The sequence below is a fragment of the Chitinophaga eiseniae genome, assembly GCF_012641265.1.
In the GTDB taxonomy this organism is placed as follows: domain Bacteria; phylum Bacteroidota; class Bacteroidia; order Chitinophagales; family Chitinophagaceae; genus Chitinophaga; species Chitinophaga eiseniae_A.
The window spans coordinates 346,030-461,372 of the sequence record NZ_JABAHZ010000002.1; the positions used below are offsets into that span (position 1 = coordinate 346,030).

The following is a 115,343-nucleotide window of genomic DNA, read 5'->3' on the forward strand; positions in this document are numbered from 1 at the left end:
CATTTAAGCCCAGGGCTTGCTGGATATCCGGTATACGGGAAGCCCAGCTGGAAAAACATAAACCAGTAAGGAAAAATAAAGCGCTGACCGCAATACGCGTTGCTCTCTTATTCATCGCCACCATCGATAGATCCTGTAACATCTTTGTTAAGATAAAAAATTTAAATAATCAGATCACCTGGATTCCCAGGTTGATATACGGCTTTAATGAAGGCAGGTCGGGATTATCGGTAATAATGGTATCCAAACCTGTAATATCACATACTTTAAAAGGCTCCGCCGTACCCATTTTATCGCTGGTGGCCAGTGCAATGGCCTTGTTGGCCGATTCCACCATCACGCTTTTAACATCTGCCTCCCCCAGATCAAGGCCGGTTACGCCGGCAACAGGATGGAGACTGCAAATACCCAGGAAGCAAATGTCGGCCCGCAATTTCTCGAGCATACGGATGGTATCCATCCCACCGGAGGTCTGCGAGTTTTTGCCAATTAATCCGCCCGTAAAGATCAGTTCAATACCAGGATGGTCCATCAACTGTGATACAATCGGAACACTGTTGGTAATGACCGTCAGGTGCAGGTTTGCGGGGATTAACTTGGCCAGCATTAAAGTGGAAGTGCCTCCGTCGAGCATAATGGTTTGTCCATTACGCAGAAATGACAAGGCTTTGGTGGCAATATGTTTTTTATCCTCTTCATGGTATTGTATACGCTCCTTAAACGAATAAGGGTTGGGAGAATGGGGAATAGCCCCTCCCCGTACTTTAATCAGTTGCCCGTTTTGAGCAAGAGATTCGAGGTCTCTCCTTACCGTATCTTCCGATACCTGTAAATCGCTGCTGAGTTCTGCCTGCAGTACTTTATGATCTGTTTGCAGTTTCTTCAGGATATATTCCAGCCTTTCCTCTTTTAACATATTTGCCGTTTTGTGCAAAATTATGAAAGATTATGCAATAATTTGCAACATATGGCATAACTTTGCAAAAAATAGCAAATCATGGCAAGAATAGCAATCGACATGGACAATGTAATGGCGGACCTGCAACAACATGTATTAGCGGTGTACGCAAAGGAATACGGGGAAGTGATAGATCCCGCGCGTTTGGATAATGTACCGGAAGGCAGTGTGTTTCCGGAAGGAATAATGGTAAAAATGTTGAATACACCCGGCTTTTTCAGGGGCATTCCGGTGATGAAAGGCAGCCAGGAAGTGGTTAAAGCCCTGGCAGCGCAACATGAAGTATTTATTGTTTCTGCAGCGATGGAATTCCCTTTTTCACTGGCGGAGAAACTAGCCTGGCTGAATGAGCACTTCCCGTTCATCCACTGGCGGAATGTTGTGTTCTGTGGATCAAAAACTATTGTGGAAGCGGACTACATGATAGATGACCATGATAAAAACCTGCGTTCATTTAAGGGCACTCCCCTATTATTTAGTGCTCCGCATAACTTACCATTGACTGACTACAAACGTTTAAACAACTGGGAGGAAGTAGCAACATTTTTTAAATTAAGTGAGGTAGCAGCCTAACAGTTGGCCAGTGCAGGTTAGCTATTAAAGAAAAACCCCGATTTACTATCAACGAATATCATTATAGTGATCGGTGTATTTCTTTAATCTTTTTGTTTACGCAGTGTGGTCATTTCCTTTTTGACCTGTAATAACTCATCTTTTATGGTGGCATAGCTTTTCAGTAACTGGGTGTGCTCTTCAAGCAATTTGTAATACTTCTCCCTCATCAGCATCATTTCTTCACTGTCAGTAACCCTTGACTCCTGTACCGTACCCGGGTTCAGGAAGCCCTCTACGGTCATGTCCAATCCTTTGGCTACACGCTCCAGCTCATCGGGCGAGAAGCTTTCCTTTTCGAAGAGATTGTACATGGTACGACGGCTCATATCCAGGCGGCCAGCCAGTTTGCTCTTATTCAGGCCTTTTTCGGCGATAATCTGCTGTAGACGGTCGCCATGGTGGATATTTTTGCCCTGGCTAAGTTGCATAGCACCATTCCACCGCATAAACTCATCGGGGGTAATATCTATTAATGTGCAGAAACGCTCCATGGTAGCACGTTTCATATCATTTTTGCGTAAATGATAATGGGCTATCTGGTTGGTAAAACCGGCCATGGCAGCAAAGTCTACGATCTTTATCTTCTTTTGCTTCAGTATCTGCTTCAAGCGGTGTCCCATGTGTATCAGGCTCGACTGCATCCTTTATGTTTTAAATTATGATGCTACAGACAGGATGGGCCCTGTTGTATTATCGTATAATTTAACAATTAATATTTCATTTTGTAAATAAATATATCAATTTAACAAAAAAATATACGCCTGTCAGCCGCATTAATCAACCATAACAATTATATAACGGCAACGTATATACGTAATAAAGCACCAATAAACATTTATCAATATGACAACATAAAAATCGTAGTGATAATCACAATAAAATGACTGACAATTATTGTGTAAACGATACACATCAACCAACCTTTACAAATAGCCCAAAACCCTTTACAGCACTGCATTACATGGGGTATTATTTTTTTTAAAGAAAGTAATGTTTTATCATTATAAATTGCACGATTATGAATACATTTGTTTACACATAAAATGTTGTTTTATATGCTTAAAATAATCGTCAATCTTTTTTGTTAACCATAACCAATAATTAGAAAATAATACCCATTATGAGCAAAGAATCACTGAATGTTCTGCTTGACATTCACACAAAACTCTCCGGACTACCGGTAGCCTTTAGAGAAAGAGTGTGTGAAGAATGCAATTGGAGTACACCTACTTTTTATCGTAAAATGCGCGGTAAAGACAAACCAAATCCTAACGAGAAAGGCAAGATTATTCCTGCACTTAGCAACGCTGAAAAGCAAAAAATCATTGAAGTAATGGACGAGGTGTACGCATTGGGACAAGAGTACTTCGAAAAGTACCAGCGATCTTCTAAGTAATATGAGGTAGTATTTCATTCGCTGTCTGTAGAAACTTACTCCTAAATGACATCCTCATATAATAAAGCCTTGTACCCCTTCCTGGGATTACAAGGCTTTATTATTTATTTATCTTTATTAACTAAGTTTTTCTTTTTAAAACTAAATTATTAGTTTTAAAAAGAAAAAAGATGTTTATGTATACCATTTTAACCCGCGGCATAGTGCTGCTACAGCTGCTATGCTGCTTACAAACGGCAATGGGTCAGCAACCTATTGACCGTAATCAACTAATGGAATACCTGCAGCACCAGGAATACGATCAGGCCATTGGCTACCTGCAACCAAGGGTACAGGAAAACAATATTTCGCAATTATCGCTACTCGCCTATACTTACTATCTCTCTGGGAAAACAAAAGATGCCGGCGCCGCCTATGACAAAGTATTACAGCTGGATAGCAACAACCTCCCCGCACATCAGTACCTGGCCAGTATTGCGATGCAAATGGAAACCCCCCTGGCGGCCATCACACATTACCGGTACATTGCCAGGATGCAACCCAATAACGCTGTTGCCTGTAAACAACTTAGTTTTGCGTGCTACGCCATCCAGCAATTCGATACAGCCTTTGTATGGCTCCAAAAGGCTTATCACCTCAATCCCGCCGATCCCAAAGTGGCAGCCCGCCTGGCAGAAGAGTGGCTGGGAAAGGAAAATTACCAGCAGGCCGATAGTATCACCTGCGCCTTCATGGCCTCCGACTCCCTGCAACCACCAGTGATAATGACCGCCATCCGGGCCGCCTGGTTTCTGAAGGATTATACCCGCTGTACTACACTGGGCACGCAATTAATGAACATGAAAATTGTTTCCCCTAATACCTTCAGCATAGTAGCCGCCGCCTGGTATACCCTTAAAAAATACCAGGAGTGCATCGGCATACATGAATATATGACCGCCAACAGGGGCCAGTCGGAAAACATCATGTATTATGCAGCCCTCTCCTATACTGCGCTGAAAAATTATACTTCCAGCAATGAGTTGCTGCAAACCTGTATTGACCTCGCCACTTCCAAAAGCCTGGATGGCTATTTCAGCAGTAAATCTGTGAATTATGAAGGGCTGCAACAATATAAAACAGCCATTGCCCAACTGGATACAGCCTATTATCTTTCCCGTAAACCGCTGCGCCAGTATAGCATTGGCCGTATTTACGACCTGCACCTCCACAATAAACCACTGGCTACGAAATACTATAAACGCTACCTGCAGCTAAGCACGCCGGATAATCCTGCAGCGCCAGAGATTTACAAATACCTGAAGTCTTACGTTGAAAAATAATCCGCTTTTAACATGTTTTTTTAGATTATTTCTATTAAACCACCTGGTTTTTCTTAAATTTAAAGCCCGTTAGGAAAATGCTTGTACTTAACCAATAAACAAATACGGTGCTATGTCGTACCCATACCAGATTAAGAGTATCGAAGATTATCAACAGGCTTATCAACAAAGTGTCATTGACCCCGAAGGCTTTTGGGCCAATGTAGCAGACCATTTTTACTGGCGTCGCAAGTGGGATAAGGTATTGGACTGGAATTTTAAAGACCCGGATATCAAATGGTTTACCGGCGCTAAACTGAATATTACGGAAAACTGCCTGGATCGTCACCTGGGCACATTGGGCAACACTCCAGCCATTATCTGGGAGCCCAACGATCCGGAAGAACACCATCGCATTATCACTTACCGCGACTTATACAATAAAGTTTGCCAGTTTGCCAATGTGTTAAAGAACAATGGGGTTAAGAAAGGCGATCGCGTATGTATTTACATGGGAATGATTCCTGAACTGGCTATTGCCATACTGGCCTGCGCCCGCATCGGTGCTGTACACTCTGTAGTATTCGGAGGATTCAGTGCTCAGTCGATCGCCGACAGGATCCAGGATGCCCAGTGCAGCCTCGTTATCACCTGTGATGGCGCTTATCGCGGCGCTAAAGACATTCCGCTGAAATCGGTAATGGACGACGCCCTGATGGCCTGCCCATCTGTAAAGAAAGTAATTGTTTGTACCCGTACCCGCACCCCGGTTAGTATGCTGAAAGGCAGAGACGTATGGTGGGAAGACGAAATCAAGCAGGTAGAAACCATGGGAAATCCCCCCTGCCCGGCAGAAGAAATGGATGCAGAAGACCTGCTGTTCATTCTCTATACTTCCGGTTCCACCGGCAAGCCGAAAGGCGTGGTACATACCTGTGCCGGCTATATGGTATATGCCAACTATACTTTTGTAAATACCTTCCAGTATCAACCTGGAGAAGTATACTTCTGTACCGCAGATATCGGCTGGATCACCGGCCACAGCTACATTGCCTATGGCCCGCTTAGCGCTGGTGCTACCACCCTTATGTTTGAAGGGGTACCTACTTATCCCGATGCAGGGAGACTGTGGGAAATTGTAGACAAATTCCGCGTAAACATCTTATATACCGCTCCTACAGCTATACGCAGCCTGATGAGCTACGGCCTTGGTCCTGTTAATCATAAAGACCTCAGCTCCCTCCGTAAACTGGGCAGCGTAGGCGAACCTATTAATGAAGAGGCCTGGCATTGGTTTAAAGATAACATTGGTAAAGGTAAATGCCCAATTGTAGATACCTGGTGGCAAACTGAAACCGGTGGTATCATGATTACCCCGATAGCCGGCATTACGAAAGAAAAACCAGGCTATGCCACCCTGCCTCTTCCCGGCGTACAGCCTGTGCTGGTAGACGAAAACGGTAAGGAACTCAAAGGAAATGGTGTAAGCGGCAATCTCTGCATCAAGTTCCCATGGCCTGGTATGCTCCGCAGCACATACGGCGATCATGAACGTTTCCGTAAAACTTATTTCTCTACCTACGAAAACATGTACTTCACAGGCGATGGCTGCCTGAGAGATGAAGACGGGTACTATAAGATTACCGGCCGTGTAGATGATGTTCTCAACGTAAGCGGTCACCGTATTGGCACTGCAGAAGTAGAGAATGCCATCAACATGCACGCCGGCGTGGTGGAAAGCGCTGTAGTGGGCTATCCTCACGATATTAAGGGGCAGGGCATTTATGCTTATGTGATCATGGAGCGCTTAACGCATGATGCGGAACTCACTAAAAAAGACATCGCACAAACCGTTAGCCGTATTATTGGCCCTATCGCCAAGCCGGATAAAATACAGATCGTAGGCGGTTTACCCAAAACGCGTTCCGGTAAAATCATGCGCCGTATCCTGCGCAAGATAGCCGAAAACGACCTGGACAACCTGGGCGATACCTCTACTCTGCTGGATCCGGCTGTAGTTGATGAAATCAAAAAAGGCAGACTCTAAGCCGTTTTAATATTTTCAGAGAAGGGATGCAGAAATGATTTTCTGCATCCCTTTGTTATAAGATAGACCCATGAAACGTTTTCTCAAAAAGGCCGGCTGGACACTGCTTTGCCTGTTTATACTCCTCAATATCATCGGTGCCTTCCACGCCTGGAAGTTTACCCATTTCTACGACGATGGCGGCAAAAAAAATAAGCTACCGGAGCAGATGAGCACCGGGGAAAAGCTGGGGGTCATCCTGTTTGGCGTCCGGATCTCCAAATCTGCCACCACTCAATATCCTGCTGCTCCTTATAACACCGTGCACCTTCATACCGCCAACGGGTTATCCCTGGAAGGTTGGTGGATACCCACCAAAAATCCTGTAGGCACTGTTATCCTGTTTCATGGCTATAATGGCAATAAAGGCTCCCTGTTGCCCGAAGCCGATCGCTTCAGGTCACTCGGCTACAATACCTTTCTGCTCGATTTCCGTGGACATGGTAACAGCGAGGGCCTTACCTGCAGCGTAGGATTTAAAGAAGCAGAAGATGTAAAGCTGGCGTGGGATTATGTAAAGCAAAAAACAACCCAACCAGTTGTACTCTGGGGAGTGAGCATGGGCGCAGCCGCCATTCTGAAAGCCGTTCCTGAATATGGGCTTACCCCGCAAAAGCTCATCATCCAATGCCCTTTTTCCACGCTGACAGACGCCGTAAAAAGTCGCATGAGAGCTGTGCACCTGCCGGCATTTCCCTTTTCACAAATCCTTACCTTCTGGGGCGGAATAGAGCAGGGATTCTGGGGACCTGGATTTAAGCCGGAAAGCTACGCCCGCCAGATACATATGCCCGTATTATATTTCTACGGTCAAAAAGACATCCGGGTAATGTCCCATGAAACTAACGAGGTATTTTCTCACCTCGGCACCACCCAAAAGAAATTGTATATATTCCCTAATGCAGGTCACCAGTCGTTTTGCGGGAAAGACAATGATGCCTGGATGAGAGAGGTAACCGCCTTTTTACAATAAAAAAGCGTGCACCATACGAGTGGTGCACGCTCTTCACAGGATCCTACCCGCCATTTTATATTGGAATCATGACACGGTAAAACCGTGTCACTAGATGCAATCCTTTATAAGCAATGATTACAAATTTACATTAGCTGGCTGCCACCAGGAGGCACCTAATGGGTAAACAGCAAAAATCTTACCTACGTATTACCACAGGCGTACCTACTTTTAGCACATCATACAATTCGTTGACATCGGCGTTTTTCATGCTGATACAACCGAGGGTCCAGTTGATCCTGCTATCTACATAACTATCCCTGATACCGGAAGCATATTCCACACCATGAATACCAATTGCCCCACCAATTGCGGCATTGGCAGATACCAGCCCATCCGATTGCCGCTGATGGAATTTAGCCCAGGAACTCTCATTGGGATAATCCAGCAACATAAAACGGCTCCAGCTTTTATCTACTCTTTTTGTTAAAATATGAAAGGTACCTTCAGGCGTTCTGCGATCGCCTTCAGTTTGTTTATCCGTTTGGTCACGGTTACCAAATACTACTTTGTAGATCTTTCTCAACGTAACATCTTCATAAACATACAAGCGGTAGTCGCTCTTATCTATCAGCAGGAAAACTTTATCCGGATCGACGTTGGCAGCATTTAACCTTACATTATATAAATCTGGTTCGTTGATAAATCCACTTAATGGCAACAGCAACAGGATAACCGTTAGCCAGTAATGACAACACTTCTTCATAGGAGTAATAAATATGCAGATAACGTAACGGAATAAAGATTTATTGTCTTGCTACATCCATATAAAACTAAAGGCACAAAGCGTTATGCCTTGTGCCTTTAGTTTTATATGGATGATAAGCGGATACTATTAGTAGCCGAAAATCTCTTCCAGGGAGAGTTTCTTCACTGCTCCATATTTCTTCAGCTCTTCGCCCACTTTCTTCTCAGAAGCAACGATGCAATAAGTATATGGTTTATGAGCGAGATATTCATCATGGAATTTCTTCACTTCATCGAAGTTCATTTTATCGATAGACTCATACACCTGTTTACGGATATCTGTGTTCAGTCCCAGCTTTTGTGCTGCCAGGTAGCTGAAAATAATACCGTCGTTGGTGATACGTTCTGTTTCGATATCCTGTTTCATGCTTTCCTTAGCTGTTTCCAGCAGTTTATCGGAACGTGGAATATCATTCAGCAATTCGTTCATGCCGGTGATCGCATCATTCATTTTGTCGGCCTGGCTACCTACGTAAGCGATGGCAGAATAGCGTTCACTCTTCTTATCCGGCGATGCCAGGAATGCATAAGTAGAGTAAGCCAATGCTTTAGACTCACGGATAGTTTGGAATACTACGGAACCCATTCCACCGCCAAAGTAGCTGTTAAACAGCGTTACGATACCGGTTTTAGCAGGATCATACACGTCGGCATTTCTCAGCCAGTTTACTTCCGTTTGTACCATATCGTAATCAGCAAAAAGTACCTGGTTTTGAGCCTGGTTGTCTTTTACAAACTTAACGGCTGCAGGTGCTGCTTTAAAGCTGGCAGCCAGTGTATGCAATTTTTTCACATCGGCAGCAGCTGTTTCCAGTGGCTGAGGTCCCCAATAAATGATGGTATGTTTATAGGCTGGCAGCTCGTGCAAGATATCGGTCAGCTCTGTAGCGGTGACCGCATCCAGTTCTGCCTGGCTCAACTGGTTATTGAACGGATTTTTAGCACCATACATGGCATAGTTTATCACTCCTTTCATGATGGCGCCTTTATTCAGTTTACTATCTGCGCGGGCTTTCTGTAAACGGCCTTTCAGCGCAGCCAAAGCAGCTTCGTCTGGCTTACAGTTAGCAATCACGTGTTCAAATAAAGCAACGGCTTTATCGAAGTTGTCCTGCAAACCAGAGATAGAAATAGTGGTATTGTCTGTAGAGGCTGATATGCTAAAGTTACAGGCGATATTGTAAAACTCTTTGCTGATCTGCTCGGAGGTATACTTATCGGTACGCAGGAATTGCAGGTATTGTGCTGCCAGGGGAAGCTTTTTATTATTCCAGCTACCCATATCGAAACGATAATACAGGTGGAACAGACCGTTGTCTTTGTTCTGTACATACATCATATCGGTATTACCAACAGTAGTTTTCTGGATGTCTTTTTCATAATCCAGCCACTGTGGCTTTACAGGGGTGGCAGGCATAGTGGCCACCTGTTTCAGGAATGCAGATTGTGCTTCTCTGTTTACTTCTACCGGCGTAATAGCAGGCTTCTCTACTTTCTCGATGCTTTTATCTTCACCTTTGCGTTTGTAGATGATCACATAATTATCGTTGAGGTATTTATTCGCATAGTCAACGATTTGTTTTTTTGTAACAGTGCCCATATCATCTACATAGGCTACATCATGTGCCCAATCCTGCGCCCGGCTCTTAATGAAAGCATCCATCAGGGAGGTAGCGCGGTTATTGTTGTTTTCCAGTCCCTGGAGCTCGCTCAACTTGGCGTTGTTAACGATGGCTTTTACCAGCGTTTCATCGAAATCTCCTTTTTTCAGGATTTCCAGCTGACTCAGTAACAGCGCTTTTACATCTTCCAGGGTTTGGCCTTGTTTAGCTTTACCACTGAGAGAGAAGATGGAGTAGTCTTTCAGGCTCATCACACCTGCGCTGGCGTTCAACACTTTCTGTTGTTTGTTGATATTCAGGTCGAGCAGGCCTGCTTTTCCATTCTGGAGAATAGAACCCATTACGCCCAGTACCAGGTTGGATTTAGTATCGAGTGCGCCGGGCATTCTGAAGGCGATATCAACGCTTTCAGCATCGGGGCCTAATACTTCTTTTACAACAGGCGATTTGATAGGTGCTTCCGGCGCAGGCTTGTATTCCTTTACCGGCTTAGCTTTCATATAAGCGAATTTCTGATCAATTAATTTAACCACGTAATCCGGGTCAAAGTCACCCGCCATTACTACGGCCATATTGTTAGGTACATAATACTCATTATAGAACTGGCGAATCGCCTTCAGGTTTGGATTCTTGAGGTGTTCAACGGTACCAATGGTAGACTGCTGACCGTAGTTGTGCGTTGGAAACAAGGCAGCAAGCATAGTTTCATATACTTTGCGGCCATCGTTATCCAGTCCACGGTTCTTTTCTTCGTACACGGCTTCCAGCTCTGTATGGAACAGGCGGAAAACGGGATCGCGGAAGCGCTCTGCCTGAACAGTCAGGTACTTATCGATGGCGTTGGAGGGAATGTCTTCTTCATAAATGGTTTCTTCCACCCAGGTGTGGGCATTGGTGCCCTGGGCTCCCATACCGGTCATCATTTTATCGTATTCGTTGGCAATCGCATACTTGGCGGCGACACCGGATACGCTGTCGATTTCATGATAAACTGCTTTACGCGCAGCGGGATCCACCGTTTTGTTGTACTTATCGTACAAATCGGAGATTTTGTCAATCAGCGGTTTTTCTTTTGCCCAATCGAGGGAACCGTACTGCTGGGTACCTTTAAATAACAGGTGTTCCAGGTAGTGGGCCAGTCCTGTATGATCTTTCGGATCATTATCGCTACCCGCGCGGGTTCCGATCAGGGTCTGGATTCTGGGGTCTTTTTTATTGACACTCAGGATAACGGTCAATCCGTTTTTCAACGTGTAAAAACGGGCCTTCATCGGGTCATTGGAGATGTACTTGTAGGTGTATCCACCAGCAGTAGCCTCTTTCCATTGATATTTTTCCTGGGCTCCTGCGGTTTGTAAAGTGCAGGCAAACAGGAATAGTGATACGACTCTTTTAAGACTCATACAGTAGTTGGTTTTTTGAAATTTGTCTGTCAAATATACCGGAAGTGAAAAATAAATAAATATAAAAATGGGGAGAATTGTATGAGCGGTAGATAAAACGAGGGGGCAACCGATTGTTTAATCGGTCATTATCTTAACAAGTGGACGATTTTAGGGGTAATTTCAGGGAATGTTGTTGTTATACTGGGAATATTTTCCTTTTGCGAGGGCCTGGCGAAACAACAGGGAGTCATATGCTTTGGGAGCATGATCAGGCTTTTTAGCACGGTTCCTGATCCGGGGAGGATTTACGGGCAGCGTAACCAGGCTGGCAGCATGGGCAATATAACTTACAGGTCTGGTGGGAACCCCTGTGGTTACATATATCTCTGGCGAAGGCGCCACCTTATTTTCATTATTTTTCTCAAGTCTTACACCCAAAAGGCGCTTCTCACAGGAATGAATCCATGCAATGCAGGCAATACATGTCATCAGTGCAACAAAAGAACGCATAAATACAATTTAGGACTGGCTAAAATAGAGCTTAGAAACCGTTCAACCGGATACCGATTGAGAACGGATATTGTTGTAACCCATAATCATGCAACGGCGTGAGGGCAAAATTTGCATACAACTTCACAGGACCATACCCCAGCTCACTGGTTAAACCGAAACGCCATTTGTTGAGATTAAAGTCATCAGTTTTTCTCACTTTACCTCTTTCCTGGCTGATTTGTTTTGTCCGGGATTTGAGCAGATAACCACCAGAGACACCAAAACTCGCCTGGAACGCGCGGCTCGGGCGGGCGGGGTTAGAATTAAAATTAAGCATTACCGGTACGGATATATATTCGGCGAATAGCTTGTTTTTTGAAAATTCTACGGTATCCCGGATTATTTGTGTAGGATAGCCTGGCAGGTATGTAATGCTGCGGGCAAACCTATAGTTATTCATTTCTAATCCTAAAGCGTATAACAAGTTTAGTTTGTGTTTTGTTATATTAAGTCGCTGTTCAAACAACCAGATATTAAAATTGATCGATTTTCCGGTGATAAGTTTAAATTCAGATGGTGTTAAAGGTTCACTGGCTTCCCGGGGGGCAAAGGTGGCCAATCCGGCAGCAGAATAGTCGTACGACCGCTGGGCGGCGGCGTTCATGGCTACTGCGCCATTATAATAATTGCTGTTATTGGGATAATAATTGATAAAACTGGCGCCTGTATAGTCGCTACGATCGATGTAGTTATTGAACCCCAGGTCAAATACAAACCATTTTGTTTGCAGGTTTTTCTTCAGCTTATGCCGGGCGTAGGCCGTATCGTTATAAAATTTATAACTGGTACGTCCCTTATCATTCTTCCCTTTTATGATGATGAGTCCTTTTATCTGTATGGTATCCGGAGTAGCCGGAGTGTTTTTTGTATCTGCCTTTTGCGCATGAGCCCATTCGCCACATAATACCAGTAACAAAATGAGTAAAATTTTATGCTTCATATGCTATGACCATGATTTATTGTTTGTTCCGTTTACGGGAGAAAAACTTTGCTACGTTGGTTACTTTGTCGAGTAATTTACTATCGCTACCGCTTACTGACATAATCAGCTCACCCTGAATTGGCGGTGGTGTTTCGGCGGGCGTTATCTTATTAGTACCGGCGCTATTCGGAATTTTAGTGTTGGCAGCCAGCATGGGTTCGCTACTTACTTCTGGATGAATGGCCGTTGAAATAGGTGTATTATCTGTTTGCTGCCTATGTTGCGCCACTACATCTTCCACTGAATTACGCTGTGGAGGCAGTTGTGACATAACTGGCGCATCTGTTTTGGGAGCTGCAGCGATGGTCTGCTCCTGTGTTGCCGTTACACCGGCTGTTGTTGTTTTTCTTTCCCGGATAGCCGATTTTTTATGATTGGTGGCCAGCAGCGGCGAAGCTGCCGGGGTCGGAGATGCAGGAATAGCTACAGATGGTGTTGCTACGGGAGCTTCAGCGATTGGTATGGCCTTTGGAGCCGGGATAACGGGCTTGGGAGCTGTTACCGTTCCTTTATCTGCCAAGGCAGGCGCGCCGGTAGGGTGATTACCTGCTGGCAACAGCCAGATAAGCAGGCCGGCTACCACCGCAGCAGCGGCGGCTACCCATCCCAGGCGGCGGTAAATGGGCGCTGTTTTGCGCTCACTGCTCCGGTACAGGGAAGCTTTATCTGTAAATACCAGGCTGGTATCGGGTGTTAATTTAGTGGCCTGTAATAACGTCAGCTCTTTTTGGGCGGCGGGATGTTGTTCCAGGTATTCTTGTAGTGCTTTCTCTTCTGCAACTGTCAATTCTCCGTCGATGTAGCCCAGCATGAGTTCTTCCATGTCTGGCAATCCCGGAACTCCGGTTCTGTATAAAGCAGCTTTATTACCAAAGGAGATCGTTTCATCCGGAACCAACCGCGTGCCTTCCAGCAATTCCAGCTCCTGCCGGAATTGAGGGTGCTCCTGGAGAAAAAGTTCCAGGGCTGCCTGTTCTGCCTCATTCAACTCACCATCTATGTAGCTGAGCAGAAACGACTCGTAGTTTGATATGTTAATCTCGATTGACAAGATTTTTATTTATTATCAATGTTTTATAAAATATAATTATTTATATTACGTTTTCCATCTTTACCAGGTAATTTTTAAGGTGAATCCTGGCTCTATGCAGGTACACTTTTACCTGGGACGGGTTTAATCCCATCATTTCTCCAATTTCGTCGTAAGAGTATCCTTCATAATCCTTCAGCATTACGAGGGAGCGCTGCACTTCACTCAATTTAGACAAAGCTTTTTCGATCACTTCCTTGGCATTGTGCACTTTATGATCCGAAATTTTCTCTTCGTCCTTGAATTGTTCTACCAGTGTAACCCGCTTAACCTTACGTACATGGTCGATCATATTGTGGTAGCCCACTGTAAACAGGTATGACTTTGCCTTTTCAAAAGGCACATCCTGACAGTGTTTCCACAATATTTCGAATGAATTCTGTACTACGTCCCTGGCGTCTTCCGCGTTTTCCAGATTTTTAACGATAAAGCGGAACAGGTTGTCCGAATACAGATCCACGCATTTATTGTACTCCTTTTCGGTCATTCCGGTGGTGCGGGATTTTAGTGCTAAGATCCGACAAATACTTTAATACCCATCATTGACAAATCCATCGTAGTTACCCACACCAGCTCTAAAGTCCGAAAATTCAATCCTCCACAGTTGTAGTAACGTCATTTAAACTAATAATCAACCCTTTATCCAGTATGCTCTTTTAGCATTTCATTTCAAGAGGTCGTTATCAGTTTTTCATTTCATGGCATTTATAATCATGATAGTACTATGACGCAGTGCAACGGTTAAATGTTACACCTGGGTCAAACTTTTTGGTTATCCACCCGTTACTCATTTGCGCGAGCAATTATCGTAATACATTTATTGCCAGATTCAATCTAAATATTGGAATTTATGAACGAGCAGTTTATCACCCGTTTACGGGAAGAACTCGGCGATATCAACAAGGCCGGCCTGTATAAGAGAGAACGTATTATTACATCAGAGCAGGGAGCTGAAATACAGGTGGGAGGTAAAACGGTGCTAAATTTCTGTGCCAACAACTACCTGGGCCTGTCTTCTCACCCGGCGGTTGTGAAGGCAGCCAAGGAAGCAATTGATACCCATGGCTATGGGATGAGTAGTGTACGCTTCATTTGCGGCACACAGGATATTCACCGGGAGCTGGAAGAAAAGATTTCTAAATTCCTGGGTACGGAAGATACTATCTTATATGTAGCTGCTTTCGATGCCAATGGAGGCGTATTTGAACCCCTGTTTAACGAACAGGATGCCATTATATCTGATGCTTTGAACCATGCTTCCATTATCGATGGCGTGCGCCTGTGTAAAGCACAGCGTTTCCGTTACGAGCACAACAATATGGCTGACCTGGAAGCAAAACTCCAGGAAGCAAAAGATTGCCGTAGCCGTATCATCGTAACTGACGGGTCTTTCAGTATGGATGGTACTATTGCCCAGCTGGATAAGATCTGTGAGCTGGCCGATAAATATGATGCCATTGTCATGTCCGATGAAAGCCATTCCTCTGGCTTCCTGGGCAAAACGGGCCGTGGTACCCATGAATACAGAGGCGTAATGGGCCGTGTAGACATCATTACGGGTACTTTGGGCAAGGCCCTCGGTGGAGCTTCCGGCGGATTTACCAGCGGTCGTAAAGAGGTGGTAGACATCCTGCGTCAGCGCAGCCGTCCTTATCTCTTTTCCAATTCCGTAGCCCCCAGTATAGTAGGCGCCTCCATCGCCGTGCTGGATATGCTGAGCGAAACTACCACCCTGCGTGATAAACTGGAATATAACACCAAATACTTCCGTACTAAAATGACGGAAGCTGGTTTTGATATTAAACCCGGAGATCACCCGATTGTTCCGGTTATGCTGTACGATGCCGTATTAAGCGCCCAGTTTGCCGACAAACTGCTACAGGAAGGTATTTATGTTATCGGCTTCTTCTTCCCGGTAGTTCCGAAAGGTCAGGCACGCATCCGTGTACAGCTGAGCGCTGGTCATGAACAGGAACACCTCGACAGGGCCATTGCCGCCTTTACCAAAGTGGGTAGGGAACTGGGAGTTATTAAATAAGCGAAAAGCATAAAGCAAAAAGCTATTGAGGCGAAGGATCTCTGCGGATATTAAAGTCGCGCGGGCCATTCGCCTCAATAGCTTTTTGCTTTATGCTTTTTGCTACTTTTGCAGCTCATAATTCAATCATTTATGCTGATGAAACGGTTTGGCTGGATGTTATTAGCGATAGGTTTGTCGCTTGCGGCCTGCGCACCCAATAACGTAAAAGAAGAAAAAGGCTGGGAAAAATACTTCGCCCAATACAAGGTAGAAGGCACTTTCATGTTATTTAGCAATAGCCAGGGCACATTCCAGGTATACAATCTCGAAAGAGCCCAGAAACGCTTTCAGCCAGCTGCATCCTTCGATATATTCACTGCTCTTATAGGGGTGCATACCGGTGCTATCAAGGATACCAACATGGTGATCCAGGACCTGAGCATGGTACAGGCTTTTAAACAGTCGAACGTCCCTTATTTCCAGGAAGTAGCCCGCCGTATTGGTCAGCCTACCCTGAAAATGTGGCTGGATTCCATTAAATATGGCAACATGAAAATCAGCCGGGTAGATACCTTCTGGCTGGACAATTCCCTGCTGGTTTCTCCGGATGAAGAGTTGGGTTTTGCCAAAAAACTGTATTTCGACCAGCTGCCGTTCGCCAAAACCACTATGAAAACTGTCCGGGATGTGATGCTCATGGAAAAAACGCCGAAATATGAACTGTCCTATAAAACCGGATGGGACAACGCCGATGTAAAAAAGCTGGGCTGGGTAGTAGGCTGGATAGAAGAAAACAGGCACCCCTCCTTCTTTATACTGAATATAGAAACAGAAGACCCTAAAGTGGATATCCCTGCCGTACGCATGGCTATCCTGAAAGATATCCTGACAGATGCCGGATATTTTAAAGGAGAAATGTAATTTTCTGTACTACAGTGGTTTGCAGGCAACAAGACCTGCAAACCACCACCAGGTTCCCCGCTCCCACACTGCCGATCGTTAAAAAAACGATAAAACCCCACCCCTACGGCTTGCAATACGTGACAAAAAAATTATTTTTGATACCTTACCAGGTTTACTACCGGTAACGGATATCTTAAAATCGAATATGTTACGATTTCAACATAGTGAGTATTTATGGGCTTTAGTGCTGCTGCTGGTACTGCAGGTGGCCTTTTTGGGTGTATCCTGGTGGAAACGCCGTTCTATACGCCGTATTGGCGACCAGGCATTGGTAGAAAAGCTTTTTACCGGCTATTCCCGTAAGCTCTTTGTAGTAAAGTTCCTGCTTATTTTCCTGGCCTTCTTCTTTGGGGTTGTTGGTCTCGCCAACCTGCAAAAAGGCAGCCGTATGGAAAAGATCACCCGCAAGGGCGTAGATGTGATGATAGCCCTGGACGTGAGTAAAAGTATGCTGGCTACAGATGTGCAACCCGACCGCCTGACCCGTGCCCGTCAGCTCGTTAGTAAGTTAATGGACAAACTGGATAATGACCGGATTGGGTTGGTGGTATTTGCCGGCAACGCCTATCTCCAGATGCCGCTGACCGTAGATTATTCCGCTGCGAAAATGTATCTCAGTACTGTATCTCCCGACATGATCCCCTCACAGGGAACTGCTATCGGGCAGGCTATACAGGTAGCAGATGATGCCTTCAATAAAAAGGAACGCAAACATAAAGCCCTCATTATCATATCAGATGGGGAAGATCATGACGAAACCGCCATCCAACATACCAAAGCTGCCTTCGAAAACGGGGCAGTTACCAACACCATTGGCATTGGCTCTCCGTCCGGATCCACGCTGCCCGACCCGGAAACCGGCGGTTATAAAAAAGACAGGGAAGGCAAAACCGTTATTTCCAAACTAAATGAAGCGGAACTCAAATCTATTGCCGCTGCTGGTAAAGGCATCTATCAACACCTGGATAATAATACGGATGATGTAGTAGCCACGCTGGTGAGCAAAATAGACAGCATGGAGCAGAAAGAGTTTGGAGAAAATGTTTTCACCGACTACAATAGCTATTTTCAATATTTCCTGGGCGTATGCCTGGCATTGCTGCTGATAGAATTTTTTATTCCTGAAGTACGGCGCAAACGCACTACAGATAACGCCTCAGCGGCTTAATTACAATAATGGCTCATGAAAATTACTTTTTTAAAATATTGTTTTATTACCACGGTAGCCCTGCTTTCCGGCGTTAGCCTGTTTGCACAAAACGGCGCCAATAAATACATCCGTAAGGGAAATGAACTGTATCAGAAACAACAGTTCCCCGATGCCGAAGCAGCCTATAAAAAAGCTGTAGAACAAAATGCACAATCACCTATAGGCAGCTATAACCTGGGTAATTCATTGTACCAGCAAAAACGTTACGATGATGCCCGCACCCAATACGCCAACAGCCTGAAACTGGGTAATAAGCAAGGCCTTAAATCCGATGCCGATTACAACATCGGTAACACCTACATGGAAGGGAAAAAATGGGAGGAAAGTATTAAATCCTACAAACAAGCGCTGAAACTCAATCCTTCCGATGAAGATGCCCGTTATAACCTGGCATATGCCCAGGCTATGCTGAAAAAACAACAGCAAGGCGGCGGCAACGACAAAAACAAGGATAAAAACAAAGACAAGAATAAGGATAAAAATAAGGATCAGAACAAGAACGATAAGAACAAAGACCAGGACAAAAAGGATCAAAACAAAGACCAGCAGGATAAGGACAAAAACAAAGACCAGAATAAAGATCAGAACAAAGACCAGCAGAACAAAGACAAAGAAGACCAGGAACAGCAGAAACCACAGCCACAGCCCAGCAAAATGAGCAAACAGGAAGCGGAACGCTTATTACAGGCATTGTCGCAGGAAGAAAAGAAATTGCAGGATAAAGCCAAGAAAGTAAAAGGACAACCGACGCAGGCAGAAAAAGACTGGTAATCGGTGGTAGTCTTTCAACGATATTAACCTCCCGGAGTATTTCTTTGGGAGGTTTTATTTTTTACAAAAGGGCCGGCAATAAAAAACCGGAATAAGATTATTCCGGCCGTTTTACCTAAACCTACAACTGTTACCCGTTGGTAACAATTCTCTTTGGGCGGTTTAAAGCAACAGCGCCTCCTTTTACAGAAGCGCTGATAGCTCATTCATCCGGGAAATAGTTTGCCTGCTATAGGTCACTCTTTACATTACCGTATATAGGCCGATTTTATTGATGCTTCATTATTTGATCCGTTCAACCATTGTATTGATTCTTCTACCCAAATTGATTCATCGGTTCACAAACTATTCCCGTCCTTAAACACACACATTATTTTGCTATCACCTGTAAAGGTGTTCCGTCTTTTATTTCATCGCTTCCATTTTGTACCAGCTGATCATCATCCGATAAATCGCCAAATACTTCTATCTTCCCGTTCGATTCGTTACCGCATTTCACCGGTGTCCATACCGCCTTATTCATCACCGATTTGATCACAAATACTTTTTCTGAATTACTTACCACGGCAGACTTAGGCACCACATAGACGTCTTTTTTGCCGGGCAACGGCATTTGAACTTCTGCATACATACCTGGTAATAACCTGGCGTTTTTGTTAGCCACATCCATCTCCAGGGTTTCAGAGCGCAGCTTCACATCCAGGCTACCGGCTACACGGCTCACTTTTGCGGAGAAAGTATCACCCGGCAGGGATTTTACGGTAAAGCGAACATCTTCTGCCTGATGTGCTTCCTCCGTATACACCTCTGGAACGGCAATGGATAAACGCAGTTTTTGTTGTTCTTCTATGCGAAACAGCGGTTTGTCGGATCCTTTGCCGGCGGGGCCTACATAAGTTCCCGGGTGTACATTACGCTGACTGATAACACCGCTGAAAGGCGCCCGGATAACCAGGTAGCCCAGCATTTGCTGCACTTCGTGATAAGAGGAACGGGCAGACAACAGCTCGGCGCTGTCGGCACTCATTTTTTCAAAAGCCATATCCAGGTCATTGGGAGAAATAGTTCCCGGCACTTTGCTTGTTTTCAGCAAACGCTCGTAGGTGGCCCTGCTGGCACGAAACATGGCTTCTTTAGTATGAAGGCGGGATTGCGCTTCCAGTAGCTGTGTATTCATTTCCGGCGCATCGAGGGTAGCCAGTACCTGTCCTGCTGTTACCTGGCTTCCCAGGTCTACATTCACATTCTTCACATAGCTGTTCACTTTGGCATACAGGTCGGCAAACTGGAAGGGCTTTATTTCACCCGGCAGCCGGAGTGAAGCGTCCAGCTGGCTTTTCTGCAGATGAATCACCTTTACCTGTACACTGTGACTCTCAGTGCCCGACTCATCTTCTGCATGGGAGCTGTGGCAGGAAGCGAAAAATAATCCAAGAGGCAGCAATGCAGCAGCCGTCATCACAGTATACGACAGGCTGTATTTATTTATGTTCATGATATTGATATGTCGTTTAGTCATTATAGTTATACTCATTAAACGCGCGGAGCGCCTGGCACATAATACTCGCTGTTTTCATCTTCCGGATCCAGTGACACTGATTTTACACTGGTTTTCTGTTGCACCCAGGAGAAGATCAGTGGCAGAATAAACAGGGAAGCCATGGTACTGGCAATCAAACCGCCGATAACCGCGCGTCCCAGCGGAGCAGTCTGATCGCCGGCCTCACCCAGCCCGGAGGCCATTGGAATCATACCGGCTACCATCGCAATACTGGTCATCAGGATAGGACGCAAACGGATAGACGTTCCTTCCAGTGCTGACCTGCGGGCATCATGGTTCTCCAGTCGTAATTTTTCGGCATTGGTAATCAACAGGATTGCATTGGCTACCGATACGCCCACCGACATGATAATACCCATATACGATTGCAGGTTCAATGTGGATCCCGTGATCAGCAACATAATTAAAGATCCCGCCAGTACCGCAGGGATGGTAGACACTACTACCAGCGCTACTTTAAACGACTGGAAATTGGCTGCCAGGAGTAACAGGATTACCACAATGGCTACCAGCAAACCGGATTGCAGGCTGTCCAGTGTATCATTCAACAGGTTCATTAACCCGCGTTTCTCCACTGAAATACCACGGGGAGGCTCACCGGCTCTCTTTATTGCTGCTGCTACGGCTTCAGATGCCCTGCCCAAATCTCTCTTATGAATATTAGCGCCAATAGATACAATCCTTACCGGGCCAATACGATCATACTCTCCCACCACCGTATCGGGTGTTAAAGTGGCCACATCTCCCAGGGAAGGACGGGTTTTATCTTTGCTGACAGGAATGGCTGCCATATCACTGATGGAAGTCATTTCATTTTCGGGTACCGATATCTGCACAAAATACGAAGTGGCATTGCGTTCATCCAACCAGTTATTTTTTTCTGTAAAGCGGCTGGAAGAAGTAGAGGCCGTTAATGACTTAGCAATATCTGTAATGCTTACCCCCAGCTGACCTGCCCGCTCGCGATCAATGTTGATACGGATAGCAGGATAATTCATGGGCTGGTTAATCTGTACATCCCGCAGGTAAGGAATCTTCTTCATCTCTTCCATTACTCTTTCCGCGTAGGGTACACTTTCTTTCAGATTTTTGCCCATTATCGCAATTTCAATAGGAGTAGACGCTCCCTGGCTCATCACTTTATCCGTGAGATCTATCGGCTCAAAGCTCATTTTCACTTCCGGCATTTGTTCGTGGATACGCTTACGCAGCTTTTCCTTGAACTCGTCCATATTCACCTTGTAGTCTTCCTTCAGATTTACCTGCAGTACGGCTTCGTTAGGAGTAGCCATAAACAGGTAGATGGGATTGGTGGAATAAGACGATGGATGGGTACCGATGAAGGAGGAGGTGATATCGATATTTTTTTCGCCCACCAACTCCTTCAGGATATCCGTTGATTTAATCACCATGGTTTCCGTCCGTTCCAGCCGGGTACCAGTTGGCTGCCGGAGGCGCAACTGGAATTGCCCGTTATTTAGTTTAGGTAATATATCACGGCCTATAACGCTTATACATAGCACTACAATGGCGATAACGCCGATAAAATAAGCACCTATCACCAGTTTGCGTCTTTTCAATAGTGTTTCCAGCCAGCCTATGAAACGCAGCTTAAACCGGTCGAAGCCTGAAATGGTTTGCTGGTGCTGTTTTTCATCGGCAATCTCTGTTTCAATATAGCCTGCCGTTTTATGCGGATCATCGCTGTGCACATGTGGCCGGGCGTGATGCTGGAATTTTTCTGCCTTCAGCATCCAGTTGGCCAGAATGGGTACCAATGTTTGCGATAGCAGGTAGGAAGCGATCATAGAAAAACCGATGGCCAGCGACAACGGCATGAACATCGACCTGGGTACGCCCGCCATTGTAAAGGACGGCGCAAATACTGCCAGGATGCAAAACAGGATCAGCAGCTTGGGAAAAGCTATTTCCTGGCACGCATGCCATACCGCCTGGGCTTTCGTTTTGCCCATTTCCAGGTGCTGGTGAATATTTTCAATGGTTACTGTTGACTCATCTACCAGGATACCAATCGCCAGCGCCAATCCGCTCAACGTCATGATGTTGATGGTTTGTCCGGCCAGTTTTAGGAACATCACCCCAACGATGATGGAAACCGGGATGGTAATGATAACGATATAAGCGCTGCGGCGGTCACCTAAAAACAGGAGCACCATCAAAGCCGTCAATACCGCCCCAATAACTCCTTCACTGATCAGGCTTTTTACTGCATTGATCACATACACGCTCTGGTCAAATACGAAAGATACTTTCACGTCTTCCGGCAGTAGTTTCTGGATATTGGGCAATGCCGCTTTCAGGTTGTTTACCACCGTCCAGGTAGAGGCATCTGCGGTTTTAATAACGGGGAGATAAACAGAGCGTTTTCCGTTGATTACGGCATAGCTGGTGGTTACGTCTGCCGCATCTTCGACTTTCGCCACATCTCTTACAAACACGGTAGGTCCATCTCCCATGACCAGCGGAATATTTTCAAATTCCTTTACGGTACGGATAACGGTATTAGTGGGTGTGAGGTAGGTAATATCGCCGATACGTACGTTACCTGCGGGAGATATCTGGTTATTGTCTTTGATGGCAGCTACTACCTGGTCGGCCGTAAGATGGTGACTACGCATCTGCTCCGGGTCCACATGAATCACAATGGTACGGGAGTTCCCTCCAAACGGCGCCGGGGAGGTAAGTCCCGCGATACGGCTGAAAGACGGTCGTACCACGGTCATCGCCAGGTCCTGCAGTTCGTTGTTGGAGCGCTTGGGACTACTGAGTGCCAGCTGCCCGATGGGTAAAGTAGAAGCGTCAAAGCGGATAATGAAAGGCGGTTGTGTACCGGCTGGCATCGCGGAAAATGCACGATTGGCCATGGCGGTCACTTCCGCCGCTGCCTGCGCCATATTAGTCCCTTCGTAAAAAGAAATCTTAATCATGGTGAGGCCCTGTATGTTCTTGGCCTCAATATCTTTTACTCCTGTTACGTACAGGAACAGGTTCTGGTAGTTGGTAGCAATAAACCCTTCCATTTGTTGCGGCGACATGCCTCCGTAAGGTTGTGATACGTAAATGGCCGGCAGGTTAAGGTCGGGGAAAATATCTATCTTAATATCCCGCGTAGCTTTAATACCAAAAAACAATAATCCCATCACGACTACGATGACGGCTATTGGCTTTTGTAATGCGGTTTTAATCAGGTTCATAAATACTTGTTCAAAAAATGATGATTGGCTGTTTAACGCACACTTTCACACCTACTCAAAGCTGGTTCAGAAACAACTGCAAATCCCCTACGGTAGCAGATTTATACAGGATGGCCTGCCATACGCCATTGTAGGCAATATCGCGGTCTGTTTCTGCGCGATTAATATTATAAAGCGCCTGGGCCAGGTCTGCGATATTGGATAACCCGTTTTCATACAGCGTACTTTTCTGTAAGAAGGCGTCACTGGCAGCTTTCAGGCCAATGGGTGCTTCCCGGTATTTTTTCACCGCATTTTCTATCTGCTGTTCCGACAATTGTAGCTGGTGTTGCAGGCGATTATATGTTTGGTTGTATTCGTTCTTAAGTCCTTCCGTAGTGTAATGCTGACGGGCTACCTGGGCATGGGTACGCCACAAGTCGGTCACTGTCCAGGAAAGATTCAGCCCAACCAGATAGTTGGCTACCTGTGGTTTTACGCCTGACCAGTACCCCTGGCTGAAATGCGACGGGTTAGCAACACCGTAGTCGTAGTCGAAGCCAGATCCACGGGTTTGCATAACGCCCATAAATGACAGGCGGGGCATGGCATTTTTGCTGAGCAGCTGTTGACTGGCTTCGCTCAATGATATCCTGGAGCCAAATAAACGGAGCAGGGGTTGTGCTTTTAGCGACACAGCATCTTGTGCTGATACGGTTTCCAGCAGCTGATTAGGTATTTTGGTCACGAAAGTGGTATCCAGTGTAAAATCCTGGTCGGGTACATCCATCATTTCCGCGAGCTTATTGCGTTGCGCATTTTCATAGTTCACGGCATCTATGAGCGTTAGCTGTGCTTTGGATACTTCTGCATTGGCAATAGAGCTGTCTACCCCTGCGGTAAGGCCATTTAAAGCCCTTGAAACGATGAGATGCCGGAGATCTTCCGCCCGTTTAAGGTTAGATTCCATAGACCCTCTGAGCCGCTGTGCTGCCAGCAGGTTGAGATAGGCGCCGGCAATGCGTACCTGTTGTTCAAATTTTTCCTGTTCCAGGTCTGCCTGGTTGGTGTTCAGTTGTTCTTTGGCGGCCAAAACTTTGGCATGTTGGCGGCCAAATGTGATCACATCCCAGCTGATGTTGGCCAGGTATAGTCCGCCGAAGGCGGCATTCCAGTTTTGCGATGGCATGGCCGGCCCGGAAGCGCCGGTAGTCCAGCCTTTATATCCCCAGGTGGGGCCATTTTCTCCATTTACGGTACCGTAACTATTCTGGGCGGCAAGATTCAGGTCAGGTAAATATTCCCTTTTAACTGCGCTGATATTTTCTGTAGCTGCTTTAGCATAGTTTTCTTTAGCCTTAATGGACTGATAATTTTTCAGGCCTGTTTGTAATGCTTCCTGCAGGGTTAGCGGGCGGGTTTGACCCATCACAGCCGCTGCACTGCAACCTGCCGACAATGCCAGCAGGAAAAGCGGTTTCCAGATGTTCATATATTAATCTATAGCGTCTAAAAATTGCCGTTGATAAGGGTTGGCAAATAAGTACGCAAATATACCCCGGGGTAAAAGGAGGGTGTTAGGACTATTTATCCATTGACTTGGACTATTTGAACATCATGTCCCGGAAATCCTGTGGAGAGATACCTGTATTATTTTTAAAAAAACGGCTAAAGTAAGCAGGGTCTTCAAATCCAAGCTCATAGCAGATCTCCTTGACACTTTTATGACTAAAGGCCAGGTTGCGTTTGGATTCGAGTACAATACGATCGTGGAGTAGTTCAGTAACAGTACGACCAGCCGTTTCTTTGGTGATTTCATTTAATCTTTTAGGCGTGAGCGCAAAAGCATTGGCATAAAAAGCCACCTGGTGTTCTGTTCTGTAATGTTGTTCGAGCAAGCGGCGTAATTGCACTACCCGGGCATCGTGGGTGAAAGGCATCATCGTTTCTGCCGCATTGCGTTTCTTTTCCCGCTCAATAAGTAACAAGAAAGCGTTGAGGTAATGTTTTACAACCCCCTGGCTGCAATGAGGCGCCGTGGTTTTTTCCTGTGCCATGAGGGAGATCAGGCCATGCAGCGAGGTGGAGGTATGATCGCTGATGGTGATGGGAGCATATCCATGCCAGTTGTCGAATAAGTTGGTAAAGTCGTAGAGGGTTTCCTTATCATGCTTATTGGTAAAATAAAATTGTTCGGTGAAGTACAGGAAATGGCCTTCCCGCTCGCAATCCAGCTGATGTACCTGCCCTGGACGAAGCAGAAAAATCATATTATCTTCCACTTCATACCAAACAAAATCCACCATATGTCTGCCTTTGCCCCTGATGATCCAGATAATCTGGAAATGATCATGGCGATGGGGCTGGTCTGTGAGCTCATTGCGGAAGGTACCCAATGGCGCTACATTGAACTGCCCTTTGAAAGGTAGTTGCTGATAAGGAATATCTATGCTTTTATTCACTAACATATAGAGGTCCGAAATTACGCCTTTATCGCCTATTTCCGGTTCCCTGCTTCCGCCGTTCGTGGAATTTAATGTAGCTTTAAGCCGTAGCGGAAATTGCCGGCTTCGGAGCGCCACTTTTAGCAAATTTTTACCCTACATGTTACTAACTTTGCTCTGCAGGAAAACAAAAATGTATGCAACTTTATTGCAACTCTTTAACAGAATACAAGCGACTGGCCACACTGGAAGTAAAGGTGGGAGATCTGATCATCGGTAACTTTAACCCGGTGCGCATTCAAACAATGACCACCACCGATACCATGGATACTGCGGCCACTGTAGCCCAAACCATCCGCTGTATTGAAGCAGGTGCCGAGCTGGTAAGAATTACCGCCCCCAGTAAGAAAGAGGCAGATAACTTATTGGTTATCAAGAATGAACTTCGCAAACAAGGATATACTACTCCCCTGGTAGCCGATATTCACTTTACCCCCAATGCTGCGGAAATTGCCGCCCGCATTGTGGAAAAAGTGCGTGTAAACCCCGGGAATTATGTAGATAAAAAGAAATTTGAACAGATTGATTATACCGACAGTGAATACCAGGAAGAGATAGACCGTATCCGGGAGCGCTTTTCCCCGCTGGTAAAGATCTGTAAAGAATACGGCACCGCTATGCGGATAGGCACCAACCATGGTTCCCTGAGCGACCGTATCATGAGCCGCTATGGCGATACCCCCATGGGTATGGTGGAAAGCGCCATGGAATTCTTGCGCATCGCAGAAGATCTGCACTATCGCAATATAGTGCTGAGCATGAAGGCCAGCAATCCGCAGGTAATGGTACAGGCTTACCGCTTGCTGGTACAAACCATGCAACAGGAGCTGGGACACTGCTACCCGCTGCACCTGGGCGTTACAGAAGCCGGTGATGGTGAAGATGGCCGCATTAAATCGGCTATCGGCATCGGTACGCTGCTTGAGGATGGCGTAGGCGATACCATTCGTGTATCTCTCACAGAAGATCCTGAATTTGAACTCCCTGTATGTAAGGATATCGTGAAACGTTATACCAACCGCCAGGACACTATTGCGCTACAACCAGTTACGCAGGTGCCCTACTCCCCGTTTGAATACCAACGCCGGGAAAGCCTGGCCGTAGAAAATACCGGCGACAAACAAGTCCCGGTGGTAGTAGCTGATTACAGCCAGCAGGGTGCTCTTGAGCCAGAACACTTACAAGCTATCGGCTATGTATACGATGCCCCCAGCGATAAATGGAACATCGGAGATGCAGCAGCAGATTACCTCTATACCGGCAAACAGGTTCCTGGTTTCGGCTTACCCGGCACCCTCCGCGTGGTGGTAGATGCAGACCACTGGCAGCATACAGCTTCTTCCACTGAGATAGTACCTTACTTTACCGCCGAACAATATGTACAAGCCCTGGCCAGTGGTAAAACCGCGCCAGTGAACTTTGTACAGTATAACTGTAACAACAGTAACGCTACCCAGGAGGAATTACTCCGCCAGTTGCAGCAACCTGCCATTGCCGCCAATGCTATACTGGTAGCCACTGCCACCGGCAGCAATGCGATGGCAGCCATCAGGCGTTTATTTATTTCCCTGCTGACAGATAATATCAAAGTGCCGGTGATTATACAGAGTATCAGTCAACAGCCTACGGCCGATGAACACCTGATCCACCATGCTACCGAAGCGGGCGCCCTCTTGCTGGATGGCTTCGGCGATGGCATATGGCTGACCAACCAGGCGCCTGTTACTGGCGAAACTGCCTCGCTCAATAACATTGCCTTTGGTATTTTACAGGCTACCCGCACCCGTATTTCCAAAACAGAATATATTTCCTGCCCATCCTGCGGCCGTACCCTGTTTGATTTACAGGAAACCACTGCCAGGATACGGGCGGTAACCCATCATCTGAAAGGCGTTAAAATAGCCATCATGGGCTGTATCGTGAATGGACCCGGTGAAATGGCTGATGCCGATTTCGGATACGTAGGCAGCGGTGTAGGAAAAATTACCCTGTACAAAGGGAAAGAAATTGTGAAAAGAGGCCTTAACAGCGACGTAGCGGTGAATGAACTCATTGACCTGATCCGCGAAAACGGTATGTGGGTAGATAAGAATTAATTATTAAATATTGCTTAAAAATAAAGCCTGGCGGATACAGCAATGGAGAAAAAAGCTTAAATTTTCATAAAACATATTTGATCATGAAAAAGCTCCTCACCGGATTACTGGCCATGTTTATGGGTTTCACCGTAATGGCACAGGCACCTGCAACTGCAGCAAAAAAAGAAGTAAAGGCAACTAAGGCTAAAACTGAAAAAGTAGAGAAGAAAGCTGAAAAAGTAGAGAAAAAGGCTGCCGCTGCTCCTGCTGCTGCTGCCGCTACCCCGGCTCCTGCTGGTCCTACCAAAAAAGATGGTACGCTTGATAAGCGCTTTAAAGCCAACAAAACTGCTGCTGCTCCTGCAGGTCCAACTAAAAAAGACGGTACTCCTGACATGCGTTACAAATCAAATAACAAAAACGCAGGTAAGAAAAAAGCATAACCTGGTCGTCTGACTAACGCTAAATAATTAATTTCCAGAGCCCCGTACAGCCATTGCTGTACGGGGTTTTCTTTTAAAAATATTTTTACTTACTTTTATCGCTTCACGTTTTTGTTATCAGGTGTCCATAACTAAATGTTATCAGTAATAGTTATTAGTTATTTGACATCGCTTTGGGGGACGGCTACCTTTGTGGCATCATTCCACCAACCTGTAATTTCAAATGGAAGCCAGAAAAGTTCAACGTTATAAGCGGGTCTTATCCGGAGCCCTGATATGCCTGCTTATTTTAGCATTATTGGTAGGTATAGAAACCTATTTGTTATCTGTTCGCCCACCTATCCATTCCGGCCCGGCGGCCGTCGCAGCCGAGCCCGCGGCAAAGCCCTGGCAACCGCCAGCCGCCACCACCCTGCCCAACGGAGAAGCCGGCATCACCGTGCTTTACGGGCAGGCATTGATTCGCGAAACAGCCACCTTCTTCGGGCCTAACGGGAGCATACGCCCGCTCACCAATGGTATGAATTGTCAGAACTGCCACCTGCAGGCCGGCACCAAACCTTTTGGTAATAACTACAGTACCACCGCCCGCTCCTACCCTAAATTCAGGGCAAGATCCAACAGTGTGGAAACACTGAACAAGCGCATCAGCGACTGCTTTGAACGCAGCCTGAATGGGACTGCACCAGACAGCAATTCGCGGGAAATGGGCGCCATCAGGGCCTATATCGAATGGCTGGGTAGCGGTGTAACTACTGATGAAAAGCCTACTGGTAGCGGCATTCCCAAACTGGCGTTGCTATCGCGCGCAGCCAGCCCGGAAAAAGGCGCTAAAGTATATACACAACAATGCAAAACCTGCCACGGCGACCAGGGAGAAGGCGTAAAGAATCCTGACAGTGTCACCTACGTCTACCCACCGCTATGGGGCTCCAGCAGTTACAACGATGGCGCCGGCCTATACCGCCTGAGCACCTTTGCGGGTTATGTAAAATATAATATGCCTTTTGGCGTAGATTACACCAGCACCAGGCTGACCGATGAAGATGCCTGGGATGTAGCCGCTTTTATTAACTCACAGCCAAGGCCGCATAAAGATCAGTCGGCCGACTGGAAGGACATAAAACAAAAACCTGTTGATTTTCCATTTGGTCCGTATGCAGACGAATACTCTGAAACACAGCATAAATACGGACCTTATATTTCCATGCAACATTAATCGTAAACATTAAACACCTTATGAAGAAGTTAGTTTTTCTCCTTTGTCTTTTTAGCCTGTTGGGCACCCAATACGCCATGAGCCAGCGCAAATCGAAGTACAAAGCTGTTTATCAACTCAACAGTGACGATGATAAAGTAATTCGCAATACATTGCGTAACATAAAAAATGCACTGGAAGATCCACGGCTGCAAAATAAAGTAACTATTGAACTGGTTGCCCATGGCGGTGGCATTACTGCCTATAAAAAGGATAAGCCTTATGAATCGCTGCTGCAAGACCTGCTGAATAAAGGCGTTATCCTGGTAGAGTGCGAAAACACGATGCGGGAAAGGAATATCACCAAAGACGAGCTTTTTCCTTTCATTCAATATACACCCAGCGGTAATGGCGAATTGATTATCAAACAGTCTGAAGGCTGGCATTACGTACACCCATAAACGAAAACACATGAAGTACTTTGTAACATGGCTGATAGTAATGGTATTATTGGCCGGGGGATTATATGCCCAGGACCATCGGTTTGATCCACCCTGGAATACGCCACCAGCCGCAGGTGTATCGTTTACCGTACCAGGCATCGACAATGCACCGGATCTGTATGGCGATATCATCGATCCTCAGCTGGTGATTTTCTTTGCCGGTAACCAGTTTATGGTGATAGACTCGCTTATTCATGATTTCAAACAGGTATATCCTCAATACCAACGGGTATTTGCGGAAACGTTGCCCCCAGGCATACTGGCACAGCAAATCCTTACCGGCTCCCTGGTTATGGGTAATCTTCGTATAGCCATACAGCCAGATATTTATACAGCCGGCAAAAGCCGCATTGATCAGCTTAAGGATAGCTTTTCCGTGGTAAGAAATTATGCCGACAATACGCTGGCTATTATGGTACAAAAGGGTAATCCGAAAAAGATTAGCGGGTTGAAAGACCTGGGCCGCAAAGATGTAAGGGTAGCCATGCCTAACCCTGCCTGGGAAGGCATTGGCAAACGTATAGAAGAAGCCTATGTAAAGGCCGGCGGCCCCTCCCTGAAGGAAGCCGTGATGAAAGATAAAACCGCCAACGGCAGTACTTACCTGACCAAAATTCATCACCGGGAAACCCCGCTGCGCATCCTGTATAAACAGGCAGATGCAGGCCCGGTATGGTTTACCGAAGCGTGGTACCAGCAAATGATCGGGCACCCCATCAACCTGGTAAAGATCCCCGAAAAAGAGAATATCAGGGCCACTTATTGGGCGGGTATCCTTAAATCAGCACCCCATCCGCAGGCCGCAAAGGACTTTATGGATTTCCTGATGGGGCCAAGGGGGCAACAGATTTATAAACACTTTGGCTTTGCCCCGCCTGAGTTGTAAGGTTATTTTGTATTTTTATTGCATGTTCGATTTCAGACTCAGGGTATTTCATACCGTCGCCAAACGCCTAAGCTTTACCAAAGCTGCAGAGGAGTTATATATTTCCCAACCTGCTGTTACCAAGCATATTCACGAGCTGGAGCAACAACTGGGGATGGCTCTCTTTGAAAGGATAGGCAACAAAATTAAATTAACCCGTGCAGGTATGCTGGTTATGCATCACGCAGAAATCATTTTTACCGACTACCGGAACCTGGAATACGACGTCAATCAATTAAAACATATGCAGGGTGGTTTGCTGCCCATAGGGGCCAGCACCACCATTGCCCAATACCTCATACCACCGCTGCTGGCCAAGTTCAATCAACGTTACCCGGATGTAAAAACATCATTGACCAACGGTAATACGGAACAGATTGAGCAGGCGCTGTTTGAAAAAACAATACAGCTGGGTATTATAGAAGGTAGTTCCAAAAATCCATTATTGAAATATGTAGAGTTTGCGAAAGATGAAATTGTGCTGGTAGGGAATGTAAAACACCGTTATGGCAATGGCGAACCCCTTACCGCCGCCGACCTGAAAACCATTCCCCTGCTGATGCGGGAACATGGCTCCGGTACGCTGGAGGTAATTACCGAAGAGCTGAAGCGGCTAAAGTTAAAGATCACCGACCTGAACGTAGCCATGTATATGGGTAGTACGGAAAGTATCAAATCATACCTTCACCATTCGCCCTGTGCCGCCTTTATTTCCCTGCAGGCGGTACAGCGTGAACTGGAGCTGGGAGAGTTTACCATTTTGCCGGTAAAAAACTTTAAGCTGGTGAGAAAGCTCCATTTCACTTATCTACAGGGCTTGCAGGATAAGCTTTGCCAGCTTTTTATCCGATTTACGCGGCAAAACATGACGGAATAACGGAGATACCCCTACGTTATTTATTAAGCAGGTGCCAGTGCAACATTTCCCCCGAAGTCATAGTTTCTTTCATTCCCAGGTGTTGTAATATTTTCCTGGAAGATGTATTTGTAATATCGCATTCTGCTATCAGTTTCCTGACGTGGGGTTGCTGGAAAGCCCATGCTACCAGCGCGGTAGCGGCTTCCTTCATATAACCTTGTCCCCGGTGAGAGGGCAACAGGGCGTATCCTATTTCCACGACCCCATTTTTATCGGGCCGACCTTTGAATCCAATATCTCCCAACACTGTTTTACCGGCTTTGGATACAATAATCCAGAGCATCCAGGGATATGAGGCCGGGTCGTGTTGCAGCAGCTCAATAAAGTGCGGTAATTGCTCCCTCAGATCTTGTTGTGGCCATTCGTCCGGAATGTGTGCCTGTATTACTTCTCCGGCATCCGGATGCCGGAGATAAATCTGCGTCAGCAAGGGCAAACGGCAGGGATATATTAATAAGCGTGCAGTATCAAGGGGTAACATAATTCTTATTTAATCATTCCTATAGCTTCGCTAATGGTTTCCTGGTTTCACTACTGAAGTATCCAATGTTTCTCCTGGTTTGAGTGCATGAATGACCAGGCGTTCCACGTCTTCTGTCAATGCTTTCAATTTTTCCGGTGTTCCGGTTAAGGTGGACATGGTACCATAGTGACAGGGAATCACATGTTTTACTTTCAACAACCGGATAGCAAAAGCCGCTTCCAGCGGCCCCATGGTATACCTGTCGCCTATTGGTAAAATAGCAATATCCGGTTCATATATCTCTCCTAATAATTCCATATCGGCAAACACCGAGGTATCGCCGGAATAATACACAGAAATATCGTCACTCATCCAGATAATAAATCCGTTGGTAGTATGTGGATAGCCGATCTTTCCATCCGGCAGATGCACCTGGGCAAAATGAAAGGCATTTGTCATGGTAATTTTAAGGTCCATAATGGATATGGTGCCCCCAGCATTCATTTGTTCAAAAGTATGTTCCGGCACTCCCTGTTCCTGTAGGTAATAGCGTACAATAGGATTGGCAATTACTTTCGGTGATTTGGTACGGATCAGCTCTATTATTCTACTGTCCAGGTGGTCGCGATGGCCATGCGTAATCAGGATCAGGTCTACCTGTTCGGGGATCTCGATACCTGTTGGTAAAAATGGATTGTTGGTATACCAGGGATCTACCAGGATAACGCGACCTTCGGGGGTATTGATCCGGAAGCTGGCATGGGCCAGGAACTGAATTTGAGAATGCTGCGTGCTCATCATATTGGTGCTTTATGATTCCTTTCTAAATATAACATTAATAGCACACAAAGCATATAGCTATTGAGGCGAATAACCTGAACGGATAATTACCGCTAAGATCATTCGCCTCAATCGTTCTATGTGATATATTATATTTTACTTCCTTTGCAGTGTATAGATAATAGCGGCACTTTTACCTTCAAAGTTCACATTTGCTCTCCAGGTCATCATGCTTCCCGCGCCGGTTACTTCCATGCGGTATCCTTCTGTTACGTTTTTGGCTTTATCGCCGGTGAAGAGTTTTTTGAAGCCAAACAGGGTAACGCCGTTAGATTTGGTGAGCGTCCAGGCAATCTTCTGTGTAACGGGGCTGCAACCATTATCTGTAGAAGAAAGCGCGTAAGATCCGCCTGCCCAGTTATCAGGGAGTATCCACTGGCTACCGATAAAGCATTTTGCATTGGCTTCGTCGAAAACAGTTACTTTGGCGTTATCCGGGATACCTTCATATTTAATATCGGTCAGCACCCAGTTACCTTTTACGGAGCTTTTGGTAATGTCTTGTGTTACGCCTTGTTTAGGGGAGCAGGAAGATGCAAAAATGGCCACGATAGCCATCAGTAATGCTGCAAATGAAAATTTTCTCATGGGAAATTAATTTGTGTGTTTAAATGCCATAGTATTCAACACGCAGTTATCAAATAAGGTTTATAACAGCACGAATACGGCGGCAAGTTCTGCATTTACAATAAACGTACCAAATGAAACCGGGTTATTAATGGGTTATGTCGGTGGAGTGAGTGATGGCGGCTACTTTGAGCTTTATTAATACCTCTTCCAGTTGCTGGGCGCGCTGGTGAAAGTACCAGGTACTGGCGGCCAGTGACATCGTAAGTACTGTCATGGCGATAAATCCGCATCTCCACCAGATACTCACGGTAATGCGGCGGTTCCAGAAAGGCTCGAGGCGTATATAAGCGTTACGGGAATTCGTAGGCTCATGGGTGTTATAGTTCCGCCAGGTATGTTCTTCCTTTCTCTTATCGGTTCTGAAGCGTTGTAAAACCAGGGTTCTCAGCTCATCAGGCGGCACTTGTCCCTCTTCCTGTAATTTATCTTCAATTCTCAGTTCAGCCGCAGTAATTTCAATATCCAGCAATGGATAAATAAGGCGCAGGTGTAGGAGCTCTTCTTCCTGGTCTGGTGAAGTGAGGCCGAGCACGTAACGCTCTATAATGCCACTTTCGATATAGTCGCTAATATTCAAACCGTTAGTTTACAGAAATCAGCCACCATTAAATATGATTATTTAATACCATATTTATAAATACGGTAAATCACCCCTCGGTGGATTGTCAAATTTATATTTTTTTTTAAATAACGATTTTCGGGGGTAAAAATTACAGTCTACTGCTTTGTACCTGCTCTTGTTGATAACGTGCAGGCAGTAAATCGCTGTGTTGTTCCTGTGACTGGCGGTATTTAAGATAGTAGAAAATGGCCAGGAACAGGAAAACCTTGGACATAATAAAGAAGATGATAAAGAAGATTTTCCACCAACGATGCACCGTAATATGGTCGCCGTCTTTAGGCTGGATATTGATAAAGGTATAGTTAGAATTGTTATCTCCGAAATGGCCACCGCTATTGTGGTCCCAGCGGATTTTCTGCAATACACGATCACGGATTTCTACAGGAGGCAAAACGGGCTCATCAAATGCAGCCCTTTCCAGCCTGCGCTCAACGAATTCCACCTCCGTATTGAGTTCCGGATAAAGTCTTCTCATATGTTGCAGCTCTTCCACTTCTGCTTCAGAAGCCAGGCCCAACACGAAGGACTCGATAATACCGCTTTCTATGTAGAATTTTAGTTCCAAGTATTTTTTAGGAATTGTCTGAAAGATCTCATAGCATCTCCCAGTATGTCATTTATTTGCTCTTCCGGCAAAGCCAGTAAGCGAGCTATCGTTGCGATTGATAATCCTTTAAAATAAGAAAGCCTGAACACCTGTTGTTGATCTGCTGGCAGCACCAGGTAAAACCGTTGCAAAATACCTTCTTCCTGTCTTATTAGTTCCGTGCCGGTTAACGCGGTTTCCGGTACAACTTCTTTAATGGCGAATTCTCTTGCTTTGCGCATCAGCCATGCAAACAGCGTTTGGTAGCCGGATGAATGAAACGTTCCAATGTGATGAAAGGCCCAGTTAAATACTTTTACAATGACTTCGTTTGCCCTGTGTTTAACGGGTACCAATTGCAGTACCATATTGTATAGTGCTCCTGCATACCGGTCATATAACAATTCTCTCGCCGCTGGGTCTTCCACCAATAAGCGTTCTATTAGCTCCTGCTCACTTATATGTGCCAAACCTCGCCGCAAAGATGTTGTGTACCGGATTTTTTAGATCGCTAATATAGGCCAAAAATCCCATCTAAATGTCATAACATATGATCAATATTTATCCACCGATTGAGCTAAAATGGATAACTTTTATGAGAGTAACATATGATATAACCAATACTGCTGCCCCAAAATAGGCTCCAGTTCCCGCATTACGCTAAAGCCCAACTGCTCGTATAAGTGCCTGGCATCGGGCATAATAGTGCTGGTATGAAGTCCTAGATGCTGTTCTCCATTAGCACGTGCCTGTTGAATAGCCATTTCCGTTAAACGGCGTCCGATTCCCCGTCCCCTGAAACGGGGATCTACCCCTAAACGACGTATATAAGCCCATTCTGCCGGGCAGGGGTAGGCAGGATACCCGGAAGGTGTGAGGAATAACACCCCGGCCAGCTGGTTACCCGCCTCACATACCAGGGTGGCTGAAGTATGCATCAGCTCCTGTAATTTGGCACCATCAGACAGGCTATGCTTCATTTGCGCCCAGTACTCCGGCGCCAGCACCGATTCAAACTGCCCGTAACTTAATAAAGTAACTTCCGTGATGGCCACCGCATCAGGCTCCTCCACCCAACGATAGTTCAGTATATCCATATCCGTTATTTAAGCGCATTGTCCAACAAATCAATAGGTTATTTGTTGACATGAAACAAGTGACAAGAATCAAAACTACAATATGACTTTGCTCATATTTACTTTTTTTTCTGCACGATAATTTTGCAGCAAACTAATATATACATGTCCTACACAACTATCTCAAACGCAGTATCACTTATACAATCGGGGCATACCGTATTCCTGCACTCCGCTGCCGCTACACCGAAAGAACTGGTAAAAGCCATGACTGCCCGCAGCCACGAACTGCAGAAAGTACGCCTGGTGAGCATTCATACCGAATGGGAAGCTACTTATGCCGAACCTGAGCACGTACATGCTTTTTATGTAGATACCTTCTTTGTAGGTAAAAATATCCGCAAAGCCGTTAACGAAGGACGGGCCAATTATATCCCCATGTTTCTCAGCGAAATACCCCGGTATTTCAGGAGCAACGAACTTCCTATCGATGTAGCAATGATTTCAGTATCCCCACCCGACAAAAACGGTTATTGCACCCTGGGCGTATCCTGCGATGTAACCAAGGCAGCTATTGATATGGCGAAGATCATCATTGCAGAGGTGAATCCTCATATGCCCCGCGTACTTGGCGACGGGGTTATCCACATTTCCCGGATTGATGCGGCTGTTGAGGTAGATTACCCTATTTACGCTCAACAAATAAATCCACCCAGTCAAACAGAATTGGCCATAGGCCGCCATGTGGCCTCTCTGATTGAAGACCGGGCCACTTTACAGATGGGTATTGGCGGTATTCCCAATGCCGTACTGCAATGCCTTACTACACACAAAGACCTGGGTATACACACGGAAATGTTTTCCGATGGGGTGATCGACCTGGTAAAAAAAGGCGTTATTACCGGCAAATACAAATCCGTGCATCCGGGCCTCCTCATTTCCAGCTTTGCCATCGGCAGTCAACGCCTGTACGATTTTATGGATACCAATCTCATTATGCGGTTGATGGATGTGGAATACGTAAATAATCCCACTACTATCCGGAAAAATCCCAGGGTAACTGCCATCAACAGTGCAATAGAAATAGATATTTTTGGGCAGGTATGCGCCGATTCAATCGGGTTCCGGCAATATAGCGGCGTAGGCGGACAAATGGACTTTATGCGCGGTGCTGCCCTTTCGGAAAAGGGGAAACCCATTATCGCCATCCCATCCGTTACGTCTAAAGGTGTGTCCCGGATTGTATCCCGCCTGCAACCCGGCGCCAGCGTGGTAACTACCCGGGCACATGTACACTATGTAGTGACAGAATATGGTATCGCACACCTGCTGGGGAAAAACCTTAAACAACGTGCGCAGGCACTGATCAATATTGCACATCCCGATCACCGGGAACAATTACAAAAAGATGCATTCGAAATATTCAAGGTATTCTGATAACTACTAAAACAATTACGAACATACGAAGATAACGACCTCTTAACATGCGGGAAGGCTGTTAATCTGTATCTCCCGCAAAACTATTCCTGGTAATTTAATGTTATTACAAGTAATAAATATCATCCTCCATGTACATTAAAATTACACTACTAGCAACCTCCTTATTGGCTATTATCTCCTGCGCCAGCAATAATAAAAAAGCAGGAAATGATACCGACACCACCCTGTCGGTGCAACCCATTAATTCCAGTCAACTGGATGTAAAGCCGCTTTCCGGCTACTTCCTGAAAAACACGATCAAGGTAACGGATAGTCTTACTTTTTGGATAATTGATAACCAGGCGTCTTTTGATAGCTTGTTTGGTGTGGCCAAAACCATGAGCAACACGATTGACCAGCCTGATTTTGGCACCCAGGTGGTGGTGGCCGCCACTATGCCCGCTACCTACTACGATACCCAGATACAGCTGGAGTCGGCTACCTCCGACGATCTGACCAACAATGCAGAAATGCACTTTGTTGCCACTTCCAGCCCGGATAAAAATAGCGCTGCTATCGTACCGCTGTGGCTGGGAGCTATTCCTAAAACAGGGAAAAGTACTTTTAAGCTGTTTACCGGCGATAACCTGACTAAAACCATTACCACCCAACAATAACAGGCCTTCTTTCCAGGAGGTTATACATTAACGCCAACCGCATGAAATGTCGTATCATTTGGTTACTGCTCTGTGTTTTAGCTGAAACAACTTCCGCCCAGATTACACAGGACGCTACCAAACAAATACGGATATACGAGGATGATGATTATTTCAATTTATGGGGACGGGGTACCGATCGCGCTTATAGCAACGGAAGCGCTATCGGGTATAGCTATATGAAAAAGAAGCCATCAGCATTTCTTGATAAATGGATATTGCCTCAAGCCGGTCCACATGCCATCAACGTGTTTAGCTGGCAGGTGATGCAGGTAACGATGACGCCGAATGACATTTCTGCGACCACTTACCAACCCGATGATTTTTATTATGCCGGAGGCCTCTTTGTAAGCCATGGGCTTACTTCCTATAATCCGGACCGGAAACATAGCTTTCATGCTGAATTCCTGTTGGGAGTAATGGGCCCCTGGGCACTATCGAAAGAAGGACAAACGCTGGTGCATCATGTTATTAATTATCAGCTCCCTAAAGGCTGGAGCAACCAGTTGCCCAATGCCCCATTACTCAACTACAACTTCACTTATGAAGCAATGTTGTGGAACCCGCTCAAAAGCCTGGAAGTTATAGGAGGCGGCACTGCCAGGCTGGGGTTAATGGTGAACAGTGTAACAGCTTCCCTGTATGTACGGTATGGGCTGATTAACCCCTACTTTGGTCACCAGGACCTCGCGACAGCCACTCACCGTAAATTTCAGCTATATATAACGGCCAGACCCCAATTGAGCTTCGTAGCATATAACGCCCTGTTACAGGGAGGGCTTTTCAGTGGCACCGACAGCCAGTTTACTACACAAAAAGCCGAGCAGCGTACACATATGCGGACGTTGATAGCGGGGATAGATTATGGGATAGGGATTGTGATAAAACGGACCACCATCCAGTACACCCAACTGTCGGCCAGCGAATGGATGGCTGGCACCCGTAAGCATTCCGTGGGTAACTTTACCTTTTTGATACCGATATCCCGCAAAAGAGAGGTTCATCGTACTCCAGCATTATAAACCTGGTGGGCCAAAGATCCTTTCAACAGCTTTATACCGGTATTCAAACAGCATAGCCAGTTGTTGCTTTACAAACAGGCGATGCGCCAACTTTCCCAGCCAACCCAGGGGTAATCGATAATGTACCAGGTCGGTCATTTTAACGCCGCCGGGTACCTGCTCAAAATGGTGCTCATGGTGCCAGATACTGTAAGGCCCTACCCTTTGTTCATCTACGAAGTAAGAAAGGTAGGATACATGCGTAATTTCCGTCATCCACTCCCGCGGAATGCCCGCCAGCGGCGATATCTTATAGGTAATCACCTGCCCTGGATATACCTGGCCGGTATAAGGGGCGGAAGTAACAATAAAACGCATAGCGGCAGGCGTAATATGCTGCAGGTTAGCGGGGTTTGAAAAATAGCTCCATACCTCCTCCTGCGGGGCTGGAATTACCTGGGTACGCTGTATTGAATAAATGCTGGCCATGTATAATGATTAAGGAAAATAGATGGATCTGCCGTCCGGAAGGTAGCAAATTCGTAATTCTTTAAATGAGTTCGTAAGTTTGTAGCCTACTTAATACGACCAGGTACATGAATCAATATATCAGGAGCTGGATTTTCTGGCTGATGTTTATTATCGTTTCCATTACATTTACGCGATGCGCCAACATTGTGCCGCCCAGCGGCGGTCCCAGGGATAGCTTACCCCCAGTGCTGCTGCAGGTAACGCCGCGTGACTCTTCCCTTCATTTCAAGAGTAAAAAAGTGTCTTTTATTTTTGATGAATATGTAGAGCTGGACAATGTAAACGATAAGCTGATCGTTTCGCCTACCCTGAAGGCGACTCCTATTGTAATAGCCAAGTTACATACCGTTACCCTTGAAATCAAGGATACGCTACAACCCAATACCACCTATACTTTCAACTTTGCCGACGCCATTCGGGATATCAATGAACGTAATGTTGCCCAGGATTTTCAATACGTGGTATCTACCGGTGATTACCTGGATAGTTTGCAGGTGTCCGGTCACCTTATAGATGCCGAAAATGGTAAGGTAGACAGTAACATCGCAGTAATGTTATACCGGGACCTCAGCGACTCGGTGGTATCCAAGGAAAAGCCGGTGTATTACGCCAAAACCAAGGGAGATGGCTCTTTCCGGTTTAAAAATATTGCTCCCGGCGCCTATAAGATTTTCGCGCTGAAGGAGGAAGACCGCGACCTGCAATACGACCAGCCCAGCGAGTTGATCGCCTTTGTAGAGGCCCCTGTGGTTTTAAAGGAAAACAATGTGTCGGATGTAAATATGCTCCTGTTTATGGAAAAAGACAGTACGATTAAGCCGCCACCGGAGCCGGTAGATTCTACTGACCTTCAGCAGGAAGAAGAAAATAAGGATAAGAAAAAGAAAAAGCTGCCCAAACTCACGGCTACTGCCGCTTTAGATGGTGGTATGCAGGAATTGCCGGCGCCGTTGAAAATAACCTTTTCACTGCCCCTGAGAAACCTGGACAGCAACCGGACAATATTGGGAGAAGACAGCGCCTATAACAGCGTACCGTTTACCAGTAACATGGATTCGACCCGGACACAGCTGACCATTACCCATACCTGGAAGGAAGGCATTCCCTACCGGTTTATTATTCCTAAAGATGCGCCTACCGATACGGCGGGGCAGCAGCTGGCCAGGGCCGACACTATTAGCTTCCGAACGAAAAAAGTGGCAGATTATGCCATTTTCACGGTCACGGAACTCACTATCAGCGATAGTACCCGGGAAGCGATCAACGATAGCAATATGCATTACGTGGTACAGCTGGTACAGGATAAAACCATAAAATATTCGGGGACCATTGTGAATGGCAAATGGAGCCAGCGCTTTATTACACCTGGCGAATACCAGATCAGGCTGTTGCTGGATACCAACGGCAATGGTAAATGGGACCGGGGGAACTACTATACCCAGCCAAAGAAACAGCCGGAGCGGGTTATTGTGATCGACAAGGTAAACCTCAAGGCTTACTGGACTGTGCCCAAGAAAATAAGTATTTAATCTGATCGTGGCGGAGGGAGCGCTGCTGTTCCCTCCGCTGCAATATTCCTACCTTTGCACCATGATATTTTCCTCTGCACTGATAGAAAACGCGGTAAATGAATTTGCAAAACTGCCTGGTATCGGCAAAAAAACGGCCTTACGCCTGGTATTGCACCTGTTAAAGCAGGAAACAGCCCAGGTGGAGCAGTTTGGAGAAGCTATTGCCAGGATGCGGCAGCAGATCCAGTTTTGCAAAGTGTGCCATAATGTGTCAGACGCCGAAGTATGCAGTATTTGCAGCAGCCATTCCCGGCAAAAGCAGGTGGTATGCGTGGTAGAAAGCATCCGAGATGTGATGGCGATAGAGAACACGCAGCAATTCAATGGCTTATATCATGTATTGGGAGGCATTATCTCTCCTATTGATGGTATAGGCCCGGATCAGTTAAATATACATTCGCTCGTAGAGCGGGTGCAGCACCAGGGAGTAGAAGAAGTAATTATGGCGGTAAGTCCGACGATTGAAGGGGATACCACCATTTATTATCTCTCTAAAAAACTACAGGCATTTCCGGTAAAAATTACCACGATAGCCCGTGGTATTGCCTTTGGTGGGGAGTTGGAATATGCCGATGAGATGACGCTGGCACGTTCTATCAGCAACCGCTTACCGCTGGAGAGTTATGTGCAAAACAAATAAGTAAGAGCATAAACGACTGAAAATAAATACGGGTGCTCAACAGCACCCGTCTTCGTTTAACCTGTAATTCCACGTTATGAAAAAGTTATCTGGCAGTACCCTTTGCAGGGGTATCAGGTAATATTTTATGATTGGTTTCTGATGTTTGTTGCTCTTGCAGGGCCTTCCAGCGCTGCATTTCATATTTATTTAAGAAACATACCTTGAACACTTCCGATTGTGAATCGTTTGACTGGGGCACAGGCTGTAAACCAAGGCTGGCCAGGTGTTTATGCAGGGTATGGATATGTTCTGAGATAGTCATGACTGACGATTTTGTTGTTGTAATAAAAAAATGGGAGAACTAATGACGAATACGTTAGCAGCAACAGCAGCTACACGAGGCGCAGGTAAAGGACTGGTGGGTGGCCAGGGCTGGTAAATTCACACTATTTCTATCATTTTGTTGCATGATATCATTTATTACTCCACAAATATAGTAGACTTTGTAGACTTTTACCAAATTAAATTTATGGTATAATCAAAATCTATATTTAACAACAACATTATAAACATATCATAAAAACCCGTTTAAAGGCTGGCTACTTCTTATTTTCCGTAAATACACAAATCAAGAAAATAGCTGGGAAAAGGTTATATTTGTGGCACTTTTACGGGGTGGATTTGTTTATTGTTCGACCCCGTTATCATTTCTTAACAGTAACTAATAAACGTCTTAACAGATATGAAATCTTTACAGGACTGCGCTGATGAGCGCATACTCATTATAGATGGTGCAATGGGCACCATGATCCAACGCTACCAACTCCAGGAATCAGACTACAGGGGCGCCCGATTTGCCGACTACCCCAGCGATCTTAAAGGGAACAATGACCTGCTGAATCTTACCCAGCCTCAGATTATTGAAGCTATTCACAAGGAGTACCTGGAAGCAGGCGCTGACATTATTGAAACCAATACCTTCAGCAGCACTTCCATTGCCATGGCCGATTACGACATGCAGGAACTGGCTTATGAACTGAATGTAGCCGCTGCAAAGATTGCGAAGAAAGCAGCAGTGGAATACACCGCCAAAAATCCTGATAAGCCACGCTTTGTAGCCGGCGCCATAGGGCCCATGAACAAAACCCTGTCGCTATCGCCAGACGTTAACAACCCCGGCTTCCGCTCCGTTTACTTCGACGAAGTAGCAACAGCCTATGAAGAGCAGATCAGGGGCTTGTACGAGGGCGGCGTGGATATTTTACTGATAGAAACTATTTTCGATACCCTCAACTGTAAGGCGGCCATTTATGCCATCAAAAAGTATTTCAGGGAATCCGGCAACCCCGAGTTGCCTGTCATGATTTCTGGTACGATTACCGATGCTTCCGGCAGAACCCTGAGTGGACAAACACTGGAAGCATTCTACATCTCCGTGATGCACGCCAATCCATTTTCAGTTGGCCTGAACTGCGCACTGGGCGGACAACAAATGCGTCCTTATGTAGAGGAATTATCCAACATTGCCAGCTGCTATGTAAGCTGCTATCCCAATGCCGGCTTGCCTAATGCCTTTGGAGAATATGACGAAGAACCGGAAGATACCGCCTGCATCATAGAAGATTTCGCCACATCGGGCTTTGTGAACGTGGTAGGTGGCTGTTGCGGGACAACCCCGGATCATATACGCCACATTGCGGAACATGTAAAGCATATTCAACCACGCCGCAGGCCAGTATTGGCTGAAACGCTGGCATAACCTATCTCTGGACAGTTTTTTATTAAACACCACCAACAGCAACAATGAGCGAAGTTATTATCAATAATACGGACATCAGTGAACCAATTGCCGGTGAAGGTCAACGGGTTATCAAACCCTATCTGCGCCTCAGCGGATTGGAACCGCTGGTGGTCAGACCTGAAACCAACTTTATCAACGTAGGGGAACGTACCAACGTAACCGGTTCCAAGAAATTTGCCCGCCTTATCAGGGAAGGTCATTTCGAAGAAGCCCTGTCTGTTGCCCGTCAACAGGTAGAAAGCGGGGCCCAGATCCTGGACGTAAACATGGACGATGCCCTCCTCGATGGCGAAGCAGCCATGGCTACTTTCCTGAACCTGCTGGCAGCGGAACCGGATATCTCCCGTATCCCGATCATGATCGACTCCAGTAAGTTTTCTGTGATTGAAGCGGGGTTGAAATGCGTACAGGGGAAGTGTATTGTAAACTCCATCAGCTTAAAGGAAGGAGAAGCCAAATTCATTGAACAAGCCCACATCTGCAGAAGTTACGGCGCCGCCGTAGTGGTAATGGCCTTTGATGAGCACGGACAGGCCGACACAGAAGAAAAGAGAGTGCAGTTCAGTCACCGCGCTTATAAGATCCTGACCGAAGTAGTAGGCTATGACCCACAGGATATCATATTCGATCCCAATATATTTGCAATTGCTACCGGTATCGAAGAGCATAACAACTACGCCGTAGAATTTATCAGCGCTACCCGCCGCATCAAAGAACTAATGCCCCTGGCGAAAGTAAGTGGTGGGGTAAGTAACGTATCCTTTTCCTTCCGTGGTAATGAAACGGTACGGGAAGCCATGCACTCCGTATTCCTGTTTCATGCCATCAAAGCGGGCATGGACATGGGTATCGTAAATGCCGGGATGCTGCAAATCTATGATGACATAGAACCACAGCTCCGCGAATTATGTGAGGATGCCATACTAAACAGGCGAGAAGATGCCACAGAGAGATTGATACAGTTTGCCGAAACCGTGAAGGCCAAAGGTAAGGTAGTGGAGAAAGATGAAACCTGGCGCACCGGTACCGTGGAAGAAAGATTAAGTCACGCACTGGTAAACGGCATTACCGACTACATAGATGGTGATACTGAAGAAGCCCGTCAGAAATATCCCCGTCCGCTGGATGTGATCGAAGGCCCGCTGATGGCGGGGATGAACATAGTTGGCGACCTGTTTGGCAGTGGTAAAATGTTCCTGCCACAGGTAGTAAAAAGCGCCCGCGTAATGAAAAAATCCGTAGCCATCCTCACCCCTTACATTGAGGAAGAAAAAGCCCGGATCCAGGCTGAGCAGGGCGGCGAAATAAAAAATGCCGGTAGAATATTGCTGGCCACCGTAAAAGGCGACGTACACGACATCGGTAAAAATATTGTAGGCGTAGTGCTGGCCTGTAACGGCTATGAAATTATTGACCTGGGGGTAATGGTTCCGGCAGAGAAAATCCTGCAAACAGCCCGCCAGGAAAAAGTGGATATCATTGGTCTCAGCGGCCTGATTACCCCCAGCCTGGATGAAATGGTGCACGTAGCCCGTGAACTGAAAAGACAGGACTTCAACATTCCGCTCATCATTGGCGGTGCTACCACCAGCCGTACCCATACCGCTGTGAAGATAGCGCAGGAATATGGACATGGAGTAGTACACGTACTGGATGCTTCCCGCAGCGTAACCGTTACGGGCAGTTTGCTCAACAAAGCCCTGAAACCCGATTTCCTGGCTGGTATTAAGAGTGAATATGAGAAACTGAGCGAGGCATTCAAGAATAAAAAACAAACCAAACAGTTTCTCCCGATTGCTGTGGCTCAGGAAAACAAAACGGTGATCGACTGGCCCGCTTTCACGCCTGTAAAGCCTAAAATGACCGGTATCCGGAAATTTGAGCAATACGACCTGGGAGAAATTGCAAAATATATTGACTGGCAGCCATTCTTCATTGCCTGGGAGCTCCATGGTAAGTTCCCGCAGATCCTCAGTGATGAAGTAGTAGGGGTAGAAGCCACCCGCCTGTACAACGATGCAAAGGAACTGCTGAAAAAAATTGTTGCAGAGAAATGGCTGACCGCCAATGCGGTAATAGGCATTTTCCCGGCTAACCGCGTGGCTCCGGACTCTGTAAAAGTAACGCCAGAACAGCCAGATATTGCCCCTGCCCAGCTGGAATTCCTGCGTCAGCAGGTGAAGAAGGCGCCAGGTCAGGCCAACCTGTCACTCGCGGATTTCATTGCCCCTGCGGAAACCGGCAAAACCGACTATATTGGCGGCTTTGCAGTAACAACCGGTATCGGCATCGAACAGTGGCTTGATAAATTTAAAGCCGAGCATGACGACTATAACAGCATTATGCTGAAAGCGCTGGCCGACAGGCTGGCAGAGGCTTTTGCGGAACTGATGCACGAACGGGTACGTAAAGAGTTCTGGGGATATGCATCCGAAGAGCACCTTACCAATGAACAGCTGATTAAGGAAGAATACGCGGGGATACGTCCGGCGCCAGGTTACCCTGCCTGCCCAGACCATACCGAAAAGTACAAGCTGTTTGACCTCCTGAATGCCACCGAAAATACCAGCATTACCTTAACCGAATCGCTTGCGATGTACCCTGCATCCAGCGTTAGCGGCTGGTATTTTGCTAACCCGGAAGGCAAATACTTCGGGCTCGGAAAAATAGAAAAAGACCAGGTAATAGACTATGCAGCCCGCAAAGGCTGGACAGTAGAGGAAGCTGAACAATGGCTCCGCCCCAACCTGGAATACGATATCTAAATAAAGTAGTAGCTGGTGTTTGGCCGCGCATACTCCCCTATGCTACCTGCCGCTAAACACCGGCTATTCAAAGTTTACAGCGCATGAGAATCATATCTTACAACGTTAATGGCCTGAGATCGGCCATGACCAAAGGATTTACCGAATGGTTACAATCTGATCCTGCCGATATTATCTGCCTTCAGGAAATAAAAGCCCACCAGGAAAACGTCGACTTTCAGCAATTTGAGCAACTGGGATATGAACATTACTGGTTTCCGGCCCAAAAGAAGGGCTACAGCGGCGTGGCCGTGTTGACCCGTATCAAGCCAGATTTTGTTCAATACGGCAGCGGTCATCAACAGAGCGACCAGGAAGGTCGCTTTATACGGCTGGATTTTGGCGATCTTACGCTGATCAATACCTATTTCCCTTCCGGCACCAGCGGAGATGACAGGCAAACCTATAAATACCAGTGGCTGGAGGAATTTTTCCAATACCTGGACGCCCTGAAGAAAACCCGCCCAAACGTGGCAGTATGCGGCGATTACAACATTTGTCATAAGCCCATTGACATCCACGACCCGGTAAGCAATAAAAATTCGACTGGCTTTTTACCCGAAGAACGGGCCTGGATGGACCGCTTCTTTGAGAGCGGTTTTGTAGACAGTTTCCGTCATTTCAACCCGGAACCGCACCAGTACAGCTGGTGGAGCTTCCGGGCCAATGCCAGGAACAATAACAAAGGCTGGCGTATCGACTATATTAATGTAACATCTCCCCTAAAAGACAAGCTTAAACATGCCTCCATTTACCAGCAGGTAAAGCATTCTGACCATTGTCCGGTGTTCGTGGAGCTGGCCCTTTAAGCCTTACAAACGGAAGATATGATCATATATAATGTAACCACAAAAGTGGCCACAGGGCTGAGTTTTCAGTGGATAAAGTGGATGAAGGAGGAGCAGATTCCGGCTATCATGGCTACCGGGTTATTCCGGGAATACCGTATAAGCCGGTTACTGGAGCAAGACGATGAGGAAGGACCTACCTATGTAGTGCAATACCTTGCCGATAGCCTGGAGGAATATAACCGGTTCGTAATGCAGCATCAACAAGCCCTGCGGCAGCGTGCCTACGCCATCTTCGGCGATGCTTTTGTGGCATTTAATACCGTGATGGAGGTCATTTAAGTAAGGGGTCTTGACTAAACTTATCCACAGGAAATCCACTATTTTCAAGGCATCCGGACTTTGGTACAATACTTGGTCCAAAGCCACGTTAATAGTAAAAAAACGGGTAAACATGCTTCCACAAAGGGTTTCATGGGATTATGCTAAAGTCGGGTACTTTAGCATATTATAGCCTAATCAGCTGTAACCGTTACCAGTAGCGTTTTTCAGCCGATAAAATTTTCTATAAAAAAGTTGTAAAAAATTTGGTAATCTGATAAAACGCGCTATATTTGCTCACATCAAACATTTTTTCACTAGTTAAATCTTACTAACTATGAACAAAGCCGAATTAATCGACAAGCTTGCTAAAGATGCAGGCATTACCAAAACCCAAGCTAACGAAGCTCTGGATTCTTTCACCAAAGCTGTTGCTGATACCCTGAAAAAAGGTGGTAAAGTAACTTTGGTTGGTTTCGGTACTTTCTCCGTTTCTAAACGTGCTGCACGTAACGGTAGAAACCCACAAACCGGTCAGATCATCAAGATCAAGGCTAAGAAAGTTGCTAAATTCAAAGCTGGTAAAGCTTTATCTGACAAGCTCTAATCAGTTAGCACAACTTATTCAAGCAAGGAACAATCATGTTTCTTGCTTTTTTTTTATATCAAAGGGCCAGCACTACGCTATTTCATCGAATTACAGTAATTTGCAGGCTGATAACATCATATTTAAACAACAAACTTCAAATTATTCGTTATGGGTAGAGGAGATATTAAAACCAAAAGAGGTAAAATCTTCAGTAAATCTTTCGGCAAAGTAAGATCTGCTAAAACCAGAAAAAATTCTGCAGCTAAAGCAGCAGCGCCAAAAGCGTAAGAAGCTGAAAGCTTGAAGCATAAAGCAAAAAGCTATTGAGGCGAATGATCAGAGCGATTTCATAATATCTGCTTTGATCATTCGCCTCAATAGCTTTTTGCTTTCGTCTTTATGCTCTTAAGGGGCCAGTCGCTCTATTTTCCAGCTACCTTCAGCGGTCAATGTATACAGGATTCTGTCGTGCAGCCGGCTACTTCTCCCCTGCCAGAATTCAATGACCTGTGGCTTCACCAGGTATCCACCCCAGTAATCGGGCCTTTGCGGGGCTTCCTGCTTATATTTTGAAGCTACCTGGTCTACCTGTTCTTCCAGGAACGATCGGTCAGGAATGACCTTACTCTGAGGCGAGGCAATGGCTCCTATCCTGCTTCCCAATGGCCTGCTGTTATAATATTCGTTGCTGACAGCCATCGGGGCTTTACTCACCGTACCTTCTATGCGTACCTGCCTCTCCAGTTCCCGCCAGAAAAACAACAGCGTCACATGCGGATTGGCGGCCAGCTCTTGCCCTTTGCGGCTTTCGTAGTTGGTAAAAAATAGAAACCCTTCTTCATCAAAACTTTTCAGTAATACAATACGTGCTGAAGGATGCCCATCTGGCGTGCTGGTGGCCAGTGTCATGGCATTAGGCTCTTCAATTTCACTATGGATAGCATCCTGCCACCATTTACCAAACTGGGATAATGGATAAGGCGCTACTTCGCTTTCATCCAGGGAAGCCAGCTTATAATCTTTCCTTAAATCAGCTATTTTCTGGTTCAACATGCGCAGTTAATTTTATTGGTTCAAACGGGTCCTCAAAGGTATGGAAGGATAATAGTAATTTTGAGCTACCTGATATAAATCATACTATGAAAAGAGCTTCATTTCTGCTGTTGATATTTGTGGTTGCCCTGTTTTCCTGTCATACGCGCAATGGCAACGGTAACACCGGCCCCGGCGACACCACTAACATTATTGTTCCGCTGGCGTCTGCACCTCTCTTTTATACACAGCTGAAAGGGAAACTGGGTGACAAGGAAATTACCATGCAGCTGTTAAAAACAGCGCCTCACCTGTTTCGCGGTTACTATTGCGATGATAGTACCGGCAGGCCGGTAGGTTTATGGGGAACACTCGACTCCGGCCTGGTAAACCTCTACGAAGAAACTAATAACAGTGCGGAAGATCGCCTGTTCAGCGGATACCTTTCAGACGAAGGGAATTTCAAAGGAGTATGGCATGGCAACGGTACCTCTTATCATTTTGAATTTCATACCGACCTGAAAAAGGCGGTGCCTTTGCAGGTATTTTACCAGATAGATTCTGCCAGCTTAATTCCCTCCTTTCCCAAATCACCCATTGGGACGGTTTCCAGCAGCATTATCTGGCCGGATTCGCTGGTAGATAGTACTATCGCCAATTTTATCATACAACAGGTAACCGGCAGCACCGCGTTGCGGAACCCACAGCAATATATACGCAGGGGTATCGATTCTTTTATTATGAGTTACCGGGTATCCGCCAAAGATGCCGACAGCAGCGAGTTTAGCGATGCTTCCGCCGCCTTGTCGTGGAATTGGACTACCGACAATGATATGAAAGTGGTGTACAATACCTGGCCATTGCTGGTAATTGAAAAGTATGCATATGACTTTACTGGTGGCGCACATGGTAATTGGGGAGCTACTTACAAAACGCTGGATCTCTCTAAGAAGCAGGTGCTCACCCCGGATGATATTTTCAAACCGGGATATAAGGAAACGCTGAGTACTTTGCTGGATAAGGCTTTCAAAGACCGGTTTCATATGAGTGAAGAAGAAGCGCTGGATCAGAACCTGCTGGTAAAAAGTATTCCGCCTAATAATAACTTTATAGTTACCAATAAAGGGGTTGCCTTCAGTTATGTTCCTTATGAAATAGGGCCTTATGCACTGGGACAGGTAACCTTGTTTATTCCGTTTACGGCCATGAAGAGTATACTCCGGTAGCGCTTAAAGCTATTGAGGCGAATGACCTTAGCGATTTTTAAATATTCGCTTTGATCATTCGCCTCAATAGCTTTATGTTTTTTGCTTGATGCCTTGTGCTTATCCCTGCACCAGTGTTCCTACATTTTTCCCCATGATTACGTTCAGGAGGTTACCCTGGCGGTTCATATCAAATACGATAATAGGCAGCTTATTTTCCTGGCAAAGGGTAAAGGCTGTCATATCCATTACGTTGAGGGATTTCTGGTATACTTCGGAGAAGGTTATTGTTTCGAAGCGGGTGGCTGATTTATCTTTTTCCGGATCGGCGGTATAGATACCATCTACGCGGGTACCTTTCAGGATAACATCTGCCTGTATTTCTATGGCCCGTAAAGAGGCTGCGGTGTCGGTAGTGAAGTAGGGGTTACCGGTACCACCACCGAATATTACAACACGACCTTTTTCCACGTGGCGGATAGCGCGGCGGCGGATATAAGGTTCAGCGATTTGTTCCATTTTAATGGCAGACTGCAGGCGGGTATATAAACCTACTTTTTCCAATCCACTCTGGAGGGCCATTCCATTAATCACTGTTGCCAGCATTCCCATATAGTCTCCCTGTGCTCTTTCAATGCCCGTTTCGGCTTCGTTCATACCGCGGTAGATATTCCCTCCACCGATCACGATGGCTACCTGTACCCCGAGGTCAGTAACCGCCTTGATATCGTAGGCATACTGAGTTATCACCTTCGGATCAATACCATAATTTGCATCCCCCATGAGGGCCTCACCGCTCAATTTGAGCAAAATACGCTTATACTTTGGCAACATGACGCTATAAAATATTGTAAGATTGTGATTTCCTAATCTGATTACGGTATTCTAATATACAACTTAAAGGCAGAAAGAAGGAAAAAATGCTTTTTCTTGTTCCTGTTCCCGATAGATTTAAGTGTATGATTAGTTATGCACAAAAAAAAGGAGAGAAACGATTTCTCTCCTTTTTTTCAATGCGGTGATATTAACCTAAAGCGATTCGCTTAAAGCCAGCCACTTTCAGGTCAGCATCTACTGATTTCAAGTAATCCGCTACAGACTTGTTATTGTCTTTTACGAACGCCTGTTGCAGCAGGGTGCTTTCTTTGAAGAATTTATTCACTTTACCTGCAGCGATTTTTTCCGCCATTTCAGCAGGTTTACCTTCTGCCTTCACCTGTTCAACAGCGATTTCTCTTTCACGGGCAATCAGGTCAGCAGGAACGCTATCAGCATCTACTGCGATAGGGCTCATCGCAGCAATCTGCATAGCGATGTCTTTACCTACTTCTTCAGAAACAGGTTTAGAGAAAGCTACCAGTACACCCATGCGGTAGTTACCGTGGATATAGGAAGTTACGCCACCTGCTTCAACGAATTCGAATTTATTGAGGGTGATTTTTTCACCGATTTTTGCTACCTGGTCGTTTACTTTATCAGCAACGGTAGCGCCATCCAGTTGAGCTGCATTCAGGTCTTCAACAGTTTTGATGCCGTTAGCCAATGCCAGGTCAACGATAGCCTGCGCAAATTTTACGAAGTCTTCGTTTTTAGCTACGAAGTCAGTTTCACAACCCAGACCTACGATCACACCGGATTTACCATCAGCTGAAGTTTTAGCGATGATAACGCCTTCTTTGGTTTCACGGTCAGAGCGTAATGCAGCCACTTTCTGGCCTTTCTTACGCAGGTAGTCTACTGCTTTTTCAAAATCGCCATCACTTTCTACCAGTGCCTTTCTGCAATCCATCATACCAGCACCAGTTTGCTGACGCAGTTTATTTACATCAGCTGCTGTAATTGTTGCCATGAGCTATAATTAGTTTAATTGTTGTAAAAATTATTGCAATACTATCACCAGCTTTCAACTATTAGCCTCTAGCGGTTAACAGATGCTGCGGAGATAGGAATCATCGACTGCTGCATTTATTAAGCGCTAAAGGCTAATAGCTTATAGCTAAAAAATTATCTTCCGCCGCCTGGTTTTCTTGGACCATTGCTGCCAGCGCCAGATGGACGACGTTGTCCACCGGGAGCACCACCGCCACGGTTAGCGCCACCACCACGGTTAGCACCGCCCTGGCCACCTGGACCACGACCGCTGCCGCCACGGTTAGCACCGCCGCCTTGACCGCCCTGACCACGACCACCGCCGCCGCCTTGAGCACCTGGTTTACGACCTCTTTCGCGATCTTCACCGCCTTCAACGTCGAACTTACGTGCCTTATCGTCTGCTTCTTCTTCTTCCTCTACTTCTTCATTTTTCTCTGTAGCTCTTTCAGACAGACCTTCAGCGATAGCTGCGCAGATGTAGCTGGTAACGATAGCGATAGATTTAGTAGCATCATCGTTCGCAGGAATGGCGAAATCTACTTTAGTAGGATCGGAGTTGGTATCCACCATACCGAAAGTAGAAATACCCAGACGTTTCGCCTCTGCCAGTGCAATGTGTTCGTGGCTGATATCTACCATGAACAGAGCAGCTGGTACACGTGCCAGTTGAGCAATACCACCCAGCACTTTCTCCATTTTCTCTTTATCGCGGCTTAAAGTCAGACGTTCTTTCTTAGTGATGTTGTCGAATGTACCGTCCTGCAGCATTTTTTCGATGCTCTGCATTTTCTTTACACTCTTACGGATAGTAGCGAAGTTAGTGAGCATACCACCTAACCACCTTTCAGTAACGTAAGGCATGTTGATGTTACGCGCAGCATCAGCTACGATTTCTTTCGCTTGCTTTTTAGTAGCAACGAACATGATCTTTTTACCGCTCTTAGCGATAGATTTCAGGGCAGCTGCTGCTTCCTGTAATCCTTCTACGGTTTTGTTCAGATCAATGATATGAATACCTTTCTTTTCTGCGAAAATATAAGGCAGCATCTTGGGATTCCACTTTTTCTTCAGGTGACCGAAGTGAACACCTGCCTCCAGTAACTGCTGCTGCAATGAGGTATTATTTTCCATGTTTATATTACTCAATTAAAAGGATCAAATAATGTTTAGCTTTTAGCATCCGGCGAATTAGCCAGTAGCTAATAGCCAATAGCTCAAAAATATTAGCGTTTAGAGAACTGGAAGCTTCTTCTTGCTTTCGCTTTACCTGGTTTCTTACGTTCAACGCCACGTGGATCACGTTTCAGCAGACCAGCAGCTTTTAGTGCCGGACGGAACTCGATGTTCACTTCGCAAAGTGCGCGGGCAATACCCAGCTTAATTGCTTCTGCCTGACCTTTGATACCACCGCCCTGTGCATTGATTTTTACATCAAATTTATCGAGTGCATCGATCGTTTTGAAAGGCAGTTCCACCTGGTTTTGCAGGTAGATCAGAGAAAAGTAGTTTTTATAATCTTTGTCGTTTACAGTAATGTTACCGGTACCCTTGTTGATATACACGCGGGCAACAGCTTCCTTACGACGACCTATTGTATTTTTTTGCTTTTCCATGTATCAGAGAAAAATTAGAAAGTTAAAGGTTGTGGTTTCTGCGCTGCATGAGGATGTTCAGCACCGGCATATACAAATAATTTTTTGTACATAGCACGGCCCAGGCGGTTCTTAGGCAACATACCTTTCACAGCCTTTTCGATCAATACCTCAGGACGACGACGGATCAGGTCCTTAGCCAATTCAATTCTCTGACCACCGGGGAAGCCAGTGTAGTGCATATATTCCTTTTCAGCCATCTTGTTGCCGGTTAAAGCAATCTTTTCGGCGTTGATTACGATGATATAATCACCACAATCAGTATGAGGCGTATAGTAAGGCTTGTTCTTACCTCTCAGGATAGCAGCCATTTTGGAAGCAACCCTACCGAGTGTCAGGTTAGTCGCATCTACTATATGCCAGTCACGCTTTACGTAAGCGTCGTTAGCGGATTTAGTTTTGAAACTTAATGTATTCATTGTTGTATACGATAAAAATTACGTCTTGTAAACAATTCCCTATTATGAGGAGTGCAAAGGTACATTGCTACTGTTGAATAACCATACATTTTACCCACTTTTTTACATAACACCTTTGCAATTGATTGATTTTCAATAAAAAATTTGTATTAAAGTTATTAACAGCACAAAATCCTACCGTGAATAACTGCTTTTGAAGCTATTTTACAGAGATGGACACCAGGAAAGTTTCTGATATTTACCAGCCTCTTCCAGGAGTAATAAAACAAAAGGCGCACCCTCCCGGGTACGCCGCAGGTTATTATATAGTATATGTGTTTATCTTCTATCCCTGGCGCCCATATATATTAATATATATTGAAACAAAGTGGCTAAGGAGGCCAATGCCGCTACTACATAGGTCATAGCCGCCCACCAGAGGGCATTTTTAGCCTTATCATGCTCTGCAGGCCGCATAACCTGGCTATTATCCAGCCAAATCAGCGCCCGGCGGGATGCATCAAACTCTACCGGCAGCGTTACCAGGGCAAACACCGTAGTAATGGCAAAAAGGATAATACCCGCCAGGAGTAGCTGCGGGAAGGTATTAATCAGGAGAATACCGCCCAACAGTACCCAGGATACAATATTGGAAGTGAACTGCATGGCCGGCACCAGCCGGGATCTCAGCCCCAGCCAGGGGTAAGCGGCGGCGTGCTGCACGGCATGTCCGCATTCATGAGCTGCTACGGCCGCTGCAGCCACATTGGCGCCGTTATATACGTCGGGACTCAGGTTTACCGTCCTGCTTGCCGGATCATAGTGGTCCGACAAAAACCCTTCGGTCTGTCTTACCTGTACCCCATAAATCTGGTTATCTCTCAGCATTTTCTCCGCTATTTCTTTACCAGACAAACCGGAGGAAGTGGGTATTTCACTGTAAGCCCGGAACTTACTTTTCAGCACCGAACTTACCAGCAAGCTGATCCCCACAAAAATCAGCGAAACAAACATGATTCCAGGTGTCATTTTTTATTAAATTAAGTTGACCAACCGGCGCAAATATCCTTCCATTCACCCCGCTTTAAGTTATATTTAGCATTTACCTGCCATCCCTTCTTTTTGCCGTTAAATTATAAATTTAACACTGTCATTTTGGCGTAAAAAATATTTTTTTGCGTAAAAAGGCGCCTGTTTGTCATTTATAAAAAAGTGTGTTATTAATATTTTTTCATATACAAAAATGATCGACATCAAGCCTATTTATCAACATTTTACGAGTGCCCAATGAAAGTAATATTGGATAAAAACAAGCGCTGAAACAAGCGATGGCAGCCACTTTGTTTGATCTGACAGATAGCTCAAAAGTTATTCACATCAATTAAATAAACTTTTTTATTCTGAAGCCATTTTGTAATTTAGACCTGAATTTAATGGGTTAGTAAGTAGAAAGAGTCAGCGGAATCTTCCGTTTGGCTCTTTTCTCTTTTACACCTTTTTACCTCCCCTTTTTCATACCCACTTTTTATCATTTCGATGCAATAAGTATAAAACCATTTACTTTGTATGCATCCTGTTTTTAAAAATTATGAGTAAAATAAGAACTGCTTTCTTCTGTCAGAATTGTGGATACGAATCAGCTAAATGGAATGGAAAATGTCCGAGTTGTGGAGAATGGAATACTTTTGTTGAGGAAAGAGTGCAGAAAGATATTCCACAGAAGCAACAAGAATGGAAAAATAATGATACCCCCTCTCCCCGCACCCAAAAAATAATTAACCTTTCGGAAGTCGTTACCCGGGAAGATGAAAAAATGCTGACCCCCGACAATGAATTGAATCGTGTGCTGGGAGGCGGTATAGTAGCGGGTTCGCTGGTGTTGGTAGGTGGAGAGCCCGGCATCGGAAAATCGACCCTCTTCCTGCAAAATGCATTGCAGCTGAAAAATATAAAAACACTTTACATCAGTGGAGAAGAAAGTGAACAACAGATAAAAATGCGGGCCGACCGCATCCAGAATTCCAATGAACAGTTTTACCTGCTCACTGAAACATCTACGCAAACTATTTTCCAGGAAATCAGGAAACTACAGCCTCAACTGGTGATTGTTGACTCCATCCAAACGCTGCATTCCCCTTTTATAGAATCAGCGCCGGGCAGCGTTTCCCAAATCAGGGAAACCACTGCTGAGCTGCAACGCTTCGCTAAAGAAAGCAATATCCCCGTTTTCCTGATCGGCCACATCACAAAAGACGGCTCTATTGCCGGCCCTAAAGTGCTGGAACATATGGTGGATACTGTATTGCAATTTGAAGGCGATCAACATTACGCCTACCGCATTTTACGCACGATCAAAAACAGGTTTGGCTCCACTGCCGAACTGGGTATTTATGAAATGACCGGCACCGGGCTGCGACAGGTAACCAATCCTTCTGAAATTCTTATCTCGCAACGGGAAGATCTTCTTAGCGGGGTAGCAATAGCCGCTACCATGGAAGGAATGCGCCCATTGCTGGTAGAAGTGCAGGCACTCGTTACCCAGTCAGTCTACGGCACGCCCCAACGTACCGCTACAGGTTTTGATTTGCGCAGGTTGCAGCTGTTGCTGGCCGTATTGGAAAAACGCGGCGGCTTCCATTTTGGCGTAAAAGATGTGTTTCTCAATATTGCCGGCGGTATTCGGGTGGAAGATCCTGCCATCGACCTGGCAGTGTTATGCGCACTGTTATCTTCTTATGAAGACAACGCCATTTCACCTAAAATATGTTTTTCCGGAGAGGTAGGACTGAGTGGAGAAATAAGAGCTGTAAACCGCATTGAACAAAGAATTGCAGAAGCAGAAAAACTGGGCTTTGAAAAAATTTTTATCTCCCGTTATAACAAAAAAGGAATTGATTTCAGTAAATTCCATATCGAAGTCATTTCTGTAGGAAGAGTGGAAGAAGTATACCAGCGACTCTTTTAACCCCTTTTAAAACATACTTTCATGCTGACCCGTTTGTTATCCCCCCTGGTTCATTTATTTTATCCGCATTGCTGCGAGCTGTGTGGTACAGATTTGCCAGCAACTGGCGACCTGTTATGTTTACGTTGCTGGCAAGCATTACCTGTCACCGGTTTTCATCAGTACCCCGATAACCCGGTGGCCAACATTTTCAACGGCCGCGTAACCGTACAACAAGCTACCGCCACTTATTATTACACACAGTCATCCGGCGTACAACAACTCATTCACCGGTTCAAGTACCGGCAACGACCCGATATTGCCGTGTCGCTGGGAAAGCAAACCGGGTATCAATTATCGGAAAGTACCTGGATACCCGACGTTGACTTCCTGGTGCCGGTTCCGCTGTTTCCACACAAGGAAAAATTACGTGGCTACAACCAGGCTACCCAGCTGGCCAATGGCATAGCACAGGTAATTTCCCTCCCGGTATATCCCAAAACACTAAGCAGGCTACAGTTTACCGCTACTCAAACCAGGAAAGGGCGGGCTGCCCGTTGGCAAAATGTAGCCGCTGCTTTCCAGGTAAATGGCAACCAGGTAAACGGATCACACGTATTACTGATAGACGATGTGATTACCACCGGCGCTACTACCGAGGCTTGTTGTACAGCCCTGGTACACGCAGGCGCCAGGGTAAGCGTATGTTGTGTTGCTTTCGCCTGGAGCTGAATGCCACAACGATTTAATGCTATTAAATACCTGATAGGCAGCTCGTTAACGCCGTTAAAAAAGATACCGTTTTTTCGTACGGGAATATTAACTTTACAGGCGTAGCTATCCGCTATCATTTAATCAGTCTTTATAAAAACTACTATATGTTCCGTTTAGCAATCTTGTCAATAATGATGCTTTTTGCTTCTTCTCACCTTTACGACTTTAAAGTAGATGCAGTGGACGGCGGGAAAATAGATTTCTCCAAATACAAAGGAAAAAAAGTGTTGATCGTAAATACCGCCTCTCTTTGCGGTAATACCCCACAATACGAAGGTTTGGAAAAGCTTTATAAGAAATACCAGGACAAACTGGTAATTGTAGGATTTCCAGCTAATAATTTCGGTTCCCAGGAACCAGGTAGCAACAAGGAAATCCAGGAGTTCTGCACCAAAAAATATGCAGTGACCTTTCCTATGGCAGCCAAAATATCCGTAAAGGGCACCGACATTCACCCCTTGTATAAATGGCTGTTGGATGAAAGTAAAGCCAAACATTTTGAACCCACTGAAGTAACCTGGAACTTTCAGAAATACCTGCTGGATGAAAAAGGAAACCTGGTGGCGGTATTTTCCCCTAAAACGCAGCCAGAATCTGCGGAAGTGATTGCAGCTATCGAAAAATAAGATATAGATAATATAAAGGCATGCTGCCTTTTGCCAACTTTGTGTTTAAACTTTTTTATGCAGACGCCTGCTTCAAACGTGTATGCGTTTAAGTGAGCGACCGGCATTACTGTTCACAATTGGCAACAATATTCATGAAACAACCAATTACCTACAGACAAACACTGCTGCTGACCGCAGCCCTATACGCTTTCATTTTTGGCTTCACCGCCTGTCAGCACCCTATCGATAATCCTTCTTTTTCATGCCCCGACATGGACATGACAGCCTCCATAAATGGTCAAACCCGTAAAATGATGCAGACCAACAGTATCTTCTTCCGGCAGGAAACTGATTCGGGCGGGCTTAAATACTGGAGTATGGAATCAATTTCCGATTCCTTCAAAATAGTGTTGAATGTGACTGATGGCATGTTTGATCAGGACGCCATTAAAAATGATACGATTCGCCTGGATACCTTTACGTTCCGGCATGGCAGCACCAACCCGATACACAAAGGACTGGTGATGGCAGGGATCTACAACGCTAACGGCAGCTACGACTTTCTTAATACAGACTCTTCTGCTATCATTATCCGTTGGATAAACACCAAACGGCAGCTAATATCCGGCAGCTTTTTCTTTACGGGCGACAACAAAAGGATTACCGGGAGTGGTAGCTTCAACAGAGCCTGTTATGTGACACAATGAAACAAGAGCGCTTCTCCCCTCCGTCCTGATTACCCCCTTTTTATTATCTTGCGTCCATGCTATTTTCAGATATCATAGGACAAGCAGACATTAAGCAACAACTCATCCAGTCCGTTCAACATAACAGGCTCAGTCACGCCATGATACTGCTGGCCCCGGAGGGAGCCGGCGGGCTTCCATTGGGCCTGGCCTTTACACAATACCTGGTTTGTGAAAACAAGCAGGAGCAGGATGCCTGTGGACAATGCGCTGCCTGTACCAAAGCAGCCCAGTTTGTGCACCCGGATATCCACTACTCCTACCCTGTTATTCCGCGTAAAGCGGGTGATAAGCCGGTAAGCACGGATTATATCAGCGAATGGCGGGAATTTGTGACCACGAATCCTTACGGTAATGCTTATGACTGGTTACAGTTTATAGGAGCAGAAAACAAACAGGGTAATATCACCGCCACCGAATGCCAGGATATTATTCATAAACTGAACCTGAAAAGTTTTGAAAGTGGGTATAAGATACTGGTGATGTGGATGCCGGAATACCTGGGCAATGAAGGCAACCGTTTATTAAAATTGATTGAAGAACCACCCGCCAATACCCTTTTCATCCTGGTAGCAGAAAACCAGGAACAGATCCTGGCAACTATTTTATCCCGGACCCACCTGATAAGAATAAATGCCCTGGCCAAGCAGGACCTGGTAAAAGCTTTGGAAGAAAAAAGCAAGGTACCGGCCGCCAAGGCACAGCAAATTGCCACCATTACCGCCGGCAACTATCGCGAGGCATTATACCTCTTACAACATTCCGATGATGATTACCATGAATTGCTCCGTAACTGGCTCAATCACCTGTTTACTGGTAACCGGGTAGCCCTCCAGGAATGGATTGAAGGGATTTCCAGCGCCAAAACCGGCAGGGAAAACCAAAAGCAGTTCCTTCGCTACTTTATTAACCTGCTGGAACACACGATCCGTTTACAGTATATCGACCGGAGCCTGTTAGCCTTTTCAGAGGAAGAAATGGACTTTGCAGCCAAACTGGCTAAGCTGGCCAACCTGGAACAAATGCAACAAATTGCAGATGCCCTGAACAATGCCAGCTATTATATTGAGCGGAATGCCAACGGGAAAATGCTATTTCATGCATTGTCTCTCAAGCTGCAATATATATTTAAAAAGAAACCTTTACCTGTTCTGTAATTAGCCGCCGGGTGCTACGGGGCTTATCGGCTGCTTTTCCCTATCTTTGTTGCTTCCGGTCTTTTGTTTTTCTGGAAGGAAAAACGTATTTTGAAGAACTGGAATAACCTGAAATGCTTATTTATAAAATTTAAACTAATTAATAATATGGCTTGTGCCGGATGTGGTACGGGTGTGGATGGGAAGCCGTCAGGATGCAAGAGTAATGGAGGATGCAGCACAGGAGGTTGTAACAGACTGAATGTATTTGATTGGCTGTCCAATATTCCCCTTGGTGATAGCTTAGCACCATTTGACATTGTAGAGGTAAGTTTTAACAATGGCAGCCGCAAAGACTTTTTCCGGAATGTGACCAAACAACTCTTTGATAAAGGAGAAATGGTAACAGTGGAAGGAGTAAGCGGATTTGACGTTGGCACAGTGAGCCTGACAGGCGAACTGGTAAAACTCCAAATGAAGAAGCGACGCGCGGAAGATACACCCGAAGTAAAAAAAATTCTCCGTCGTTCTACCAACGATGACCTGCAACGAATGAATGACAACAAGGCCCGCGAGAAGGAAGCCCTCATTAAATCGAGAGCGCTTGCCCGCAACCTGGGACTTGAAATGAAACTCGCAGAAGTGGAAATACAGGCCGATGGCCGTAAAGCCACCTTCTTCTACACAGCAGACGATCGCGTTGATTTCCGTGAACTCATTAAAGTGTATGCCTCTGAATTCAGGGCCAAAGTGGAGATGCGCCAGATAGGCGCGCGCCAGGAAGCCGGAAAAGTAGGTGGCATCGGCAGTTGTGGCCGGGAGCTCTGTTGCTCTACCTGGCTGTCAGATTTCAAAAGCGTGAATACCACCGCTGCCCGTTATCAGAACTTGTCTATTAACCAGGCAAAGTTATCCGGACAATGCGGCCGCCTGAAATGCTGCCTCAACTATGAACTGGATACCTACCTGGATGCCCTGAAAGACTTCCCTGAAGATGCCGATAATATCGAAACTGCCGGTGGGGTAGCCCATCTCCAGAAAAGGGATATCTTCAAAAGCCTCATGTGGTACTCCTACGAAGGCAGTAACAAACAATATCCGCTTACGATTTCCAGGGCTAAAGAAATACGCTTGCTCAATAAACAGGGTGTTAAACCGGATGACCTGAAACCTGTAGAAGTGGTAACAGCCAAACCTAAGGAAGCGGATCTGGGGTATGCAGATGTGGTGGGACAAATCAGTCTTAAATCTCTTGAGAAAACCGCCCAGAAGCGTAAACAAAAAGATAAAGACAAACAAAAACAACAACGCGGCGAACAAAAGCCCCAGTCACAGGGCCAACCTAAAAACGATCAGCCCAAAGGTGGTCAGAAGCCAGACAACCGGCAACAGCAACCGGAGCGCAGATCCAGGCAGGAAAACCGTCCGCAGCAACAGCAGCGGCAGCCAGGTCAGGGTGGACAGCCGAAGCAGGGACGCGAGCAACAACCCCGTCCTGAACAACAGGCGCGGCCCGACCAGGGACCAAGAGAGCCAAGGGAACCACGTGAGCCAAGGCAACAGGGGCCTAAACAGCCTGCCCAGGGCCAGGGACCGAAGCAAGACAAACGGCCACCAAGGCACCATCATAAAAAGCCGGGCCAGCAAAGTAAAAACAACAATCCTGAAAAAGGAGCATAAATAACAATAAAAAAGACAACCATGATGGTTGTCTTTTTTATTGTTATTTATTCCCAGCAGCATGCATTCTAAAAATAAAAGGCCGCCCAGACGAGGCAGCCTTTGTTAACAATTGGTTTTTGCTTATGAGAAAATTATAAATATGCTATCTTATCCCTCTTCACAAAATCAACCGCACAGCTGCCGTTAGTACTTTCTACACTCGTCTACGCCTCATTTTCAAACAGTAGCTTATAATAGTTCATGTTGGTCGCTTCATCAAACCCCCGCTCTATCATTTCGCGATTTCCATGAATATATATATGAAAATTCTTATCTAATTTTAATATGCTCTTAAATACTTTCTGTTGCTTTTTTACAGCAGGTGCAGATATCTCAAACTCATCAGGGATGTCTTGCTGAAAGTGATCCGCGTATTCATTCCGGTATTCCTTAAAAGAAGCAATGGCATCAGGGTGTCCTAAAACTTCTTTGGCAAAATCGTCCAGCTGAAATTGCTCCTTCTCCTTAAAATAAGCAGCCGATTTGTTTAACAAATCTACCTGGTCTACCCTATCCATTTCATACTCCGTTGGCAGTTTATTGTGTATAAACTGTTTGCACATGTCCACTGCTGTTTCAGTTTGCAGGTAGCTATCTTCCCGGCGTTGTACCTGAAGAAAGGCATCTTTCCAGTACACAGCCTCGTTTTGTTTGCTGTTGCTGTCTACAATACTTACTTTAAAACCTTCAGATTCTTCGGTGTTAAAAACCAGGCAGCCTTTATCCAGCTTATTAATATTTATTCCATCTTCGTAATTAACCTGGTAGTTCTCGTCTGACAGAAATACTTTCAGATAGGTATCGCGATTCTCAGATTTAAAAATGCCTATGGCTTCCACTTCTTCACCATCCACAAGACATTTGCTAAAGTAGGCTATATAAAGCTCGCCCCCCTTGATTTTGGGATGGGTGGAATGTTTATATAGATGTTTGGCAATATTAATCGACTGCTCCTGGAATTCGTTCTGGTCGGTAAATATACGCCGACAATATTGAAAAATTTCATTCAATTCCATATCTGCATCATGCCGGAACCTGAAATATTCTGCCGCGTTGGCAAATGGTTGAATAAAATACGTAATCAATAACTGGCTGATCGTTTCATCCTCCAGCTGCAATGGCGCCTTGGAACACAGTAGCGCCTCGTCATTGGAGGAGTTTCCTACCTTGTGAATCGTCAGCTGCGCCAAATCTTTAAACTCCGAAACATGGATCATGGGCGCAAAATTAATAAATTAGTTGACAGGCCACCGATTCGTTTATAACGGTAATTATTTCTTGATAATTTCATTACACACCAACCCACCTATCCGTACTCCCCGTAAAATTCTGAAATTGTTTTTTAATTTAAAGCTCCAAAACAAATAATACATGAAAATACAGATATGCCTCCTCGCAATGCTGACTGCGTGGGGATTACCCATCCTGGCACAACAAAAAACAAGTAACCTGCCAGTGTTTGAAGCCCACGACCTGACCGCAGAAAATATGTTCTCCGTCAATATCGAAGGACCCAACTTTGACAAATCAGGTAATTTTTATGTCGTTAATTTCAAACAGGATGGTACCGTAGGAAAAATCAATACCAAAACCGGTACCGGCGAAATATTCGTGACATTGCCCGATAGCAGCGTAGCCAATGGTATTCACTTCAACAGCAAAGGCACCATGTTCCTGCCCGACTTTATCCGCCACAATGTATTAACCGTGGATATGAAGACGAAAAAGATCGATGTATTTGTACATTCCGACAAGTTTAATCAACCCAACGACCTCTGTATCAATAGTAAAGACCAGATCTTTGTGACAGACCCCAAATGGGCCGACAATACCGGGCAACTCTGGCGCATAGATCCTAAAAATCGTCAGCTTGTTTTACTGGAAGCCAATATGGGTACCACCAACGGAATAGAACTGAGTCCCGATGAAAAAACATTGTACGTGAATGAAAGCGTGCAGCGGAAAATCTGGAAGTACCGGGTAGACAAAGCAGGAAATATCTCCCACAAAACCCTCTTCGCTTCCTTCCCCGACTACGGTTTTGATGGCATGAAATGCGATAAAGTAGGTAACCTGTACGTAGCCCGCTGGGGGAAAGGGGTGATTGCGGTGCTATCTCCCAAAGGAAAATTAATACAGGAAATACCCCTGAAAGGAAAGCAATGCAGCAACCTGGTATTTGGTGACAAAGACGGGAAAACCGTGTATGTTACGCTGCAAGACAGGAAGTGCGTGGAAACATTCCGGGTAAATATACCGGGAAGAAAATTTGAGTAAGTGATTCACGCAAAGGTTATAAGTAGCAAAGGCGCAAAGAATATTAATCATTTCTTTGCGCCTTTGCTACTTATAATACTTTGCGTGTCTATTTAATAATTAACAGCCATCCTTTATTTTTTGACACCGGGATGCTGGCATCCTTGCCAAACACCTGGCCCTGCTGGAAATTACGTATATCCGGCGCCGTAATCGTTGCCCGGGCCGGGTCTATCCCCAGGGCTTTCCAGTCGATGCTCAGCTTAACAGCCACATCTTCCGGCGCCCAACTGGCCATAGATACCAGTACCACTCCATCTTTCCGGTAAATCGTAGCCGGAACCAACGGGTTATTGGTCTTCACCGGGTTGTTATCTACCCAGTACCCAATCATTTTACTACCCTGTATACCGAAATCGTCCCATACTTTCCAGATTGGACGGGGATCTGAGTTTTCCGTCCATGGCATACGGTTAGTCATGCCATATACCATACCTCTCCACTGGTTGCCGCCGTCCTGCAGCATTTCACCCATCAGGCCAAACGGAATACCGCTCACTTCCGTAAGGAAGAAATCAGGACTGTTTTGCTCATAATCGAAATATTCGCCGAACCAAAGCCGGTTCAGGTAAGGGAAATGCTCCATATACAAGACCGCGCTGTTAATAAATCCATCAGATTTATTGTACTGGTTAGCGGAATGTAAATCGATAATACCAGGGTGATTATCTTTTGTCAGCACTCTTTTTACCCTCTTCATGGTTACCCGGTCAAAAGCCACATCATCGAGGTAAATACCATCGATGCCTACGTTTTGTACCAGCCAGTTCATGCCTTCTACATAGTAATTATGCCAGCGGTTCATCCCACTATTAATAATAGCAGCGTCTTTGAATTCCGGCACAAACCAGGCAGCAATGTAGTCCTTGGCGATATGTTCCTGCAACCAGGAAAAGCCGCCACCATTACCAGGGCTGTATACTTCATGCCCCAGGCTCCGCAATGGGAAAGTTTCCCAGGCATGGTTAGACAGCTCTCTGACGGTATTATAGATCTTCACTTTGAGTCCTTTACTATGGGCCTCGTCTATATAATCCTTCATTTTCTTCCACTCAATAAATGGATAGTTGATCCAGGGATTAATATCGTTGCCATGATGGATATTCACTATAGTAGCGCCTGTAGCTTTGATACTGTCCAGGTTGTGATACCTGTGATAGAAGCGGGTAGCCCATTGGAAGTCGGTATTGATCGGGTGAAAAGGGGTAATAATGAGGTGGAAGTTGTAGTACAACACCTCTCCTTTATGCATAGTTCTTTCCCCGCTGTAGCTGTTTACCAGTATAGCGGTTCCTTTTTCGCCAATAGTGATACCGCCTTTGTTGTCGTTCCCCCAGGAAGTGGGCAGCAGCAAAGGTTTCTGGAGATAAAAGTTTGTATTTAACGGACGTACATAGTTTTCATCACGGAGATTGAACTGGATGCCTGCGTTCACATCTCCAATCCAGGCACCATCCTGGTTCTTATGTGCCACATCCCATTTCCAGTCGATCTTTTCGGGGCGCAGGCCCCCCTTCTGGTTAAGGCCCATCATGTACCTGGCAGCACCTTTATCGAATGGCAGGTGCATGGTAATTTCTTTCAGGGCTACGTCTTCCAGGGCTGTTACTTTCACGGTATAGTCGAGGAAACCATCAAATTCGAGTGCTGCGTTTACTTCCATTTGCAAACCGGCCGCTGTATTAATAGCTTTCCAGCTGATCTTACCAGCTTCACGGGAAGTAACCTGCCAGCCCTGGTGAGCCCATGTCAAATCCTTACCTGTAGCGGCGGAGGTAAAGTGGAAATGTACCGGCTCTGTAAATATGTTCTTTGGCTGCGTGGTGAGCGATGTCATTTCCGGTGTAAAGAACGTTTGTATCTGTGCCGGGAAACCATCTTTATTGATACCGATTTTGCGGCCCAATAAGCTGATCACGCTGTCTTTCATTTCCAGTGGCGTATAAGGCGCAATCACGGTATTGTCCTGTGCCAGTGTAGAGTTGAGCCATTTCAACCGGGTTTGTTTCCAGGGTTCATTAAAGCCTCCATTCACCGCCAGTTTATTCGTTACCGTGATGGTGAGCCTGATGGGCATATCGGGCATATCGGCCGCTTTTAAAACGGCGATTCCTTTGTAAATGCCCGGCGCCGCATTTTCCGGCACATCAATCCCGCACCACAGGGCCTGTACTTTACCGGCAGGAATATTTACAGTGGCGTTAAATGGCCTGGCATCGTAGGTAGTGCCATTGGTGTTAATACAATTCAGCTGCGCCGCTGGAATGGTTATGCCATTGCCGGCGCTCAGGTCACCAAACGTAACCTGCACGTCCTTCATTTCCCGGCGGGCATAAATGCCCAGCTGAAAGGCATAGTACTCCCCTTTGTCGGCTTCTCCGGCGAAAGATTGTGAAGGTCCTTTCTTTATCCAGCGCTGGGGCAGGTCGTCGGTCATTTTAATGGGGAACTGGCGATCTTCCGGGAATACCATATATCCTCCACCAGGATGTTTGAGCTTCAGCTGTTGCATTTCGGCTGCGCTGGCAATCACTTCCATCGGATAAAAAGAGTTGAAAGTATCTATCGACTCCAGCTCTTTCACCGTAGTATTGGGTTTCATGCCATCCGGAACAACCTGCAGCCAGGCATTATCGGCGGTTTGTTCCGGCGCCAGGTACACGCCTTTCGGGTAGTTATTCCTTCCTTCATTCTTGGAAGGCAGGTAGTAAATGTAGTATTCGCCTTTACCGGAAGTAGGTTCAAAGCAAATGTCGCCCTGCTCACGGGTAAGCGCCAACATTTTTACGTTGGTTATTTTCTGTTTGGTTTTTGCATCCTGGATAATGATGCGTTTTGTTTCGGGATGTTCATCGCGCCGGCGCCATGGGATTACCACGCGGGCCACTTTGGCCGTTCCGTTAAAAGTAACTACCGCCCGGTGGTTACCTAGCGAATCCGCATTCCAGTTATTATTTCCGGCGGTATACTTCAGCTCCTGGGCCTGTGCGGCGGTAAGAAAGCTGAAGGCAAATCCTGCCAGTAACAATCCTTTTCGGTAATGGCGGAAATGATGGCTGTACTGATACATGTAGACTAAGAATTTTTTTAATGTTCACCGGTTATAAATTTACTACTGTTGGATCTACTTTTCCGGATTATTTTATAAAAGCGAAAGCCCCATTCAAGGGGCTTTCATCGGGTATTTTATTGTATTGGATTCTGTACCAGGTTAGGGTCCAGGAGTATTTCCTGTTGCGGGATGAAGTGTACTACCCTTGCATCTGTATAGGAAACTGTTTGCGGATTGGTTTGTACACCCGGGTAATTACGATATACATTCCGGTTGTTGCGGAACAGGTCAAACACGCGATGTGTTTCAAAAGCCAGCTCCAGGCGGCGTTCATCCAGCACTACGTCCAGTACGGAAGCGTAGCCTTTCAGATCGGTGGGCGTAAATAATGCAGTACCGATCAGGCCAGCCCGCTGGCGGATAATGTTCACATCTGCGATGGCAGCGGTATTGTTGCCCAGTTTGGCATTGGCTTCCGCCCGGATCAGGTACATTTCTGCCAAACGCAGTACTACCGGGGAACTGAGGGTAGGCACATTATCCTGGTTAGAGTATTTGAGGATATACCATTTAGGCACGCCATTGCGGGTGGCCAGCACTTTATTCCCGTTGTCGTCGGTGGTATATACGGCTTGCACAAATTTGTTCCTTACATCTTCCGGATGTTTATGCAACAGATCGAGGTATGACTGGGAAGCATAAATTTCGCCATAGCCCATACCCCCTGGCGACATATAATACATAGAACCGATGGAACCCCAGGTACGGTCGTCCTGTAAAGTGTGGTGAATAGCAAAGATGGTTTCCTTGTTATTCTCGTTACTCTTGGTATAATAACCGGGTAAATCAGAAGTAGATACCAGGGAATAATTACCGGAGGTAATCACTGAATCGGCATAGATACGCGCCGAATCATTTTTCCCCATATAGAGATACACTCTTGCTAACAGCGCCATAGCAGCGCTTTTAGTGGCATAGCTATTAGTATTGGAGTTATCCATCAAACTTGTGCCTTTCTTTAAATCGGCTACTATTTGTCCGTATACTTCCTTCACTGTATTGCGTGCAGGCAAAGCGTTGATATCAAACTTAGTGATAACAGGTATACCCGGATTGGTTTCGGGGCTTTGTGTATAAGGGCGGCCGAAGCTCCGTACCAGGCCAAAGTGAACAAAGGCGCGAATAAAGAGGTTTTCGCCGATCATTTCATTAATAGCAGCCGATTTCCCTTCGGGCATTACCGCCAGGAGTTTGTTGGCGCCGTTAACGGCTTTATAGCCCATACGCCAGATCTGCAGGGTATTTCCCTGGTTGGTCAGGTGGCCGTAGGTATAAGAGTAAAACAACGGGTCGGTGGTGGCGCCGCTGAGCGCTACATCATCACTGGGAAATTCTCCCATCTGGAAATAGTTGCGCGTAAAATTTTCTTCTTTCAACAACGCGTAGTTTCCGGCAGTAGCTGCCGGCCACTTGGTTTCATCATTCAGGATGTTGGAATCCGGTAATGCGCTATATGGGTCTTTCTTCAACGAGCAGGAAGTTGCCATTGACAGCAGCAACAGGCCTGCAAAATATTTTGACATGTGTTTCATGATAATCTCTTTTAGCTCCTGTTAAAAATTAATTTCAAGGCCTGCAAACCATTTGGTGCTGGATGGGTACTTAATGGAGTTGATACCACGATCATCTACTTCAGGATCCAGACCAGAGAATTTAGTTAACGTCCACAGGTTATCACCGCCGATAGAAATTCTGGCGTTGCCAATATGCACGCGGTCCAGCCAGGCTTTAGGCAGTGCATAGCTCAGGTTCACATTTCTTAAACGCAGGTAGCTACCGTCTTCCAGGAAGCGGGAAGATGGTTTATGTGAATTTTTGTTACCCTTGATTTTAAATAATGGGTGGGTAGCATTGTCGCCTGGCTTCTGCCAACGGTTCCAGCCATTATCCAGCTCCATCATATTGTAGGTGTAGTAAGCGCCGTCGTTGTCCATCAGCTCACGGGTGCTGTTATACACCTGGTTGCCGGAAACAAAGGCCAGGAAGGCACTCAGCTGAAAATTTTTGTAAGAGAAAGTATTACGCATTCCTCCGAAGAACTTAGGTGTAGCAGCACCTACAATTTGCAGGGAGGCATCGTTGTAGTTGTTCGTCGTGGTTTTACCGGTTACTTTACCATTGGCATCTGTAATCAGTTTTTCCCACAGCGGATCACCATTAGATGGATCCACGCCTGCCCATTTGCGCATATAGAAGCTGCGCATGTCTTGTCCCTGGCGTAATACAAAGTAACCGCTGATTGGATCTATGATCTGGTCTTTACCACCATATAACTCTGTTACCCTGTTTTTATTGAAGCCAATATTGAAGTCGGTACTCCATTTAAACGCCCCCACCAGGTTGTCCGTACTCAGGTTAATCTCAATTCCTTTATTACGTACGGAACCTATGTTCTGTGAAATGTAGCTATAGCCGGCGGTTCCGGGCAGAGGTACGTTAAACAACAGGTCTTTGTTATCTTTCTGATAAAGCTCCAGTGTCAGGTTAATCCGGTTGAATAAACCCAGGTCGATACCGATATTGGTATTATAAGCTTTCTCCCAGGAAAGATTCGGTACATTATAAATACTTTGGTAGGCGCCGGGGAATCCGTTGTATTGTGTATTGATCGCGTAGGCGCCAATGGCATTGTAGTCGCCGATTTCGGCATTACCGGTAGTACCATAGCTTGCTCTCACTTTCAGGTTGGTGATCGCTTTGATCTGTTTGATGAAGTTTTCTTCAGACAGTGCCCAGGACGCACCAAACGCATAGAAGTTTCCGTACTGCTGATTAGCGCCGAATTTGGAAGATCCGTCTCTTCTGAAGGATGAGGTGAAATAATACTTATAATCGTAGTTATAGTTTGCCTGCACAAAGTAGGAATTGAAGGTGCGATCAGTTTTACCACCTCCGATAGACATAGGTGCAGAAGTACCGCCCAGTACATCTACACCTTGTATGATTCCTTTACCTTTTGCACTGATGTCGTTCAGCTTGGTCTGCTGGAATTCAGCACCAACCAATCCATCGAGATTATGTTTTTTGTTAATGGTATACCTTGCTCTCAGCAAGTTAGAGCTGATATAAGCGGAAGTATCCTGGTAATAGTTATACAGGTTACCACGATCATCAGAACCGGCAGAAGTTCTTACATCTCCATTGCTTTCCTGGTTAAAATGATAATATTGAGCGCGGTTGGTAGTACTGAAAGACAACCATTTGGTGATGTCGTATTCCAGTTTCACCAATGCTTCAAGTGATTGCCTTTTGTTTTTGGTGTAGTTATATTGCTGGTCATACAGGAAGTTGGTCATATCTCTTCCATACCAGCTGTCCGCGGTGAGTGGGTTTACCGGTTTTCCTTGTGCGTCATAGGCCTTATCCCAGGGCAGGTTGGTATAGTATTGATACAACGAACCGTTGGAATTATCTTTATCAGATGTTTGAGTTCCGGCTACGTTGAAGGTAACACGGAACTTATCAGTAATGTTGTGGTCGAGGTTGAGTCGCGCGCTAAAACGCTCTACACCAGTACCTTTCAGGATACCATCTTCTTTATAATAGTTGCCACCGAGGTAGAATTTAGTTTTTTCATTTCCGCCGCTGGTGGATAATTCGTAGTTCTGATTAGAGGCATTCTGGAAGGCCAGTTTTTGCCAGTTTGTATTTATATTTCGGAGAGACGGGTCTAACTTGGCTCCTGCAGCGGTTTGCAGGTCATAAAGTTCGGTACCGTTCATCAGGTGAAAGTGCCCGGTATTGAGGTGGGCCGTTCCTACGTTGGTGCGGAAGTTGACCTGTGTTTTACCGGCTTTACCTCTTTTAGTAGTGATAACCATTACGCCATTGGCCGCGCGGGCGCCATATAATGTGGTAGCCGCCGCATCTTTCAGGATGGTAACACTTTCGATGTCGCTGGGGTTGGGTAGTCCGCCGATGATACCATCTACTACCACCAGTGGAGAATTGCCGGCAGTTAATGTACCGTTACCACGGATACGGATGGCTGGCGCGGCAGCCGGGTCGCCGGAGCTGTTACCTACAAACACGCCACTTACTTTACCCTGGAGCATTTTGTCCATACTGCCGGCAGTGACGTCCTTCAGTTTGGCGCCGCTTACAGCTTGCGCAGCCCCGGTGAGATTTTTGGTGGTAGTGGTGGTGTATCCCATTACTACTACTTCTTCCAGCTTTTTGGTATCGCCATCCAGTTTCACATTAATTTCCTGCCGGCTGCCCACTACTAATTTTTGTGGTGTATAGCCGATAAAGGAAAACACTAACACGCTACTTTCGGAAGGTGCCGTGATCGTGTATTTCCCCGTAGCATCTGTTACAACGCCAATGGTAGTTCCTTCTACGGTCACCGTTACGCCGGGCAGGGGGTCTTTTGTAACAGCATCTGTTACATAGCCGGTTACTTTCACCTGTGCAGTATTGATGGGAGTAATCACTACCAGGTTGTTTTCCAATACACGATAAGTAACGTTGGTACTGTTAATGAGCAGCTTCAGGATATCATTGATCTTTTTGTCCTTTACGTCAATGGTGACCGTCTTATTTAAATCCGAGAAGTTCTCGTTATAGAAGAAGCGATAATTGCTGCTGTTCTCAATGAGCTTAAATACCTCTTTCACACTAGCATTTTCAGCATGTAGTTCTTTAATTTTTTCCTGCGCAAAAGCGGTAGCGGATACTTGTAAAAAACTTCCGAAAATCAGCAGCCCTGTCAGTTTTGTCATGAGCAAAAATTTTCGCCCGGGGCAAAAAAATGCCGCCAGGTTTGCAGTGGATTTCATAAACTTGTATAGATTTTAGTTAAACGAATGATTACGGTGGATGCCCGTCGCAAAGGCATTTCACCAACAAATGTTGTTCGTTGATTGGGGTAAGTCGCATTACCCCAATTTTTTTAATTGTTCATACCGTGCATGTAAGTGGATTTTACAGGTGATTAAATATTGCAATTTCCTATATCAGCCGGTGGTTTTACCGGGTCTTAAATGCTTTTAAATATTTGTTTTTCAATTCATTATCTAACTCCAGCGTCACTACTCCCTTGTCGATGGAATATTTCAGCGGCGCGGTTAACTTCAGGATATTCAATACCTGCTCAAGGGTTTCCTGGCGAAAGGTGCCACTGAACCGGTAGTCTTTTAGTTCCTGGTCTTTAAACACCACCTTTACATTAAACCTCCGTTCCATGGTGATGACCAGTTCGTCCAGGGTTTGGGCGGCTACCATCCAATTGCCGTCTTTCCACGCTGTATATATTTCTGTATCCTTTACATCCAGGCTCTCTATTGGGGTAGCAGTGGTGCTATCTCCCGGGTTATTGATCTTTTTCTGTTGTTCACCTTTGTTGGTAGATATGGTTTTGTTATATACCACGTGCTGGTGAGGTTTCATCATGATTCCGAAAGGCATTTTGGTGTTGCTGCCGTCAATTTTCACTTCTCCATCTACCAGGGTGGTTACCACCATTTTGTCTTCCGGGTAAGCCTTTACATTGAAAGAGGTGCCGAGTGCGAGTATTCGCAGATCGGAAGCCTTTACCGTAAAGGGCTTCTGTGCATTAGTATGTACTTTAAAAAATGCTTCCCCCTCCAGTTTTACTTCGCGGCTACGGAGATTGTAAGACGGTGCATATTGCAGCTTACTACCTGCATTGAGCCATACTTCCGTGCCATCCGACAATTCAATTTTGGTGGTAGCGCCTTTGGGGCTGATCACGGTTACGATTGCGTTATTGTTGTCGTTTTTACGGGACACAGACCAGGCATATACCAGCCCACCACCAATCAGGAAGGGCAGTGTATAAGATGCTGCTATCCGGAGATAATTTTTCCATTTGCTCACTTGCACCACCGGTGTTAAGCCCATGTTTTGCTGTACGCTATCCCAGGCTGCGCGGGTATCATAATTCCCTGGTCGGGCCGTCATTTGCCAGGCATCTCTCAGTTGCAGGAAATAAGCCTGGTTTGCTGGCGATTCATTTATCCACTGTTCCAGTATTTCTTGTGCATCCCCGGGAATATTGCCGGACAAAAAGCGTGCGATCAGGTCATCTACCTGCTCCTGTGTATAGTTAAGCCCCATAATCTCTGTAAACAGATACTAAGACAACATTCCGGAACAAACAGGGTGACAAGCGTAAAAAAAATTTCTTTTTAATTTAATCATTCATTTCAGCAGGGGAAGTAGTTCATCGCGCAATCTTTGCAGGGCGCGGGTCATCTGGGTTTTAACGGTATTGACAGAGATGCCCAGGTGGCGGGAAATTTCGGGATAACTCAATTGTTCGAAGCGACTGAGGCGAAACACATCCTGGCATTGCGGGGGTAATTTCCGGATGGCTTTCTCGGCCAGTATTTCCAGCTCAGCGTGTTCCAGCTTTTCAACGGGCGAATGGGTAGACGCCATACTGAACAGGGAGATACGGGATTCCACCTGTTGCAGTAATTCGTTGCTATACCTCGCTCTTACCTTATGTTGTTTAATATAATTAAGACAGTTATTTTGTACAGCCCTGTACAGGTATGCTTTTTCAGATACCTGGATATCCAGGTCCTCAAATTTCTCCCATATTTTCATGAAGGTGTCCTGTACAATTTCTTCCGCCAATTCATGCCTGTTCACAAAATCATAAGCAAATGTGCAGAGCGCGGGGTAATACTCCTTGAATAACGATTCAAAAGTGGGCATTCGATGTTGTTGCTGGGCAATATTTTTACTTCGTTCCTCCAAAATCTGTAGTCATCCTCACCATGTTCACTGTGCCGAAAAGATACGGAAACTAGCCCCAATAAAAAAACGCGGGTTTATAGCCCGCGTTTTCCTACTATTTAATCAGTTGAATTACATACACAAACCACCGCAAGTGCTGATCGTTTGGCCGGTTACATAGCTGCTCATATCAGAAGCCAGGAACAGGCATACATTGGCGATGTCTTCAGGAGTGCCGAAGCGGGCCAATGGAATTTGTTGAATATAGTTGGCAGCCGCTTCCCCTTCTTTGAGGTATTGGGTCATATCTGTTTCTACGAAGCCCGGTGCCACCGCATTACAACGTATATTACGGCTACCCAGTTCCTGCGCAATGGATTTGGAGAACCCAATAATACCAGCTTTCGAAGCGGCATAGCTGCTCTGGCCGGCATTACCCATGATACCTATCACGGAGCTCATATTAATGATACTACCGCTCTTTGCCTTCATCATAGGGCGTATTACCTGCTTGGTCATATTGTATACGCTCTTCAGGTTGATGTTCATCACATCATCCCATTGATCAGGGCTCATGCGGAGCAAGAGATTATCTTTGGAGATACCAGCGTTGTTAACACAGATATCAATTTTGCCAAATTCTTTCAATACATCCGCTACCAGTATTTCGCACTCTTCATATACGCCGGCATTGGATTTATATGCTTTGGCTTTAACGCCCAAAGCAGTCAGTTTTGCTTCGAGCGCTTTGGCTTTCTCATCAGAGCTTACATAGGTAAATGCTACGTCAGCTCCCTGTGCTGCAAATTTCAAAGCAATGGCTTCTCCGATACCACGGCTGGCGCCTGTAACTATCGCTACTTTGTTCTCCAGTAATTTCATGTTATAGTTGATAGGTTTTAAGCATTCCTGTTATCAGCCGCAAATTTCAGGATTTCTTCCAGGTAATTGCGGTCATTGTTTAAACGAGGCACTTTATGTTGTCCACCAAGTTTACCTTTACTTTTCAGGAACTCACAAAAAGTACCGGCCGGCAATACATGTATCAAGGGCATATGCAGCGCAATGTCTTTGTACCTCTTGGCTTCGTAGTCAGAATTGATGGCCTTGAGCGTATTGTCCATTACTGTGGTAAACCGGCTAATATCATCCGGTGCTACTTCAAATTCCACCAGCCATTCATGTCCACCATTGCCATGATCACTGAAGTACACGGGGGCTGCAGTATAATCATTTACAACAGCGCCGGTTGCTTCGGCAGCTTTGGCAATAGCGGTGTCAGAGTTTTCCACAATGACCTCTTCTCCAAAAGCATTGATAAATGATTTGGTTCTGCCACTTACTTTAATGCGATAAGGAATCAGGGAAGTAAACTGGATGGTATCTCCTACCATATAGCGCCATAAGCCGCCATTGGTGCTGATTACCAGCGCATAGTTTTTACCCAGTTCCACTTCCTGTAACTGGAGCGTGCGTGGCTCTTCTTTCCCCAGTTCCTCCATTGGCATAAATTCGTAGAAGATGCCATGGTTAAGGAATAGCAATAATCCATCTTCTCCAATCACGTCCTGGGCGGCAAAGAAGCCTTCTGATGCATTATAGGTTTCCTGGTAATGCATCAGTGGTTTGCGGATCAGTTTTCTGAACTGTTCGCGGTACGGCGTAAAGCTTACGCCACCGTGCATATATAATTCCAGGTTAGGCCACACGTCAGCCAGGTTGTCTGTGCCGGTAAGTTCAAAAATGCGTTTAATCAATACGATGGTCCAGGTAGGTACCCCTGCAATAGAAGTTACATTTTCATGGATCACCGCATTGGCCATACGTTCTATCTTTTCCTCCCATTCATCCATGAGGGCTATTTCCAGGTCGGGGGTACGGATCATATTACCGTAGAACGGCATGTTCTGCAGCATTACCGCACTCAGGTCACCAAAGTAGGAATCACTGTTTTCCGACAGTTTGTTTACCTGGTGGCTACCACCGATGACCAGTGATTTACCGGTAAACACATCAGAGTCAGGGAAGTTATTATAATAGAGAGAAATCACATCGCGGCCCGAGCGGTAGTGGCATTCATCGAGACTTTCCACCGTTACGGGAATGAACTTGCTTTTATCGGCGGTAGTACCGCTCGATTTAGCGAACCATTTAATGGGAGTATTCCAGAGCACATTCTGTTGTCCTTCCATCGTGCGCTGTATATAAGGCTTGATGGTATCGTAGGTATGAATGGGAACGCGCTGCTTATATTCGTCTATCTTATAAATTTTCGAAAAGCCGTATTGTTTACCGAATTCGGTATACTGAGCGGCACTAATAAGGTTTTGGAATACCTGCTGCTGCACCTGCACGGGATACTGCATAAAGTATGCAATACGCCCCATGCGCAATCTTGCCAGTTGTGATATTGCAGGACTTAAAATTCTCATATAGGATGCTGTAGAATTATTTTTACTGTTTTGCTGCTTCGTCGAGGTAATCTTTCCGGCGCAGGATAAAATTCTGGCCAAGATACACTTTTCTTACCTGTTCGTCAGCGGCCAACTCTTCCGCTGTTCCGGATTTAAGGATTTTACCTTCAAACAGCAGGTAAGCCCGGTCTGTGATAGAGAGTGTTTCCTGTACGTTGTGGTCCGTGATCAGGATACCGATATTCTTATATTTCAGTTTGGCTACAATTCCCTGAATATCTTCCACCGCAATAGGGTCGATACCGGCGAAAGGCTCATCCAACAGGATAAATTTTGGATCTACAGCCAGGGCCCGGGCTATTTCAGTACGGCGGCGTTCTCCCCCGCTCAGTACATCACCGGGGCTTTTACGCACATGGGTAAGCCTGAATTCGGCCAACAGGCTCTCCAGCTTCTCTTTTTGTTCTGCTTTTTTCAACTTTGTCATTTCCAATACTGCTGCGATATTGTCTTCCACGCTGAGCTTCCTGAATACGGAAGCCTCCTGCGGGAGATAGCCAATACCCATTTGTGCTCTTTTGTACATGGGCAGCTTGGTAATGTTCTGGTCATCCAGGTATACGTTACCTTCATCTGGCTTGATAAGCCCTACCACCATGTAGAAGGAGGTTGTTTTACCTGCTCCGTTAGGGCCCAGCAGCCCTACTATCTCTCCCTGAGATACCTCCACAGATACATGGTTTACCACCGTTCTGTTGCCGTAACGCTTTACCAGCTGGTCTGTATGTATTCTTAATGCCATATGATCAAACTTAGCAAAAATAAGCAATTCATTCACTTAGCCTAGTTATAGTTGAGATAAGATTAAAATTGATCTGATTATAATTAGGGGATATCTTATTTTTGCCCGCGTATTTTTAGCTGGAATAAGGGCACCAGGATCTACCCCATTCCTCAAAGACGATAACTTTATGAAAGTAACTGAACATATTGCGCAGGCAAAAGACACACTGATTTCTTTTGAAATCCTTCCCCCGCTGAAAGGAAAGAGCATTGAGTCGATCTACGATCACCTGGACCCCCTGATGGAGTTTAAGCCGGCTTTTATCAATGTTACCTACCATCGCAGCGAGCATATGTTCAAGAAGAAGGCAGATGGTTCCTTTGAAAAGGTAGAAATCCGTAAACGCCCCGGTACAGTGGGCATTTGCGCAGCCATTATGAACCATTATACCGTAGATGCAGTCCCTCACCTTATCTGTGGCGGTTTTAGCCGGGAAGAAACGGAAAACGCCCTGATAGATCTCAACTTCCTGGGAATTGATAACGTGTTGGTATTACGCGGTGATGCACCCAAAAATGAAACTTTCTTCGAACCAGACCCTCATGGACATAGCTATGCCATTGAATTACTGGACCAGGTGGCCCATATGAATAATGGTGTATACCTGGAGGATGACCTGCAGGGAGGCGTTAAAACTAATTTCTGCATCGGCGTTGCCGGCTACCCGGAGAAACATTTTGAAGCGCCCAATATGCAAACTGATCTCGCCCATCTGAAGCGTAAAGTGGAAAATGGCGCCGACTATATCGTTACACAGATGTTTTTCGACAACCAGAAATTCTTTGATTTCGTGACCAAATGCCGGGAAATGGGTATTACGGTACCTATCATTCCGGGGTTAAAACCCTTGACCAGCCGCAAACAAATGACCATGCTCCCCAGGATCTTCCACGTGGATATCCCGGCGGATCTGTCTACAGAAATCCTGAAATGCAAGACTGATAAGGATGTTGAGCTGGTAGGAACCGAATGGCTGATTGCACAATCAAAAGAATTGAAAGCATTTGGTGTTCCCGTGCTCCATTATTATACCCTTGGTAAACCTAAGGTGATCCAGAAAGCAGTGGCTGCTATCATGTAATCATCTCCTAAATAAATGAAAATAAGGGAAGGACGGAAGTCTTTCCCTTTTTTGCTGTCTTTCATATTAAAAAAATGCCATCACGTAGATACGTAGTGGCATATCCCTATAACTGTCACACTTTTAATTATAACTGTCCAATGATCGATGTCACCTGCTGGTGATATCTTTCGGTAATAAGACGCAGTAAACAGACCTGTCCCCTATCCATCCCTAAAAAAAATAAGAAAGACCACCCGGAAGGCGGTCTTTCTTACAAATAAAGTAGTTGGCTGGCCCTACCAGTCTTCCCTGTCAAACAGGAAACCCAGGCTCACTCCCCAATAACGGTTTTTAAATTCATTGTTCGCTGATTTATCTATATCCACCATGCCATAGCCATAGGTGGCTTTCAACGTAAGAAAACAATTGAACTCCAGGCCGGCTGTGAAGTTCAGCCCTGCATCCCATCGCTGCAGGTTCATGTCAGTACCAAAAATGTTGGGAGATGCCTTAAAATCCAGCGAATGCGAGGAAGACTGCACCTCTTTACCATTGGTATAAACGGATAGATCATACTTGCCGCTCAGACAGTAGGCGGCATAAGGCCCGGCACCAATCGTAAACTTGCCAATACCTATCGGCACTTTATATACCATGTTCACTGGCAACTCGAGATATCTCAATTTCATCCGGGAAGTGCCTGAAGTAAATACTTCCGCCGGATGCGATATGGTGTAATCCCATCGGGCGCCCTTCACAATATAATCGAGGCCCGGTGTCAGGTACCCATTCTTAAAGAGGGGTACATTAAAATAAACTCCCGCATGCCAGCTGTTCATAGTTGTCGGTTTCCGTGAGATACTCGTGCCAGAAGACTCCAGCCCGCTATTGACGTATCCTCCATGGATCCCTAAACTCACCTGCGCATGGGAATTCAGTACAATTACTACAATCGCAGTAGAAAACAGTGTAAAGAACTTCATCAGTGGTTCGGTAAATAATAAAATAATAACGAAAATCTCGACGCTTATTTTGGGGAAATGTTGCTATAACTAAATCGGTTACTGGTTTATGGGCGCTAAAATAAACAAAGGTTTCGATATATAATAAAAAACCACCCGGGAATCCCGGGTGGTTAATAAAAAAATCATATAGCAACAGCGCTATTTTCCGCCGAATTTATACCCGATGGATACGCCAAAGGAGGTATTTTTAAAGCTCGCATCATTAGCCGTGTTTTTCATGGCGTTTACCAGGCCCAAATCGGTATTCAGACCAAAGAATAAACCAGCCGGCAACTCATAACCAACGTTAATGCCTACACCGGCATCAAAACGCTTCAATTGTAACAGGCCTGCCTCATCTTCAAACGCCTTCCGTTCTCCAACTACCGGAATATCTTTATACTTTCCGCCTATACCATAAGCAACATAAGGGCCTGCGGCCAATACCAGCCGGCCACTGCCTACTTCTGGCTTAAACATGAAATTAACAGGGAGCTCCAGGTAAGATAAAGTAGTTTTCATATCGGAGTTCTTATCTTTCCCTCCTTTACCAGAATACAATAACCCGGTTCCAATATAAAATTCATCTGCCAGTGGAATATCTACGGTAACACCCGCTCTGACACTGGTCAGTATTTTACTGGTTTCTTTACTGGAATTCGCAGATTTTGTGGTTACGCTCGAAAATTGCGGACCAGCAACAATCCCCCATTGCGCCTGCGCGAAAGTCATGCTTGCTATCAGCAAGGCTGCAACGGATAAAACTAATTTTTTCATACAATTTTGTTTTTATAATGGTTAAAAGCGGTGCCCAACAGGCAAAAGCACCGCTAACTTTTTGTTTGCCAGCTTTTTAATAGCAACCCTGTTTTTGCTTGCCTGGTGTTATTACCCTAATTGTTCTTTTGGGTACAGCACTTCCAGGCTTCACGCCCTTTAAGCCAAAGACTATGCCAAAGGAATGTTAAAACAAGATAACTTGCTGACAATCAGCATCCCATTATTCGGCAAATACCCGGTAGATTAATGTTTTTGTGCCTCATTCCTGGCCGTATCCCGGTCCAGGAACTCCTGTAATTGCTCTACCCCTAATTTTTTTGCCACAATTTTCTTTTTGTCGTCCAACAGGTAGATCATAGGCGTGCTGTACACGTCATAAAGACGGCGATAGTTAGTAGCTGCCTGTGGATCCGAGCCGTGTACCCATCCACTGAGATGATGCTCGTTAATAAACTGCAGCCATTCTTCACGGGTTCCTTCTGTTTTCACACCTACCATGGTTACCCCTTTGCTCTTCCAGCTGGCCCGGTACGCTGAATCCAGCCGGGGAAGCTCTGTTTTACAATGTCCGCAGGTAGGATCCCAGAAAACCAATATGGTATATTTGGCAGGCGTTTTATATAGGGAAAGCATGTTGTTGGAAGAATCTTTAAACTCTAGCGGAGCAGCTTGCTTCCCAATCAGGTTGGGTGCTATGGTATAAGCCCGGTCAACAATTTTGTTGAGCTGCTCATTGCTCAGCCAGAAAGCCTCTCCCGGTACATAATATTTCTCTACCAGGTGCACAAAAACCGCGTCCATGCCCATGTAAGGAGAGCTTTCATAATTATAGGTAAGCCACCACAAAACAAATTTAAAGGCTTCCTTGCTCTTGCGTGTGCGGGCAATCACTTCGTCGCAATCCACCATAATAGAATCGGGGTTAGCCACCACCAGCTGGGTAAAGTACTTTTTCAGTTTCCCTTCCAGGATGGGCGTCCTCACCAGGCGGTCGCTGGTAAGATCTACCTGGTCCCAGTAGTGGCTTTTGAAATAACGCCAGGCAAAGGACGAATCTGCTCCAACGGGCGGCTGCGGTACTTCCGGCTCCTTCATGGCCAGGAAAATAGTGCTGAGAATGGTGCCTGGATGTTGCGCAATAAAGTCGTTACGGAAATGCTCTATTTTCTTCCCCAGTTCTTTTTGCAAAGGCAGTACCTTTGCGGAATCGGCGGCACTTCTGGCGGTTTGTAACTGTGTTTGTATGCTCCTGCTCAGCGATTCCTGCTGAAAAAGGAATTTGTTATACCCCAGGAACAGGTCATTGTCCGGACTCCCTTTATAAACTGTTTTGTTGACCAGGTCGGCAGTATCTATACTCACACTGAACACCTGCTGCCGGTCGATCAGCGTTTCAATATATTGTTGTTTACCTGGTAATACCAGGAGATAAATACCGGGTAACAGCTGCTCCTTTCCCTTCAACACCGCATCGCCGGTGGAACTTATATCAGCCGAATCTGCCAGGTAGGTAGTCCTGCCCATGTAGTGAGCCAGGAAAAACTTTCCGCTGGTGTAATTTTTCAGCTTAACGGTAATCTGGTATCCCTGCGCGGCGGCATACAATGGGCCTAAAAGAGCGGCTATCAGTATAACAAATAATTTACGCATAACATTTGATAACAATATGTAAATGTAAGCGGAAAAAAGCAAAAACAGAAAGCGGTGTGGTAAGCGGTAAATACATGAATTCCTATGTTGGATTCAGCATTTCCAATTACCTTTGCAGCCGTGAGGAAAAAAAATGTTGTTTTAGAAAATGTACCCGTTACTGCCTATGCGGCAGAGGGTAAAGCCCTGGCCCGTCATGACGGGAAAGTAATTTTTATTGAAGGCGGCGTAGTGCCCGGTGACGTGGTGGATGTACGACTGAGTAAAAATAAAAAGGACTGGGCAGAAGGAAAAGCGGTGCACTTTCATAGCTATTCCGATAAAAGAGTGGCGCCATTTTGCCAGCATTTCGGTACTTGTGGCGGATGTAAGTGGCAAATGCTGCCCTATTCCCAACAGTTGACCTATAAGCAACAACAGGTAGCTGATCACCTTCAACGGATTGGCAAACTGGTATTACCTCCCATGGAGCCAATTCTTGGCAGTGTTCATACCGAACATTACCGCAACAAGCTGGAGTTTACCTTCAGCAACAAGGCCTATCTTACCAATGAGGAAGTAAAAGCCCTCAATGGTGAAATACCTGTGAGGCCTGCACTGGGCTTCCATGTACCCAAACTTTTCGACAAAGTATTGAACATAGATACGTGTTACCTGATGCAGGAACCTGTTAATCTCATTCGCAATACTATCCGGGAATATGCGGTGACGCACGGACTTACATTTTACGATATCCGTGCTCAGCAGGGCTGGCTGCGCAACCTGGTTATCCGGCTGTGTACCACCGGGGAAATTATGGTGAACCTGGTCATTCACCATGAAGATAAAGAAAACAGGATCGCTTTACTGGATCACTTACTGAAAACAGTCCCGGCTATCACCACGGCGCTGTATACCATTAACCCGAAAGGAAACGATTCCATTTTCGACCTGGAACCGAAAACCTATTTTGGCAAAGGATATGCAGAAGAGAAGCTCGAAGATTTTGTGTTTAAGATAGGGCCTAAATCTTTTTTCCAGACCAATACCTACCAGGGAGAAGTATTATACAAAGTTACCCGGGATTTTGCCGGGCTGACCGGGTCGGAAATCGTATACGATTTATATTGTGGTACCGGCAGCATTGGCATTTTTGTTTCCCGCAACGCCCGCAAAGTAGTGGGTATTGAGCTGATCAAGGAAGCGATAGATGATGCGCGGGAAAATGCCGCCCGGAATAATGTTACGAACGCCACTTTTTTTGCAGGCGATGTAGTGGATATTTGTGATGATGCATTTTTTGCACATCACGGACAGCCAGATGTAGTCATTACAGATCCTCCACGGGCAGGAATGCACGAAAAACTGGTTAATAAGCTGCTTGAAATTGCGGCACCTAAAATTGTATATGTTAGCTGTAACCCCGCTACACAAGCCAGGGACCTGGCATTGCTGGATGCACTTTATACAGTGGAAAAGGTACAGCCGGTAGATATGTTCCCACATACACACCATATTGAAAATGTGGTGTTGTTGAAAAAAAGAGTAAATAACTAAGCTACAATGAACGAGTACAGGCCCGGAAAATTTCAATACCTGCCAATGGTGATCAAAAACCTGATGATCATCAATGGCCTGGTTTGGTTAGTGCAGATTACGCTGCTGAACAGATATGGTTATGATTTGAGTCGATTGTTTGCCCTGCATTACTGGGGCTCTGAACTATTCAGACCACATCAGTTCATCACCCACCTTTTCCTGCATGATCCGAAAAGCATTACGCATGTGCTCTTTAATATGTTTACGTTGTGGATGTTCGGGGCCACGCTGGAAAACCTCTGGGGACCTAAGCGGTTCCTGATTTTCTACATGGTATGCGGACTGGGCGCGGCTTTATGCCATATGGGTGTTCTTACCTATGAAAATATGAACCTGACCCATTACGCCAATAATTTCCTCAACGACCCTTCTTTTAGCAATTTTGCCCTGCTGGATAGCAAATTTGACCTGGGTAATGGTACAGACAGTATGGAAAGTCTGAAAACCGCCCTGGCCAACCACGATCCCCAGGCCATTGATATTGCCCGTTTATATGTCAGGGATTATGTGCACATGTACCGTAGCGGCGCTACGCTGGGTGCTTCCGGAGCGGTATATGGCATCCTGTTCGCGTTCGGCTACCTGTTTCCCAATACGTACATGTACATCTACTTCATGTTTCCGGTAAAAGCGAAATATATTGTAGGGTTTATGATACTGGCCGAATTATGGTCTGGTATCCAGAATTCCGCCGGCGATAATGTGGCGCACTTTGCGCATCTCGGTGGCGCACTTTTTGCCTATCTCCTACTGCGGGGCTGGTCTAAAAGACGCTCAGATTTTTATTAATACAACTGTATTAAAGCTGTAAATTTGTATTGAAAAATATTTGTACCATGCATGCGTTGGAAAAGGAGAAATTACCCCGCCTCTCTTTAGGAGAAGGAAGAAATATGGTAACACAATTATTAGTGGCTAATCTTACCATCTTTATTTTTCTGCTTTTTACCCTGGTGATCTATAAGATGGAAGATGTGGGCGAACCCAGGTTTCACCAGGATATTATGACCTGGCTGAGGCTTCCCGGCAACCCGGCCAGATTATTGACACGCCCCTGGACACTGGTTACTTCGTTGTTTACACATATCAGTGTTTGGCAAGTATTTACCAATATGGTGTGGCTGTGGTGCTTCGGCACATTTATGCAACACCTGGCAGGCTACCAGCGGATATTGCCTTTATATCTCTTTGGAGGCATTTGTGGCAACCTCTTTTATGTGGCAGCCATGCAGCTCATTCCCCCTTTTCACGTAGTGGCAGGCAATGAATACTTCCTGGGCGCTTCCGGAAGCATTATGGCCATCGCTATTGGCGTTACCACTATTGCACCCCGTTATCGGATATTCCCGTTGCTGGGAGGCGGCATTTCCCTGTGGATAGTAACGCTGCTCTTTATTACACTTTCTGTCAGCAGCTTATTAATGACGTCTTCCTATGGTTATACTTACCTTCCTGTATTGGCAGGAGGAGGATTTGCCGGCTGGTTATATATGTGGCAGTGGAAAAAAGGAAGCGACTGGGGCGCCGGTTTCAACAGGCTCACCTTTAAGCTCGCCCACGTATTCCATCCTGCTTCCCAACAGGTAACCCCGGACGATCTCAAAAAAAAGACCACGGTAACTGAAGCCGAACAACCCTTCAGGCGCATTGGTAAAGTACCCGAACAAAAGCTGAATGAAATTCTTGATAAAATAAACGAAAACGGACTGGCTTCCTTATCTCCAGAAGAAAGAGAAACCCTGCTGAGAGCCAGCCGCACAGAGTAGTTAAGAGCTATAAATTTTTTTAAAGGAGATACACCATTTGTGTCTCCTTTTTTATGTCGTATTTTAGCCAATATCACCATAATTGCTTGTTCCCCTATGCTGATCATCATATTTAAACGCTGTTTACAGTGGCTGAACATGTTACTGATAACAGCCCTGTTACTGAGTACCTGGCTTCCTTACCTCAACCCCGGTCAATGCTGGATAATTGGTTTTGCAGGCCTGTTCTTCCCTTTTCTTTTCCTCTCTTGTATACTTTTTATTCCCCTATGCTGGTGGTATAAAAACAAAAAATACCTGTTGGCAAATATGGTCGCTGTATTGTGTGGGATACCGGCCGCACTGGATACCTGGGGCCTGCATGTGTTCCATCGGGCGGTAAGACCCGGCAGTGGCCAGTTTACGCTGATGACGTATAACAGCAGCAGTATGGGGCTCCACGCTTACCAAACCGATACGGCCCGGACCCGGGCTATTTACGACGTATTGGAAAAGGCAAGTCCGGATATGCTGTGTATACAGGAGTTTTATACAAACGACGAGCGGGAAAAGGGACAGCACCTGGAAGATATCGGTTTGAGAGGTCGTTATTCCCATCACTTCTTTACACAGGATAAGATACACTGGAATACCTGGCGATACGGCATTGTATTGTTTTCCCGTTACCCGATTATAGCGGCTACTGCTATCCCCTGTGGAGAAAGCAAAGCGGGCAGCGGCAGCACTTTTCTACAGGCCGATGTGGCCATAGCGGGTGACACTATCCGGGTGTTTTCGGTGCAGCTAACTTCGTATATGTTCAACAGTGAGGATTATCAGCAGATGAAGGCCCTGCCGGGAAAAGGCCTGTTGTATAAAATGCGGCATGCGGTTGAAAAAAGAGCCGCCCAGGCCGTTCAGTTAGCGGGGCTTGTGGCGGCCAGCCCATATCCCACCATCGTTTGCGGCGATTTCAACGATACGCCGGCATCATTTACCTATAAAACGGTTAGCCGGCATTTACAGGATGCGTTCCTGGCAACAGGCAGTGGCTGGGGGCGTACCCTTTCCTACCTGTCGCCTTCCCTGCGAATAGATTACATTTTACCGCAGCCTTCCTTTCAAATCCACGGTGGACAAGTTTTCCCGGTAACGCCATCGGAGCATTTCCCGGTTATGGCCTGTCTGTCGTTGAAAAAACACTAACTTTAGTACTTCAACAAAGTATGACGCGGTGCGATTTTTAAGACTATTTACGAAAGGATTTTTTCTGACTATCAACTTCGCCGTAGTATTACTTTTCCTGGGTGCTTGTTTGGCGCCTTATATTTCACCGGCATGGTTCTGGCCCATCAGCTTTTTAACGCTGGCGTTCCCATTCCTGCTGGCATTGCTGGTAATATTCCTTTTAGGATGGCTATTTTTTAATTATCGCTATGCCTTATTATCACTGATCGCCCTATTGCTGGGGTGGAAATCTATCAGCGCTTTTGTGGCTTTTCACATGCCTTCGGGCAATAAGCCCGTTGCCGACAGCAGCAGCCTCACCGTGATGAGCTATAATGTAAGCCAGTTTGGCCTATACCGTGAAAAGGACAGTAAATACAACCGGCAGGCAATGTTTGCCATGATCAAAAAACAGGAGCTGGATATTGCCTGCTTCCAGGATTTTTATACTTCCGAGAGAAAAAATGATTTCAACAACCGGGAAGATATTTCCCGGGAGATGGCATTACCATATCGCTATTTTTCCAGCGATTTTAACCGGAATGGCATGCAACACTGGGGATCTATTATTTATTCCCGTTTCCCGATCATCGCTTCCGATAAGGTGAAAATGAGTATGGGCCCCCGCAGCGAAAGCCTGATATATGCCGATATCGTAAAAGGAGCCGATACTATCCGCGTTATTAACATGCACCTGGAATCTTATCGCTTCAATGAACGGGATTATTCCGATATCAGGAAAATCAAGAACCAGGAAGATACCGGGCTGAAAGCCACTAAAAATATCATCCAGAAAATGAGAGAGGCGTATATCCGCCGCAGTCAACAGGCCGATATTGTAGGCGGCTTTATTCGCCAGAGCCCTTATCCGGTTATTGTTTGTGGCGATTTCAATGATACCCCGGCCTCGTACACCTATTTTACCATTAAAGGAGACCTGCAGGATGCTTTTCTGCAAAAAGGTTTGGGAATAGGGCGTACTTTTACAGGGCTGGCACCTACATTGCGTATTGATTATGTTTTTGTGAGCAACTATTTTAAAGTGAATAGCTTCCGGAAAATCACGTCAGACCTGTCTGACCATTATCCTGTAATTGCCAATATGAGCTTAATAGGCAGCGGTAAAACGGAAGTCCAGGTAAATAAATAATCGAACACATTATGAAAATGAATTATATTTTTATGGCTAACCGATGTTGTTGCCCGAGTTTTATTATACCCGGAAAACAATTTTTATCTTTGCCATCCATCAATAAAAAATAAGATGTCAGCCTGTTTAAGCCCGTTGACATCTGTCATTTACAGCATATGTCAGAACTAAGGATATATAATTCATTACACCGTCAAAAAGAAGTATTTACATCATTAACACCCGGTCACGTAGGCATGTATGTATGCGGACCTACCGTATCCGGTGAATCGCACCTGGGCCATGCCCGCCCCTATATTACCTTCGATGTGGTATATCGCTATTTACAGCACCTGGGCTACAAAGTGCGTTATGTACGTAACATTACCGACGCCGGCCACTTTGAAGAAGAAGGCCGTGCCGCAGAAGATAAAATCTCCAAATTTGCCACACTGGAAAAGCTGGAGCCCATGGAACTGGTACAGAAATATACCAACCTGTTTCACTGGGCCATGCTGCAATTCGGCAACCTGGAACCCAGCATAGAACCTACTGCTACCGGTCATATCATTGAGCAGATCGAAATGATTAAAACGATCATGGAAAAAGGCTATGCTTATGAAGTAGATGGCAGCGTATATTTCGATGTAAAAAAATATGCCGCCAGTTATGACTATGGCATCCTGAGCGGACGTATACTCGAAGACATGCTGGAAACCACCAGGGAACTGGAAGGCCAGGACGACAAGCAAAACAAAGCCGATTTCGCTTTATGGAAAAAGGCGCCGCCAGAACATATTATGCGCTGGCCAAGCCCGTGGGGCGAGGGTTTCCCCGGATGGCACATTGAGTGCTCTGCCATGAGTTCCAAATACCTGGGTAACCAGTTCGATATCCACGGCGGCGGTATGGACCTTCAGTTTCCACACCATGAATGCGAGATTGCACAAAGCGAAATTGCGCATGGCGATATGATGGCCCGTTACTGGATGCACAATAACATGATTACCATCAATGGTCGTAAAATGGGAAAGGCTTATGGCAATACCATTAAGCTTACGGAGATGTTTACCGGCGATAATCCTCAGTTGGAGAAGGCATATAGCCCCATGACCATCCGTTTCTTTGTGTTGCAAACGCATTACCGCAGCACACTGGATTTTTCCAATGAAGCCCTGCAGGGCGCCGAAAAAGGATTACAACGCTTATGGGCAGCCTATGAAACCTTACAGAAGCTTTCCTACAACGCAGCAGCAGGCCAACCGCTCAACGAAGAACTGGACAAACAGGTACGCCAATGGTGCCTGGAGTGCGCCGAATTCATGAACGATGACTTCAATACGGCAAAAGTATTGGCGAACCTGTTTGAAACAACTTCAATAGTGAACTCCCTGAAAGGCGGACAGATAAAAATGCACGAAATCAGCGAAACAACTTTCCACCTGTTGCAGGAAACCTGGAAAACTTACCTGGTAGATATCCTGGGTATACGCCAGGAAACAATTACAGGAGAAGACAATAAACTGGATGGGGTATTACAGATGCTGATCGAGATGCGTAAAGAAGCCAAGAGCCGCAAGGACTACGCTACTTCCGACAAAATCCGGAATGAACTGCTGGCTATCGGCGTACAGTTGAAAGATGAGAAAGACGGTACCGTTTCCTACAGTCTTCAATAATATTAAAAATACACCTGAAATAATGCGTAAAGCTCTTATTGCACTGACAGCGCTGGCCATAACGGCCGGCGCTTGCCAGCAGAATAGCCAGACTACCGATAACAACAACGACAGCACCGGCACCAGCAAAGTAGCCAAAATAGATGTGCCGGTACCCGTTTTCCAGGCCGATTCTGCCTATGCTTATACTGCCAAACAGGTAAGCTTCGGACCAAGAATCCCCAATACACCGGCACAGGAAAAATGTGCCAGTTGGCTGATCAGCAGCTTACGCCCCTGGGCAGATACCGTATACGTACAGCGCACCACGGTTATTGGTCCCAAAAAGGAAAAACTACCCTGTATTAATATCATTGCCAGCTTCAATCCTGCTGCCAAACAACGCATCCTGTTGCTGGCGCACTGGGATACCCGTCCCTGGGCTGATGAAGATGCTTTCGATAAAACCAAAAAGCTGGATGGCGCAGATGATGGCGCCAGCGGCGTTGCTGTTTTGATGGAAGTAGCCCGGCAAATGCGGCAGCAGAAACCAGAAGCCGGCGTAGACATCCTGCTGGTAGACGTGGAAGATTATGGCGCGAAGAGCGATGAAAATTCGTTTTGCCTCGGTACCCAATATTGGGCGCATAACCCGCACATACCTGGCTACAAGGCTAACTATGGCATTTTACTTGACATGGTGGGCGGTCGCAATTCGCAGTTCTATATGGAGGGCTCTTCCAAACAATATGCCCCCGCGCAAATGAAAATGTTCTGGGATGTAGCTAACAAACTGGGCTACTCTGATTTGTTCCGCTACGAAAATAACGGGGCCTATATTACCGACGATCACATCGCGGTTAATACGATTGCCAACATTCCCACATTCGATATCATTGCATTACAGGCCAATAACGACTTCGCGCCACACTGGCACACCCAGAATGATAATATAGATGTGATAGACCGCAAAACACTGAAAGCAGTAGGTCAAACGCTGCTGCAGGTAATCTATACACAGCCTTTCAGTTATTGATAACCCGGCCTATACGCCGGAGTAGTGGATGATAGGACGTATCAACTAAAACACTGTTTTATGCCCAGGTCAAACGGCACCCCGGCAGCCGAGCCGGTTCATTACCAGGTACATCTCAGCAAGGATAAGAAGCTGCAAAAGATTATTACCGGTCCTTTGTCAACCTTACCTATACGAAAAAACATTGCGCTTAAACTGATTGGCTCTATTATGAGCCAGCAGCTATCTACCAAAGTAGCAGATGTAATTTACGCCCGCTTTTTAAATCTCTATGCAGGCGAAGAACCCACTGCGCAGCAAATCCTCGACACGCCGGCGCTTACGCTCCGTGGTATAGGGTTATCCAATGCTAAAGTAACCTATGTACATAATGTAGCCGCCTTTGTGATCGCTGAAAAATTAACGGATGCAAAGCTCCGGAAAATGAGCGATGAGGAAGCGATCACGTATCTTACCCAAATCAAAGGAGTAGGCCGCTGGACAGTAGAAATGCTGCTCATGTTTTTCCTGGGCAGGGACGATATATTTTCCCTGGACGACTGGGGGCTGCAACAGGCCATGATAAAACTTTACAAACTGGACCGGGACGATAAAAAAGCCTTCCGCGATCAACTGCGCCGGATATCGGCGAAATGGTCGCCCTACCGCACTCATGCCTGTCGCTACCTGTGGGCCTGGAAAGATAATACCCCGGATAAATAACATCACATATACATTGCGTAGCACGTTGGTATCTTTATGCCATGAACGTACCGGAACACCATCAGTTGCGGCTACTGGCCATAGTTTGCAATTGAAAAATTGAAAAGAACCGACCCTGTTTTGTTGATTTAACCACCCTAAAAGAATGCATCTGCTATGAAAAACCTTATTTTATTAATCGGAAACGACATTAACAACATCTCCCGGGGACAAAGCTGGAAAGACTTGTTGGGAGATATCATCTCCTTCTGCCATGCCAATGATACCGTAGTACTGGATGAGAAAAAACCTTTTCCCCTGCTCTATGAGGAAATTTTCCTGACAGCCAGCAAAAACCACCGGATACGGGAAAAAGACCTGAAATCCTTTATCGCCATTAAGGCAGCGGAAATCAAGGGCAACGGCATCCATAGCGCCATCCGGGCACTCAAGCCAGCACATATCCTCACCACCAACTATGAATTTACACTGGAAGGAATTACGCCATTGGAGAATACCAGTATTATCAACGAAAAGTTTTACAGCATTTTCAGGAAATACAGTGTCAACGACATCAATTACTGGCATATACATGGCGACTGCCTGAATCCTATGAGCATTAACCTGGGCTTTGAGCACTATGGCGGCCAGTTACAGCTGATGCGTAATTATGTAGTCAGCGGTACCGTATATACGTCTAAAGAAGTCCCAAAACCTTCTTTACTCAAACGTATCCACACCAGGCAGGTATATTTCCATTCCTGGATAGACCTGTTCTTTACGGAAGATATTCACATCTTCGGCTTATCGCTCGATTTTGTGGAAACAGACCTCTGGTGGCTGCTTACTTACCGGGCCAGGCAGAAATTCCATCACAAGAATGTACCGGTACCTAATAAAATTTATTACTATATCCCGAACGATTATGTGCCATCTTCAAAATATAAACTGGACCTGTTGAAAGCAAATGATGTCACCGTTATCAGCCTACCGTCGCCTGATAAGGTGACCTATTATGAATCTATCATACAATTACTGGGAGCGCCCAGTCAAATAGCCTACCATGGCTCACTTAGCTAATAAGAGGTAGCTAACAGCCAGACTGGCAGCGTTTTTGCAAAATATAGCGTAATCTAACAAAAGGTAAAACCTCATGGCTCCTTTTGTTGTTAATTATTAAAATCTATATTTTATGCTATTTGAACTAGCGATTACGTTCGCCACTACTATTCTGGCCCCGGTACAGCAAAAACAGCCCAGCACCAAAACACAGATTATTTATGTAAAAGAATCTAAAGAACCCTGTACTGGCGTAGCTCCTATGGAATGCCTGCAGGTAAAGGAATCCGCCAACGCAGATTGGTCCAACTTTTATACGAATATTAACGGATTTAAATATACGCCGGGCTACCGTTACAAATTGAGAGTAAGCGTTACTCCCGTAAAAAATCCACCGGCAGACGCTCCCAATGTAAAATACACATTGGTGAAAGTGCTGGAGAAAAAAAGAGTACGTGTTACCGCTGCCAACAGCCAGTGGACAAGCATTGCCGGCAAAAAATGGATACTCTCAAAGATGGATAATGCCGACCAGCCGGATGAGGCGATCTGGGTGGAATTTGATACGGATAAGAAACGTATCCATGGAAGAAGTGGCTGCAACGGCCTGATGGGAGGCTTCTCTACCTCCGGCAACAGCATCACTTTCTCCAGGGTAGCAGGTACCCTGATGGCTTGTGAGGCAAGCCTGATGCGCCGGGAAGGTTCCTTCCTCCAACAATTTGGTGATCACACATTCAAATACCAGGTAGTTGGCCAGCAAGTGAGCCTGTTGGAAGATGGTAAACCTGTACTGCAATTCAAATTGCAGGATAAAGACGCCAGACAGGATCAGGGTGGCAATGGCGACACGGACTGGTCCAGTATCAGCGGCAAAAAGTGGGTAATGACGCGTTTAAACGAAGCCAGTATCAGTAATTCCGGCGTATGGCTGGAATTTGATCCCGCCAAAAACCGCTTCTATGGCAAAGGAGGATGTAACAACATTTCCGGTGGCTATTCCACCGCCAACAATGCCGTTACCTTCACACAGGCGGTAAGCACTTTTATGGCCTGCCCCGATGCCGGTGTAATGAGCCGGGAAGCAGACTTCCTGAAAACACTCGGTGGGCATACATTCAAATACACGCTTGCAGATGGTACCATCAGCCTCTTTGAAAACGACCACCTCGTGATGCAATTTGCCATGGAAGATAAATCCGCTGCTGCAGCAAATCCCAACCAGTGGACGTTTATCGGTAGTAAAAAATGGAACGTCATCAAACTCAATGATGCCACACTGACTGATTCCGGGATATGGATTGAATTTGATACCGAAAAAAAACGCTTTCATGGCAAGGGTGGATGTAACAGTATCTCCGGCGGCTACAACGCCACTGGCGACCAGATTAAGTTCGCGCAAGCCGTCAGCACCCGCATGGCTTGTCCCGACCCTGCTGTGATGCGCCGGGAAGCAGATTTCCTGAAATTACTCAGCGAAGCTTCCTATCGCTATGATGTGGCCGATCAAACTTTGAATCTGTATAAAGACGGAAAAATTATACTGATGTTTGGCATGCAGGATAAATAGCTGCCTTCATTAAAATTCAAAAGCCTGGCTAACGTATACGGAAATACGATAGTCAGGCTTTTTTGTGTCAATATCTTACAACGGCAGTATTACATCGCCCTGCTCATTCAATTCCCAGAGAGGATTATGCGCTACCTCCACCAGGTGGCCGTCGGGATCGCGAAAATAGCCACTATAGCCGCCCCAGAATACTTCCTGTGCCGGCTTCACTATCTGCGCACCGGCGCTGCGAGCCTGCTCTAATACCGCATTTACTTCAGCACGGTCGATGGCATTGTACGATAGTGTAAGTCCACCGAAGCCGCTGCCCCTGCCAGGAATGCCTATATCTTCTGCCAGACGTTCCCTGGAATAAAGCGCCAGCACCATACCTCCCAATGGGAAGAACGCAATTTCCTCTTCACTGGCAGGCGATCTTTTCCACCCGAGGCCCTGTTCATAAAACCGGATAGCGCGTGGAAGGTCCTGCACTCCCAGTGTGATCAAAGTTAACTTCTGTCGCATAGCAGCTTTAATTGAATGGTAAATTAAATCCCAGAAGGAAATTATTATCGCCAGCAGCTGGGATTGTCGCCGGCCAATAACTTAAATTCGCGGGTGAGGTGCGCATGATCATAAAAACCATGGTCCAGTGCCAGCGATAGTAAAGTGGCCGATTTCTCCTTCTTCAATTCACGGTGGACACTCACAAACCGTACAATCCGTGAAAATGTTTTAGGAGATACGCCTACTATCCGTAAAAAATTCCTTTCAAAAGTACGGGAACTCATAAACGCTTTATCTGCCAGCACTGCAGGCGCTACATTCCCATTCGATTGACGGATCAGGTGAATGCTTTCCAGGATTGTATTCGCAACAATATTATTTGCAGGCAGCCGCTGCAATAGAAAATTCTCCAGGCAGTTAACCTTTTCTGAAATTGACGATGCTTTTTCTAACAAGGGCACCAACCGGGTATGCCAGTCGCGGGTAATATCGCTGAGCAGGAGATGTTCGTCGGTGGCCAGTTGTAAAGGCAATTCCGTAAAAGCATGAAGACCTCCTGGCTTAAAACGGATTCCTAACATTCCGGTATTACCTTGCCTGACAATATCACGAAAAGCGGTCATCGTACCTACTACGAATGCCGTATTGGGCGCGATCCATATAGCATTGTTGCCCACAGTAACCGGTTGGTCACTGATATTAAAAATGATATCAGCACAGGTATCCGGCAAAATCCGCTGCTGCGAAAATTGCGTAGCCATGCTTACCCAGTATGCATCTACATAAGCAGCCAATAAAGGATGTGGCTGGAAAGTGCTGTACATACTGCAAGTGTAGCAAAAAAAAAGCATTTAAAAGGCAATGGGTAGATGGCCTGAAAAGGCCTCTACCCATTGCCTTTTAATTTAATTGTTTTTAAAATTTAGACGCTACCAGTTTGGCATGATAGGCAAACAGCATCGCGTTGGATACATTATCTCCAACCGTTACCATTACAGGCACCGTTGCAGCAGATTGTACAGGCACCTGTACCACCAGGCTATTGGTATTGGCACTCAGCACCTTCGCGGTTACATTGCCAAAAACCACCTTATTCTGGTTCCTGTTTTCACTAAAACCATGTCCTTTGATAATCAGGAAATTACCTGCTTGTCCTTCTACGGTAACTACTTCTTTTGTGTTTTCTTTGGGATTGAGGTTACAAGCCACCATAGCTACTATGAGCAGCAGGGCTACCACAAACATTTTACAATGTGTCATCTTATTACTTTCTTTTTTGGGGGGTCGGTCACAAACCCTTTTTACAAATAATTCACCGGGGTTAACACTATTGCGATTGCAACTCGGATAGCAACAGCATATATTCGGTATTCAAACGGATGCAAATTTACAACCTATTTTTTAAATAAACATCGATATAAGAAAATATCTTACAAAATAGGTGTTACTACGTATACGGTTATATGAAAACTGAGTGCGCTATTATTTCAGTTTACCAGATACCGATTACTTTCCACCAGCCGCCACCAACACCCATCCAGATGATAATGAGTGCAATACTCAGTATAAACCCGCATTTCCACCAGTCTTTCAGATCTACATAAGTACTTCCGAAAAAAACCGGCGCAGGACCATGCCCGTAATGTGTGAGCGTTCCGAAAATGCCACCGCAAAAACCCAGCACCAACGCCAGCAAAGTACCTGGAATTCCTACGGAAACACCCACGCCTAAAAAGGCGGAATACATAGCTGCCACATGGGCAGTAGCACTCGCAAAAATGTAATGACTATAAAAATATACCAGCACAATTATCGGGAAAGCCATCGTCCATTTCAAGCCGCCCACCTGCTGTTTAATCAGGTCGCTGAACCAGGGAATAAAGCCCAGGGTATTGAGAAAGCTCGCCATCATTACCAGGGCAGAAAACCATACGATCGTATCCCAGGCTCCTTTTTCCGACTTTACATCTTCCCAGGTGAGCACCTGTGATATTAACAGGAATATGAGTCCTATCAACGCCGTAGTAGTAGCATCGATACCAAACAGGTCGCCGGTAATCCAAAGAAATAACAGGATCACAAAGGCCAGTAACATCAACCATTCATTCCGGTGAACGGGTCCCATCTCCTTCAGCTTCTCTGCTGCCATCGCCGGTGCATCACCGGTAGATTTGAGCTCGGGCGGGTATATTTTATACAGTATCCAGGGAACGGCAATAACAGAAAGCAATGCAGGCACTATGGCCGCTGTAAACCAGGACATCCAGGTAATATCGATGCCCATATTTTTGGCAAACTTCTGACACATCGGGTTGCTCGCTGTACCGGTTAAAAACAGGGACGAGGTAATAAGATTCATATTGTAACTGTTCAACGTGAGATAGGCGCCCAACTTACGATGGGTGGCCGGATCTTCAGGAACAGAACCAAAGTTCATCGCCATCGACTTCATAATAGGATAAATAATTCCTCCTCCCCTGGCTGTATTGCTGGGTACTGCCGGCGCCAGCACCAGGTCGGCCAACCCCAGCCCATAGGCCAGCCCCAATGAGCTGCGACCAAATACACGAATAAACAGGTAGGCTATCCGTTTGCCCAGTCCCGTTTTTATGAATCCCCGGGCAATAAAAAAGGAGATGCCGATCAGCCATATCACTTTATCTCCAAAGCTGCTCAGTGCCAGTGTAATGGATTTGGAAGGGTTTCCCGGCGCCAGCACCCCGGTAACTGCTACCAGCGTAATAGCGATCATAGACATAGTGCCCATGCTGGCAGCTTTCATAATAATGCCGACAATCGTTGCCAGGAAAATAGCCAACAGGTGCCAGGCCTCTTCCTTTACGCCCGCCGGCGCAGGAATAAACCACACAATCAGGCCAAATGCCAGCGTAATCAACAATTGCGGATACTTGATTTCTTTCATAATGACGGGCTTTAAAATCTGCATTGAACCTGTGCTATCAACAGGTTGCTGTTATGTGTTTTGGTACCTGGTATATCGCGGTTGTATTGATCTATCTGCATTCCTAACTGAATACGGCCACCATAATCTTTCAGGAAAGCCAGGCTCACCATAGGAATGTAGGATTGCCGTACGGTGCCGTCGTGCTTTTGATCGTCTTTAAAATATTCATAGCGCATCGACACCTCGACAGACGTGAGTTTATGGAAGTTAATCTTGTAGCGGAAATTGGGAAGAATATACACGCCGCTCATAATATACCGGCTAACCGGCTCTTTACGCAAGCTATCCGGCAGCGCATAATAGAGCTGATGGTTGTTGCCCTGCTTATATTCCGACTGCAATTGCAGATCCCATTTAGGCGCCAGCGGTATTACGCCGCTAACATCCACGCCCACTGCATATACGCTTTGCCGCTTTACGGCGCCAAAACCGCCGTTGAGCCCCAGCGACAGCCTATTCATATCGCCCAGCTCCAGCCGGGCGGTACCCAGCTTACCGTTATCATTGTCCGATACCTGGTTGCGGTTATTGCCATTTACTACCGACAGCGCATATTTCATGGGCACTTTGCTGTCTTTATTAAATGCGCCAAACATGGATACGCCTATCTGGAAACTCTGCCAGCCATTGCTGCCGAAGGCATAGTACTGGTTGGAGAAGTCCATCGACTGTATAATATCTACAGGGTATAGATCCTCCAGGCCAAAAGATGGTCTGAATTGACCAATAGTGAAGTTCAGGGCATCGTTCCATCGATAAGATACATAGGCATTTTCCAGTACCTTCCCTTTAGTATCGCCGGAAAACTCCGCGAGATTAATCAATACTGCCGCAGTAAAGCGATCGCTTACCTGCGCCTTGGCCTGTAAGCGGGCCCGTTTGATACTGAAACTATTCCGTACCACTTCTTCTGCATCTGGCTGATGTACCCCATTTACATCTACACCTCTTACGAGCGAACCAGTATAACGGGCCTGGAAAACGCCCCCAAATGAAATCTTTTTTATAAATCCCGGAAGCAGGCGGGTAGAATCTTTCGGCGTACTATCACGTACCGCCGGCGGAGGCAACCAGGCATAAGCGGGAGCCGCAATGAGACAGCACAGCAGTAAAGTAACAAGAGGTAAAAATCGTTTATGCATGCAGGATAGTTATCAGGTTTTCAACAATGAACAGCAACGGCCTTACCCCGGATAACACCGCTTAACAAAAAAGGTTCGAAGTAAGCAGAAAGCGAAAAGCGAAAAGCTATTGTGGAGAATGACCAGAGCGAATTTTTAAATACTCGCTAAGATCATTCTCCACAATAGCTTTTCGCTTTTCGCTTTTCGCTTTTTGCTTTTCGCTTTTCGCTTTCTGCTTTATTTCACCAGCTTCAGCTCATTGATGATATTTTTTGCACCACCCAATTTTTCAATGCACCATAGTACGTAACGTACGTCTACGCAGATAGTACGATTAAACTCAGCGTCGAACTGGATTTTGTGGCTCAGCGCTTCGTAGTTACCATCGAAGGCCAGGCCAATCAGTTCGCCGTTGGCGTTGATAACTGGAGAACCTGAGTTACCACCGGTAATGTCGTTAGTAGTAATAAAACCTACTACTATATCATTGCGTTTAGCATCTTTATACTGACCAAAATCTTTTTTGTTATACAGGTCCAGGTAGTTGGCTGGCAGGTCAAATTCGTAATCGCCGGGAACATACTTCTCGATCACACCTTTCATGGTAGTTACGTAATCGTAGTGTACCGCATCGCGGGGAGCGTATGGTTTCACCTGGCCATAAGATAAGCGCATGGTAAAGTTTGCGTCAGGGTACCTGTTGGCGTTGGGATTCATCTGCATAACGCCTTTCAGGTAGGTACGGCCCAGGTCATTGATTTTGGTGTTGAACTGGGTATACAAGGGCAGGTACTTACCAATATAGTTTTTGATAAATGTGCTGGCATATGCGAAAGCTGGATCGTTCTGCAGGGTAACTGCATCCGGATTGGCTACGAATGCTTTCCATTTGGCATCGTCAAAAATCATAGTATTGCTCATTACGCCGGTGGCCCAGGTACGATACGTATTGTCTTCATCCAGGCTGCCGTACTTGGCTTTCAGCGCATCGTAGAAACCCGCTGGCTGCTGGTCTTTAGCGATGTCGGTGTAATACATATGGCAGGTAGCTGCGAGGATTTTCTGGTCGCTGGGTTTGTTTTCGCCTTCCAGGAAAGCCGTGCGGGCTTTGTCTGCTGCTTCTATGGCCTGTTTCACGGCGTCTTTGGGAGCGCCTGGCGTTACCAGTGCTCTTTCCACACCCATGAGGGAGCCTGCAAAAGATGCCAGCGGGGAGCCCAGGATACCTTCATTCAGGTATACGCGTTGTTTAGCGTAAGGGGTCCATGCTTTATAAGTGGCTTCGTAATCTTTCAATACGTTGGCAAATTCAGGTTTGTCTTGTGCCCATTTAGCAAAAGCAGCTTCCTGTTTTTGTTTATCGGCCAGTACACCATGTTTTTCCAGTTGTTTGGTTTCGCCATCAAAGAATTTCCAGTAGTTGGCGATACCGGCGTAAGAAGAAGCTAACTGCAATTTAACCGCAGGATCTTTCTTCATCTGTTCAAACATGGCTTTCAGTCTAACATCGCGGAGGTTTACCAGGTAAGGGTTTTCAATGCTGGTTTTCAGTTGTATACCATAGGAGGTTTCGTAACGGTTGGTACCGCCGGGATAACCAAAGATCATGGCATAATCATTTTCCTTCACGCCTTTAATAGACACCGGCAGGAAGTGCTTAGGTTTCAGGGGCACGTTGTCGGCGGCATAAGGTGCAGGCTTACCGTCTTTCCCGGTATATACGCGGAAGATGGAGAAGTCGCCGGTATGACGTGGCCACTCCCAGTTGTCGGTGTCACCACCGAATTTACCCACACTTTCAGGAGGGGTACCTACGAGACGGATGTCTTTATAGCGCTCATATACAAACAGCAGGTACTGGTTGCCTTTGAACATAGGTACCACTTTGGCTTCGTAGCCGGTATTGGCAATAGTTTTAGAGATGATATCGCCATATACCTGTTGTTCCTTCTTGGCTCTATCAGCGCCGTCGAGGCCTTTCAGGGCATCTTCCACTTCTTTGGTCACATCTTCTACTCTGATCAGGAACTGTACAGAGAGTTGCGAGGAGGTGATTTCCTCCTGTTTATTTTTAGCGTAAAATCCGTTTTTCAGGTAGTTATGCTCAACAGAGCTGGCGGCGGCAATGGCGCCATAGCCGCAGTGGTGGTTGGTAAAAATGAGGCCTTCGTTGCTAACAATTTCTCCGGTACAACCACCACCAAAAATAACGATGGCATCTTTAAGGGAAGCTTTGTTGATGCTGTACAACTGTTCTTTGGTAAGCTTTAATCCACGCTTTACCATGTCGTTGTATGTTTGTTGCCCCAGTAAATAAGGTAACCACATGCCCTCATCTGCTTTAGCCCACTTGACAGATACGCTAAACAGCAAGAGCAAAACCAGTAATTTTTTTCTCATATTAAATCAGGTTTTGTTTTTTAGGACCTCAAACCTACCTATTTTTTTCCTATTGGGCAGGGGTCGGCAGATCCGTCTACATACATAATAATTATTTTTATATAATAGCTACTGAAAGAAAAACTGGAATATGATTTGCTTAAGGGGAACAGCCTTGAAGGCCATGCCAATTATTTGTTTCATTTAAAATGAGTTGTGATATGAAAAAGATATTCTTAGTACTGGGACTGGCTGCATTTTTTGCCTGCAACGAGAGCAGCCAGCAACAGAAGAAAAAGGAAGAAGTAAAAGAAAACATCAAAAATGCGGCAGAAGACATTAAATCAGCCGCCAATAGTACCGGCGATTACCTGTCTGAACAAAAGGACCAGGCAGCGGAAGCTATCCGGGAACGGATCAGGGAAATAGATCAGACATCTGAGGAGTTGAAAAAACAGGGGGATGAAAAAAGTAAGTCTGCCCGCAGAAAGCTGGGAGCATTAAAAGCGGAGATGAACAGGGAACTGGAAGATGTAAAAAGCAGCAGTGCGGAAAAATGGGACAGTACGCGTACAGCTGTGGATCAATTGATGAAAAAATCGGACAAAGAGTGGACAGACTTCAAACAGGATTTTAAAGATCTGTTCAAAAAGGATTAAAGAATACTGCAGTATATCTTCAAAATTCGGTAATCCTTGTTCCGTGAACATTAATCTTGTAATTTTACCCGGATTAATAGATTTGATTTGTTACTTTCTTATTATCAGGAATTATTAACAGAAGCCGGCTGTGATGAAGCCGGAAGGGGATGCCTTGCGGGTCCTGTGTTTGCGGCAGCCGTTATACTGCCGAAGGATTTCCGTCATCCGCTGCTCAACGATTCCAAACAGTTGAAGGCATCTGACCGGGATATCCTCAGACCGGTGATTGAAGAAAAAGCCATCTGCTATGCCGTGGCCAGTGTAGATAACGTAGAAATTGACAAGATAAATATATTAAAAGCCTCTTTCAAGGCCATGCACCTGGCATTGGAAAAGCTGCAACAACAACCCGAATTTATCCTGGTAGATGGAAATCGCTTTTATGCTTACGGCAGTACGCCCCACGCCTGTATTATCCAGGGCGATGGTAAATATGCCTCCATTGCAGCAGCTTCCATCCTGGCTAAAACCTACCGGGATGAATACATGCAGCAGTTGCATGGGGACTATCCGCATTTCGGCTGGGATGTAAATAAAGGGTATCCTACCAAACAACACCGGGATGCATTACGTGAGTTTGGTGAAACGCCTTTCCACCGGAAATCATTTCGCTTGTTACCAGAGCAATTGGAGTTAGACCTGTAGAAAGCGAAAGCTTAGGGCTCTGTTAACCTTAGACTTATTAATTTTGCCCTATTAGGGAACAATTATGTTAAAGCAGACACAACAGCAAAAATTATTACAGAAGCTTTCACCTCAGCAAATTCAGCTCATGAAATTGCTGCAGGTACCTACTGTAAACCTGGAAGAGAGGATTAAAGAAGAGCTGGAGGAAAATCCTGCCCTGGAATATGGGGAAGAAGCAGGGGAAGACGAATTCAAAGAACAGGAAGAATATGAAACACCTTCCGAAGAAGATGAATTTGAACCCGATGGCAGTGAAAATGAATATGACAATATAGATATTTCTGAATATGTAAGTGAGGGAGATGATGACGTGGCCGATTACAAACTGCGCGATGATAATTATCCCGATCCCGATGAAAGTAATAAAACCATTCCGATCCGGGTGGAAACTTCTTTTCATGAACACTTACTCAGTCAACTCGGCATGCTGGAACTCGATGAGCACCAGAACGCCATTGCAGAACATATCATTGGCAGCATAGACGACGACGGTTACCTGCGCAGGGAAATCAGCTCTATGGTGGATGACCTGTCTTTTTCACAAAATATTGATACCACAGAAGAAGAGATTGCATCGCTGATTAAAAAAATACAGGACTTTGATCCGGCCGGTGTTTGTGCCACCGATCTGAAAGAATGCCTGTTATTGCAGTTGAAACGCAAGTCGCAGGAAGATCCGGGTGTACATAATGCCTACCAGATCCTGGAAAACTACTTCGATGAATTTACCAAGAAGCATTACGAGAAGATACAAAAGGCGCTGAGTTTAACAGATGAAGGCCTCAAAGAGGCCATCACACAGATTATCAGGCTTACGCCCAAACCAGGAGGTAATTTTGCCACCCTGAATAAAGCAGAAAGCTATGTGCTCCCCGACTTCTTTATCCTCAACAACGCCGGCAAACTGGAGCTGACTTTGAACTCCCGCAATGCTCCCGACCTCCGTATTTCCGGCGGATACCGTGAAATGCTGAAGGAATATGACCGGGGCGACAAAAAAGATAAGCGCCAGAAAGAAGCCGTACTCTTTATCAAGCAAAAGATAGATGCCGCCAAATGGTTTATAGACGCCATTAAACAACGGCAACATACGCTCCTCTCTACCATGGAGTCTATCATGGATTATCAGCGGGAATTTTTCCTCACCGGGGATGAAACCACCATGAAGCCGATGATCCTGAAAGATATCGCCGACCGTACACAACTCGATATTTCTACCGTTAGCCGCGTGGCCAACAGTAAATATGTACAAACTGAGTTTGGTACCTTTAAACTGAAATTTTTCTTCTCTGAGTCCCTGTCTACCGACAGTGGCGAGGAAGTATCCACCCGGGAGGTGAAGAAGATCTTATCGGACCTGATAGAGGCGGAAAATAAACGTAAGCCTTTGAGTGACGAAAATCTAACGAAGATGTTGCAGGACAAGGGATACAATATTGCCCGCCGTACGGTGGCCAAATACAGGGAACAACTCAATATTCCGGTAGCCCGTTTACGTAAAGAATTATAAGCACCATACCATGCAAGAACACGCAGTTTTAGACCGGAACGGGAACTTACACGAAGCGCCGGAATTTTCACCTGGGATGCGATCACTCGCGCAGGTTATTTCCTATATCTCGCATCCGCTGTTCATTCCTTTGCTGGTTACCTTCCTGGTATTGGCGTCTATTCCCGAATATATGGTGGCATTTAAGCCGCTGAGCAAGCGCTTTGCTTTTGACATGCTGTATTTCCGGGTAGCGATCATCAGTATCGGCTTCCCGGTATTAACGCTGTTGCTGGCCAAGGCACTGAAGTTTGTGTCTTCAATATATATGAAGACGCAGCGCGACCGGATCATTCCCTATGTAGCGATGATCACCTACTACTTCTGGGCATTCTATACTTTTCAACAGGAAGGACGGGCGCCTAAGTTTTATACTGCCTTTTTCCTGGGTGTTTTCCTGAGTATTTCTATTGCTTTTATTACCAATAACTTTATAAAGACCAGCATGCATACCGTAGGCTGGGGTGGTGTCATTGGATTTTTGGTGTCGCTAGCCTGGGGCATGCATATGAATGTATCCGTGCCGCTGGTGATTACCTTTTTCGTAACTGCAGTGGTGGCCACTGCCCGGATGGTGCTGCAGGCACATACTCCCCGGGAAATTTATATCGGATTGCTGATTGGTGTTGTTTGCCAGCTGGCCGCTTGCCTGATACTGGTAAAATAAGATAACTCTCCTTTCGGGGGCCCTGTTTCCGGCCGGATTTCCTCTGTAACATCGGCAAATCTGACCGGAAACAGGGGTAAACAAATTTCAGAATGGCGAATAAAACTTTTGGGGTAAACCAGACCTCTTCACTATTACCTACTCACACTGGATGTAAGGCCGCAAGGCAGGCTAACAAACAACCTTAACAAACAAAAGGGGATTAACTTTAACAACTAAACTTGACAATACAAAAGTCATACATTCCCGGCTTATACTCAAGCGTATAACTACGCTTTTTAAAAATGCAGTAGAATTCTCATACCCCGGAAAAATTTTTAACGCATTTTGTTGTTACGCATATTCAATGCGTATTGGTTTCGCATCTTTGTTATGTCGTTACGATGAAACCCTTTAGAAACGGTCATAACAACAAAAAGAGAATACTATTTTATTTAGCATTTAAAAGAAATTACTAAAATATTTAGGAAAATAGAAAATTAGTTATAACTTAGCAATCCAATTGATTTGCTTTCTAATTGTGATCAGCTATCTTTTAAATTTGTAAAAACATTAATGATATGTCTACAGCCAATGCAGAAAAACTGAAGGCCCTGCGCCTCACAATGGACAAGATAGAAAAGGATTTCGGTAAGGGATCTGTGATGATGATGGGTGAAAAAGCAGAAGCACCAATGGAGGTGATTTCCACAGGTTCTCTGGGTCTTGATATCGCGCTTGGAGTGGGTGGTTTACCAAAAGGTAGGATCATTGAAATATATGGACCTGAGTCTTCTGGTAAAACGACCATTGCTATACATACAATTGCAGAAGCACAGAAAAAAGGTGGCATTTGCGCCATTATAGATGCGGAGCATGCTTTTGACAGCAGCTACGCCAGAAGACTGGGAGTGGACGTAGATTCCCTATTGATATCACAGCCGGATCATGGTGAACAGGCGCTGGAAATCGCAGATCGCCTGATTCTTTCCGGAGCAGTAGATGTAGTGGTAATAGACTCTGTAGCTGCCCTGGTACCAAAGAGCGAGCTGGAAGGTGAAATGGGTGAAAGCAAAATGGGATTACAAGCCCGTTTGATGTCACAGGCACTGCGTAAATTAACTGCCACCATTGCCAAAACCAATTGCTGCTGCATCTTTATCAACCAGCTGCGTGAAAAGATCGGGGTAATGTTTGGTAACCCGGAAACCACTACCGGTGGTAACGCCCTGAAATTCTATGCTTCCGTAAGGCTGGATATCCGCCGCATGAGCCAGATTAAAGATGGTGATGAAGCAGTAGGTAACCGCGTGAAAGTGAAAGTGGTGAAAAACAAAGTAGCTCCTCCATTCCGCCAGGCAGAATTTGATATCGTGTATGGTCTGGGTATCTCTAAAATGGGTGAAGTGATCGACATGGGTGTTGAATACGGCGTTATCCAGAAGAGCGGTAGCTGGTTTAGCTACGATAGCAATAAATTAGGTCAGGGCCGCGATGCAGTAAAACAACTGCTGATCGATAATCCGGAACTGGCAACAGAAATCGAAACAAAAATCAAAGTAAAAATCCAGGAAAAGCTGAATGCTGAATAGGCCAGCGTTGCCTTTGAATTTTTGCTGAAGCATAAAAAGATCTTAGTATTTAATATACTCAAAGTTAGTTTTAGTTTTAGTAAGCATTGGGTTAGTATGCACATCCCTGCCTTATCCTGGGCGGGGATTTTATTTGACCCTTAACCCCGAAAAATAAGAACCCGCTCTGTTTACCAGAGCGGGTTCTTATTTTTTCACTAGTTATCTTACCGGAACAATTAAGCTTCTGCTTTCATGCTCTTAGCAGTTCTCTTACGTTCTTCCTCATCCAGGATGGTTTTACGCATACGGATAAAGTTAGGCGTTACTTCGATACACTCATCATGCTGGATATACTCCATACATTCTTCCAGTGTCATCAGGATCTTAGGTGCAATGTTAGCCGCACCATCTGTTCCACTTGCACGCATGTTAGTCAGTTTCTTACCTTCATTTGGATTTACTACCAGATCACCCGGTTTGTTGTTTTCTCCAATGATCATACCCTTGTACACTTCTTCTCCCGGATCTACGAAGAAAGAACCTCTGTCCTGCAGTTTATCGAGAGAATAAGCAGTAGTAGTACCTGCTTCTTTCGCAATCAATACACCATTGTTACGGCCAGGGATCGCACCTTTCCATTGTTTATAGTCATTGAAGCGGTGCGCCATTACAGCCTCACCAGCTGTAGCGGTCAGCATCTGTGTACGTAAACCGATCAAACCACGGGAAGGAATTTCAAATTCCAGGTGTTGCATTTCACCCTTGGTTTCCATGATCAACATTTCACCCTTACGACGGGTTACCAGGTCAATTACCTTGCTGGCAAATTCCTGCGGAACGTCTACCACCAGGGTTTCGTACGGCTCGCATTTTTTACCATCTATGTGTTTTACGATTACCTGTGGCTGACCAACAGTTAATTCGTAACCTTCACGACGCATGGTTTCAATCAATACACCTAAGTGCAGGATACCACGGCCATATACCATAAAGCTATCAGCACTGTCGGAATCCATTACACGCAGCGCCAGGTTCTTTTCAGTTTCTTTTACCAGGCGGTCGCGCAGGTGACGGGAAGTAACAAACTTACCATCTTTACCAAAGAACGGAGAGTTGTTGATACCAAACAACATGTTCATGGTAGGCTCATCCACGCTGATAACCGGTAATGCTTCCGGAGCTTCCGCATCCGCAATAGTATCACCAATATTAAAACCTTCAATACCTACTACTGCGCAGATATCACCGGCAAATACTTTCGTTACTTTTCTCTTACCCAATGCTTCAAAGATGTACAGTTCACGTACTTTTTGCTTCTTGGCAGTACCATCTGCCTGCATCAGGGTAATCCACTGTCCTTCTTCAATAGAGGCACGCGATACTTTACCTACCGCAATACGGCCCAGGAAAGAAGAATAATCTAATGAAGTTATCTGCAACTGCAGGTTACCTTCTGGAGTCTTTGGCGCCGGAACATATTCCAGGATACCATCCATCAGTGGAGTAATATCTTCACACTGTTCTAATGAACTGTTGAACCAGCCATTTTTACCAGAACCATAAAACGTTGGGAAGTTCAGCTGCTCTTCTGTAGCGTCCAGGTTAAAGAACAATTCAAAAACTGCATCATGTACTTCATCAGGACGACAGTTAGCCTTATCAACCTTATTGATTACAACAATAGGTTTCAGGTTCAGCTGCAATGCTTTCTGCAACACAAAACGGGTTTGTGGCATCGGGCCTTCAAAGGCATCTACCAGCAGGATAACCCCATCAGCCATTTTCAATACCCGTTCTACCTCACCACCAAAGTCGGCGTGGCCCGGAGTATCAATCACATTGATCTTGGTTCCCTTGTACTCAACAGATGCGTTCTTGCTGAATATGGTGATACCACGTTCTCTTTCAAGATCGTTACTATCCATGATCAGCTCTCCCGATTCCTGGTTAGCCCGGAACACATTTGTCTGATGAAGGATTTTGTCAACCAGGGTAGTTTTACCATGGTCTACGTGTGCAATAATTGCGATATTACGAATGTTCATATACTTAAATCTTTCGCTATTAGCCATTAACAAAATTTACGCTAATAGCTACAAAAAGAAGGCGCAAAGGTACGAAAACCTGACGAGAATGAAGGGAACGGGTTTTAAATAAATGTAATCATTTGGTCATGTCGAGCGTATTCCTTATAAATAATTAATAATCAGTTGATTACAATTAAACATAAGCGACTATTGTATGAAACAGGATCGTATGGCTTTGTGGAAAGCCACAATAATGCTATTCCCCCAGGAGCTTTACTACGTATTCCAGTGCACTCTGATTGGCAGGATTGTCCAGCGCATGGGCAATGTCCAGCTTTTCCCGGGAGGTAAGGTGCCAGGACAACGCAGCCGCCTTATCTTGTTTCTGTGGCACATACTGGAAAATTACCCGGTGAAACTTATTCGGGAAATACCCTTCCATGTAATTCAGTAAGCCATCCTGATCAAAGTCCTGCATAGCGCTCCAATGCTGCTGCATGGTAAACAGCGGTTCAAAAAGCAGGTCGCTGAGGTCTTTCGTTTTTTTAATAGGAGAAATATCATTTTTACGGGTGTCCCTGATCTGTATGTACACTACGCCACTCGTATTTTCATCAATCCACTTGCGAAAGGTATATAGGTAACGCAGGGTCGTTTGCTGTCCAAAGTTATCCCGGATACCTGCGTCCATTACGTCCACAATAGGATTGCTGGGCAAAAAAGCATTGGGTAATACATAGGGAAAAGTAGCACACATGCGGATCGCGCTGGTGATACGCAAATCCATAGCTCCCTGTGCAGCAAAATACTGTGCGAAATCCACGCCATCGATATCGCGTACCTGGCGGGTAGGATACAAATACCCGGGGCTGCACAAATAACTAACTGGCTGTGGGGAAATCATCAACCGGCGTCCATCAGCGTTTATCGTGGCATTCCAGATCAGCATGGGAATTTCGGCGCCTGCCTCTGGAGCCAGGTAGTCCTTCAGGGTTTTATCCATTACGCTGTCGGTATGCTCGTTCAGCTGCATTTCGAAAGCATATCCCCTGTCTTTTGCATACTGATTCTTACCAATCCGGAAACTTCTCCAGGGAGTAATAAAATCGTTTACCGCCATAGCGGTAAAAACGGAGTTCAGTAAATCGTCCGATACGTTTTCAACATATTTACTATCGCCCAGGCGTATGGGTTTTCCCTGCTGTTGCCGGTAGTATAACTCCCTGAAATAAGTGGCGCCCAACATGCCTCCGGAAGCACCGGTCATCAGCATGGTGTGTTTCATTAGGCGGCCATGCAAAAGGCTGTCTAGCCGCTGTAAAACATTAACAGTCCAGGTAGCAGAACGACTTCCGCCTCCGCTAAAGTTCATCACGATCAATGGAGGTTTTTTATCTGCGGGAAATTTCTTTCTCCAGTTATTTAAAATCCGGATAGTGGCGGCTTTGTCCGCCTCATATTTTTGCGGGGTAAAAAACTGCTGTAGCGCTCCCACACTGTATTCGGGGCGGTCTTTCCGCTGATGGTAGTTAAGGCCATAGGCTTTGTTACGGTTATCTACCCAATTATGCTCTACCATCCAATTGAGTCCAAACAACATCACCAGCAAAATAGGGATAGACCAGGTTTGCAGCATATAAGAATAGGCGCCAGCCACCCCTATCAGGAAAGCGAAGAAGATGAGTACGCTGGCACCTGCCGGGATTCTGCACACATTGTAATCCATCATATAGGCCAGTATAACCAGGAATATCAGCGAGCATCCCACTGTAATCATGGCGGCAAAGTGGTGTTGCTTCAGGATACTGTCCAGGTAGTGCTTATTGTAGTGATCTACATTCCTGGCACGCCTGATACGCCAGGGGGTAGTAAAATAGTTATGTACCGGCAAGGCGTTCTCATCGGGCTCCTGGGTGGGTTTAAGGATCATCCGTACAAAATTGCGCGGGTTGCCGAAACGCTTCTCCAGCCGGCGTCCGATATTTTTATCTGCGTTAAAAAAGTAGAAGAAACAGAAAAAGAAGATAAAGAGCACTCCACAGATATACCCTTCTCCCAACAACAAAATATCCGGAATGCTGGTCAGTTGCTGGTATCGCTGGTATTCCCACCCGCGAAAGAGTATGCTGACAATAAACAATAGCGGGATGATGGCGTTGTTCAGGCAATATTTAAAAAAAGGCTGTGAAGTGGTGGCCAGGAATTTAAACCGACCGGTATGCAGGATAAAGGTGGTGATCTGCCAGCTCATGATAAACATACCTGTAGCCAGCCCAAGTAGCGTAGTACTGTAGAAGTTTACCTTTCCCAGGTATTCTGGCGCCAGGTACAGCGCATCGCCCCCAAACACCTTGGCAAAGCCTCCATTGATGGTGCTGAACAGAATTACCCAAAAAATAAGCAATATCTGGTACTTCCTGAAGTGGAGCAGCAGCAGCTGTATAGGGAAAGAATAGTAAGTTTTTATAAGTAATAACTTCACCTTCATCAGACGATTATTACAAATAAACCTACGGAAAATTTACGGATTTACAGATTTACGAAGACAGGAATTTTGTTTCTGCGCGACATCTATATTAACTCCGGTGATACTTTATCCCCTCTGCTGAGGTAATACGTCCAAATCAGCGATAGCAGTAACAACATACCTACGGCCTGGTGTAAAATACCATAGCTGATGGGGATTTTAACCTGGCTGTTTAACAGGGTCAGTACTCCCAGCAATACCTGTAATAATACCAACAGCAGTGGCAGGTAGCGGGTGGCATGGAGCAGGCTATGGGTGGGTGTTTGGGCCGCTTTCCACCACCAGAGGCCAATCAGGATGGTAATGCCATAGGCCAGTCCCCGGTGTATAAATTGAATGGTGATGGGATTATGTGCAATATCGGTCAGGAAACCACCCTGGGAGAACATTCCAGCCGGTACCCAGGCGCCGTTGATATCGGGCCAGGTATTAGCCACCAAAGCCGTGTGTAGCCCTGCCATAAAAGCCCCGTATACCAGCTGAATAGTCAGCAGTACCAACAGCCAAAAATTCAGCTTACGCAAAACAGGTACATTCAGTACTTCTACCGGGCGAATGCTGAGTTTCAGCGCAAACCAAAACACATATGACAACAATACCAGCGCTGAAATAAAGTGGATAGCCAGGCGGATATGGTTTACATATAAATTTTCTTCGTTCAACCCACTCTTCACCATAATCCATCCTATAGCACCCTGGAGGCCTCCCAGGAAAAATAAGATGATCATGGGATTGACCATACTTCTGTTAATTTTCTTTTTAACCAGGAAATAAATAAATGGGATAATGAATACAAATCCCATCAGCCGGGCCCAATCCCTATGTAACCATTCCCAGAAATAAATGGCTTTGAAATCCGATAAGGTAAAATGATTATTAATATAATGATACTGTCCAATCTGCTTATAGTTATCGAATGCACGCTGCCATGCTTCCTCGTTCATAGGAGGAAACGCTCCCAACAATGGCTGCCATTCTGTGATAGATAACCCTGAGCCGGTTAAACGGGTAATTCCCCCCAGCAAAACCTGTACGATCAACATACCCACGCCTATATATAGCCAAATGGCCACGGGGCGGTTACTTTTCATTGTAATTGCTTCCATAAACGGTGCAAAAATAGGGAATGAATGGCGAACAAGACAGCTAAATTCTCACATTATTTTAACAAAGGCGTAATGTTCTGTTAATTCACACGTCGGAGATTTGCGGTGAAATAAGAAAGGCACAATTAGCTAATACCGCCCTCATTTAAAAACGACGATTAAAATAAAAAAAATAGTCATGAAACACTTACGTTTTGTTTTCTTAGCACCCAAAGCAGCATTGTTGTTATTCGCTACTATCCTGTTCCCAATTTTACATGCAGCAGCACAAACAAAAACATTTGCCTACAGTACATCCAGGATGGCAAATGAAAAAACAGTAGATAACGGAGCACCGGTAGAATCTTTTAACGTTCGCATTATGCAACTGCAAAAAGATCAGCTGTTATTTCAATTGTCTGTCGACAATCCGTCAAATGATAAGCTGACGCTTTATATAAAAGACAATTTCAACAACACACTGCACCGCGAAGTATTACCAGCTACCCTGCGCTTCGAAGCACGCTATAACCTCGGTTCCCTGGAAGACGGAGACTATACCTTCGAAATCAGAAGCGGAAAAACCAAACTGGCTGAAAAATCCATTGCTATCAAAACCCAGACAATGATCAACAGGAATGTTTCTGTTATCGAATAAGTAAAGCCACCCAGGTAAATATCCAACGCTGGTAAATAAAAAGTTAAAGCTGCTGAGGCGAAAGGTATAAGCGATGCATATCGTTTATACCTTTCGCCTCAGCAGCTTTTAGCAGGCGTTTGTTACTTCCGGCTGGCAGCTGCCTCGTATAATGTTTCCAGCATCTTCTCCCGGATATGCAATGTTGATAATTTCGTATTGGCGCCGCCGTTAGGATATACCCGGTTGCTAAGGAATATAAATACCAGGCCCGATTCTGGATCGGCCCATACACAGGTGCCGGTATACCCGGTGTGGCCAAAAGTTGCGGCCGATGCGCTTTTGGCGGGATACGGCTCTCTCCTGCTTACATTGTCTTTCTCAGGCTTGTCGAAGCCCAGTCCACGACGGCTTACTTTACTGTTATAAGCGGTAAACAGGGCGATCGTTTCTGGCTTTATATATTGCACACCATTGAAACTACCTTTGTTCAACAGCATCTGCATAATTACTCCCAGGTCATGTGCATTGGAAAACAACCCTGCATGTCCCGATACCCCGCCAAACATAGCGGCGCCGGGATCATGCACATCGCCGCGCAGCTGTTGCATCCGGAAAGTATATTCATGTTCGGTAGGCACTATTTCGGACAACGAAAAGCGCTCCCTGGGCAAAAAGCCGGTGGTGGCCAATCCCATGGGAGCATAGAAGGTTTCTTTTACATACTCATTTAATTTTTTCCCGGTGAGTTGTTCCACGATTTTTCCCAGGAAAATAAAGTCACAGTCGCTGTATACATACCCCTGATGAGGAGATAACTTACTGTCCAGTATCTTATGCCATATGCTATCCACGTAGGTATTCTCCATATACATATTATCGGCTACCCGCATGGTATGGGAAGGATCTGGTATTTTATGATACAGGATAGTATCGGGAGAACCGTCGGGATACAGGGTTTCCTTATAAAATGGGATAAATGCCACGAGGCCGGCCTGATGCAGCAATATATCGCGGATGCGCAGTCCGGCTTTATCCGTACCCAACACCGATGGAAGATACACTCCCAGCGTGGCATCCAGGTTTAATCGTCCTTCATCGTACAGGCGCATTACCGCCAGTGTGGTAGCGCATACTTTGGTAACGGAGGCCAGGTCGTAAATAGACTGGGGAGAAACCGGTGTTGCTTTATTGTATTCGTAATGGCCGAAGCAGCGATCATATACAATTTTTCCATTCTTCAACGCCAGCACCTGCGCGCCCGGAGCAGCGCCGCGGGCAATCATTTCATTGGCATAACCATCTATTTTCGCCAGCGTTTGTTCATCCATGCCGGCATCTTTAGGGATGGTTGCCGGTAAAGAGGTAAACTGGTTTACCTGGTAAGTAATACCAGTGCCAGAAGGCAGGCCTGGGCAAACTGTCACCGGCAATTTCCCCGAAGGCCCCAGCTTCCCGAACAACAGGTCTGCGGCTACTTGCTGGGTAGTGCTATCATCTTCATAGGCTGCAACAAGGGTGGAAGCATCGCAGAAATACTGGAGGGCGTATGGATTTCCAAAAGCTACCGTAACAGTCGGCATTTCTGATTGTAACTGCCGGACGATCAGGCGTTCTGCCATAGAAAGCCCAAAATTATTGGCCGGACGGCGGCTATAGTCGTGCAGGCTGATGATGGCGGCCTGATAATCCCGCTGAATGCGGGATACAATGGCAGCAATGTGTTCTACCGGTTGCCGGGAAGTAAATACGAAAACATCGGTACCAGGTTTATATGCCTTTACCGCTTGTTGGAACGTATTGCTGGCATCGGCCCCCACAGCTATTACGGCTAATTTTTGCTGGGTCATGGCTGGCGAAAACGGTACAAGCTTCTTATCATTGCGCACCAGGGTGATGGCGGCTTCCGCTATGCGCCTGCGCAGGGAGTCGGTTCCGGCGTTCAGGTCAACAGCCAGGTTGTTAGTGTCTATATGTTGCGGCTTCCACAATCCAAGATTGTATTTGGCCCTCAATACTTTTTTTACCCGTGCATCTACTTCGTCCTGGTCTATTTTACCCGCTTTAATGGCTTTCTTGATGGCTTCCACACTTCCGGCGGCAGTAGAAGGCAATATCATCAGGTCGTTGCCCGCCAGCAGGGATTGTAACGATTCCTGGCCTTTTGTATAGAATTTGGCGATGCCTTTCATTTCGAGAGCGTCGGTAACGATCAGTCCTTTATAGCCCAGTTCATTTTTAAGCAGTTTTGTAACCGCATTGTAAGAAATGGAGGTGGGTGTATTCGGTTTCTTATCAATAGCGGGTATATATAGGTGTGCAATCATGATGGATCCTACACCGGCAGCGATGGCTTCCCGGAAAGGATATAGCTCGAGAGAGTCCAGCTGTGCCCTTGTTTTATTGATGGTGGGCAGGTCGAGATGGGAATCTACATTGGTGTCGCCATGTCCGGGGAAATGCTTGGCGCAGGCCATCACGCCGGCATCCTGCATACCACGGATGGTAGCTACGCCCATACGGGCTACGGTATATTTATTTTCACCAAAGGAGCGGTCGTTGATCACGGGGTTAGCTGGATTGTTGTTCACATCCATGTCTGGCGCGAAGTCGAGATGTATGCCCAGCCGCTTACATTGTTCCCCCATGATCTTTCCGGCATCATAGGCCAGTGTAGTATCCTGTACCGCGCCTATCATCATATTGCGGGGCAGGGAGATGACGCTATCGAGGCGCATGCCGAGGCCCCATTCACCGTCAATGGCCACCAGCAGCGGTACTTTGGAAATAGACTGATAGTAGTTGGTGAGGTTGGCTTGTCTTACCGGGCCTCCCTGGAAGAAGATCAATCCGCCTACTTTATTATCCTGGATATCTT

General features: G+C 45.8%; 102 protein-coding genes (2 of these 102 only partly in view). 51 read left to right on the forward strand and 51 right to left on the reverse strand.

Translation table 11 applies throughout. From position 1 onward, the window contains the following. Together HGH91_RS08980 and HGH91_RS08985 are read right to left on the reverse strand one after the other, a co-directional pair. A protein-coding gene (locus HGH91_RS08980; RefSeq protein ID WP_168738132.1) for an MFS transporter crosses the window boundary here: on the reverse strand, positions 1-142 show its 5' portion. 1,013 nt of this gene lie to the left of the window's left edge; 142 of the gene's 1,155 nt are visible here — the first part of the coding sequence; it begins with the start codon at positions 140-142; its stop codon lies beyond the left edge, outside the window. A gap of 27 nt (positions 143-169) precedes the next feature. Beyond that, the gene (locus HGH91_RS08985) at positions 170-916 is read right to left on the reverse strand and encodes a DeoR/GlpR family DNA-binding transcription regulator (protein WP_168738133.1); all 747 of its coding nucleotides are present in this window, start codon (positions 914-916) and stop codon (positions 170-172) included. A gap of 81 nt (positions 917-997) precedes the next feature. Here HGH91_RS08985 and HGH91_RS08990 point away from each other — a divergent pair, with 81 nt between their 5' ends. Continuing rightward, positions 998-1,531 carry a 5' nucleotidase, NT5C type gene (locus HGH91_RS08990; protein ID WP_168738134.1) on the forward strand — a complete coding sequence of 178 codons (534 nt, stop codon included), beginning with the start codon at positions 998-1,000 and terminating at the stop codon, positions 1,529-1,531. Positions 1,532-1,614: 83 nt separating this feature from the next. Here HGH91_RS08990 and HGH91_RS08995 read toward each other — a convergent pair whose 3' ends face one another. Further along, positions 1,615-2,214 (reverse strand): helix-turn-helix domain-containing protein, encoded by a 600-nt coding sequence (locus tag HGH91_RS08995; RefSeq protein ID WP_168738135.1) that lies wholly within the window; start codon positions 2,212-2,214, stop codon positions 1,615-1,617. Between the two features lie 479 nt (positions 2,215-2,693). On the opposite strand from HGH91_RS08995, the gene HGH91_RS09000 reads away from it, so the two are divergent. The 4 genes from HGH91_RS09000 to HGH91_RS09015 all read left to right on the forward strand — a co-directional run bounded on the left by HGH91_RS09000 (position 2,694) and on the right by HGH91_RS09015 (position 7,329). Further along, positions 2,694-2,969 carry a hypothetical protein gene (locus HGH91_RS09000; protein ID WP_145661455.1) on the forward strand — a complete coding sequence of 92 codons (276 nt, stop codon included), beginning with the start codon at positions 2,694-2,696 and terminating at the stop codon, positions 2,967-2,969. 176 nt (positions 2,970-3,145) lie between these two features. After that, complete coding sequence (locus HGH91_RS09005; protein WP_168738136.1) at positions 3,146-4,291, forward strand: hypothetical protein; 1,146 nt, start codon at positions 3,146-3,148, stop codon at positions 4,289-4,291. Between the two features lie 112 nt (positions 4,292-4,403). Continuing rightward, positions 4,404-6,317 carry an acetate--CoA ligase gene (acs, locus tag HGH91_RS09010; protein ID WP_168738137.1) on the forward strand — a complete coding sequence of 638 codons (1,914 nt, stop codon included), beginning with the start codon at positions 4,404-4,406 and terminating at the stop codon, positions 6,315-6,317. Positions 6,318-6,387: 70 nt separating this feature from the next. Beyond that, positions 6,388-7,329 carry an alpha/beta hydrolase gene (locus HGH91_RS09015; protein ID WP_168738138.1) on the forward strand — a complete coding sequence of 314 codons (942 nt, stop codon included), beginning with the start codon at positions 6,388-6,390 and terminating at the stop codon, positions 7,327-7,329. Between the two features lie 178 nt (positions 7,330-7,507). Here HGH91_RS09015 and HGH91_RS09020 read toward each other — a convergent pair whose 3' ends face one another. The 6 genes from HGH91_RS09020 to HGH91_RS09045 all read right to left on the reverse strand — a co-directional run bounded on the left by HGH91_RS09020 (position 7,508) and on the right by HGH91_RS09045 (position 14,233). Continuing rightward, on the reverse strand, positions 7,508-8,074 hold the full coding sequence (locus HGH91_RS09020) for a murein L,D-transpeptidase family protein (RefSeq protein ID WP_168738139.1): 567 nt from the start codon (positions 8,072-8,074) through the stop codon (positions 7,508-7,510). Positions 8,075-8,203: 129 nt separating this feature from the next. Next, the gene (locus HGH91_RS09025; RefSeq protein WP_168738140.1) at positions 8,204-11,140 is read right to left on the reverse strand and encodes a M16 family metallopeptidase; all 2,937 of its coding nucleotides are present in this window, start codon (positions 11,138-11,140) and stop codon (positions 8,204-8,206) included. Between the two features lie 162 nt (positions 11,141-11,302). Continuing rightward, positions 11,303-11,632, reverse strand: a complete 330-nt coding sequence (locus HGH91_RS09030; RefSeq protein WP_168738141.1) for a hypothetical protein — start codon at positions 11,630-11,632, stop codon at positions 11,303-11,305. 31 nt (positions 11,633-11,663) lie between these two features. Further along, positions 11,664-12,614, reverse strand: coding sequence for an outer membrane beta-barrel protein (locus HGH91_RS09035; RefSeq protein ID WP_145661477.1), 951 nt, complete (start codon positions 12,612-12,614; stop codon positions 11,664-11,666). 16 nt (positions 12,615-12,630) lie between these two features. Beyond that, a complete protein-coding gene (locus tag HGH91_RS09040) occupies positions 12,631-13,707 on the reverse strand; it encodes an anti-sigma factor family protein (RefSeq protein WP_168738142.1) in 1,077 nt (358 codons plus the stop codon). Positions 13,708-13,747: 40 nt separating this feature from the next. Then, positions 13,748-14,233 (reverse strand): RNA polymerase sigma factor, encoded by a 486-nt coding sequence (locus HGH91_RS09045; protein ID WP_168738143.1) that lies wholly within the window; start codon positions 14,231-14,233, stop codon positions 13,748-13,750. Positions 14,234-14,596: 363 nt separating this feature from the next. On the opposite strand from HGH91_RS09045, the gene kbl reads away from it, so the two are divergent. From kbl to HGH91_RS09065, 4 genes are all read left to right on the forward strand, one after another. After that, the gene (kbl, locus tag HGH91_RS09050; protein WP_168738144.1) at positions 14,597-15,784 is read left to right on the forward strand and encodes a glycine C-acetyltransferase; all 1,188 of its coding nucleotides are present in this window, start codon (positions 14,597-14,599) and stop codon (positions 15,782-15,784) included. Positions 15,785-15,916: 132 nt separating this feature from the next. Beyond that, the gene (locus HGH91_RS09055; protein WP_247651696.1) at positions 15,917-16,687 is read left to right on the forward strand and encodes a penicillin-binding transpeptidase domain-containing protein; all 771 of its coding nucleotides are present in this window, start codon (positions 15,917-15,919) and stop codon (positions 16,685-16,687) included. 187 nt (positions 16,688-16,874) lie between these two features. Continuing rightward, positions 16,875-17,897 carry a VWA domain-containing protein gene (locus HGH91_RS09060; RefSeq protein WP_168738145.1) on the forward strand — a complete coding sequence of 341 codons (1,023 nt, stop codon included), beginning with the start codon at positions 16,875-16,877 and terminating at the stop codon, positions 17,895-17,897. A gap of 15 nt (positions 17,898-17,912) precedes the next feature. After that, entirely contained in the window at positions 17,913-18,710 is a 798-nt protein-coding gene (locus HGH91_RS09065; protein WP_168738146.1) for a tetratricopeptide repeat protein, read from the forward strand. A gap of 370 nt (positions 18,711-19,080) precedes the next feature. Here the strand turns inward: HGH91_RS09065 and HGH91_RS09070 are convergent, their stop codons facing one another. The 4 genes from HGH91_RS09070 to HGH91_RS09085 form a co-directional block, all read right to left on the reverse strand. Further along, entirely contained in the window at positions 19,081-20,205 is a 1,125-nt protein-coding gene (locus HGH91_RS09070) for an efflux RND transporter periplasmic adaptor subunit (protein WP_211092250.1), read from the reverse strand. 38 nt (positions 20,206-20,243) lie between these two features. Beyond that, positions 20,244-23,486, reverse strand: a complete 3,243-nt coding sequence (locus tag HGH91_RS09075; protein WP_168738147.1) for an efflux RND transporter permease subunit — start codon at positions 23,484-23,486, stop codon at positions 20,244-20,246. A 55-nt stretch (positions 23,487-23,541) separates the two neighbouring features. Then, entirely contained in the window at positions 23,542-24,957 is a 1,416-nt protein-coding gene (locus tag HGH91_RS09080) for a TolC family protein (protein WP_168738148.1), read from the reverse strand. A 112-nt stretch (positions 24,958-25,069) separates the two neighbouring features. Then, the gene (locus HGH91_RS09085; protein ID WP_168738149.1) at positions 25,070-25,933 is read right to left on the reverse strand and encodes a helix-turn-helix domain-containing protein; all 864 of its coding nucleotides are present in this window, start codon (positions 25,931-25,933) and stop codon (positions 25,070-25,072) included. A gap of 173 nt (positions 25,934-26,106) precedes the next feature. Here HGH91_RS09085 and ispG point away from each other — a divergent pair, with 173 nt between their 5' ends. The 6 genes from ispG to HGH91_RS09115 all read left to right on the forward strand — a co-directional run bounded on the left by ispG (position 26,107) and on the right by HGH91_RS09115 (position 31,993). Continuing rightward, positions 26,107-28,065: a (E)-4-hydroxy-3-methylbut-2-enyl-diphosphate synthase gene (gene ispG / locus HGH91_RS09090; protein ID WP_168738150.1), complete on the forward strand. Its 1,959-nt coding sequence runs from the start codon at positions 26,107-26,109 to the stop codon at positions 28,063-28,065. Between the two features lie 83 nt (positions 28,066-28,148). Further along, complete coding sequence (locus HGH91_RS09095) at positions 28,149-28,490, forward strand: hypothetical protein (protein WP_168738151.1); 342 nt, start codon at positions 28,149-28,151, stop codon at positions 28,488-28,490. Positions 28,491-28,713: 223 nt separating this feature from the next. Next, entirely contained in the window at positions 28,714-29,709 is a 996-nt protein-coding gene (locus tag HGH91_RS09100; RefSeq protein WP_168738152.1) for a c-type cytochrome, read from the forward strand. Positions 29,710-29,729: 20 nt separating this feature from the next. Next, positions 29,730-30,149 (forward strand): DsrE family protein, encoded by a 420-nt coding sequence (locus HGH91_RS09105; RefSeq protein ID WP_168738153.1) that lies wholly within the window; start codon positions 29,730-29,732, stop codon positions 30,147-30,149. A gap of 10 nt (positions 30,150-30,159) precedes the next feature. Further along, complete coding sequence (locus HGH91_RS09110; protein ID WP_168738154.1) at positions 30,160-31,077, forward strand: molybdate ABC transporter substrate-binding protein; 918 nt, start codon at positions 30,160-30,162, stop codon at positions 31,075-31,077. A gap of 22 nt (positions 31,078-31,099) precedes the next feature. Beyond that, positions 31,100-31,993, forward strand: coding sequence for a LysR family transcriptional regulator (locus tag HGH91_RS09115; RefSeq protein WP_168738155.1), 894 nt, complete (start codon positions 31,100-31,102; stop codon positions 31,991-31,993). Positions 31,994-32,009: 16 nt separating this feature from the next. Here the strand turns inward: HGH91_RS09115 and HGH91_RS09120 are convergent, their stop codons facing one another. The 7 genes from HGH91_RS09120 to HGH91_RS09150 all read right to left on the reverse strand — a co-directional run bounded on the left by HGH91_RS09120 (position 32,010) and on the right by HGH91_RS09150 (position 36,273). Further along, the gene (locus tag HGH91_RS09120; RefSeq protein ID WP_168738156.1) at positions 32,010-32,516 is read right to left on the reverse strand and encodes a GNAT family N-acetyltransferase; all 507 of its coding nucleotides are present in this window, start codon (positions 32,514-32,516) and stop codon (positions 32,010-32,012) included. A 30-nt stretch (positions 32,517-32,546) separates the two neighbouring features. Next, positions 32,547-33,299 (reverse strand): metal-dependent hydrolase, encoded by a 753-nt coding sequence (locus HGH91_RS09125; RefSeq protein ID WP_168738157.1) that lies wholly within the window; start codon positions 33,297-33,299, stop codon positions 32,547-32,549. A gap of 135 nt (positions 33,300-33,434) precedes the next feature. Continuing rightward, positions 33,435-33,926, reverse strand: a complete 492-nt coding sequence (locus tag HGH91_RS09130) for a lipocalin family protein (protein ID WP_168738158.1) — start codon at positions 33,924-33,926, stop codon at positions 33,435-33,437. Positions 33,927-34,053: 127 nt separating this feature from the next. Then, a complete protein-coding gene (locus tag HGH91_RS09135) occupies positions 34,054-34,545 on the reverse strand; it encodes a hypothetical protein (RefSeq protein WP_168738159.1) in 492 nt (163 codons plus the stop codon). A 133-nt stretch (positions 34,546-34,678) separates the two neighbouring features. Beyond that, positions 34,679-35,155: a hypothetical protein gene (locus HGH91_RS09140; protein WP_168738160.1), complete on the reverse strand. Its 477-nt coding sequence runs from the start codon at positions 35,153-35,155 to the stop codon at positions 34,679-34,681. Beyond that, positions 35,146-35,646, reverse strand: a complete 501-nt coding sequence (locus HGH91_RS09145; protein WP_168738161.1) for an RNA polymerase sigma factor — start codon at positions 35,644-35,646, stop codon at positions 35,146-35,148. Before HGH91_RS09145 ends, HGH91_RS09140 begins: the two co-directional genes overlap by 10 nt. Before the next feature lie 123 nt (positions 35,647-35,769). Continuing rightward, positions 35,770-36,273: a GNAT family N-acetyltransferase gene (locus HGH91_RS09150; protein WP_168738162.1), complete on the reverse strand. Its 504-nt coding sequence runs from the start codon at positions 36,271-36,273 to the stop codon at positions 35,770-35,772. Positions 36,274-36,417: 144 nt separating this feature from the next. On the opposite strand from HGH91_RS09150, the gene HGH91_RS09155 reads away from it, so the two are divergent. From HGH91_RS09155 to HGH91_RS09165, 3 genes are all read left to right on the forward strand, one after another. Then, positions 36,418-37,689: an acetyl-CoA hydrolase/transferase family protein gene (locus tag HGH91_RS09155; RefSeq protein ID WP_168738163.1), complete on the forward strand. Its 1,272-nt coding sequence runs from the start codon at positions 36,418-36,420 to the stop codon at positions 37,687-37,689. A gap of 131 nt (positions 37,690-37,820) precedes the next feature. Further along, a complete protein-coding gene (locus tag HGH91_RS09160) occupies positions 37,821-38,348 on the forward strand; it encodes a hypothetical protein (RefSeq protein ID WP_168738164.1) in 528 nt (175 codons plus the stop codon). Positions 38,349-38,389: 41 nt separating this feature from the next. Continuing rightward, entirely contained in the window at positions 38,390-39,409 is a 1,020-nt protein-coding gene (locus tag HGH91_RS09165) for a lipid A deacylase LpxR family protein (RefSeq protein ID WP_168738165.1), read from the forward strand. Here the strand turns inward: HGH91_RS09165 and HGH91_RS09170 are convergent. Next, entirely contained in the window at positions 39,404-39,877 is a 474-nt protein-coding gene (locus HGH91_RS09170; protein ID WP_168738166.1) for an SRPBCC family protein, read from the reverse strand. The two genes, HGH91_RS09165 and HGH91_RS09170, sit on opposite strands and share 6 nt — an antisense overlap. 107 nt (positions 39,878-39,984) lie before the next feature. Here HGH91_RS09170 and HGH91_RS09175 point away from each other — a divergent pair, with 107 nt between their 5' ends. Together HGH91_RS09175 and recR are read left to right on the forward strand one after the other, a co-directional pair. Next, a complete protein-coding gene (locus HGH91_RS09175; RefSeq protein WP_168738167.1) occupies positions 39,985-41,448 on the forward strand; it encodes an Ig-like domain-containing protein in 1,464 nt (487 codons plus the stop codon). Between the two features lie 61 nt (positions 41,449-41,509). After that, entirely contained in the window at positions 41,510-42,130 is a 621-nt protein-coding gene (recR, locus tag HGH91_RS09180; RefSeq protein WP_168738168.1) for a recombination mediator RecR, read from the forward strand. A gap of 85 nt (positions 42,131-42,215) precedes the next feature. Here recR and HGH91_RS09185 read toward each other — a convergent pair whose 3' ends face one another. Beyond that, a complete protein-coding gene (locus HGH91_RS09185; protein WP_168738169.1) occupies positions 42,216-42,434 on the reverse strand; it encodes a hypothetical protein in 219 nt (72 codons plus the stop codon). Positions 42,435-42,854: 420 nt separating this feature from the next. Between HGH91_RS09185 and HGH91_RS09190 the strand changes: the two genes are divergently transcribed. From HGH91_RS09190 to HGH91_RS09215, 6 genes are all read left to right on the forward strand, one after another. Beyond that, complete coding sequence (locus tag HGH91_RS09190; protein ID WP_168738170.1) at positions 42,855-43,871, forward strand: homocysteine S-methyltransferase family protein; 1,017 nt, start codon at positions 42,855-42,857, stop codon at positions 43,869-43,871. 44 nt (positions 43,872-43,915) lie between these two features. After that, complete coding sequence (gene metH / locus HGH91_RS09195; RefSeq protein WP_168738171.1) at positions 43,916-46,678, forward strand: methionine synthase; 2,763 nt, start codon at positions 43,916-43,918, stop codon at positions 46,676-46,678. A gap of 83 nt (positions 46,679-46,761) precedes the next feature. Further along, a complete protein-coding gene (locus tag HGH91_RS09200; protein WP_168738172.1) occupies positions 46,762-47,526 on the forward strand; it encodes an exodeoxyribonuclease III in 765 nt (254 codons plus the stop codon). An 18-nt stretch (positions 47,527-47,544) separates the two neighbouring features. After that, positions 47,545-47,847 (forward strand): DUF4286 family protein, encoded by a 303-nt coding sequence (locus tag HGH91_RS09205; RefSeq protein WP_168738173.1) that lies wholly within the window; start codon positions 47,545-47,547, stop codon positions 47,845-47,847. A gap of 316 nt (positions 47,848-48,163) precedes the next feature. Continuing rightward, on the forward strand, positions 48,164-48,433 hold the full coding sequence (locus HGH91_RS09210) for an HU family DNA-binding protein (RefSeq protein WP_012788562.1): 270 nt from the start codon (positions 48,164-48,166) through the stop codon (positions 48,431-48,433). A gap of 150 nt (positions 48,434-48,583) precedes the next feature. Continuing rightward, positions 48,584-48,703: a 30S ribosomal protein THX gene (locus tag HGH91_RS09215; protein ID WP_145661582.1), complete on the forward strand. Its 120-nt coding sequence runs from the start codon at positions 48,584-48,586 to the stop codon at positions 48,701-48,703. 117 nt (positions 48,704-48,820) lie between these two features. Here HGH91_RS09215 and pdxH read toward each other — a convergent pair whose 3' ends face one another. Then, positions 48,821-49,468 carry a pyridoxamine 5'-phosphate oxidase gene (gene pdxH, locus HGH91_RS09220; protein ID WP_211092251.1) on the reverse strand — a complete coding sequence of 216 codons (648 nt, stop codon included), beginning with the start codon at positions 49,466-49,468 and terminating at the stop codon, positions 48,821-48,823. An 86-nt stretch (positions 49,469-49,554) separates the two neighbouring features. On the opposite strand from pdxH, the gene HGH91_RS09225 reads away from it, so the two are divergent. Then, on the forward strand, positions 49,555-50,673 hold the full coding sequence (locus tag HGH91_RS09225; RefSeq protein ID WP_168738174.1) for a DUF3298 and DUF4163 domain-containing protein: 1,119 nt from the start codon (positions 49,555-49,557) through the stop codon (positions 50,671-50,673). A gap of 99 nt (positions 50,674-50,772) precedes the next feature. On the opposite strand, the gene pyrH is transcribed toward HGH91_RS09225, so the two are convergent. The 6 genes from pyrH to HGH91_RS09255 form a co-directional block, all read right to left on the reverse strand. Beyond that, positions 50,773-51,486, reverse strand: coding sequence for a UMP kinase (gene pyrH, locus HGH91_RS09230; protein WP_145661588.1), 714 nt, complete (start codon positions 51,484-51,486; stop codon positions 50,773-50,775). Positions 51,487-51,676: 190 nt separating this feature from the next. Next, a complete protein-coding gene (gene tsf / locus HGH91_RS09235) occupies positions 51,677-52,501 on the reverse strand; it encodes a translation elongation factor Ts (protein ID WP_145661593.1) in 825 nt (274 codons plus the stop codon). A gap of 155 nt (positions 52,502-52,656) precedes the next feature. Then, a complete protein-coding gene (gene rpsB / locus HGH91_RS09240; protein ID WP_168738175.1) occupies positions 52,657-53,655 on the reverse strand; it encodes a 30S ribosomal protein S2 in 999 nt (332 codons plus the stop codon). 92 nt (positions 53,656-53,747) lie between these two features. Next, positions 53,748-54,137: a 30S ribosomal protein S9 gene (gene rpsI, locus HGH91_RS09245; RefSeq protein ID WP_145661599.1), complete on the reverse strand. Its 390-nt coding sequence runs from the start codon at positions 54,135-54,137 to the stop codon at positions 53,748-53,750. A gap of 14 nt (positions 54,138-54,151) precedes the next feature. Beyond that, the gene (gene rplM / locus HGH91_RS09250; RefSeq protein ID WP_145661602.1) at positions 54,152-54,595 is read right to left on the reverse strand and encodes a 50S ribosomal protein L13; all 444 of its coding nucleotides are present in this window, start codon (positions 54,593-54,595) and stop codon (positions 54,152-54,154) included. A gap of 318 nt (positions 54,596-54,913) precedes the next feature. Further along, positions 54,914-55,603: a zinc metallopeptidase gene (locus HGH91_RS09255; protein ID WP_168738176.1), complete on the reverse strand. Its 690-nt coding sequence runs from the start codon at positions 55,601-55,603 to the stop codon at positions 54,914-54,916. 559 nt (positions 55,604-56,162) lie between these two features. Between HGH91_RS09255 and radA the strand changes: the two genes are divergently transcribed. From radA to HGH91_RS09285, 6 genes are all read left to right on the forward strand, one after another. Continuing rightward, complete coding sequence (radA, locus tag HGH91_RS09260; RefSeq protein WP_168738177.1) at positions 56,163-57,539, forward strand: DNA repair protein RadA; 1,377 nt, start codon at positions 56,163-56,165, stop codon at positions 57,537-57,539. A 21-nt stretch (positions 57,540-57,560) separates the two neighbouring features. Beyond that, positions 57,561-58,250 carry a ComF family protein gene (locus HGH91_RS09265; protein ID WP_168738178.1) on the forward strand — a complete coding sequence of 230 codons (690 nt, stop codon included), beginning with the start codon at positions 57,561-57,563 and terminating at the stop codon, positions 58,248-58,250. Positions 58,251-58,396: 146 nt separating this feature from the next. Then, a complete protein-coding gene (locus HGH91_RS09270; RefSeq protein WP_168738179.1) occupies positions 58,397-58,918 on the forward strand; it encodes a glutathione peroxidase in 522 nt (173 codons plus the stop codon). 134 nt (positions 58,919-59,052) lie between these two features. Further along, on the forward strand, positions 59,053-59,607 hold the full coding sequence (locus tag HGH91_RS09275) for a hypothetical protein (RefSeq protein ID WP_168738180.1): 555 nt from the start codon (positions 59,053-59,055) through the stop codon (positions 59,605-59,607). Positions 59,608-59,663: 56 nt separating this feature from the next. Beyond that, positions 59,664-60,803, forward strand: a complete 1,140-nt coding sequence (locus HGH91_RS09280) for an ATP-binding protein (protein ID WP_168738181.1) — start codon at positions 59,664-59,666, stop codon at positions 60,801-60,803. 147 nt (positions 60,804-60,950) lie between these two features. Further along, positions 60,951-62,462, forward strand: a complete 1,512-nt coding sequence (locus HGH91_RS09285) for a stage 0 sporulation family protein (RefSeq protein ID WP_168738182.1) — start codon at positions 60,951-60,953, stop codon at positions 62,460-62,462. A gap of 206 nt (positions 62,463-62,668) precedes the next feature. On the opposite strand, the gene HGH91_RS09290 is transcribed toward HGH91_RS09285, so the two are convergent. Continuing rightward, positions 62,669-63,721 carry a nucleoid-associated protein gene (locus tag HGH91_RS09290; protein ID WP_168738183.1) on the reverse strand — a complete coding sequence of 351 codons (1,053 nt, stop codon included), beginning with the start codon at positions 63,719-63,721 and terminating at the stop codon, positions 62,669-62,671. A 154-nt stretch (positions 63,722-63,875) separates the two neighbouring features. Between HGH91_RS09290 and HGH91_RS09295 the strand changes: the two genes are divergently transcribed. Continuing rightward, positions 63,876-64,781: an SMP-30/gluconolactonase/LRE family protein gene (locus HGH91_RS09295; RefSeq protein ID WP_168738184.1), complete on the forward strand. Its 906-nt coding sequence runs from the start codon at positions 63,876-63,878 to the stop codon at positions 64,779-64,781. A gap of 88 nt (positions 64,782-64,869) precedes the next feature. Here the strand turns inward: HGH91_RS09295 and HGH91_RS09300 are convergent, their stop codons facing one another. The 8 genes from HGH91_RS09300 to lptB form a co-directional block, all read right to left on the reverse strand. After that, entirely contained in the window at positions 64,870-67,890 is a 3,021-nt protein-coding gene (locus tag HGH91_RS09300; RefSeq protein WP_247651697.1) for a glycoside hydrolase domain-containing protein, read from the reverse strand. 116 nt (positions 67,891-68,006) lie between these two features. Then, complete coding sequence (locus HGH91_RS09305; protein ID WP_168738185.1) at positions 68,007-69,464, reverse strand: RagB/SusD family nutrient uptake outer membrane protein; 1,458 nt, start codon at positions 69,462-69,464, stop codon at positions 68,007-68,009. Between the two features lie 21 nt (positions 69,465-69,485). Continuing rightward, positions 69,486-72,656, reverse strand: a complete 3,171-nt coding sequence (locus HGH91_RS09310; RefSeq protein WP_168738186.1) for a TonB-dependent receptor — start codon at positions 72,654-72,656, stop codon at positions 69,486-69,488. Between the two features lie 247 nt (positions 72,657-72,903). Further along, entirely contained in the window at positions 72,904-74,013 is a 1,110-nt protein-coding gene (locus tag HGH91_RS09315) for a FecR family protein (protein ID WP_168738187.1), read from the reverse strand. A gap of 84 nt (positions 74,014-74,097) precedes the next feature. Beyond that, entirely contained in the window at positions 74,098-74,619 is a 522-nt protein-coding gene (locus tag HGH91_RS09320; protein ID WP_168738188.1) for an RNA polymerase sigma-70 factor, read from the reverse strand. 153 nt (positions 74,620-74,772) lie between these two features. Further along, positions 74,773-75,522 (reverse strand): 3-oxoacyl-[acyl-carrier-protein] reductase, encoded by a 750-nt coding sequence (gene fabG, locus HGH91_RS09325; protein WP_168738189.1) that lies wholly within the window; start codon positions 75,520-75,522, stop codon positions 74,773-74,775. Positions 75,523-75,539: 17 nt separating this feature from the next. Continuing rightward, positions 75,540-77,072: a GH3 auxin-responsive promoter family protein gene (locus tag HGH91_RS09330; RefSeq protein ID WP_168738190.1), complete on the reverse strand. Its 1,533-nt coding sequence runs from the start codon at positions 77,070-77,072 to the stop codon at positions 75,540-75,542. 22 nt (positions 77,073-77,094) lie between these two features. Continuing rightward, positions 77,095-77,856: an LPS export ABC transporter ATP-binding protein gene (gene lptB / locus HGH91_RS09335; protein ID WP_145661658.1), complete on the reverse strand. Its 762-nt coding sequence runs from the start codon at positions 77,854-77,856 to the stop codon at positions 77,095-77,097. Between the two features lie 169 nt (positions 77,857-78,025). Here lptB and metF point away from each other — a divergent pair, with 169 nt between their 5' ends. Beyond that, entirely contained in the window at positions 78,026-78,979 is a 954-nt protein-coding gene (gene metF, locus HGH91_RS09340) for a methylenetetrahydrofolate reductase [NAD(P)H] (RefSeq protein WP_145661661.1), read from the forward strand. Between the two features lie 278 nt (positions 78,980-79,257). On the opposite strand, the gene HGH91_RS09345 is transcribed toward metF, so the two are convergent. From HGH91_RS09345 to HGH91_RS09355, 3 genes are all read right to left on the reverse strand, one after another. Further along, complete coding sequence (locus HGH91_RS09345; RefSeq protein ID WP_168738191.1) at positions 79,258-79,944, reverse strand: outer membrane beta-barrel protein; 687 nt, start codon at positions 79,942-79,944, stop codon at positions 79,258-79,260. Between the two features lie 180 nt (positions 79,945-80,124). Next, complete coding sequence (locus HGH91_RS09350) at positions 80,125-80,742, reverse strand: porin family protein (RefSeq protein ID WP_168738192.1); 618 nt, start codon at positions 80,740-80,742, stop codon at positions 80,125-80,127. A gap of 246 nt (positions 80,743-80,988) precedes the next feature. Further along, positions 80,989-82,395 (reverse strand): TlpA family protein disulfide reductase, encoded by a 1,407-nt coding sequence (locus HGH91_RS09355; RefSeq protein WP_168738193.1) that lies wholly within the window; start codon positions 82,393-82,395, stop codon positions 80,989-80,991. An 84-nt stretch (positions 82,396-82,479) separates the two neighbouring features. Between HGH91_RS09355 and rlmD the strand changes: the two genes are divergently transcribed. The 10 genes from rlmD (at position 82,480) to HGH91_RS09405 (ending at position 94,078) form a co-directional block, all read left to right on the forward strand. Then, positions 82,480-83,931, forward strand: coding sequence for a 23S rRNA (uracil(1939)-C(5))-methyltransferase RlmD (gene rlmD / locus HGH91_RS09360; RefSeq protein WP_168738194.1), 1,452 nt, complete (start codon positions 82,480-82,482; stop codon positions 83,929-83,931). 6 nt (positions 83,932-83,937) lie between these two features. Continuing rightward, positions 83,938-84,762, forward strand: coding sequence for a rhomboid family intramembrane serine protease (locus HGH91_RS09365; RefSeq protein WP_168738195.1), 825 nt, complete (start codon positions 83,938-83,940; stop codon positions 84,760-84,762). Positions 84,763-84,809: 47 nt separating this feature from the next. After that, entirely contained in the window at positions 84,810-85,739 is a 930-nt protein-coding gene (locus HGH91_RS09370; protein ID WP_168738196.1) for a rhomboid family intramembrane serine protease, read from the forward strand. Between the two features lie 138 nt (positions 85,740-85,877). Next, positions 85,878-86,924: an endonuclease/exonuclease/phosphatase family protein gene (locus tag HGH91_RS09375; protein WP_168738197.1), complete on the forward strand. Its 1,047-nt coding sequence runs from the start codon at positions 85,878-85,880 to the stop codon at positions 86,922-86,924. Between the two features lie 28 nt (positions 86,925-86,952). After that, positions 86,953-88,095 carry an endonuclease/exonuclease/phosphatase family protein gene (locus HGH91_RS09380; RefSeq protein ID WP_168738198.1) on the forward strand — a complete coding sequence of 381 codons (1,143 nt, stop codon included), beginning with the start codon at positions 86,953-86,955 and terminating at the stop codon, positions 88,093-88,095. A 158-nt stretch (positions 88,096-88,253) separates the two neighbouring features. Then, positions 88,254-89,753 carry a cysteine--tRNA ligase gene (gene cysS / locus HGH91_RS09385; protein ID WP_168738199.1) on the forward strand — a complete coding sequence of 500 codons (1,500 nt, stop codon included), beginning with the start codon at positions 88,254-88,256 and terminating at the stop codon, positions 89,751-89,753. 22 nt (positions 89,754-89,775) lie between these two features. Continuing rightward, the gene (locus tag HGH91_RS09390; RefSeq protein WP_211092252.1) at positions 89,776-90,768 is read left to right on the forward strand and encodes a M28 family peptidase; all 993 of its coding nucleotides are present in this window, start codon (positions 89,776-89,778) and stop codon (positions 90,766-90,768) included. A 60-nt stretch (positions 90,769-90,828) separates the two neighbouring features. Next, a complete protein-coding gene (locus HGH91_RS09395; RefSeq protein ID WP_168738201.1) occupies positions 90,829-91,470 on the forward strand; it encodes a DNA-3-methyladenine glycosylase family protein in 642 nt (213 codons plus the stop codon). A gap of 156 nt (positions 91,471-91,626) precedes the next feature. Next, positions 91,627-92,529, forward strand: a complete 903-nt coding sequence (locus tag HGH91_RS09400) for a hypothetical protein (protein ID WP_168738202.1) — start codon at positions 91,627-91,629, stop codon at positions 92,527-92,529. Between the two features lie 112 nt (positions 92,530-92,641). Next, positions 92,642-94,078 (forward strand): META domain-containing protein, encoded by a 1,437-nt coding sequence (locus HGH91_RS09405; protein ID WP_168738203.1) that lies wholly within the window; start codon positions 92,642-92,644, stop codon positions 94,076-94,078. 75 nt (positions 94,079-94,153) lie between these two features. On the opposite strand, the gene HGH91_RS09410 is transcribed toward HGH91_RS09405, so the two are convergent. The 6 genes from HGH91_RS09410 to HGH91_RS09435 form a co-directional block, all read right to left on the reverse strand. Beyond that, positions 94,154-94,582, reverse strand: coding sequence for a VOC family protein (locus HGH91_RS09410; protein WP_168738204.1), 429 nt, complete (start codon positions 94,580-94,582; stop codon positions 94,154-94,156). A gap of 44 nt (positions 94,583-94,626) precedes the next feature. Further along, on the reverse strand, positions 94,627-95,388 hold the full coding sequence (locus HGH91_RS09415; protein ID WP_168738205.1) for a helix-turn-helix domain-containing protein: 762 nt from the start codon (positions 95,386-95,388) through the stop codon (positions 94,627-94,629). Between the two features lie 91 nt (positions 95,389-95,479). Beyond that, on the reverse strand, positions 95,480-95,824 hold the full coding sequence (locus HGH91_RS09420; protein ID WP_168738206.1) for an IPT/TIG domain-containing protein: 345 nt from the start codon (positions 95,822-95,824) through the stop codon (positions 95,480-95,482). 232 nt (positions 95,825-96,056) lie between these two features. Next, positions 96,057-97,487: an anion permease gene (locus HGH91_RS09425; RefSeq protein WP_168738207.1), complete on the reverse strand. Its 1,431-nt coding sequence runs from the start codon at positions 97,485-97,487 to the stop codon at positions 96,057-96,059. Between the two features lie 11 nt (positions 97,488-97,498). Beyond that, positions 97,499-98,671 carry a porin gene (locus tag HGH91_RS09430; RefSeq protein WP_168738208.1) on the reverse strand — a complete coding sequence of 391 codons (1,173 nt, stop codon included), beginning with the start codon at positions 98,669-98,671 and terminating at the stop codon, positions 97,499-97,501. Positions 98,672-98,890: 219 nt separating this feature from the next. Beyond that, positions 98,891-101,053: a S46 family peptidase gene (locus tag HGH91_RS09435; protein ID WP_168738209.1), complete on the reverse strand. Its 2,163-nt coding sequence runs from the start codon at positions 101,051-101,053 to the stop codon at positions 98,891-98,893. Between the two features lie 200 nt (positions 101,054-101,253). Here HGH91_RS09435 and HGH91_RS09440 point away from each other — a divergent pair, with 200 nt between their 5' ends. The 5 genes from HGH91_RS09440 (at position 101,254) to recA (ending at position 106,207) form a co-directional block, all read left to right on the forward strand. Continuing rightward, complete coding sequence (locus tag HGH91_RS09440) at positions 101,254-101,691, forward strand: hypothetical protein (protein WP_168738210.1); 438 nt, start codon at positions 101,254-101,256, stop codon at positions 101,689-101,691. An 87-nt stretch (positions 101,692-101,778) separates the two neighbouring features. Further along, the gene (locus HGH91_RS09445; protein ID WP_168738211.1) at positions 101,779-102,378 is read left to right on the forward strand and encodes a ribonuclease HII; all 600 of its coding nucleotides are present in this window, start codon (positions 101,779-101,781) and stop codon (positions 102,376-102,378) included. Positions 102,379-102,505: 127 nt separating this feature from the next. Then, complete coding sequence (gene rpoN, locus HGH91_RS09450; protein WP_247651698.1) at positions 102,506-103,930, forward strand: RNA polymerase factor sigma-54; 1,425 nt, start codon at positions 102,506-102,508, stop codon at positions 103,928-103,930. Positions 103,931-103,940: 10 nt separating this feature from the next. Then, on the forward strand, positions 103,941-104,636 hold the full coding sequence (locus HGH91_RS09455; protein WP_168738213.1) for a hypothetical protein: 696 nt from the start codon (positions 103,941-103,943) through the stop codon (positions 104,634-104,636). A gap of 560 nt (positions 104,637-105,196) precedes the next feature. Beyond that, positions 105,197-106,207, forward strand: a complete 1,011-nt coding sequence (recA, locus tag HGH91_RS09460) for a recombinase RecA (RefSeq protein ID WP_168738214.1) — start codon at positions 105,197-105,199, stop codon at positions 106,205-106,207. 218 nt (positions 106,208-106,425) lie between these two features. On the opposite strand, the gene typA is transcribed toward recA, so the two are convergent. The 3 genes from typA to HGH91_RS09475 all read right to left on the reverse strand — a co-directional run bounded on the left by typA (position 106,426) and on the right by HGH91_RS09475 (position 111,849). Further along, on the reverse strand, positions 106,426-108,234 hold the full coding sequence (typA, locus tag HGH91_RS09465; RefSeq protein WP_168738215.1) for a translational GTPase TypA: 1,809 nt from the start codon (positions 108,232-108,234) through the stop codon (positions 106,426-106,428). A 238-nt stretch (positions 108,235-108,472) separates the two neighbouring features. Beyond that, positions 108,473-110,704, reverse strand: a complete 2,232-nt coding sequence (locus HGH91_RS09470) for a patatin-like phospholipase family protein (protein ID WP_211092253.1) — start codon at positions 110,702-110,704, stop codon at positions 108,473-108,475. An 83-nt stretch (positions 110,705-110,787) separates the two neighbouring features. Continuing rightward, on the reverse strand, positions 110,788-111,849 hold the full coding sequence (locus HGH91_RS09475; protein ID WP_168738217.1) for a COX15/CtaA family protein: 1,062 nt from the start codon (positions 111,847-111,849) through the stop codon (positions 110,788-110,790). A 178-nt stretch (positions 111,850-112,027) separates the two neighbouring features. On the opposite strand from HGH91_RS09475, the gene HGH91_RS09480 reads away from it, so the two are divergent. Further along, the gene (locus HGH91_RS09480; protein WP_168738218.1) at positions 112,028-112,486 is read left to right on the forward strand and encodes a hypothetical protein; all 459 of its coding nucleotides are present in this window, start codon (positions 112,028-112,030) and stop codon (positions 112,484-112,486) included. A 122-nt stretch (positions 112,487-112,608) separates the two neighbouring features. Here HGH91_RS09480 and HGH91_RS09485 read toward each other — a convergent pair whose 3' ends face one another. After that, on the reverse strand, positions 112,609-115,343 hold the 3' portion of the coding sequence (locus HGH91_RS09485) for a glycoside hydrolase family 3 N-terminal domain-containing protein (RefSeq protein ID WP_168738219.1). Its footprint extends 256 nt past the window's final position; only the last 2,735 of its 2,991 coding nucleotides appear in the window; its start codon lies off the right edge, out of view — the gene reads right to left on this strand; it ends in the stop codon at positions 112,609-112,611.

What these genes read in the sequence shown, in the direction of transcription:
- HGH91_RS09065 (WP_168738146.1), top strand. Translation starts at nt 17,913, where the DNA reads ATGAAAATTACTTTTTTAAAATATTGTTTTATTACCACGGTAGCCCTG.
- HGH91_RS09330 (WP_168738190.1), bottom strand. Translation starts at nt 77,072, where the DNA reads ATGAGAATTTTAAGTCCTGCAATATCACAACTGGCAAGATTGCGCATG.
- HGH91_RS09390 (WP_211092252.1), top strand. Translation starts at nt 89,776, where the DNA reads ATGCGTAAAGCTCTTATTGCACTGACAGCGCTGGCCATAACGGCCGGC.
- HGH91_RS09375 (WP_168738197.1), top strand. Translation starts at nt 85,878, where the DNA reads ATGTTACTGATAACAGCCCTGTTACTGAGTACCTGGCTTCCTTACCTC.
- HGH91_RS09290 (WP_168738183.1), bottom strand. Translation starts at nt 63,721, where the DNA reads ATGATCCATGTTTCGGAGTTTAAAGATTTGGCGCAGCTGACGATTCAC.
- HGH91_RS09200 (WP_168738172.1), top strand. Translation starts at nt 46,762, where the DNA reads ATGAGAATCATATCTTACAACGTTAATGGCCTGAGATCGGCCATGACC.
- HGH91_RS09295 (WP_168738184.1), top strand. Translation starts at nt 63,876, where the DNA reads ATGAAAATACAGATATGCCTCCTCGCAATGCTGACTGCGTGGGGATTA.
- rlmD (WP_168738194.1), top strand. Translation starts at nt 82,480, where the DNA reads ATGTTGGATTCAGCATTTCCAATTACCTTTGCAGCCGTGAGGAAAAAA.
- metH (WP_168738171.1), top strand. Translation starts at nt 43,916, where the DNA reads ATGAGCGAAGTTATTATCAATAATACGGACATCAGTGAACCAATTGCC.
- HGH91_RS09190 (WP_168738170.1), top strand. Translation starts at nt 42,855, where the DNA reads ATGAAATCTTTACAGGACTGCGCTGATGAGCGCATACTCATTATAGAT.
- HGH91_RS09425 (WP_168738207.1), bottom strand. Translation starts at nt 97,487, where the DNA reads ATGAAAGAAATCAAGTATCCGCAATTGTTGATTACGCTGGCATTTGGC.
- HGH91_RS09120 (WP_168738156.1), bottom strand. Translation starts at nt 32,516, where the DNA reads ATGTTACCCCTTGATACTGCACGCTTATTAATATATCCCTGCCGTTTG.
- HGH91_RS09070 (WP_211092250.1), bottom strand. Translation starts at nt 20,205, where the DNA reads ATGAACATAAATAAATACAGCCTGTCGTATACTGTGATGACGGCTGCT.
- HGH91_RS09365 (WP_168738195.1), top strand. Translation starts at nt 83,938, where the DNA reads ATGAACGAGTACAGGCCCGGAAAATTTCAATACCTGCCAATGGTGATC.
- HGH91_RS09275 (WP_168738180.1), top strand. Translation starts at nt 59,053, where the DNA reads ATGAAACAACCAATTACCTACAGACAAACACTGCTGCTGACCGCAGCC.
- HGH91_RS08985 (WP_168738133.1), bottom strand. Translation starts at nt 916, where the DNA reads ATGTTAAAAGAGGAAAGGCTGGAATATATCCTGAAGAAACTGCAAACA.
- HGH91_RS09225 (WP_168738174.1), top strand. Translation starts at nt 49,555, where the DNA reads ATGAAAAGAGCTTCATTTCTGCTGTTGATATTTGTGGTTGCCCTGTTT.
- HGH91_RS09345 (WP_168738191.1), bottom strand. Translation starts at nt 79,944, where the DNA reads ATGAAGTTCTTTACACTGTTTTCTACTGCGATTGTAGTAATTGTACTG.
- HGH91_RS09125 (WP_168738157.1), bottom strand. Translation starts at nt 33,299, where the DNA reads ATGATGAGCACGCAGCATTCTCAAATTCAGTTCCTGGCCCATGCCAGC.
- HGH91_RS09300 (WP_247651697.1), bottom strand. Translation starts at nt 67,890, where the DNA reads ATGTATCAGTACAGCCATCATTTCCGCCATTACCGAAAAGGATTGTTA.
- HGH91_RS09320 (WP_168738188.1), bottom strand. Translation starts at nt 74,619, where the DNA reads ATGCCCACTTTTGAATCGTTATTCAAGGAGTATTACCCCGCGCTCTGC.
- HGH91_RS09480 (WP_168738218.1), top strand. Translation starts at nt 112,028, where the DNA reads ATGAAACACTTACGTTTTGTTTTCTTAGCACCCAAAGCAGCATTGTTG.
- pyrH (WP_145661588.1), bottom strand. Translation starts at nt 51,486, where the DNA reads ATGTTGCCAAAGTATAAGCGTATTTTGCTCAAATTGAGCGGTGAGGCC.
- radA (WP_168738177.1), top strand. Translation starts at nt 56,163, where the DNA reads ATGAGTAAAATAAGAACTGCTTTCTTCTGTCAGAATTGTGGATACGAA.
- HGH91_RS09310 (WP_168738186.1), bottom strand. Translation starts at nt 72,656, where the DNA reads ATGACAAAACTGACAGGGCTGCTGATTTTCGGAAGTTTTTTACAAGTA.
- HGH91_RS09015 (WP_168738138.1), top strand. Translation starts at nt 6,388, where the DNA reads ATGAAACGTTTTCTCAAAAAGGCCGGCTGGACACTGCTTTGCCTGTTT.
- HGH91_RS09000 (WP_145661455.1), top strand. Translation starts at nt 2,694, where the DNA reads ATGAGCAAAGAATCACTGAATGTTCTGCTTGACATTCACACAAAACTC.
- HGH91_RS09215 (WP_145661582.1), top strand. Translation starts at nt 48,584, where the DNA reads ATGGGTAGAGGAGATATTAAAACCAAAAGAGGTAAAATCTTCAGTAAA.
- HGH91_RS09285 (WP_168738182.1), top strand. Translation starts at nt 60,951, where the DNA reads ATGGCTTGTGCCGGATGTGGTACGGGTGTGGATGGGAAGCCGTCAGGA.
- HGH91_RS09165 (WP_168738165.1), top strand. Translation starts at nt 38,390, where the DNA reads ATGAAATGTCGTATCATTTGGTTACTGCTCTGTGTTTTAGCTGAAACA.
- cysS (WP_168738199.1), top strand. Translation starts at nt 88,254, where the DNA reads ATGTCAGAACTAAGGATATATAATTCATTACACCGTCAAAAAGAAGTA.
- HGH91_RS09455 (WP_168738213.1), top strand. Translation starts at nt 103,941, where the DNA reads ATGCAAGAACACGCAGTTTTAGACCGGAACGGGAACTTACACGAAGCG.
- HGH91_RS09420 (WP_168738206.1), bottom strand. Translation starts at nt 95,824, where the DNA reads ATGACACATTGTAAAATGTTTGTGGTAGCCCTGCTGCTCATAGTAGCT.
- HGH91_RS09370 (WP_168738196.1), top strand. Translation starts at nt 84,810, where the DNA reads ATGCATGCGTTGGAAAAGGAGAAATTACCCCGCCTCTCTTTAGGAGAA.
- recA (WP_168738214.1), top strand. Translation starts at nt 105,197, where the DNA reads ATGTCTACAGCCAATGCAGAAAAACTGAAGGCCCTGCGCCTCACAATG.
- HGH91_RS09080 (WP_168738148.1), bottom strand. Translation starts at nt 24,957, where the DNA reads ATGAACATCTGGAAACCGCTTTTCCTGCTGGCATTGTCGGCAGGTTGC.
- HGH91_RS09280 (WP_168738181.1), top strand. Translation starts at nt 59,664, where the DNA reads ATGCTATTTTCAGATATCATAGGACAAGCAGACATTAAGCAACAACTC.
- HGH91_RS09060 (WP_168738145.1), top strand. Translation starts at nt 16,875, where the DNA reads ATGTTACGATTTCAACATAGTGAGTATTTATGGGCTTTAGTGCTGCTG.
- HGH91_RS09405 (WP_168738203.1), top strand. Translation starts at nt 92,642, where the DNA reads ATGCTATTTGAACTAGCGATTACGTTCGCCACTACTATTCTGGCCCCG.
- HGH91_RS09355 (WP_168738193.1), bottom strand. Translation starts at nt 82,395, where the DNA reads ATGCGTAAATTATTTGTTATACTGATAGCCGCTCTTTTAGGCCCATTG.
- HGH91_RS09475 (WP_168738217.1), bottom strand. Translation starts at nt 111,849, where the DNA reads ATGGAAGCAATTACAATGAAAAGTAACCGCCCCGTGGCCATTTGGCTA.
- HGH91_RS09175 (WP_168738167.1), top strand. Translation starts at nt 39,985, where the DNA reads ATGAATCAATATATCAGGAGCTGGATTTTCTGGCTGATGTTTATTATC.
- HGH91_RS09110 (WP_168738154.1), top strand. Translation starts at nt 30,160, where the DNA reads ATGAAGTACTTTGTAACATGGCTGATAGTAATGGTATTATTGGCCGGG.
- HGH91_RS09440 (WP_168738210.1), top strand. Translation starts at nt 101,254, where the DNA reads ATGAAAAAGATATTCTTAGTACTGGGACTGGCTGCATTTTTTGCCTGC.
- HGH91_RS08995 (WP_168738135.1), bottom strand. Translation starts at nt 2,214, where the DNA reads ATGCAGTCGAGCCTGATACACATGGGACACCGCTTGAAGCAGATACTG.
- lptB (WP_145661658.1), bottom strand. Translation starts at nt 77,856, where the DNA reads ATGGCATTAAGAATACATACAGACCAGCTGGTAAAGCGTTACGGCAAC.
- HGH91_RS09305 (WP_168738185.1), bottom strand. Translation starts at nt 69,464, where the DNA reads ATGAAACACATGTCAAAATATTTTGCAGGCCTGTTGCTGCTGTCAATG.
- HGH91_RS09020 (WP_168738139.1), bottom strand. Translation starts at nt 8,074, where the DNA reads ATGAAGAAGTGTTGTCATTACTGGCTAACGGTTATCCTGTTGCTGTTG.
- pdxH (WP_211092251.1), bottom strand. Translation starts at nt 49,468, where the DNA reads ATGTTGAACCAGAAAATAGCTGATTTAAGGAAAGATTATAAGCTGGCT.
- HGH91_RS09270 (WP_168738179.1), top strand. Translation starts at nt 58,397, where the DNA reads ATGTTCCGTTTAGCAATCTTGTCAATAATGATGCTTTTTGCTTCTTCT.
- rpsI (WP_145661599.1), bottom strand. Translation starts at nt 54,137, where the DNA reads ATGGAAAAGCAAAAAAATACAATAGGTCGTCGTAAGGAAGCTGTTGCC.
- HGH91_RS08990 (WP_168738134.1), top strand. Translation starts at nt 998, where the DNA reads ATGGCAAGAATAGCAATCGACATGGACAATGTAATGGCGGACCTGCAA.
- HGH91_RS09030 (WP_168738141.1), bottom strand. Translation starts at nt 11,632, where the DNA reads ATGCGTTCTTTTGTTGCACTGATGACATGTATTGCCTGCATTGCATGG.
- HGH91_RS09130 (WP_168738158.1), bottom strand. Translation starts at nt 33,926, where the DNA reads ATGAGAAAATTTTCATTTGCAGCATTACTGATGGCTATCGTGGCCATT.
- HGH91_RS09395 (WP_168738201.1), top strand. Translation starts at nt 90,829, where the DNA reads ATGCCCAGGTCAAACGGCACCCCGGCAGCCGAGCCGGTTCATTACCAG.
- HGH91_RS09255 (WP_168738176.1), bottom strand. Translation starts at nt 55,603, where the DNA reads ATGACACCTGGAATCATGTTTGTTTCGCTGATTTTTGTGGGGATCAGC.
- HGH91_RS09025 (WP_168738140.1), bottom strand. Translation starts at nt 11,140, where the DNA reads ATGAGTCTTAAAAGAGTCGTATCACTATTCCTGTTTGCCTGCACTTTA.
- HGH91_RS09155 (WP_168738163.1), top strand. Translation starts at nt 36,418, where the DNA reads ATGTCCTACACAACTATCTCAAACGCAGTATCACTTATACAATCGGGG.
- rplM (WP_145661602.1), bottom strand. Translation starts at nt 54,595, where the DNA reads ATGAATACATTAAGTTTCAAAACTAAATCCGCTAACGACGCTTACGTA.
- HGH91_RS09170 (WP_168738166.1), bottom strand. Translation starts at nt 39,877, where the DNA reads ATGGCCAGCATTTATTCAATACAGCGTACCCAGGTAATTCCAGCCCCG.
- HGH91_RS09100 (WP_168738152.1), top strand. Translation starts at nt 28,714, where the DNA reads ATGGAAGCCAGAAAAGTTCAACGTTATAAGCGGGTCTTATCCGGAGCC.
- HGH91_RS09150 (WP_168738162.1), bottom strand. Translation starts at nt 36,273, where the DNA reads ATGGATATACTGAACTATCGTTGGGTGGAGGAGCCTGATGCGGTGGCC.
- HGH91_RS09435 (WP_168738209.1), bottom strand. Translation starts at nt 101,053, where the DNA reads ATGAGAAAAAAATTACTGGTTTTGCTCTTGCTGTTTAGCGTATCTGTC.
- tsf (WP_145661593.1), bottom strand. Translation starts at nt 52,501, where the DNA reads ATGGCAACAATTACAGCAGCTGATGTAAATAAACTGCGTCAGCAAACT.
- fabG (WP_168738189.1), bottom strand. Translation starts at nt 75,522, where the DNA reads ATGAAATTACTGGAGAACAAAGTAGCGATAGTTACAGGCGCCAGCCGT.
- typA (WP_168738215.1), bottom strand. Translation starts at nt 108,234, where the DNA reads ATGAACATTCGTAATATCGCAATTATTGCACACGTAGACCATGGTAAA.
- HGH91_RS09095 (WP_168738151.1), top strand. Translation starts at nt 28,149, where the DNA reads ATGAAAAAGCTCCTCACCGGATTACTGGCCATGTTTATGGGTTTCACC.
- HGH91_RS09415 (WP_168738205.1), bottom strand. Translation starts at nt 95,388, where the DNA reads ATGTACAGCACTTTCCAGCCACATCCTTTATTGGCTGCTTATGTAGAT.
- HGH91_RS09075 (WP_168738147.1), bottom strand. Translation starts at nt 23,486, where the DNA reads ATGAACCTGATTAAAACCGCATTACAAAAGCCAATAGCCGTCATCGTA.
- metF (WP_145661661.1), top strand. Translation starts at nt 78,026, where the DNA reads ATGAAAGTAACTGAACATATTGCGCAGGCAAAAGACACACTGATTTCT.
- HGH91_RS09035 (WP_145661477.1), bottom strand. Translation starts at nt 12,614, where the DNA reads ATGAAGCATAAAATTTTACTCATTTTGTTACTGGTATTATGTGGCGAA.
- rpsB (WP_168738175.1), bottom strand. Translation starts at nt 53,655, where the DNA reads ATGGAAAATAATACCTCATTGCAGCAGCAGTTACTGGAGGCAGGTGTT.
- HGH91_RS09105 (WP_168738153.1), top strand. Translation starts at nt 29,730, where the DNA reads ATGAAGAAGTTAGTTTTTCTCCTTTGTCTTTTTAGCCTGTTGGGCACC.
- HGH91_RS09470 (WP_211092253.1), bottom strand. Translation starts at nt 110,704, where the DNA reads ATGAAGGTGAAGTTATTACTTATAAAAACTTACTATTCTTTCCCTATA.
- HGH91_RS09160 (WP_168738164.1), top strand. Translation starts at nt 37,821, where the DNA reads ATGTACATTAAAATTACACTACTAGCAACCTCCTTATTGGCTATTATC.
- recR (WP_168738168.1), top strand. Translation starts at nt 41,510, where the DNA reads ATGATATTTTCCTCTGCACTGATAGAAAACGCGGTAAATGAATTTGCA.
- HGH91_RS09265 (WP_168738178.1), top strand. Translation starts at nt 57,561, where the DNA reads ATGCTGACCCGTTTGTTATCCCCCCTGGTTCATTTATTTTATCCGCAT.
- HGH91_RS09045 (WP_168738143.1), bottom strand. Translation starts at nt 14,233, where the DNA reads ATGACCGAAAAGGAGTACAATAAATGCGTGGATCTGTATTCGGACAAC.
- acs (WP_168738137.1), top strand. Translation starts at nt 4,404, where the DNA reads ATGTCGTACCCATACCAGATTAAGAGTATCGAAGATTATCAACAGGCT.
- HGH91_RS09315 (WP_168738187.1), bottom strand. Translation starts at nt 74,013, where the DNA reads ATGGGGCTTAACTATACACAGGAGCAGGTAGATGACCTGATCGCACGC.
- kbl (WP_168738144.1), top strand. Translation starts at nt 14,597, where the DNA reads ATGAACGAGCAGTTTATCACCCGTTTACGGGAAGAACTCGGCGATATC.
- rpoN (WP_247651698.1), top strand. Translation starts at nt 102,506, where the DNA reads ATGAAATTGCTGCAGGTACCTACTGTAAACCTGGAAGAGAGGATTAAA.
- HGH91_RS09210 (WP_012788562.1), top strand. Translation starts at nt 48,164, where the DNA reads ATGAACAAAGCCGAATTAATCGACAAGCTTGCTAAAGATGCAGGCATT.
- HGH91_RS09115 (WP_168738155.1), top strand. Translation starts at nt 31,100, where the DNA reads ATGTTCGATTTCAGACTCAGGGTATTTCATACCGTCGCCAAACGCCTA.
- HGH91_RS09085 (WP_168738149.1), bottom strand. Translation starts at nt 25,933, where the DNA reads ATGTTAGTGAATAAAAGCATAGATATTCCTTATCAGCAACTACCTTTC.
- HGH91_RS09430 (WP_168738208.1), bottom strand. Translation starts at nt 98,671, where the DNA reads ATGCATAAACGATTTTTACCTCTTGTTACTTTACTGCTGTGCTGTCTC.
- HGH91_RS09205 (WP_168738173.1), top strand. Translation starts at nt 47,545, where the DNA reads ATGATCATATATAATGTAACCACAAAAGTGGCCACAGGGCTGAGTTTT.
- HGH91_RS09055 (WP_247651696.1), top strand. Translation starts at nt 15,917, where the DNA reads ATGCTGATGAAACGGTTTGGCTGGATGTTATTAGCGATAGGTTTGTCG.
- HGH91_RS09350 (WP_168738192.1), bottom strand. Translation starts at nt 80,742, where the DNA reads ATGAAAAAATTAGTTTTATCCGTTGCAGCCTTGCTGATAGCAAGCATG.
- HGH91_RS09400 (WP_168738202.1), top strand. Translation starts at nt 91,627, where the DNA reads ATGAAAAACCTTATTTTATTAATCGGAAACGACATTAACAACATCTCC.
- HGH91_RS09185 (WP_168738169.1), bottom strand. Translation starts at nt 42,434, where the DNA reads ATGACTATCTCAGAACATATCCATACCCTGCATAAACACCTGGCCAGC.
- HGH91_RS09005 (WP_168738136.1), top strand. Translation starts at nt 3,146, where the DNA reads ATGTATACCATTTTAACCCGCGGCATAGTGCTGCTACAGCTGCTATGC.
- HGH91_RS09410 (WP_168738204.1), bottom strand. Translation starts at nt 94,582, where the DNA reads ATGCGACAGAAGTTAACTTTGATCACACTGGGAGTGCAGGACCTTCCA.
- ispG (WP_168738150.1), top strand. Translation starts at nt 26,107, where the DNA reads ATGCAACTTTATTGCAACTCTTTAACAGAATACAAGCGACTGGCCACA.